General features: G+C 68.0%; 84 protein-coding genes and 2 pseudogenes (2 of these 86 running past the window's edge). 82 read left to right on the plus strand and 4 right to left on the minus strand.

Features of this window, described 5'->3' with window-relative positions:
• From flgH to HEP74_RS11250, 80 genes and pseudogenes are all read left to right on the plus strand, one after another.
• Window positions 1-26, plus strand: the 3' portion of a protein-coding gene (gene flgH, locus HEP74_RS10855; RefSeq protein ID WP_185812894.1) for a flagellar basal body L-ring protein FlgH. The gene continues 676 nt to the left of window position 1, outside the view; only the last 26 of its 702 coding nucleotides appear in the window; its start codon lies beyond the left edge, outside the window; the stop codon is at window positions 24-26.
• 8 nt (window positions 27-34) lie between these two features.
• Window positions 35-1,153 (plus strand): flagellar basal body P-ring protein FlgI, encoded by a 1,119-nt coding sequence (locus HEP74_RS10860; RefSeq protein ID WP_185812895.1) that lies wholly within the window; start codon window positions 35-37, stop codon window positions 1,151-1,153.
• Window position 1,154: 1 nt separating this feature from the next.
• A complete protein-coding gene (gene flgJ / locus HEP74_RS10865) occupies window positions 1,155-2,393 on the plus strand; it encodes a flagellar assembly peptidoglycan hydrolase FlgJ (RefSeq protein ID WP_185812896.1) in 1,239 nt (412 codons plus the stop codon).
• Window positions 2,394-2,404: 11 nt separating this feature from the next.
• A complete protein-coding gene (gene flgK / locus HEP74_RS10870; RefSeq protein WP_185812897.1) occupies window positions 2,405-4,279 on the plus strand; it encodes a flagellar hook-associated protein FlgK in 1,875 nt (624 codons plus the stop codon).
• Window positions 4,276-5,481: a flagellar hook-associated protein FlgL gene (flgL, locus tag HEP74_RS10875; RefSeq protein WP_185812898.1), complete on the plus strand. Its 1,206-nt coding sequence runs from the start codon at window positions 4,276-4,278 to the stop codon at window positions 5,479-5,481. Before flgK ends, flgL begins: the two co-directional genes overlap by 4 nt.
• Window positions 5,482-5,814: 333 nt before the next feature.
• A complete protein-coding gene (locus HEP74_RS10880) occupies window positions 5,815-6,999 on the plus strand; it encodes a flagellin (protein WP_185812899.1) in 1,185 nt (394 codons plus the stop codon).
• A 197-nt stretch (window positions 7,000-7,196) separates the two neighbouring features.
• A complete protein-coding gene (gene fliD / locus HEP74_RS10885) occupies window positions 7,197-8,531 on the plus strand; it encodes a flagellar filament capping protein FliD (protein ID WP_185812900.1) in 1,335 nt (444 codons plus the stop codon).
• A gap of 169 nt (window positions 8,532-8,700) precedes the next feature.
• On the plus strand, window positions 8,701-9,120 hold the full coding sequence (gene fliS / locus HEP74_RS10890; protein ID WP_185812901.1) for a flagellar export chaperone FliS: 420 nt from the start codon (window positions 8,701-8,703) through the stop codon (window positions 9,118-9,120).
• Window positions 9,117-9,419, plus strand: coding sequence for a hypothetical protein (locus HEP74_RS10895; RefSeq protein ID WP_185812902.1), 303 nt, complete (start codon window positions 9,117-9,119; stop codon window positions 9,417-9,419). The genes fliS and HEP74_RS10895 overlap by 4 nt, the downstream gene beginning before the upstream one ends.
• Window positions 9,416-9,994 carry a PilZ domain-containing protein gene (locus HEP74_RS10900; protein ID WP_185812903.1) on the plus strand — a complete coding sequence of 193 codons (579 nt, stop codon included), beginning with the start codon at window positions 9,416-9,418 and terminating at the stop codon, window positions 9,992-9,994. Before HEP74_RS10895 ends, HEP74_RS10900 begins: the two co-directional genes overlap by 4 nt.
• Before the next feature lie 94 nt (window positions 9,995-10,088).
• Entirely contained in the window at window positions 10,089-10,721 is a 633-nt protein-coding gene (locus HEP74_RS10905) for a response regulator (RefSeq protein WP_185812904.1), read from the plus strand.
• 272 nt (window positions 10,722-10,993) lie between these two features.
• Entirely contained in the window at window positions 10,994-12,391 is a 1,398-nt protein-coding gene (rpoN, locus tag HEP74_RS10910; protein ID WP_185812905.1) for an RNA polymerase factor sigma-54, read from the plus strand.
• Between the two features lie 13 nt (window positions 12,392-12,404).
• Complete coding sequence (locus HEP74_RS10915) at window positions 12,405-12,788, plus strand: response regulator (RefSeq protein ID WP_010341669.1); 384 nt, start codon at window positions 12,405-12,407, stop codon at window positions 12,786-12,788.
• Complete coding sequence (locus tag HEP74_RS10920; protein WP_185812906.1) at window positions 12,785-14,275, plus strand: sigma-54 dependent transcriptional regulator; 1,491 nt, start codon at window positions 12,785-12,787, stop codon at window positions 14,273-14,275. Before HEP74_RS10915 ends, HEP74_RS10920 begins: the two co-directional genes overlap by 4 nt.
• A gap of 280 nt (window positions 14,276-14,555) precedes the next feature.
• Window positions 14,556-15,731, plus strand: coding sequence for a DegT/DnrJ/EryC1/StrS family aminotransferase (locus HEP74_RS10925; protein ID WP_185812907.1), 1,176 nt, complete (start codon window positions 14,556-14,558; stop codon window positions 15,729-15,731).
• Complete coding sequence (locus HEP74_RS10930; RefSeq protein WP_003466862.1) at window positions 15,728-15,952, plus strand: acyl carrier protein; 225 nt, start codon at window positions 15,728-15,730, stop codon at window positions 15,950-15,952. The genes HEP74_RS10925 and HEP74_RS10930 overlap by 4 nt, the downstream gene beginning before the upstream one ends.
• Window position 15,953: 1 nt before the next feature.
• Complete coding sequence (locus HEP74_RS10935) at window positions 15,954-16,994, plus strand: ketoacyl-ACP synthase III (protein WP_185812908.1); 1,041 nt, start codon at window positions 15,954-15,956, stop codon at window positions 16,992-16,994.
• Window positions 16,991-17,755, plus strand: a complete 765-nt coding sequence (locus HEP74_RS10940) for an SDR family NAD(P)-dependent oxidoreductase (RefSeq protein ID WP_185812909.1) — start codon at window positions 16,991-16,993, stop codon at window positions 17,753-17,755. The genes HEP74_RS10935 and HEP74_RS10940 overlap by 4 nt, the downstream gene beginning before the upstream one ends.
• Entirely contained in the window at window positions 17,752-18,486 is a 735-nt protein-coding gene (locus HEP74_RS10945) for an SDR family NAD(P)-dependent oxidoreductase (protein ID WP_185812910.1), read from the plus strand. Before HEP74_RS10940 ends, HEP74_RS10945 begins: the two co-directional genes overlap by 4 nt.
• A complete protein-coding gene (locus tag HEP74_RS10950; protein WP_185812911.1) occupies window positions 18,483-19,136 on the plus strand; it encodes an acetyltransferase in 654 nt (217 codons plus the stop codon). Before HEP74_RS10945 ends, HEP74_RS10950 begins: the two co-directional genes overlap by 4 nt.
• Before the next feature lie 3 nt (window positions 19,137-19,139).
• Entirely contained in the window at window positions 19,140-20,285 is a 1,146-nt protein-coding gene (locus tag HEP74_RS10955) for an aromatic ring-hydroxylating oxygenase subunit alpha (RefSeq protein ID WP_185812912.1), read from the plus strand.
• A complete protein-coding gene (locus HEP74_RS10960; RefSeq protein WP_185812913.1) occupies window positions 20,275-20,898 on the plus strand; it encodes an LbetaH domain-containing protein in 624 nt (207 codons plus the stop codon). Before HEP74_RS10955 ends, HEP74_RS10960 begins: the two co-directional genes overlap by 11 nt.
• A 4-nt stretch (window positions 20,899-20,902) precedes the next feature.
• Window positions 20,903-21,163: pseudogene (locus HEP74_RS10965) on the plus strand (FkbM family methyltransferase); the annotation flags it as partial.
• A 64-nt stretch (window positions 21,164-21,227) separates the two neighbouring features.
• Complete coding sequence (locus tag HEP74_RS10970; protein ID WP_185812915.1) at window positions 21,228-22,538, plus strand: FkbM family methyltransferase; 1,311 nt, start codon at window positions 21,228-21,230, stop codon at window positions 22,536-22,538.
• A gap of 607 nt (window positions 22,539-23,145) precedes the next feature.
• Window positions 23,146-24,273 (plus strand): DUF1028 domain-containing protein, encoded by a 1,128-nt coding sequence (locus HEP74_RS10975; protein WP_255427717.1) that lies wholly within the window; start codon window positions 23,146-23,148, stop codon window positions 24,271-24,273.
• A gap of 123 nt (window positions 24,274-24,396) precedes the next feature.
• Window positions 24,397-27,918, plus strand: coding sequence for a glycosyltransferase (locus HEP74_RS10980; protein WP_185812916.1), 3,522 nt, complete (start codon window positions 24,397-24,399; stop codon window positions 27,916-27,918).
• Between the two features lie 337 nt (window positions 27,919-28,255).
• Entirely contained in the window at window positions 28,256-28,618 is a 363-nt protein-coding gene (gene fliE / locus HEP74_RS10985; protein ID WP_185812917.1) for a flagellar hook-basal body complex protein FliE, read from the plus strand.
• An 11-nt stretch (window positions 28,619-28,629) separates the two neighbouring features.
• On the plus strand, window positions 28,630-30,345 hold the full coding sequence (fliF, locus tag HEP74_RS10990) for a flagellar basal-body MS-ring/collar protein FliF (RefSeq protein ID WP_185812918.1): 1,716 nt from the start codon (window positions 28,630-28,632) through the stop codon (window positions 30,343-30,345).
• Window positions 30,346-30,355: 10 nt separating this feature from the next.
• A complete protein-coding gene (gene fliG / locus HEP74_RS10995; RefSeq protein WP_185812919.1) occupies window positions 30,356-31,345 on the plus strand; it encodes a flagellar motor switch protein FliG in 990 nt (329 codons plus the stop codon).
• Window positions 31,342-31,962 carry a FliH/SctL family protein gene (locus tag HEP74_RS11000; RefSeq protein WP_185812920.1) on the plus strand — a complete coding sequence of 207 codons (621 nt, stop codon included), beginning with the start codon at window positions 31,342-31,344 and terminating at the stop codon, window positions 31,960-31,962. The genes fliG and HEP74_RS11000 overlap by 4 nt, the downstream gene beginning before the upstream one ends.
• A complete protein-coding gene (locus HEP74_RS11005) occupies window positions 31,959-33,335 on the plus strand; it encodes a FliI/YscN family ATPase (protein WP_185812921.1) in 1,377 nt (458 codons plus the stop codon). The genes HEP74_RS11000 and HEP74_RS11005 overlap by 4 nt, the downstream gene beginning before the upstream one ends.
• Before the next feature lie 3 nt (window positions 33,336-33,338).
• Complete coding sequence (gene fliJ, locus HEP74_RS11010; protein ID WP_179564511.1) at window positions 33,339-33,806, plus strand: flagellar export protein FliJ; 468 nt, start codon at window positions 33,339-33,341, stop codon at window positions 33,804-33,806.
• Window positions 33,803-35,113 (plus strand): flagellar hook-length control protein FliK, encoded by a 1,311-nt coding sequence (locus HEP74_RS11015; protein ID WP_185812922.1) that lies wholly within the window; start codon window positions 33,803-33,805, stop codon window positions 35,111-35,113. The genes fliJ and HEP74_RS11015 overlap by 4 nt, the downstream gene beginning before the upstream one ends.
• Window positions 35,114-35,341: 228 nt before the next feature.
• Window positions 35,342-35,869 carry a flagellar basal body-associated FliL family protein gene (locus HEP74_RS11020; RefSeq protein ID WP_185812923.1) on the plus strand — a complete coding sequence of 176 codons (528 nt, stop codon included), beginning with the start codon at window positions 35,342-35,344 and terminating at the stop codon, window positions 35,867-35,869.
• 12 nt (window positions 35,870-35,881) lie between these two features.
• The gene (gene fliM / locus HEP74_RS11025; RefSeq protein WP_185812924.1) at window positions 35,882-36,889 is read left to right on the plus strand and encodes a flagellar motor switch protein FliM; all 1,008 of its coding nucleotides are present in this window, start codon (window positions 35,882-35,884) and stop codon (window positions 36,887-36,889) included.
• The gene (fliN, locus tag HEP74_RS11030; RefSeq protein ID WP_185812925.1) at window positions 36,886-37,224 is read left to right on the plus strand and encodes a flagellar motor switch protein FliN; all 339 of its coding nucleotides are present in this window, start codon (window positions 36,886-36,888) and stop codon (window positions 37,222-37,224) included. Before fliM ends, fliN begins: the two co-directional genes overlap by 4 nt.
• Window positions 37,221-37,640, plus strand: a complete 420-nt coding sequence (fliO, locus tag HEP74_RS11035) for a flagellar biosynthetic protein FliO (RefSeq protein ID WP_185812926.1) — start codon at window positions 37,221-37,223, stop codon at window positions 37,638-37,640. Before fliN ends, fliO begins: the two co-directional genes overlap by 4 nt.
• Before the next feature lie 2 nt (window positions 37,641-37,642).
• Complete coding sequence (gene fliP, locus HEP74_RS11040) at window positions 37,643-38,464, plus strand: flagellar type III secretion system pore protein FliP (RefSeq protein WP_185812927.1); 822 nt, start codon at window positions 37,643-37,645, stop codon at window positions 38,462-38,464.
• A gap of 4 nt (window positions 38,465-38,468) precedes the next feature.
• Window positions 38,469-38,738, plus strand: a complete 270-nt coding sequence (locus tag HEP74_RS11045) for a flagellar biosynthetic protein FliQ (protein WP_185812928.1) — start codon at window positions 38,469-38,471, stop codon at window positions 38,736-38,738.
• 21 nt (window positions 38,739-38,759) lie between these two features.
• Complete coding sequence (gene fliR, locus HEP74_RS11050) at window positions 38,760-39,551, plus strand: flagellar biosynthetic protein FliR (RefSeq protein ID WP_185812929.1); 792 nt, start codon at window positions 38,760-38,762, stop codon at window positions 39,549-39,551.
• Between the two features lie 130 nt (window positions 39,552-39,681).
• A complete protein-coding gene (locus tag HEP74_RS11055; protein WP_255427718.1) occupies window positions 39,682-42,633 on the plus strand; it encodes a ligand-binding sensor domain-containing diguanylate cyclase in 2,952 nt (983 codons plus the stop codon).
• Window positions 42,634-42,848: 215 nt separating this feature from the next.
• Complete coding sequence (locus HEP74_RS11060) at window positions 42,849-45,746, plus strand: ligand-binding sensor domain-containing diguanylate cyclase (RefSeq protein ID WP_255427719.1); 2,898 nt, start codon at window positions 42,849-42,851, stop codon at window positions 45,744-45,746.
• Between the two features lie 103 nt (window positions 45,747-45,849).
• A complete protein-coding gene (flhB, locus tag HEP74_RS11065; RefSeq protein WP_185812931.1) occupies window positions 45,850-46,980 on the plus strand; it encodes a flagellar biosynthesis protein FlhB in 1,131 nt (376 codons plus the stop codon).
• 17 nt (window positions 46,981-46,997) lie between these two features.
• Window positions 46,998-49,061 carry a flagellar biosynthesis protein FlhA gene (flhA, locus tag HEP74_RS11070; protein ID WP_185816590.1) on the plus strand — a complete coding sequence of 688 codons (2,064 nt, stop codon included), beginning with the start codon at window positions 46,998-47,000 and terminating at the stop codon, window positions 49,059-49,061.
• Window positions 49,062-49,237: 176 nt separating this feature from the next.
• A pseudogene (flhF, locus tag HEP74_RS11075) lies at window positions 49,238-50,906 on the plus strand (flagellar biosynthesis GTPase FlhF).
• Entirely contained in the window at window positions 50,893-51,777 is an 885-nt protein-coding gene (locus tag HEP74_RS11080) for a MinD/ParA family ATP-binding protein (RefSeq protein ID WP_179564490.1), read from the plus strand. Before flhF ends, HEP74_RS11080 begins: the two are co-directional and overlap by 14 nt.
• Window positions 51,774-52,523 carry an RNA polymerase sigma factor FliA gene (locus tag HEP74_RS11085; RefSeq protein ID WP_185812932.1) on the plus strand — a complete coding sequence of 250 codons (750 nt, stop codon included), beginning with the start codon at window positions 51,774-51,776 and terminating at the stop codon, window positions 52,521-52,523. Before HEP74_RS11080 ends, HEP74_RS11085 begins: the two co-directional genes overlap by 4 nt.
• Before the next feature lie 18 nt (window positions 52,524-52,541).
• Window positions 52,542-52,934, plus strand: a complete 393-nt coding sequence (cheY, locus tag HEP74_RS11090; protein WP_010341542.1) for a chemotaxis response regulator CheY — start codon at window positions 52,542-52,544, stop codon at window positions 52,932-52,934.
• The gene (locus HEP74_RS11095) at window positions 52,934-53,542 is read left to right on the plus strand and encodes a protein phosphatase CheZ (protein WP_185812933.1); all 609 of its coding nucleotides are present in this window, start codon (window positions 52,934-52,936) and stop codon (window positions 53,540-53,542) included. The genes cheY and HEP74_RS11095 overlap by 1 nt, the downstream gene beginning before the upstream one ends.
• 4 nt (window positions 53,543-53,546) lie before the next feature.
• Window positions 53,547-55,280, plus strand: a complete 1,734-nt coding sequence (locus HEP74_RS11100; RefSeq protein ID WP_185812934.1) for a chemotaxis protein CheA — start codon at window positions 53,547-53,549, stop codon at window positions 55,278-55,280.
• 309 nt (window positions 55,281-55,589) lie between these two features.
• Window positions 55,590-56,330 carry a flagellar motor protein gene (locus HEP74_RS11105; protein ID WP_185812935.1) on the plus strand — a complete coding sequence of 247 codons (741 nt, stop codon included), beginning with the start codon at window positions 55,590-55,592 and terminating at the stop codon, window positions 56,328-56,330.
• 9 nt (window positions 56,331-56,339) lie between these two features.
• Window positions 56,340-57,329, plus strand: coding sequence for a flagellar motor protein MotD (gene motD, locus HEP74_RS11110; protein WP_185812936.1), 990 nt, complete (start codon window positions 56,340-56,342; stop codon window positions 57,327-57,329).
• Complete coding sequence (locus tag HEP74_RS11115) at window positions 57,329-58,111, plus strand: ParA family protein (RefSeq protein WP_185812937.1); 783 nt, start codon at window positions 57,329-57,331, stop codon at window positions 58,109-58,111. Before motD ends, HEP74_RS11115 begins: the two co-directional genes overlap by 1 nt.
• Window positions 58,108-59,460: a chemotaxis protein CheW gene (locus HEP74_RS11120; RefSeq protein WP_185812938.1), complete on the plus strand. Its 1,353-nt coding sequence runs from the start codon at window positions 58,108-58,110 to the stop codon at window positions 59,458-59,460. Before HEP74_RS11115 ends, HEP74_RS11120 begins: the two co-directional genes overlap by 4 nt.
• 293 nt (window positions 59,461-59,753) lie before the next feature.
• Window positions 59,754-60,062: an STAS domain-containing protein gene (locus HEP74_RS11125; RefSeq protein ID WP_074375519.1), complete on the plus strand. Its 309-nt coding sequence runs from the start codon at window positions 59,754-59,756 to the stop codon at window positions 60,060-60,062.
• On the plus strand, window positions 60,059-60,424 hold the full coding sequence (locus tag HEP74_RS11130; protein WP_003470902.1) for a response regulator: 366 nt from the start codon (window positions 60,059-60,061) through the stop codon (window positions 60,422-60,424). The genes HEP74_RS11125 and HEP74_RS11130 overlap by 4 nt, the downstream gene beginning before the upstream one ends.
• Before the next feature lie 34 nt (window positions 60,425-60,458).
• On the plus strand, window positions 60,459-62,459 hold the full coding sequence (locus HEP74_RS11135) for a chemotaxis protein CheA (RefSeq protein WP_185812939.1): 2,001 nt from the start codon (window positions 60,459-60,461) through the stop codon (window positions 62,457-62,459).
• 406 nt (window positions 62,460-62,865) lie between these two features.
• Window positions 62,866-65,022, plus strand: a complete 2,157-nt coding sequence (locus HEP74_RS11140) for a methyl-accepting chemotaxis protein (protein WP_185812940.1) — start codon at window positions 62,866-62,868, stop codon at window positions 65,020-65,022.
• A 395-nt stretch (window positions 65,023-65,417) separates the two neighbouring features.
• Window positions 65,418-67,631, plus strand: a complete 2,214-nt coding sequence (locus HEP74_RS11145; RefSeq protein WP_185812941.1) for a methyl-accepting chemotaxis protein — start codon at window positions 65,418-65,420, stop codon at window positions 67,629-67,631.
• A 199-nt stretch (window positions 67,632-67,830) separates the two neighbouring features.
• Window positions 67,831-70,491: a methyl-accepting chemotaxis protein gene (locus HEP74_RS11150; protein WP_524540733.1), complete on the plus strand. Its 2,661-nt coding sequence runs from the start codon at window positions 67,831-67,833 to the stop codon at window positions 70,489-70,491.
• Window positions 70,492-70,846: 355 nt separating this feature from the next.
• A complete protein-coding gene (locus tag HEP74_RS11155; RefSeq protein ID WP_185812942.1) occupies window positions 70,847-71,614 on the plus strand; it encodes a transporter in 768 nt (255 codons plus the stop codon).
• A 19-nt stretch (window positions 71,615-71,633) separates the two neighbouring features.
• Window positions 71,634-74,012 (plus strand): methyl-accepting chemotaxis protein, encoded by a 2,379-nt coding sequence (locus HEP74_RS11160; RefSeq protein WP_185812943.1) that lies wholly within the window; start codon window positions 71,634-71,636, stop codon window positions 74,010-74,012.
• A 341-nt stretch (window positions 74,013-74,353) separates the two neighbouring features.
• Complete coding sequence (locus HEP74_RS11165; protein WP_185812944.1) at window positions 74,354-76,597, plus strand: methyl-accepting chemotaxis protein; 2,244 nt, start codon at window positions 74,354-74,356, stop codon at window positions 76,595-76,597.
• A gap of 597 nt (window positions 76,598-77,194) precedes the next feature.
• Window positions 77,195-79,441: a methyl-accepting chemotaxis protein gene (locus HEP74_RS11170; RefSeq protein WP_185812945.1), complete on the plus strand. Its 2,247-nt coding sequence runs from the start codon at window positions 77,195-77,197 to the stop codon at window positions 79,439-79,441.
• Window positions 79,442-79,929: 488 nt separating this feature from the next.
• The gene (locus HEP74_RS11175) at window positions 79,930-82,497 is read left to right on the plus strand and encodes a HAMP domain-containing methyl-accepting chemotaxis protein (RefSeq protein WP_185812946.1); all 2,568 of its coding nucleotides are present in this window, start codon (window positions 79,930-79,932) and stop codon (window positions 82,495-82,497) included.
• A 241-nt stretch (window positions 82,498-82,738) separates the two neighbouring features.
• Window positions 82,739-83,239: a hypothetical protein gene (locus HEP74_RS11180; protein WP_255427721.1), complete on the plus strand. Its 501-nt coding sequence runs from the start codon at window positions 82,739-82,741 to the stop codon at window positions 83,237-83,239.
• Complete coding sequence (locus tag HEP74_RS11185; protein ID WP_185812947.1) at window positions 83,236-85,500, plus strand: methyl-accepting chemotaxis protein; 2,265 nt, start codon at window positions 83,236-83,238, stop codon at window positions 85,498-85,500. Before HEP74_RS11180 ends, HEP74_RS11185 begins: the two co-directional genes overlap by 4 nt.
• 298 nt (window positions 85,501-85,798) lie before the next feature.
• Window positions 85,799-88,495, plus strand: coding sequence for a methyl-accepting chemotaxis protein (locus HEP74_RS11190; RefSeq protein ID WP_185812948.1), 2,697 nt, complete (start codon window positions 85,799-85,801; stop codon window positions 88,493-88,495).
• Between the two features lie 58 nt (window positions 88,496-88,553).
• Window positions 88,554-89,336, plus strand: a complete 783-nt coding sequence (locus HEP74_RS11195; RefSeq protein ID WP_185812949.1) for a flagellar brake protein — start codon at window positions 88,554-88,556, stop codon at window positions 89,334-89,336.
• A 178-nt stretch (window positions 89,337-89,514) separates the two neighbouring features.
• Window positions 89,515-90,006: a chemotaxis protein CheW gene (locus tag HEP74_RS11200; protein WP_145700030.1), complete on the plus strand. Its 492-nt coding sequence runs from the start codon at window positions 89,515-89,517 to the stop codon at window positions 90,004-90,006.
• A gap of 202 nt (window positions 90,007-90,208) precedes the next feature.
• Window positions 90,209-90,589 carry a hypothetical protein gene (locus HEP74_RS11205; RefSeq protein ID WP_185812950.1) on the plus strand — a complete coding sequence of 127 codons (381 nt, stop codon included), beginning with the start codon at window positions 90,209-90,211 and terminating at the stop codon, window positions 90,587-90,589.
• Window positions 90,590-90,693: 104 nt separating this feature from the next.
• Complete coding sequence (locus tag HEP74_RS11210) at window positions 90,694-93,081, plus strand: methyl-accepting chemotaxis protein (protein WP_185812951.1); 2,388 nt, start codon at window positions 90,694-90,696, stop codon at window positions 93,079-93,081.
• A 167-nt stretch (window positions 93,082-93,248) separates the two neighbouring features.
• On the plus strand, window positions 93,249-95,498 hold the full coding sequence (locus tag HEP74_RS11215; protein ID WP_185812952.1) for a methyl-accepting chemotaxis protein: 2,250 nt from the start codon (window positions 93,249-93,251) through the stop codon (window positions 95,496-95,498).
• A 166-nt stretch (window positions 95,499-95,664) separates the two neighbouring features.
• Complete coding sequence (locus HEP74_RS11220; protein ID WP_185812953.1) at window positions 95,665-96,234, plus strand: MCP four helix bundle domain-containing protein; 570 nt, start codon at window positions 95,665-95,667, stop codon at window positions 96,232-96,234.
• 52 nt (window positions 96,235-96,286) lie between these two features.
• Window positions 96,287-98,548, plus strand: a complete 2,262-nt coding sequence (locus HEP74_RS11225; protein ID WP_185812954.1) for a methyl-accepting chemotaxis protein — start codon at window positions 96,287-96,289, stop codon at window positions 98,546-98,548.
• A gap of 97 nt (window positions 98,549-98,645) precedes the next feature.
• The gene (locus HEP74_RS11230; RefSeq protein ID WP_185812955.1) at window positions 98,646-99,512 is read left to right on the plus strand and encodes a CheR family methyltransferase; all 867 of its coding nucleotides are present in this window, start codon (window positions 98,646-98,648) and stop codon (window positions 99,510-99,512) included.
• A complete protein-coding gene (cheD, locus tag HEP74_RS11235; protein WP_185812956.1) occupies window positions 99,509-100,111 on the plus strand; it encodes a chemoreceptor glutamine deamidase CheD in 603 nt (200 codons plus the stop codon). The genes HEP74_RS11230 and cheD overlap by 4 nt, the downstream gene beginning before the upstream one ends.
• Window positions 100,108-101,184: a protein-glutamate methylesterase/protein-glutamine glutaminase gene (cheB, locus tag HEP74_RS11240; RefSeq protein WP_185812957.1), complete on the plus strand. Its 1,077-nt coding sequence runs from the start codon at window positions 100,108-100,110 to the stop codon at window positions 101,182-101,184. Before cheD ends, cheB begins: the two co-directional genes overlap by 4 nt.
• 4 nt (window positions 101,185-101,188) lie before the next feature.
• Window positions 101,189-103,837 (plus strand): sensor domain-containing protein, encoded by a 2,649-nt coding sequence (locus HEP74_RS11245; RefSeq protein ID WP_185812958.1) that lies wholly within the window; start codon window positions 101,189-101,191, stop codon window positions 103,835-103,837.
• A gap of 22 nt (window positions 103,838-103,859) precedes the next feature.
• Complete coding sequence (locus tag HEP74_RS11250; protein ID WP_221893122.1) at window positions 103,860-106,817, plus strand: ligand-binding sensor domain-containing diguanylate cyclase; 2,958 nt, start codon at window positions 103,860-103,862, stop codon at window positions 106,815-106,817.
• A 493-nt stretch (window positions 106,818-107,310) separates the two neighbouring features.
• Here the strand turns inward: HEP74_RS11250 and acnB are convergent, their stop codons facing one another.
• The 3 genes from acnB to HEP74_RS11265 are packed head-to-tail and all read right to left on the minus strand — an operon-like array spanning window position 107,311 to window position 110,622.
• A complete protein-coding gene (acnB, locus tag HEP74_RS11255) occupies window positions 107,311-109,902 on the minus strand; it encodes a bifunctional aconitate hydratase 2/2-methylisocitrate dehydratase (protein ID WP_185812960.1) in 2,592 nt (863 codons plus the stop codon).
• A 58-nt stretch (window positions 109,903-109,960) separates the two neighbouring features.
• Window positions 109,961-110,368: a type II toxin-antitoxin system VapC family toxin gene (locus tag HEP74_RS11260; RefSeq protein WP_185812961.1), complete on the minus strand. Its 408-nt coding sequence runs from the start codon at window positions 110,366-110,368 to the stop codon at window positions 109,961-109,963.
• Window positions 110,365-110,622, minus strand: a complete 258-nt coding sequence (locus tag HEP74_RS11265) for an AbrB/MazE/SpoVT family DNA-binding domain-containing protein (protein WP_185812962.1) — start codon at window positions 110,620-110,622, stop codon at window positions 110,365-110,367. Before HEP74_RS11265 ends, HEP74_RS11260 begins: the two co-directional genes overlap by 4 nt.
• A gap of 148 nt (window positions 110,623-110,770) precedes the next feature.
• Between HEP74_RS11265 and acnA the strand changes: the two genes are divergently transcribed.
• Window positions 110,771-113,539, plus strand: coding sequence for an aconitate hydratase AcnA (acnA, locus tag HEP74_RS11270; RefSeq protein ID WP_185812963.1), 2,769 nt, complete (start codon window positions 110,771-110,773; stop codon window positions 113,537-113,539).
• A gap of 192 nt (window positions 113,540-113,731) precedes the next feature.
• On the opposite strand, the gene HEP74_RS21925 is transcribed toward acnA, so the two are convergent.
• The gene (locus tag HEP74_RS21925) at window positions 113,732-114,166 is read right to left on the minus strand and encodes a Cif family virulence factor (RefSeq protein ID WP_255427722.1); all 435 of its coding nucleotides are present in this window, start codon (window positions 114,164-114,166) and stop codon (window positions 113,732-113,734) included.
• Between the two features lie 108 nt (window positions 114,167-114,274).
• Here HEP74_RS21925 and rpfB point away from each other — a divergent pair, with 108 nt between their 5' ends.
• Window positions 114,275-115,343: the 5' portion of a fatty acyl-CoA ligase RpfB gene (gene rpfB / locus HEP74_RS11280; protein WP_185812964.1), read on the plus strand. Its footprint extends 617 nt past the window's final position; 1,069 of the gene's 1,686 nt are visible here — the first part of the coding sequence; the start codon lies at window positions 114,275-114,277; the stop codon falls past the right edge of the window.

Genomic DNA, 115,343 nt, shown 5'->3' on the forward strand with positions numbered 1-115,343 from the left:
TCAACTCGCGCATCTCGCCGTACTGAGGCCTGCCATGAACCTTCTGTCCCTGTCCTGCCGCCTGCTCGCCGCGTTCGCGCTGTGCGCCGGCCTGGCCGCCCCGGCCGCCGCCGAACGCATCAAGGACCTGGCCCAGGTCGGCGGCGTGCGCGGCAACGCGCTGGTCGGCTACGGCCTGGTGGTCGGCCTGGACGGCAGCGGCGACCGCACCAGCCAGGCGCCCTTCACCGTGCAGAGCCTGAAGAACATGCTCGGCGAGTTGGGCGTCAACGTGCCGTCGAACGTCAATCCGCAGTTGAAGAACGTGGCCGCGGTGGCGATCCACGCCGAACTGCCGCCGTTCGCCAAGCCCGGCCAGCCGATCGACATCACCGTGTCCTCGATCGGCAACGCGGTGTCGCTGCGCGGCGGCTCGCTGCTGATGGCGCCGCTGAAGGGCGCCGACGGCCAGGTCTACGCGATCGCCCAGGGCAGCCTGATCGTCGGCGGCTTCGGCGCGCAGGGCAAGGACGGCTCGCGGATCTCGGTCAACGTGCCCAGCGTCGGCCGCATTCCCAACGGCGCCACGGTGGAACGCGCGTTGCCGGACGTGTTCGGCAGCAGCGGCGAGATCACCCTGAACCTGCACCAGAACGATTTCACCACTGTGTCGCGGATGGTCGCGGCGCTGGAGAGCACCTTCGGCCCCGGCAGTGCGCACGCGGTCGACGGCGGCACCGTCGCGGTGCGCTCGCCCACCGACCCGAGCGCGCGCATCGGCCTGCTGGCGCGGATCGAGAACGTGGAGCTGTCGCCGGGCGCAGCGCCGGCCAAGGTGGTGGTCAACGCCCGCACCGGCACCGTGGTGATCGGCGCGCAGGTGCGGGTCAGCCCGGCGGCGATCTCGCACGGCTCGCTGACCGTCACCATCAGCGAAGGCACCCAGGTCAGCCAGCCCAACGCGCTGAGCAACGGCCAGACCGTGGCCTCGCCGAAATCCACCATCACCGCCACCAACGAAGGCAGCCGCATGTTCAAGTTCGAGGGCGGCACCTCGCTGGACCAGATCGTGCGCGCGGTCAACGAAGTCGGCGCCGCGCCGGGCGACCTGATCGCGATCCTGGAAGCACTGAAGCAGGCCGGCGCGCTGAGCGCGGAGCTAGAGGTCATCTGACATGCGCATCTCGGCCTCCCCCATCGAACTGAACGCGACCACCCAGAACGATCCTGCACGGATCGACAAGGTGTCGCGCCAGTTGGAAGGACAGTTCGCGAACCTGCTCGTGAAGAGCATGCGCGACGCCAGCTTCGGCGATTCCCTGTTCCCGGGCGAGAACCAGACCTTTCGCGACATGTACGACCAGCAGATGGCCAAGGCGCTGACCGAGGGCAAGGGGCTGGGCCTGGCGGCGATGATCGCCAAGCAACTGGGCGGCGGCAAGAGCGCCGACGCGCCGGCCACCAACACGTCCATCGGTGCCGCCTCGATCGGCGCCGCGCAGGCGGCCAAGGCGTATTCGCTGGTGTCCGGCCAGGGCGGCGGCAGCGCCGGCAACAGCGCCAGCGCCGGTGCCTCCGCGCTGGCCGATAGCGGCGCAGTCGCCGGCGCCGCTGCCTGGGGCGGCCTGGACGCCGCCGACGCGCCGCAGCACCAGGTCGCGCGCGTGCTCGACCTGATCGCCGGCCGCGAGACCAGCGCCATGCACGAAGCGATCGGCAGCAATCCTGCCGACGGCAGCGCCACCGTGGCCTGGACCGGGGCCGACGACCGCTGGTCGGATCTGGCGACGACGGCGGCCGACGACAGTATCGGCATCGATGCCAGCGCCAGCGCCGCCGCCAAGGCGGCCGCGGCCAGCCTCGGCGAGCGCACCCCGGAAGGCTTCGTCGCGCAGATCTGGACCCACGCGCAGAAAGCGGCCAAGGAACTGGGCGTGGATGCGCGGGCGCTGGTGGCGCAGGCCGCGCTGGAGACCGGCTGGGGCCGCCGCGGCATTTCCCGCGGCGACGGCGCCAGTTCCAACAACCTGTTCGGGATCAAGGCCACTGGCTGGAGCGGCGAGCGCGTCACCACCGGCACCCACGAGTACGTCGGCGGGGTCAAGCAATCGCAGACCGCCGATTTCCGCGCCTACGCCTCGCCGGCCGAGAGTTTCGCCGACTACGTGCGCCTGTTGAAGACTAATCCGCGCTACCAGCAAGCGCTCAATGCCGGCACCAACATCCATGGTTTCGCCCAGGGCCTGCAGCGCGCCGGCTATGCCACCGATCCGTCCTACGCGGCCAAGATCGCCGCGATCGCCGGCGGCCCGACCATCGGCCGCGCCGTCGCCGCGATCGGCAACGCCGCCGCCAGCGGCATCGAACGCGCGTTCGCCAGCACTTCCGATCCGTCCAACAGCGTCCTGCGCTGAGGTAGCCGCCCATGTCCGTCCTGTCCACCGGCACCAGCGCCCTCATCGCCTTCCAGCGCGCCCTGGCGACCGTCAGCCACAACGTCGCCAACATCAACACCGACGGCTACAGCCGGCAGCGGGTCGCATTCGCGACCACCACGCCGACCCAGTACGGCTCGGACTACATCGGCAACGGCACCAAGATCACCGACATCTCCCGCGTCGCCGACCAGCTGGCGACCTCGCGGCTGCTGGACAGCGGCGGAGAACTGTCGCGGCTGAAGCAGCTGTCGAGCCTGTCCGACCGCGTCGACGGGCTGTTCTCCGACAAGGCCACCAACATCTCCGGGCAGTGGTCGAATTTCTTCGATGCCACCACCGGCCTGTCGTCCAACGCCTCGGCCACCGCCACCCGGCAGAACGTGCTGGACAACGCCGCCTCGCTGGTGACCCGCTTCAAGCAGCTCAACGGGCAGATGGATTCGCTCGGCAACGAGGTCAACAACGGCCTGCTCTCGGCCACCACCGAAGCCAACCGCCTGGCCAGCGAGATCGCCAAGATCAACGGCCAGATCGGCGGCGACTCCAGCTCGGCCGCGCCGGACCTGCTCGACCGGCGCGATGCGCTGATCACCCAACTGGTCGGCTACACCGGCGGCAACGCGATCCAGCAGGACGGCGGCGCGATCAACGTCTACACCTCCGGCGGCCAGGCGATGGTGGTCGGTACCACCGCCTCCACCCTGACCACGGTCACCGATCCCTACCAGCCCGGGCGCCTGCAGGTCGCGCTCAAGGCGCAAGGCACCACCATCACCCTGGGCGACAGCGCGCTGGGCGGGCAGATCGGCGGCCTGCTCGAGTTCCGCAGCAGCGTGCTGGACCCGACCAAGGCCGAACTGGGGCGCATCGCCACCGGCCTGGCGGTCACCTACAACCAGCAGCACAAGGCCGGCGTGGACCTGTACGGCAATCTGGGCAGCGACTTCTTCTCGCTGTCCGCGCCCAGCGTCAATTCCAACGCCGCCAACACCGGCAACGCCAGCTTCAGCGCCAGCGTCGGCGACCTGAGCAAGCTCGACGGGCAGAACCTGCTGCTGAAGTTCGACGGCAGCACCTGGACCGCCAGCCGCGCCGACACCGGCGCCAGCGTGGCCATGACCGGCACCGGCAGCAGCACCGATCCGTTCGTGGTCAACGGGGTGACCCTGCAGGTGTCCGGCAGCGCCGCCGCCGGCGACAAGTTCCTGCTGCAGCCCACCGCCAACGCGGTCACTGGCCTGGCGGTGGCGATCACCGACCCGTCGCGCATCGCCGCGGCCACGCCGGTCACCGGCAGCGCCGACCTGGACAACCTGGGCACCGGCAAGGTCAGCAACGTGCGCGCCACCAACGCCAGCAACGCCAATCTGCTGACGCCCTCCAGCATCGCCTTCATCGACGCCAACCAATACACCATCGACGGTGCCGGCCCGTTCGCCTACACCGCCGGGCAGACCATCAGCGCCAACGGCTGGAGCATGACCCTGGACGGCGCGCCGGTCGCCGGCGACACCTTCGCGGTCAAACCCACCGGCGCCGGCTCCAGCAACAACGGCAACGCGCTGACCCTGTCCAACCTGGACGATGCCAAGGCGTTCAACGGCGGCACCATCACCCTCAATGGCGCGGTGTCCGGACTCACCACCACGATCGGCTCGGCGGCGCGGCAGGCGAGCTACGCGGCCGACGCGCAGGACGTGATCCACACCAGCGCGCAGGACGCGCGCGACTCGGTGTCCGGCGTCAACCTGGACGAGGAAGCCTCGGACATGTTGCGCCTGCAGCAGGCCTACCAGGCCGCCTCGCAGTTGATCTCCACCGCCGACACGATGTTCCAGTCCATCCTGGGTGCGATCCGATGAGCAACCGTATTTCCACCGGCATGATGTTCAGCCAGTCGGTCAACAACATGCTGGGCAAGCAGGCCAAGATCTCGCATCTGGAACAGCAGCTGGCGACCGGCCAGCGCCTGGTCACCGCCGCCGACGACCCGGTCGCCTCCGGCACCGCGGTCAACCTGGACCGCGCGGTGGCCGAGCTGGAGCGCTTCGGCCAGAACGCCAACAACGTGCAGAACCGCCTGGGCCTGCAGGAGAACGCGCTGTCGCAGGCCGGCGACCTGATGGCGCGGGTCAACGAATTGACCGTGCAAGCCAACAGCTCGGCGTTGACCACCGACAACCGCAAGGCGATCGCCGCCGAACTCAAGTCCTTGCACGCCAGCCTGCTCAGCCTGTCCAACAGCACCGACGGCAGCGGCCGCTACCTGTTCGCTGGCGCCGCCGACGACAAGGCGCCGTTCGCGGTGGTCAACGGCAGCGTGGTCTACAGCGGCGACCAGACCCAGCGCAGCGTGGAAGTGGCGGCCGACACCCAGGTCGCCGATGCCCTGCCCGGCAGCGAGATCTTCATGCGCATCCGTACCGGCGACGGCACCGTCGATGCGCATGCGGCCAGCACCAACACCGGCACCGGGCTGCTGCTGGACTACAGCCGCGACTCCGGCGCCGGCGGCTGGAACGGCGGCAGCTACAGCGTCGCCTTCACCGCCACCGACGCCTACGAAGTGCGCGACAGCACCGGCACCGTGGTCACCACCGGCACCTATGCCGCCGGCGAGACGCTCAGCTTCGGCGGCCTGAAGATGCGCCTGGACGGCGCGCCGGCGGTCGGCGACAGCTTCCAGATCGGCGCCTCCACCAACAAGGACGTGTTCTCCACCATCACCGATCTGGTCAACGTGCTGAACTCGGACCCGCTCACCGCCACCGACAAGGCGGCGATGCAGAACACCTTGCAGTCGTCGATGCGCGACATCAGCCAGGCCTCGGCGAAGATGATCGATGCGCGCGCCGCCGGCGGCGCGCAGCTGGCCGCGCTCGACAGCGCCGCCGAACTGCGCGAATCCAACGAAGTAACGCTGAAGACCACCCTGTCCTCGCTGCGCGACCTGGACTACGCCGATGCGATCGGCCAATACCAGCTGGAACAGGCCGCGCTCAAGTCGGCGCAGACCATCTTCACCCAGATGCAGTCGATGTCGCTGTTCAACATGATCCGCTGAATCCCGACTCCACTCTATAAGCGAAGGCCCGGAGCGCGGCGATGCCTCCGGGCTTTTGCCGTTATACCGAGTTCGTCATCGCTGCCGGGACTTGGAAACGTCATCAACGGACCGCTAAAGTTTGGCAAAGCGCGGCCGAAACAAGCTCTTCGCCGCGCGTGCGAAAGGCTCCCGGTTCGCCGCATCGCGATAATTTCCGCAGCGAATCGCTAAAGGTTGTTGACATCGCGCCGTTATTTATCTCAGCAGCGGCAACGGCCAATTGATGGCCCCCCTGCGGAGGCTCCAGGCACCGATGGGTTGCCGGATAAATCGCTTAGAGGAGATATCAAAATGGCACAGGTAATCAACACCAACGTAATGTCGCTGAACGCTCAGCGTAATCTCAACAGCACCAGCGCGAGCATGGCGACGACGATTCAGCGTCTGTCCTCCGGCCTGCGCATCAACAGCGCCAAGGACGACGCCGCCGGTCTGGCGATCTCCGAGCGCTTCACCACCCAGATCCGCGGCCTGGACGTCGCCTCGCGCAACGCCAACGACGGCATCTCGCTGGCGCAGACCGCTGAAGGCTCGATGGTTGAAATCGGCAACAACCTGCAGCGTATCCGCGAGCTGTCGGTGCAGTCGGCCAACGCCACCAACTCCGCCACCGACCGCGAGGCGCTGAACTCGGAAGTCAAGCAGCTGACCTCGGAAATCGACCGCGTCGCCAACCAGACCAGCTTCAACGGCACCAAGCTGCTGGACGGCTCGTTCTCCGGCGCGCTGTTCCAGGTCGGCGCCGATGCCGGCCAGACCATCGGCATCAACAGCATCGTCGACGCCAACGTCGATTCGCTGGGCAAGGCCGGCTTCGCCGCCACCCAGACCGGTTCGGCCGCCCTGGCGTCCGGCACTGCGACCGCCAGCGGCAGCTTCTCCGGCATGTCGGTCAACGGCGCCAGCATCGCCTCGGTCGCCGTCGCCGTCGGCGACACCGGCGCTGACATCTCCAAGAAGATCGCCGCCGCGATCAACGACAAGCTGGACCAGACCGGCGTGTATGCCTCGGTCGACAGCACCACCGGCGCACTGAAGCTGGAATCGCTGAAGGCCGGCAAGGACTTCTCCTTCACCGCAGGCTCGGCCACCGGCGCCACCGGCGTCACCTTCAGCAGCGCAGGCATCGCCACCTCGGCCACCGCCGTCGCCGGCACCACCAGCACCCTGGAGGACCTGGACATCTCCACCTTCTCCGGTGCGCAGAAGGCCCTGGAAATCGTCGACAAGGCGCTGACCGCGGTCAATTCCTCGCGCGCCGACATGGGTGCGGTGCAGAACCGCTTCACCTCCACCATCGCCAACCTGAGCTCCACCTCGGAGAACCTGTCGGCCTCGCGTAGCCGCATCCGCGACACCGACTACGCCAAGGAAACCGCCGAACTGACCCGCACGCAGATCCTGCAGCAGGCCGGTACCGCGATGCTGGCGCAGGCCAAGTCGGTCCCGCAGAACGTGCTGAGCCTGCTGCAGTAACAGCCCGCTCGACACCGGCAAGACCAAAAGCCCCTCCGCAAGGAGGGGCTTTTTTGCGTCTGGCCGCCCGCAGGCACAGGATTTGCATGACCTCCCGGGCATCGCCGACGCGTGCGCGGCCTCAAGAACTGTCGTCCGCCGCCGATACCCCTATCTACCGCTGGCCTCCGTGCCCGCTATCGTAAGGAAGCCCACCCATGGCTACTTCATCGCTGTCTTCCGTCGGTTCCGGCATGGACGTCGCCGCAGTCGTCAAAACCTTGGTCGCCGCCCAGCGCGCACCGCAGGAAAACCGGATCAACGCCGACGGCACCGCGTCCAGCGCCCAACTTTCGGCGCTGAGCACGATCAAGGGGGCGCTGTCCAACCTGCAGACCGCAATGAACGCGATCGCCAAGAGCGCCGACAAGAGCGCGGTCAAGGCCACCGTCGCCGACGGCGCCGGCTATACCGCCAGCGTCACCGAGAGCGCCACCGCCGGCAACTACAGCGTGGAAGTGGTGAAGCTGGCCGAACGGCAGAAGCTGACCTCGGCCGCCTATGCCGACGACGCGGTGGTCGGCGACGGCACCTTGACGATCGGCTATGGCGACAAGACGCTGAACGTCACCGTCGCCGAAAACAGCAAGCTCAGCGACATCGCCGCCGCGATCAACAAGGCAGCCGGCGGTAGCGGCGTGACCGCCAGCGTGGTCAGCGCCGACGATGGCGACCACCTGGTGCTCAACGCGGTCGATTCCGGCACCAAGGGCGCGCTGACCATCACTAGTGCCGGCGGCAACGGCGGACTCGCCGCGCTGACCTACAGCAGCGGCAGCAGCGGCGGCCTGACCCAGACCGTGGCCGCGGCCGACGCGGTCGTGCGCGTGGACGGCTTCGAGCGCACCTCCAGCAGCAATGCGATCGCCGACCTCGTGCCCGGCGTCACCTTGAACCTGACCAAGGCCGCGGAAGGCACCAAGTACAGCCTGAGCATCGCCAACGACAGCAGCAGCCTGAAGGCGAACCTCACCGCGTTCGTGACCGCCTACAACACCGCCAACACCTTGCTGAAGTCCTCCAGCGCCTACGACGCAACCAACAAGAAGGCCTCGGCGCTGACCGGCGACTCGATGGTGCGGGGGCTGCAGCAGTCGCTGCGCAAGCAGGTCAGCGACAACACCGTGGATCTAAAGGCGATGGGAGTGACCATCGACAAGAACGGGACGATGAGCTTCGACAGCGCCAAGTTCGACAGCGCCATCGCCAGCGACCCGGCCTCGGCCAAGGCGATGTTCGGCACCGACGGTAGCTTCACCGCCGGTGTGACCACGCTGCTGAACAGCAATCTCGACGTCACCAGCGGCACCATCACCCAGCGCACCGCCACGCTCAACAAGCACATCACCGACCTGACCGACCAGCTCAGCGACCTGGACAAGCGGATGGACACGCTGACCACCAACTACACCGCCAGGTTCACCGCGATGGACACCATCGTCGCGAAGATGCAGACGATCAGCCAAAGCCTCTCCCAGCAGTTCTCTTCGTAGCGGCAACGGCATCGGAATGAAAGACGCTGCCGGCGCTCAAGTCCGACCGGGCAGCGGCCGATATCTTTAGCATCGACAGTCATTCCGGACTGGCAGCACGTACCGCCGCCGCGGCGCCTTCGCCGTCCGGCGCGGCAGCGCGGCACCAGGCCACCCGAGGGAGTTTTCCATGCACGGTTCCAGTCGCCAATACGCCGAGCAATACCGCAAGATGAGCGTGTCCACCAGCATCACCGATGCCGATCCGCACAAGCTGGTGGCGCTGCTGTTCGCCGGCGCGTGCCAGCGCATCCGCCAGGCCCAGGCTTGCCTGGCGCAGGGCGACCAGGCGCGCAAGGGCAAGGCGATCGGCGAGGCCTGCGCCATCGTCGGCCACCTCAACGGCTCGCTGGACCACGAAGCTGGCGGCGAGATCGCCAACAATCTCTCGGCGCTGTACGACTACGTGATGCACCGGCTCACCGAAGCCAACCTGCACAACGACGACAGCGCGCTGGTCGAATCGCTGGAACTGCTCAGCGAGATCGATGCGGCGTGGAACGCCATTCCCGTCCAGCAACGCGAACTCGCCGCGGTCGCCGCCGTATGATCGCGGTCAGCATCGAAGCGCTGCACGCCGAACTGCAGCAGTTGCAGCTGGTGCTGCAGGGCGACGACCACGCGCTGGCCGAGCGCATGGTCACCGAGCACGACCAGCACCTGCGCGAATACCTGCAGCAGGCCGGCAATGACGTCTCGCGCGAAGGCATCGGCTCGCTGCTGAAACTGCAGCAAGCGGTGATCGCGCAGATGCTGCAGGCGCGCGACGAGGCCGGCAACTGGCTGCGCGCCAACCGCCTGTCCAACAATGCCGCGCGCGCCTATTCGCAGGCCGGATCGCTGAGATGAACAGCGCGTCCGACGGCGCCGTACACCACCCTGCCGAAGCCGAGCTGTTCCACGACACCCTCAGCTGCGAACTGGCGTTGCCGGCCGACTTCAAGCTGGGCAACGGCATCGGCCGCTTCGGCGCCGGCGAAGCCCTGCTGCGCGGCCTGGCCCAGGTCGAAGACCTGCGCAGCGAGGACGGCGGCGAAGAGCGCAGCGACCAGCCGCTGCAACTGCAGCGCATGGACGCCAAGCTCGATTTGATGCTGGTGCTGCTCGGCCGCCTGGCCCGGCAGCACGAGGAAGGCCTGCCGCTGCGCCCCGTGCGCTGGTCGCGCCGAGGCCTGAGATTGGAACTGGGATCGCGCTCGGGCGCGCTGCCGGGCGCGGCCGGCTTGCTGCGCCTGCAGCCTTCGGACTGGCTCCCTGATCACCTGGAACTACCGGTCCAGGTACTGGCCGAAGCCGCCGCTGGCGGCGGTTTCTATCTCTGGCTACGATTCGAGACACAGCCGCCAGGCCTGGAAGAGGCCCTGGAACGGCACCTGTTCCGCCTGCACCGGCGACAGATCGCCGACAGCCGGCGCGCGCGCTGAATCGCCCGCGGCCGCCCCGCCGCGGCGCTGCGAGGTTGGCGGCGACGGCGCGCTCGGCTAAGGTGCGGTACTAGAGTAGAGAGATCTTCCCACTGTGCGAGTCATCATCGTCGACGATCACACCCTGGTCCGTGCCGGCCTGAGCCGGCTGTTGCAGACGTTCGCGGACATCGACGTGATCGCCGAGGCCAGCAACGCACAGGAAGCCGTGGACCTGGCCAGCCTGCACCGCCCCGACCTGGTGCTGATGGACCTGTCGCTGCCCGGGCGCAGCGGCCTGGACGCGCTGACCGACGTGCTGCACACCTCGCCCAAGACCCGCGTGGTGATGATGTCGATGCACGACGACCCGGTGCACGTGCGCGACGCGCTGGACCGCGGCGCCACCGGCTTCGTGGTCAAGGATGCGGCGCCGCTGGAACTGGAACTGGCGCTGCGCGCAGCCAGCCTCAACCAGGTGTTCCTGAGCCCGCAGATCTCGTCGAAGATGATCGCGCCGATGCTGGGCCGCGAACGCCCGGTCGGCGTCGCCGCGCTGTCGCCGCGGCAGCGCGAGATCCTGCGCCAGATCGGCCGCGGCCAGAGCAACAAGGAAATCGCGTCGGACCTGGGGATCAGCGTCAAGACGGTGGAGACCCACCGCGCACGAATGATGGAATCGCTGGGCTGCCGTCGCGCCAACGATCTGGTCCTGCTGGCCGCGCGCCACCAGAACGAACTGATCTGAGCGCAGCCGGGAACGGGTTCCCGACGCACCGCACTGGCATGCGGCTTGCCTTAACCGCTCAGCTGCCGCCGTGAAACCGTCGAAGCCCGCCAGCGTTGACTCTGCAGCGCCGATCGACCGGCGCCCCCTACGCCGATGTAGGGATTTTCCCCACATGCTGTCGGGAATTTGACTACCCCGCTCAGGAACGCCCTGATTCTGTTACCGTCAGGTGGCAAGCACTATGCATTCCACGGGCGCCAGAGGGTTGGCGCCAAACCGAGGAAGTTCGCATGAAGCCGACCGTCTCCGCCCAGCTTGGCCAGCAACTCCACCTGACCCCGCAATTGCTGCAGTCGATCCGGCTGCTGCAACTGGACGGGATGCAATTGGAAATGGAAATCCGGCGCGCGCTGGAAACCAATCCGTTGCTGGAACTGGAAGAGCCGGAAGGCGTGCTCGAACCGGTGGTAAACCACGACGACACGCTGGAAACCGCAGCGTTCGACGAACTCCCAGAATCCTCGATGTGGGACATTCCCGCCGCCGGCTGGAGCGAGGGCGAAGACGACCGCATGCAGCGCATCGCCGCCGGCGAGTCCACCGATCCGCAGCTGCGCGTGCTGCAGCGCCTGGCAATGGAACTGGACGAGCGCGACCTGGAAGTGGCCGCGTTCTGGCTGGAGCACAGCGACGATGCCGGTTATCTCGACGGCGCGCTGGACACGCTGACCCTGCTCGCCTGCGCGCGCTTCGACCGCTCCGCCGCGCAGGTGGAAGCGATTCGCCAGCGGCTGCTGCACGGCGACCCCGCCGGCTTGGCCGCCTGCGACCTGCGCGAATGCCTGAGCGTGCAGCTGGCCGCCCTGCCCGGCCGCGTCGCCGGCCGCCATCTGGCCGCACGCATCCTTGCCGGCGATCTGAACCTGCTCGCCAGCCACGATTACCCGCTGCTGGCGCGCCAGCTCGACGCCGAAGCCGACGACGTGCGCGAAGCGGTGCGGCTGATCCTGTCGCTGCAGCCACGCCCCGGCGACAGCCTGCTGCCGGAGAACCTGGGCCACGTGATCCCGGACGTGGTCGCCTGGCACAGCGACGGCACCTGGCGGGTGGCGCTGAACCCGGCCACCACCCACCGCGTCACCGTCAATCCGATGCACGAGCGCGCCCTGGCCGAGGCCGGCGAGGCGGCAGCGCCGTTGCGCGAAATGCTGCAGGAAGCGCGTTGGCTGACCCGCGGCCTGTCGATGCGCTACGAGACCCTGCTGCGCACCACCCGCACCATCGTCGAACGCCAGGCCGCGTTCCTGGTCAGGGGCGAGGAAGCGATGGCGCCGCTGACCCTGAAGGAAGTGGCCGACGCGATCGGCATGCACGAATCCACCGTGTCGCGCATCACCACCGGCAAGTACCTGCAGACGCCGCGTGGTACCTTCGAACTGAAGCATTTCTTCGCCGTACGCCTGGAAGGCGCCGCGGTTTCGGGACAGGCGGTGCGCGCGATGGTGCGGCGCCTGATCGAATCCGAGCCGTCCGGGCGGCCGCTGGCCGACGAGGCGATCGCCGGCCTGCTGTCGCGCCAGGGCGTGAACGTGGCCAGGCGCACCGTGGCCAAGTACCGTGAACAACTGGATATCGCCCCCGCCCGCGAACGCCGTCGCGCCAAACCGCTGCTGGCCCGCGCGGGCTAAGGAAACAATGCACATGAACAAATTGTCCGTGCTTCTGGTCGACGACCACGAAGGTTTCATCAACGCCGCGATGCGCCACTTCCGCAAGCTGGACTGGATGGAAGTGATCGGCAGCGCCGCCAACGGCCTGGAGGCGATCGAACGCTCCGAGTCGCTGCGCCCGCAGGTGGTGCTGATGGATCTGGCCATGCCCGAAATGGGCGGCCTGCAGGCCACGCGCCTGATCAAGACCCAGGACCAAGCCCCTTACATCGTGATCGCCAGCCATTTCGACGATGCCGAGCACCGCGAGCACGCCATGCGCGCCGGTGCCGACAACTTCGTCAGCAAGCTGTCCTACATCCAGGAAGTGATGCCGATCCTGGAGGGCTTACGCACAGAGGGAGTACCGGCATGAGCGAATCGCGCATCCTGGTGATCGATGACGACGCGGTCCGCGCCGAACGCACGGTGAGCCTGCTCGAATTCATGGACCTCAACCCGCGTTGGGTGACCGACGTGGCCGACGTCAATCCCGGCCGCCACCGGCAGACCGAGTGGATGGCGATCCTGGTCGGCGGACTCGACGACCAGGCCCAGGCCGACGCGTTCTTCGGCTGGGTCGCGCGCAGCCCGCTGCCGCCGCCAGTGCTGCTGCTCAACGGCGAGGCGCAGGCGTTCGCGCAGCGCCACGGCCTGCACGAGGCCAATGTGTGGCAGCTGGAAGCGCCGCTGCGCCACGCGCAGCTGGAAACCCTGCTGCGCCGCGCCAGCCTCAAGCGCCTGGACGCCGAGCACCAGGCCGGCGCAGTGCAGGACAGCGGCCCGACCGGCAACAGCGCCGCGGTGGTGCGGCTGCGGCGGCTGATCGACCAGGTCGCCGCGTTCGACACCACCGTGCTGGTGCTGGGCGAATCCGGGACCGGCAAGGAAGTGGTCGCACGCGCGATCCACCAGCAGTCGCCACGCCGCGACGGCCCGTTCGTGGCGATCAACTGCGGCGCGATTCCGCCGGATCTGCTGGAAAGCGAACTGTTCGGCCATGAGAAAGGCTCCTTCACCGGCGCGCTGTCCGCGCGCAAGGGCCGTTTCGAGATGGCCGAGGGCGGCACCCTGCTGCTCGACGAGATCGGCGACATGAGCCTGCCGATGCAGGTCAAGCTGCTGCGCGTGCTGCAGGAGCGCAGCTTCGAGCGGGTCGGCGGCAACGTCACCATCCGCTGCAACGTGCGCGTGATCGCCGCCACCCACCGCAACCTGGAAGAGCGCATCGCCGGCAACCAGTTCCGCGAGGACCTGTTCTACCGGCTCAACGTGTTCCCGATCGAGATGCCGGCGCTGCGCGAACGCAGCGACGACCTGCCGGCGCTGGTCAACACCATCGCCGCGCAGCTGGCGCGCACCGGACGCGGCGAAGTGCGCTTCTCCGAAGAAGCCCTGCAGGCGCTGCGCGGCTACGACTGGCCGGGCAACGTGCGCGAGCTGACCAACCTGGTCGAACGCCTGGCGGTGCTGCATCCCAGCGGCCTGGTGCGGGTGCAGGACCTGCCGGCGCGCTACCGCGGCGACTTCGCCTCCTCGATCGACGTGTCGGCGCCGCTGGCGCCGATCGCCACGCCGGATCCGCGCCGCGTACCCAACGTGGTCGACCTGCACGTCGGTCCCAAGGCGTTCGCCGATCCGTCCGAAGCGGCCGCACAGACCGCGTCGACGCTGCCGGAAAGCGGCCTGGACCTGCGCGGGCACATGGCCAACATCGAGTTGGCGCTGATCAACGAAGCGCTGGAGCGCACCCAGGGCGTGGTCGCGCATGCGGCGCAGCTGCTGGGCCTGCGTCGCACCACGCTGGTGGAGAAACTGCGCAAGTACGGCATCGACCGCGACCAGACCGAACTGGCCGGCTGAGCGCGCTTTCGCGATCCGCGTCCTCGCGCGCTTGCTGCGCTACGGAACGACCGCGGTTCGAAACTGAAGTACCCTCCCCTCTACGCATCGCATGCTTTCCGGACGCACGTCCGGCCGGCACGATGCGGCTGTGTCGCGAACGATGGGGATCGTCGCGCGCTTCCCGCAGGCGAACGCGGAAGCAGTGGACACGTCTGTTGGCATATGACTTGCTTTCAGAACAGAACCCCGTCGCAACGATCCGCGCCGCGGATTCTCACACGCACCCACGCAGGCCACCATGCCCATTCCCGTCACCAGTCCGCTGCTGCCTCCCCTGGACGAGTTCGTGCCGTACCTGGAGAAGATCTGGAGCAGCCGCATCCTGACCAACGGCGGCGACATGCATCGGGCGCTGGAAAAGGCGCTGGCGGAGTACCTGGGCGTCGGACACCTGGCCTTGCTGACCAACGGCACGCTGGCCCTGCTCACCGCGCTGCAGGCGCTGCGCGTCACCGGCGAGGTGATCACCACGCCCTACTCGTTCGTGGCCACCGCGCATTCGCTGCTGTGGAAAGGGATCAAGCCGGTGTTCGTGGACATCGATCCGGTCACGCTGAACCTGGATCCGCAGAAGATCGAAGCCGCGATCACCCCGCAGACCACCGCGATCATGCCGGTGCACTGTTACGGCACGCCGTGCGACACCGCCGCGATCGAGCGCATCGCCGACACCTACAACCTCAAGGTCATCTACGACGCCGCGCACGCCTTCGGGGTCAAGGACGACGGCGGCTCGATCCTGCGCCACGGCGACCTCAGCGTGCTCAGCTTCCACGCCACCAAGGTGTTCAACACCTTCGAAGGCGGCGCCATCGTCTGCCCCGACGCAAAGACCTACCAGCGCATCAGCCGGCTGAAGAACTTCGGCTTCGTCGACGAGACCACGGTGGTGGCCACCGGCATCAACGGCAAGATGAGCGAGGTGAACGCCGCCTTCGGCCTGCTGCAGCTGCAACACATCGATCGTGCGCTGGCACAACGCCGCGAGATCGCCGCCGACTACCGGCGACGCCTGGCGCAGGTTCCCGGCGTGCGTTGCCTGGCGCCGCGCTCGCCGGAACTGGCCAACTACGCCTCGTTCCCGATCCTGATCGAGGACGACTTCCCGCTGAGCCGCGACGGCCTGCATCAGCTGATGCGCGAGCACGAGATCCTGGTGCGCCGCTACTTCTATCCGCTGATCAGCGATTTCCCGATGTACCGCGGCCTGCCCTCGGCCGCGCCGGCCGGCTTGCCGGTCGCGCGGCAGATGTCCGAGCGGGTGCTGTGCCTGCCGATCTATCCCGGCCTGAGCGCCGGCGATGTGGAAACCATCGCCAACCTGATCGCCGGCGCTACTGTGCCAGCCGCTGCAAAAAGCGGTCGCCCTCCGGCGACTGTCCCCTCCTCCGCCCACCCTGTGGAACAAGAATGAGCCAAGCAACGTTTATCGAGAATTTCCTGTCGGCGACCGATTTCCAGACGCCGGTCGAGGTGACGACGGACACCGTGCTGCGCGAGCTTCCCGAATGGGATTCGCTCGCCGCGCTCGGCGTGATCGTGATGTTCGACATGGAATACGGCAAGACCATCACCGGCGAGCACCTGGCTGCGGCCGTCACCGTGGGCGACCTCTACCAGTTGACCGAGGCGTAGCATGCCGACCTCCACGCTGCACAATGTGCGCTTTGCCGGCATGGCGACCTGCGTGCCGAAGCGCATCGTCTCCAACCTGACCGACTGCCGGCCGCAGATCCGTTCCGAGCGCGAGCGGCTGGTGCGCAACATCGGCATCGAGACCCGGCGCATGGCGCAGCCCTGGCAGTGCTTCTCCGACCTTGCTTTCGATGCGGCCAATTCCTTGATGGACAGCCTGCAATGGAAACGCGAGGAGATCGATGCGCTGATCGTGGTGACCCAATCGCCCGATTACCCGATTCCAGCAACCGCCATCATCCTGCAAGACCGGCTGGGGCTTTCGCACGCCACCATTGCCTTCGACGTCAACCTGGGGTGCTCGGCCTACCCGTTTGGCATCAACCTGTTGGGCTCGATGATCGCCGCCGGCGGCGTCAAGAAGGGATTGCTGTTGGTGGGTGACCGCAGCGCGAACCTTGAAGACCCGATCTTCTCCGACTCCGGCACAGCCACGGCGCTGGAGTTCGACGAAAACGCAACGCCGATGTACTTCGACCTCAACAGCGACGGCAGCGGCTACCGGGCCATCATCCTGCCGGTGGGCGGCCAGCGCGAGCCGGTCGGCATTCAACACCTGCTGCCCTATCGCGAAAACGAAAAGGATCGCTGGCACCACGGCACCGATCTGCAGCTCGATGGACCAGCAGTACTCAGCTTCTCCACACAGCGCGTGCCGCCGGCCGTGGAAAAGCTAATCGCTTACGCCGGCGTAAGCAAAGACGACATCGACTACTTCGTCTTCCATCAGGCCAACCGGATGATCAACGAGACCATTCGCAAGAAACTGGGCCTGCCGGTCGAAAAGGTGCCATCCACCCTGCGCGACTTCGGCAACACCAGCGGCGCCTCGCTGCCGGTGACCATGACCGCACGCATCAACAAGGAACTGGAGTCCGGCACCAAGCGGGTGCTGCTCTGCGGCTTCGGGATCGGCCTGTCCTGGGGTACAGCCATCGTGGACGTCGAGAACGCCGTCTTCCCAGCGCTGATCGAAGCATGAACACCGAGCGCGATCCATTTTCACTGGAAGGCAAGCGCGTCCTCGTGACCGGCGCTTCATCAGGTATTGGTCGACAAATTGCCATCACTTGCTCGCAGATGGGAGCGCGGATCGTCATCACCGGGCGCAACGCGGAGAGGTTGCAAGCCACATTCGATGAGCTGGAAGGCGAAGGCCACACGCAAATCGTAGCGGACTTGGCTGTACAGGAAGGCATTGACTGCGTGGTGGGTGCCAGCGGCGTCATCGACGGTTTGGCGCATGCAGCCGGCATGTCCAAGCTGGCCCCTTTTCGCATGATTGGCCAAGCGCACCTGGATGCCACATTTGCAGCCAACACCTACGCCCCCATGCTGCTGACTCGAGGCCTGCTGGCGAAAAAACAGATCGCGCCGGGCGGCTCCCTGCTGTTCATTGCCTCGATTGCCTCGCACATAGGTCCGCTGGCCAGCAGCGCCTATGCTGCCAGCAAGAGCGCCCTGCTGGGCATGATGCGCTCGCTGGCTATGGAAGTAGCCAAGCAAGGCATGCGTGCCAACTGCATCGCACCGGGTTATGTGCGCACTCCCTTGCTGGATGGCTTGCAGGGAAGCGGCGGCAATATGGACAGCTTGTTTGAATTGACGCCACTTGGCATGGGCGAGCCGGAAGACGTGGCTTACGCAGCAGTGTTCTATCTTTCCGATGCCAGCCGCTGGATCACGCGCAACTACTTCATTCTTGATGGCGGGTTTTCTGCGCCTATGGACATCTACGCATGAGCAATGCGGCGCAACAAGCCTTTTCACTGACAGGCAAAACCATTCTGGTGACGGGTGCATCGTCGGGCATCGGCAGGCAAATCGCGGTTTCCTGCTCTCGGCGCGGGGCACGCCTGGTGGTCACCGGGCGGGATGCAGAACGCCTGCAGGAAACCTACAGCTTTTTAGAAGGCCAAGGACATGTCCAAGTGCTGGCCGACCTGACCGAAGCCGAAGACCGTGAACGCCTGGTGCAGGAAGCATCCAGTGTGGATGGCCTGGTGCACTGCGCTGGCAGGCAGCGGCTGAGCCCCATCCGGCAGCTGACCGAGAAGCTTATGACCGATGTCTATGCGGTCAATTTCCTAGCACCTGTCATGCTCACCCAGCGGATGTTGCAGGCCAACGCCCTTGCGCCCCAAAGTTCCATCGTGTTCATACTTTCCACTGCTGCACATATCGGCACGCCAGGGGTAGGTCCTTATTCGGCCATGAAGTCAGCCCTGCTCGGCATCATCCGCTGTCTGTCCATGGAGCAGGCCAAACGCAAAGTCCGCGTCAACGGCATTTCGCCTTCGGCAGTAGCGACACCCATCTGGGACGCAGCCCATCTGGAAGCACAGAGAAAACGCCATCCGCTCGGCTTGGGTACGCCGGATGACGTGGCGAACGCCGCGATCTATCTGTTGTCCGATGCCAGCCGCTGGGTAACGGGGACCAGCCTGGTGATGGACGGAGGGGCGGTACTGTGAGCTATCCCGTGCTCATCGTCGGCGCGGGCGGCTGGGGTCGCGAGGTTCTGGAACAAATGCAGGGCGATATCGCGCACGGGAAGCAATGGGAGGTCACCGGGTTCCTGGACAGCCGGAAGCATATTCTGGATGGCTTCGATACCGGCGTGCCCATCGTCGGTGACCCGTTGACGTACGTGCCGCGCGACGAAGAGGCCTTTGTCTGCGCACAAGGCGACCCGCTGGAACGTCGTAAATACATTCAACCGCTGCTTGCAAAGGGGGCAGCGTTCATCCCGGTCTGTACCGAGGCGCACCTCAGTCGCCGTGTGCATCTGGGCACAGGTTGCTTCCTCGGCAACCAGGTTCACGTCGCCCCCGATGTATGGATCGGGGACTTTGCCAACCTGCTCACTTGGTCGGTGATCGGACACGACGTTCGCATCGGCAATTTTGCTCATATCGGGGCACAGGTATTCATGGGCGGCGGTGTGCAGATAGGCGACTTCGCAGTCGTGCATCCGCGCGCCACCCTGGTGCCCGGCGTCAAGGTGGGTGAGCACGCCGTCATCGGCGCCGGTGCGGTCGTGCTGAAGGATGTGCCACCCGGCGCCACGGTGTTCGGCAATCCGGCCAAGATCGTTTTCCACAAGCACATACCAGCAGACTGAACCATGCGCTCCCGGATGCACCCCAGGTATTACTTGTCGCAAGAGATCTTTGATCGCGAACAGCGCAAGCTTTTCCGCAAACTATGGTTGTTCGCAGGGCTCAAGACACTGCTGCGGGAAAACAACTGCTTCATCACCCGCAAGATTGCGGGCATTCCCTTGGTCATCCAGAACTTCCACGGCCAAATACGTGCGTTCGAGAACATTTGCCTCCACCGCAGTGCGCTGATCCAGACCGGTGCCATCGGTTGCCGGCCTTTGGTGTGCCCCTACCATGCCTGGAGTTACGACGAACAAGGCCGGGTAAAGAACATCCCGGACTGCGATTCTATCTATCGCATAGAGCGTGGTGAAAAGGACAAGTTGAAGCTGCGCGAGTTCTCACTGCACGCCATCGGCAACCTGCTTTTTGTCAACCTCGATCCCAACCCGATGCCGATCGAGGAGCAGTTTTCGCCAGACTTCATCGCCTTGCTGGAAAGCAGTTCCAACGCCTATGACACTGAGGTCATGGTGACCACATGGCATGGCCGGTACAACTGGAAGCTCGCTTACGAAAACCTTCGGGATGCCAATCACCCGCGTTTCGTCCACCCTAAGACCCTGGCCAAGAGTGTCAGCTTCGTTCCCCACGTAAACGAGGAACAAGCCAAGGAGTCCATGGAAACCTTGCAAGACACATCGCCCGCGGCCTTGAGGCGCGAGATGCGTCGCTTCAGCTTCGGCGGCGCTGAAGCACCCATCCCCGACCTTAGACACTTCGGCTGGCACGATAAAGTGGAACGCTGGGGCAAGCAGGACGCCTACTTCAACTGGTTGGCTTTCCCGAACTTGCATATCGCCAGCGCAAACGGCGGCTATTCCTTCACGCTGGAGCACCACATTCCCATCGCGCCGGACAGGACCGACTTGGAAATCTATTGGTTCAGCGCACGCAAGAAGCGGTCTTATGGGTTTTCCGGCCAGGTGTTACTGGCACAAATGCACGGCAGCAAGGCGGTGGTGGGCGAAGACGTGGAAATCATGGAGCGGGTGCAGTCCGCATTGCACACAGATGCTCCACTGCCCACCCAGGGTGACTACGAATCCATGAATCGCCTGGTCGAACGCTGGTACGAAATGCTGATGGAAACCGAACATGAAATCTAGGTGGATCATCGGCGGCAGCGAATACCTCGATCTGGCCTTTCACGCCTGGAAGCAGGCGCGTCAGGACGAGACGGTCATCAGGATTGACGTGCCACAGGATGCTTATCACGCGTTCGATCTGAGCGTGCTGGATGGGCTGAATCCATCCGACGGCGCCATGTTCGCCGCCTTCGACGAACGCTTCGGCAACTTCAAGCGCATGGAACTGATGCAGGCAGCAATGGAGCGTGGCTTCAAACTGGAGCCGTTCATACACTCCAGCGCCGCCATCGGCGCGGACACGGTCATCGGCCTCAATGCGTTCGTGGGTGCCAATGCTGTCGTCGGGCACGGCTGCAGGATCGACTACAACACCGTCATCCATGCCGGAGCGCACCTTGGGCCGGCATGCCGCATCAAATCCTCATGCTGGATAGAGCATGGCGTTCAAATTGGCACTGGCGTCGAAATCGGCGGCAACAGCATCCTGCGTACCGGCGCCATCGTGCGCGCAGGCGTCAAGGTGGGCCGAAGCTGCGAACTTGGCTGGCCGCGTGTCTATGCCGAGGACATCACCGCCAAGACCTATTTCGACCCCCGATACAAACAGCCCATTCATACATACGAGAGATGAATTAATGCGTTCAGGGAATCAGCGGCTTCGCCAGCAGATTTTACGCATCGCCGAGCAGGACCATCCCTCACTCGATGATGCGTTTGCATGCCTACCCGCTGTTGCCAACCGCCCCGCCTTCCTTGTCGCTCGCCAGTCCTATGCAGGCATGGCGCATGGCACCAGGATCGCAGCTTTCCTGAATCAGGTCGTTGCCGCAGTCGATGATCAAAACACCCATCTGGACAGCATTCACGGCGCGCCGCGCTGGACACGCCACGGATTCAGTCCTGGAGTCGAACAGCCCACGCCAAAACAACACCATTCGCCTTGAAAGGAGTCACTTTTCCATGTACCCACTTTTGTCTCAACAGCAACTTATTAAAGATGTTTTTGAATTGCGCGAGTCCCTTACGCAGCCTGGTGGACTTTTCCCCGCATGGCTAGACCGGGCGCCAGAAGATTTTCTGGCCACTCAGAAATTTATTGTTTGCGGATCGGTTTGTCGCTCTGAAATCCGCGTATTGGCCAAATCTGCCAATGTTATTGCTATTGTCGACGACTTCCTGCATGAGCGACAAAGCGATATATTTGGAATACCTGTCGTTAGCTCGGATACCTGGGTCAGCTTAGCCTCCAACCAAGCGAATGTCGTGTCTTGCATACTGGCTCCAGGCGGAGCGGGCTTTCATTACTTCACCAGAATCGCCAGTCAGTGGAACTTACGGACATTGCTGCCCTTACAGTTTCTACATTTACTAAATTCGTGCAATGTTGACCATGTTGGCGAGACCGGCCGTTTTTTCTGGTATGGCCATGAATTTTTCAGCGCAACCATCAGCAATATTGACCGCTTGGTCGGAGTGAGCGATCAATTAGTTGACGATTACTCTCGCATTACATGGCTGTGCATTTTACTTTATCGATTAACTTTGAACCCATTCTATCTTGAAGCGTGCGCCGTCGGTTATGGCGCGGAAGATTTCAAACTTAATTCGTACTCTACAAACCGTCAATTCCTTAAATTCAGCGATCATGAGACATATGTCGATGGTGGCGCCTTCAATGGCGACACCATCGAAGGCTTCCTGCGAGCATGCAAGGGCCAGTTCAAACGAATTCACTCTTTCGAACCTTCCATCAATAATAATAACTTAATTCGCGCGCGCCTTAATGCGCTCCAAGATCAATATCTGAAGCCATTAGCGCCGTCTATTACGCTGCATGAGAAGGGACTGTGGAGCAGCAACACGACCTTGCGATTCAATCCAGGGCAAATTGTGCCTGACTTCGAAACTCCGGGGTTTGCGCAAACACAATCTGCTCACTTACTTGATTCCAATATTATTTGTCATATATACGATAAAGCACGCGAAGACAATGTTGCTATAACAGTGCCCGTCACAACCATCGACGATGCTACGGAAAGAACAGCGACATTCATCAAACTAGAAATTGAAGGATCCGAACTCGATGCGCTGCATGGCGCACGCCAAACAATCGAAAAAAACCGACCTAAAATGGCGATTTCGCTCTATCACAAGCCTGAGGATTTACTGACACTAACGGATTTTGTAGCGGAGACAGACAAATATTACAAGCTCGGTTTTCGCCAACACAATCGGCTATGTCCTGATGCCATGGTTTTATATTGCTTCTAAGTACCTCTTCACCAAGTACAAGGATATCTTTGCAACATAATTCAAGGTCGGCATGCAAAAGCCGCACCTGCCGAGCGTATCGTGGTGGCCACCGACTGCGACCTGATCCGCACCACCTGCGAACAGGCCGGGATCCGTACGCTGATGAACTCAAGCGACTGCCTGATCCCACCGCGCCTGGCGCCAGGTCTGCGCCTACGCGTTTCCCAGGCAGGCGCTGCAGGCGTTCGCCGCGGTCACCCGCAAGACCGCGCTGGAAGAGATCGAGGACATCGAGATCCTGCGCTTCCTGGAACTGGGCTTCGAAGTCAGGATGGCGCAGATGAGCGACCAATCGATCGCAGTGATACGCCGGCCGACGTACTGCGCATGGAGCAGACGCTGCGCGCCCGGCAGCTCACCGACGCGTTGGACGCGCAGCCATGAGCGCAGGCAGCGACCTGTCCGATCCCCGCTCGTCGGACTGAGTGGCACTGGTTGAGCCGCGACCGGCACTTCCTCGACGCAGCCTTCCTCTGCATAGTGGCGCCGTGTCGAGCCGTCGGGGACGGCAATGACCGCTGGCCACCTTGTAGGCACTCCACCGCACCAGTAGCGAGAACCCGGCATGCTGCGTTCGAACATCACTGTGCGTCGCACCGCGCTTCGGCTGCTGGCCGCGGCGATGGCCCTGGCCATCACCGGCCCGGCGTTCGCGACATTCTCCATCGTGGCCTGCACGCCGTCCGGCACCTGCGGGGCAGCGGTGGCCACCAACAATCTCGCAGTGGGCGCGACGGTCATCTACGCCAAGGCGCAGGTCGGCGCGGTGGCGTCCCAATACGAGACCAACCCCTCCTATGGACCGAAGGGAATCGCCCTGCTGCAACAGCGCGCCTCGGCCCGCGCGGTGGTCGACGCACTGGTCCGAACCGACGATGGGTTCGAGGGGCAGGATGCCTCATTCCGGCAAGTGGGCGTGGTCGGGATGCGCGGCGAAGGCGCTGCCTACACCGGCGCGCAGGCCATGGCCTCGGCCTGGGCCGGGTCGATCACCGGGCCGGGCTATGCGATTCAGGGCAATGGCCTGGCCAGCGAAGCGGTCGTCGCCGCGATGCGCGACAGCTTCCTCGGCGGCAAGGGCACGCTCGCTGATCGCCTCGTCGCCGCCCTCGCCGCCGGCCAGCAAGCCGGCGGCCAGAGCACCGGCAAGATGTCCGCTGCGCTACTGGTGCGCACGCCGCAGGGAGGATTCCAGGATATCGATCTGCGCGTCGATGCCGCCAGCCAGCCAGTGCCCGAGCTGCGCCACCTGCTCGATCTGAACCAAGCCAACAGCGCGATGGTCCGCGCCGAGCGCGCGCAGCGGCAGGGCAACGCCGAGCAGGCGCGGGTCGCACTGGACGAGGCGCTCAGGCTCGGTGCCGACTGGGACCGGATCTGGCGCCGCGCGGCGCGCCTGCAGATGGCGCTTGGCGACAGCAATGGCGCGCGGCAAGCGCTTGCCGCCTTTGCACACCTGAACCCGGCATGGGCGCAACTGGAACGGCAAGACCCGCTGTATTCCGCCCTGCCCTCGGATGCCGCCGCCAAGCCCACCCTTCCGTTCCCGCTAGACTGCGTCGGGCTTGGCGCTCGAGTCGCGCCACGCGCCAGCGGCGACAATCCACCTGGTGCGATCCAGGTAACCCGGCCCGCCGATCCAGGTCCCGCATCCTCTCCTGGGTGCCGAGCAACGGAGCCGCGCAGGTCCTGATCGAGCGACTGCGGCACGCATGTTGCATCCGTAGCGGATTGGCGGCGACAACGCCGGCATCTGCACGCGCAGGGGCCGACACCGCGGCCGCCGCCTCTTCCCTCTCAGAGACCATCCGTCCCAATGAGTGTCAACGCGCTGGTCAGCATCGTCATGCCGGCCTACAAGTTCCGGTACTTCGAGCGGACGCTCGACAGCGTGCTGGGCCAGACCTATCCGGCGCTGGAACTGGTGATTTGCGATGACAACCCCGATGGCGCGATCGCCGCGGCGGTGGAGCGCAGGCGTGCCGCGGCGCGCTTCCCGATCCGCTACGAGCGCAACCCGAGCCGCCTGGGCGAACTCGGCAGCACCATCAAGGGCATCGGCTTGGCGCAGGGCGAATACGTCAAATTCCTGCACGACGACGACGTGCTGGAACCGGATTGCATCGCCGCGCTGGTGCGGGCCATGCAGGCCGGCCCCGACGTGGTGCTGGCCTCCTCGCGCCGGCAGCGCATCGACGGCGACGATGCGCCGCTGGTGGACATCCACGCCACCAGCTTTCCGTTCGCCGGCGACGTACTGCTCGACGGCCCCGAACTGCTGTCCTTCCTCGCCGACCACACCATCAACTTCATCGGCGAGCCCAGCTGCGTGCTGTGCCGGCGCCAGGATCTGCTGGAGATCGGCGACCAGCTGATGATGCTCGACGGCAAGGTGATTCATTGGGTCGGCGACCTGGCCCTGTACGCCAAGCTGCTGCACCGCGGCAACCTGGCCCTGCTGGCCAGGCCGCTGACCCGCTTCCGGGTGACGCAGGACCAATTCAGCCAAGCCGGCCGCGACCAGCCGGGGATCGGCGACCAGGGCCACGACGATTTCCGCCGTGGCGTGCGCGCCATGGGCTGGTACCGCGGCGACGGCGATGTGCGCCTGGTCCATGTGACCCCGCTAGACGGAGGCCGCGCCGAACCGGTCGATCTGCTGCAGGCGATCCAGGCCGCGTATGCGCGCGGCCGCGCCCAGCTGGCGCTACGCGACTGGCAGGCGCAGCGGCAGCTGCCGCCGGCCAAGCGCGCCTTGTTCGACGCGGGCCTGGCGGAGCTGGGCGGCGGCGCGCGGCTCGCGGTGCTGCTGGACGCGCGCAACGCCGACGCGGCAGCGCTGCAAGCCAGCCTGCACAGCCTGCTGCTGGACGGCGCCGCCTTCGCCACGCTGAGCGTGGCCGTGCTCGGCGACCAGGCCGCAACGCCGTGGCCGGATCCGCGGGTCCGGCATCTGCCACTGGCGTCCGCCGACGAAGCCGCCGACCGCAACGCGGCACTGGCCGAACTCGGCCACGCGGACTGGTTCCTGTGCGCCAGCGCCGGCACCCGTTTCTACCCAGGCGGCCTGCTGCGGTTGCTGCTGGAACTGGCCGAGCAGCAGCACTGCAGCGCGCTGTATGCCGACGAATGGCTGGCGCTGGACGGCCAGACGCTGGCCCCGGTGCTGCGCCCGGATCCGGACCTGGACCTGGTGCTGGGCAATCCGCTGGCGACCGCCGGGCATTGGGTGTTCCGCAGCGCCCTGGTGCAGGAGCTGGGCGGGTTCGATCCAGATCACGACGGCGCGCTGGAGCTGGAGCTGATCCTGCGCCTGTTCCAGCGCGATGCCGGCGCCAGCCTGGCGCATCTGCCCGAGCCGCTGCTGATCGCGGCGCCGGCCGACGCCATTGCGGGCGCCGAGGCGCGCCAGCGCGCCGTCGCCAGCCACCTGCGCGCACGCGGCTATGCCGACGCCAGGATCGACACGCTGCCTGGCGGGCTGCATCGCATCGACTATGGCCATGCGCAGCAGGCGCCGGTCTCGATCGTGACCATCGCCCAGGACAATCTGCCGGCCCTGCAGCGCCTGGTGGTCGGCCTGCTCGAAACCACCGCCTACCCGGCCTACGAACTGCTGCTGGTCGACAACGCCAGCGACTCGCCGGCGGTCGGCGCATGGCTGCAGGCGGTGGCCGAACTGGGCAACGGCCGCATCCGCGTGTTCGCATTGGAGCAGCGCGTGGCCCAGGCCGAGGCGCGCAACCTGGCCGCGACCCAGGCGCATGGCGACTACCTGCTGTTCCTGGACGCCGACAGCGCCGTGGTCCAGGGCCGCTGGCTGCACGAACTGATGAACCATGCGCAGCGCCCGGAGGTCGGCATCGTCGGCGCCAAGGGCGTGTCCGCGGACGCCACCATCACCCACGCGGGTCTGCTGCCCGGGCTGTTGCCCGGCGCCGGTCACGCCTTCGCCGGCGAGCCGATGGCGCAGGCCGGCTATATGGGCCGGCTGCAGGTGGCGCACCGCTACAGCGCCGTGTCCGAGCGCTGCATGCTGGTGCGGCGCGAACTGTTCGAGCGGCTGTCCGGGTTCGATGCGGCTGGCTTCGCCGACGGCGGCGCCGACGTGGACCTGTGCCTGCGCGCGGCGGCGCTGGGCGAATGGACGATCTGGACGCCGGAGGCGCTGCTGCTGCAACCGCCTGCGCCGCCGCGGCCGGAAAGTGCGGACGACGCGCTGCTGCAGCGCTGGCTGCCGGTCATGGCGCACGATCCGGCCTACTCGCCGAGCCTGGGCCTGGAGCAGCCGGGCGGCTTCAAGCTGGGCGAATCGGAGTTCTCCTGGCAGCCGCTGGCGTGGAGGCCGCTGCCGCGGATCCTGGCGCATCCGGGCGACGCGTTCGGCAGCGGCCACTACCGGGTGATCCAGCCGTGCGAGGCGCTGGCCGAGGCCGGGCAGATCGACGGCGTCTACTACGCGCGCCTGCTCGACCCGGTGGAGATGCAGCGCATCGCCCCCGATGCAGTGGTGGTGCAGCGCCGGGTCGGCGACGTCGAACTGGCGAAGATGGAGCGCATGCGCCGCTTCTCCACCGCGTTCAAGGTCTACGAGCTGGACGACTACCTGCCCAACCTGCCGCTGAAGAGCGTGCATCGCGAGCAGATACCCAAGGACGTGCTGCGCTCGCTGCGCCGCGCCGCGACGCTGGTGGACCGGGTGGTGGTGTCCACCCCCGCCCTGGCCGAGGCCCTGGCCGGCCTGCATGCGGACATCCGCGTGGTCCACAACCGGCTGGATCCGCGCATGTGGGGCGATCTGCCCGCGCCGATCAGGACCAGCGCCGGCGCCAAGCCGCGGGTCGGCTGGGCCGGCGGCGCCAGCCACACCGGCGACCTGGAACTGATCGCCGACGTGGTGCAGGCGCTGGCCGGCGAGGTGCACTGGGTGTTCATGGGCATGTGCCCGGAGCGGCTGCGCCCGCATGTGGCCGAGGTGCACCCCGGCGTGGACTTCGAACGCTACCCGCAGGCCCTGGCCGCGCTGCGCCTGGACCTGGCGCTGGCGCCACTGGAAGACAACCTGTTCAACCGCTGCAAGAGCAACCTGCGCCTGCTCGAATACGGCGCCTGCGGCTACCCGGTGGTGGCCAGCGACCTGCCGCCCTACCAAGGCGGGTTGCCCGTCACCCTGGTCAAGAACCGCTTCCGCGACTGGGTCAACGCCATCCGCATGCACCTGGCCGACACCCAGGCGTGCGTCGCGGCCGGCGCGGCGCTGCACGCGGCGGTGCGCCGCGACTGGATGCTGGAAGGCGCCAACCTGCAGGCCTGGCGCGCGGCCTGGCTACCGGACTGAGCGCAGCGGCCGCCGGCACCGGCACCGGGATTGCATCCTGATCCAGGCCGGGACCCGCACGGCGCGGCGCGTCAATCGGCCGTCACCAGGGGAGCTAAGACCGCGGCCGGGCTGCGTCGGGAAGCCGACGCCGCCGCCGGCCCTCGCACGGCGCGCCCCCCTTCTCCCCCCGGGAGAAGGTGCCCCGAAGGGGCGGATGAGGGTACGGGCGAAGCCTCGTGCCGTTCGATGCGCCATGCATTCACCCGTCCTTCCGCGTAGCCGATCGGCACCCGCCGGATTTCGGCACACCGCTTGCATCCATCCCGGGTAGCCGCCCCGGCATGGACATCCCCGTATGAGCGACTCCATCAGTTCCATCCTCTCGCAGATCCGCAGCTACCAGAGCCAGGTCGGCCAGGCCGCGCCTGCGCAGGTGGCCGATGCCGGGCGCAGCAATGCGATCGAGGGCCTGACCGGGACCCAGGGCACGCAGGCCCCGAGCTTCAGCGAAACCCTGCGCAGCGCGATCAGCGGCGTCAACGAAACCCAGCAGAAGGCCGGCGATCTGGCCAAGGCCTTCGAAATGGGCGACCCCAACGCCGGCCTGGCCAAGGTGATGATGGCCGCGCAACAGTCCCAGGTGGCGTTCCGCGCCACCGTGGAAGTCCGCAACCGACTCGTCCAGGCGTACCAGGACGTGATGAACATGCCGCTGTAAGGTAGACAACGATGGCTCTTGCGCTCAGCAAAGACACTCTCAGCGGCGAAAAGGCAGGCGCCTGGTTCGATCGCCTGCAGAGTCTGCAGATCACCCGCCGCATCGGTCTGATGGCGATGATCGCCGTGGCCGTGGCCGCGGGCCTGTTCGTGTTCTTCTGGTCGCAGAAGCCCGCGTACACCCCGCTGTACACCGGCCTGGACGAAAAGGGCACGGCCGAGGCCACCGACCTGCTGCGCACCGCGCAGATCCCGTTCAAGCTCGACCAGACCACCGGCGCGATCACCGTGGCGGAGGACAAGCTCTACGACGCGCGGCTGAAGCTGGCCGGCTCCGGCCTGACCGAGAACGGCGGCAACATGGGCTTCGAGGTCATGGAGAAGGACCCGGGCTTCGGCGTCAGTCAGTTCGTCGAGAACGCGCGCTACCAGCACGCGCTGGAAACCGAACTGGCGCGCACCATCGCCAGCCTGCGCCCGGTGCGCGAGGCGCGGGTGCACCTGGCCATTCCCAAGCCCAGCGCGTTCACCCGCCAGCGCGACGTGGCCAGCGCCTCGGTGGTGCTGGAACTGCGCGGCGGCACCACCCTGGAACGCAACCAGGTCGATGCGATCGTCAACATGGTCGCCTCCAGCATCCCCGACCTGACCCCGGAGCGGGTCACCGTGGTCGACCAGAGCGGGCGCATGCTGACCATCGCCGACCCGAACAGCGATGCGGCCCTGAACGCGGCCCAGTTCGAGCAGGTGCGGCGCCAGGAAAGCTCCTACAACCAGCGCATCCGCGAACTGCTGGAGCCGATGACCGGCCCCGGCCGGGTCAATCCGGAAGTCAGCGTGGACATGGATTTCTCGGTCACCGAGGAAGCGCGCGAGCTGTACAACGGCGAGCCGCCGAAGCTGCGCAGCGAGCAGGTCAGCGACAGCAGCACCGCCGCGGCCGGCCCGCAGGGCATCCCCGGCGCGACCAGCAATTCGCCGCCCGGCGCCGCCGCGCCCGGCCAGCCTGGCGCCGCCGGCACCCCGGGCGCTACCCCGGCCAACACCCAGCAGGCCGCCGCCGCGACCCCGACCGAAAGCTCCAAGAGCGCGACCCGCAACTACGAGCTGGACCGCACCCTGCAGCACACCCGGCAGCCGCCGGGCCGGATCAAGCGCGTGTCGGTGGCGGTGCTGGTCGACCACGTGCCGCGGCCGGGCGCCAAGGGCAAGATGGTCGAGCAGGCGCTCAGCGCCGCCGAGCTGACCCGCATCGAAGGCCTGGTCAAGCAGGCGGTCGGCTTCAACGCCGAGCGCGGCGACACCGTGTCGGTGATGAACGCCCCGTTCGTGCGCGAAGCGCCGGAAGCGGCGGACAAGCCCGGTTGGTGGGAAGATCCGCGGGTGATGAACGGTTTGCGCCTGCTGCTCGGCGCGGCGGTGGTGCTGGCCCTGCTGTTCGGCGTGCTGCGCCCCGCGCTGCGCCAGATCGCCGGCCCGGCGCCGGCCAAGAACGCCGGCAAGGACAAGTCCGAGCCGCACAATGCCAATGTGTCGATGCTGGACGACGAGGACCCGCTGCTGCCGTCGATGGCCGACGACACCGCCAGCATCGCCGGCGGCAGCCGCCCCGCGATCGCCCTGCCCGACGCCTACGAAGAGCGTCTGCGCCTGGCGCGCGAGGCGGTCAAGCAGGATTCCAAGCGTGTCGCGCAAGTCGTGAAGGGATGGGTCGCCAGTGAAGCCTGATACGTCCGCAATGAACGGAACCCAGCGCGCCGCGGTGCTGTTGCTGTCGCTCGGCGAGAGCGACGCGGCCGAGGTGCTCAAGCACATGGACCCCAAGGAGGTGCAGAAGATCGGCATCGCCATGGCGACCATGAGCGGCATCTCCCGCGACCAGGTCGAGAAGGTCATGGACGAGTTCAACAGCGAACTCGGCAGCAAGACCTCGCTGGGCGTGGGCGCCGACGACTACATCCGCAACGTGCTGGTGCAGGCGCTGGGCGCGGACAAGGCCGGCGGCCTGATCGACCGCATCCTGCTCGGCCGCAACACCACCGGCCTGGACACGCTGAAGTGGATGGACCCGCGCGCGGTCGCCGACCTGGTGCGCAACGAGCACCCGCAGATCATCGCCATCGTCATGGCGCACCTGGACAGCGACCAGGCCGCCGAGGCGCTGAAACTGCTGCCCGAGCGCGTGCGCGCCGACGTGCTGATGCGCATCGCCACCCTCGACGGCATCCCGCCGAACGCGCTGAACGAACTCAACGAGATCATGGAGCGGCAGTTCTCCGGCAACCAGGGCCTGAAGTCCTCCAACGTCGGCGGGGTCAAGGTCGCCGCCAACATCCTCAACTTCATGGACAGCGGCCAGGACCAGGGCGTGCTGGCGGCGATCGGCAAGATCGACGCCGAGCTCAGCACCCGCATCCAGGACCTGATGTTCGTGTTCGACAACCTGGTCGAACTGGAAGACCGCGCGCTGCAGACCCTGCTGCGCGAAGTCAGCGGCGACCGCCTCGGCCTGGCCCTGCGCGGCGCCGACATCAAGGTGCGCGAGAAGATCACCAAGAACATGTCGCAGCGCGCCGCCGAGATCCTGCTCGAGGACATGGAAGCGCGCGGCCCGGTGCGCCTGGCCGATGTGGAAGGCGCGCAGAAGGAAATCCTCGGCATCGTGCGCCGGCTGGCCGATGAAGGCGTGATCAGCCTCGGCGGCGCCGGTGCGGAGGCGATGGTATGAGCGGCAACGTAGTGCGCTGGTTCGCGCCGGAGCTCAATGCCGCGCCGCTACCCGAGCCGCAGTTCGAGGAGGCCTTGCCCGAAGAGCCGGTGTTGCGCCCGCCGAGCCTGGAAGACATCCAGGCGATCGAGGCGGCCGCGCAGCTCGAGGGCTTCGAGCGCGGCCACAGCGAGGGCCTGGCCCAGGGCCAGGCCGAGATCCGCCGCCTGACCGCGCAGATCGAAGGCATCCTGGACAATTTCTCGCGGCCGCTGGCGCGGCTGGAAAACGAAGTGGTCGGCGCGCTCGGCGAACTGGCCGTGCGCATCGCCGGCAGTCTGGTCGGCCGCGCCTACGAGGCCGATCCGGCGCTGCTGGCGGACCTGGTCGGCGAAGCGCTGGACGCGGTCGGCGGCGCGCGCCGCGAAGTCGAGGTGCGCCTGCACCCGGACGACATCGCCGCGCTGACCCCGCTGCTGGCCTCGATGGCCGACGGCACCCGGCTGGTGCCGGACCTGACCCTGAGCCGCGGCGACCTGCGCGTGCATGCCGAGGCGGTGCGCATCGACGGCACCCTGGAAGCGCGCCTGCGCGCGGCGCTGGAGACGGTGATGCGCAAGTCCGGAGCGGGCCTGTGAGCGCGCTGTCCGGCACCCATCCGGCCGATTGGCTGGACGCGCGCAACCTGCGCCTGGCCTCGCGCCTGGGCAAGCTCGATCTCGACGCCGCCGCCGGCCGCGGCCTGATCCGCGAAGGCATCCTGCGCCGCGCGGTCGGGCTGACCCTGGAAGCGGTCGGCTGCGAGGCGCCGATGGGCGCCACCTGCAGGGTCGAGGTCGACGGCGGCTGGGTCGATGCCGAAGTGGTCGGCTTCTCCGGCGAACGCACCTCGCTGATGCCCAGCGCCGAAACCCATGGCCTGCTGCCCAACGCGCGGGTGGTGCCGGTGCGCCGCCGCGGCGGCGTGGAAGTGGGCGAAGGCCTGCTCGGCCGGGTCATCGATTCGGACGGCGTGCCGCTGGACGGCAAGGGCCCGATCCGCGCGGAAGGCTCGGTCGGCATGGCCGGTATCTCGATCAACCCGCTGGCGCGCGAGCCGATCACCATGCCGCTGGACGTGGGCGTGCGCGCGATCAACGCGCTGCTGCCGATCGGCCGCGGCCAGCGCGTGGGCCTGTTCGCCGGCTCCGGCGTCGGCAAGTCCACCCTGCTCGGGATGATGACCCGCTACACCGCCGCGGACGTGATCGTGGTCGGGCTGATCGGCGAACGCGGCCGCGAAGTGCGCGATTTCGTCGAGACCACGCTGGGCGAGGAAGGCCTGCGCCGCGCCGTGGTCGTGGCCGCGCCGGCCGACCGCCCGCCGCTGGCGCGCCTGCACGGCGCCTACCGCGCCACCGCGATCGCCGAGTGGTTCCGCGACCAGGGCCTGAACGTGCTGCTGCTGATGGACTCGCTGACCCGCTTCGCTCAGGCGCAGCGCGAGATCGGCCTGTCGGTCGGCGAACCGCCGACCACCCGCGGCTACCCGCCGTCGGTGTTCGCCAAGCTGCCGGCGCTGGTCGAGCGCGCCGGCAACGGCGCCAAGGGCCGCGGCTCGATCACCGCCTTCTACACGGTGCTGACCGAAGGCGACGATCCGCAGGATCCGATCGCCGACGCCGCCCGCGCCATCCTCGACGGCCACATCCTGCTGTCGCGGCGCGTCGCCGACAGCGGCCTGTATCCGGCCATCGACGTCGAATCCTCGGTCAGCCGCGTGGTCCAGGACATCGCCGACGAGCCGTGGCGTCTGCGCATCCGCGCGCTGAAGCGGCTGGTCTCGGCGTACTCGTCCAACCGCGACCTGATCACCATCGGCGCCTACCAGCGCGGCAACGATGCGGCCGTGGACGAGGCGCTGGAGCGCTGGCCGGAAATCATGGAATTCCTCGGACAGGATGTCGCCAAGGCCGCAGATCTGCCCCACAGCCAGGCCGCGTTGAAGCGCCTGGTCGAACGTGAGAACTAAGCCATGATGCAATCACAGCGTATCGATCCCCTGCTCCGCCGCGCCCAGCAGCACGAGGACGAGGTCGCCCGCGATCTGGCCGAGCGGCAGCGCGCGCTGGAGACCCACGAGTCGCGGCTGGAAGAATTGCGCCGCTACGCCGAGGAATACGCCAACAGCCAGATGGCCGCCACCAGCCTGGCGCAACTGGCCAACCGCCGCGCATTCCTGGATCGCCTGGAAAGCGCGGTGCAGCAGCAGTGCCAGACCGTGGACCGCAATCGCGAGAAAGTGGAGATGGAGCGCAGCCGGCTGTTGCTGGCCAGCCGCGACAAGCAGGTGCTGGAACAGCTGGCGGCCAGCTACCGCGCCCAGGAACGCAAGGTCGACGACCGCCGCAGCCAGCGCGAGATGGACGACCTCGGCGCGCGCCGGGTGCGCCTGGCGGTGGCCGCAGCCGACAGCGACAACGACAACGGAGACAGCCGATGAGCAACCTACTTTCCGCGCTGGGCGGCAACGCCCGCGCCAGTGCCTCCGGCGGCAGCGCCGACATGCAGGGCCAGGACCGCAGCGGCGGCCAGGACTTCGACAAGCTGCTCGGCAACGACAGCGCGCGCGCCGCGCCCAAGCCGGCGCCGCGGCCCAGCGCCAAGTCGCAGCAGGCATCCGCCGACAAGGACCCGGCGGCGAAGCGTCCGGAAGGTTCGGAAGACACCGCCAGCGAACCGGCGCGCAGCGCGCAGGCCGGCAGCCAGGCCGCGCGCGACACCGAAAAGAGCAGCGAAGACAGCAAGGCCCCGAGCAAAGGCAGCAAGGCCGACGCCAAGAAAGGCGAGGACAGCGAGGAAGACGCCGGCTGGCCGCCGGCCGGCCTGGCCGGCATCGGCATGAGCCTGTTGCCGACCCTCGCTGCAGCAGCGCTGCCGGCGGCGAGCGCCGGCCCGCTGGGCGCGGCCGGGCTGGCGATCGGCGTCGCCGGTGCCGCCGCCCAGGGCGTGGCCGCGTTGCTCGGTGGCGACACCCTGGCGGCAGCCGCGGGCGCCGACACCGCAGCCGCCGGTGCGGCCGCGACCGCCGCCGCGCCGGCGACCGCCGCGGCCAGCGCTGGCGCCAGCGCCGCCGGCGGCTTCGGCGGCATGCTGGCGCAGGTCGCCGGGGCCGCGGCGCAGGCCGCCAGCGGCGGCGATGCCAGCGCACCGGTCGCCGCACTGGCGGCGCTGGCCACCGCCAGCGACAAGAGCGCCGACAGCGGCAGCGATGTCGCCAGCACCGGCACCGATCCGATCAACCTTTTGGCCACGGCCGGGATCCACGCGCCGGCACGCAGCGCCGACAGCGCCGCGCCGTTCACCGGCTCGCCGACCCCGACCCCGAACCTGCACGGCGACAACTTCGACGACGAACTGGGCACGCGCATGAGCTGGCTGGCGGACCAGAAGATCGGCCACGCGCACATCAAGCTCAGCCCGGCCGAGCTGGGCCCGGTCGAGGTGCGCCTGCATCTGAACGGCGACCAGGTCAACGCCAGCTTCAGCAGCGCCCAGCCGGAAGTGCGCCAGGCGCTGGAGAACAGCCTGCCGCGGCTGCGCGACATGCTCGGCCAGCACGGCTTCCAGCTCGGCCAGGCCGACGTCGGCCAGCAGCAACAGCAGGCCTCGCAGAACGCCCGCCAAGGCGGCGGGTCGAACGGCGGCAATGGCAGCAATGCCGGCGGCGCCGGCGACGACTTGCTGGGCAGCGTCGGGATTCCGTCGGTGGTGCTGCGCCAGCGCGGCCTGCTCGACGCCTACGCGTAACCCAACGGCACCGCCGCGTCTGCGGCGGCGCCAACCGCTCCCTGTGAGAGGAGCTTCAGCCCCGACGGGCGGTACCGAAAACGCCCGCCGGGCCTGAAAAATCCGGTCCGCACAAGGCCGCATGGCGAGCCGCCGCGGTCACCGTCAAATATCCGGCGAGCGCCAACCGCCGTTTCGGCACACCGATTGCATCCTTAGGGGCAGAGACCCCCTTCAAGGAGCCAATCCGTGGCAGCAGCAGCCGACAAATCGAAGAAATCCGCCGACGCCAAAGAGGCCCCCGAGGGCGGCAAGTCGAAGAAGAAGCTGCTGATCATCGTCATCGCCGCGGTGCTGGTGCTGGGCGGCGGCGGCGCCGGCGCCTGGTTCTTCCTGAAGAAGCCCGATGCCGCGCACGGCAAGGCCGCGGCCAAGACCGCCGAGCTGCCCAAGCCGGCCCAGTATTTCGCGATGGACCCGGCGTTCGTGGTCAATCTCAACGGCAGCCCCGACGAGGGCCCGCACTACCTGCAGATGGAAGTGCAGCTGATGACCCGCGACCCGGAAGAGCTGAAGCTGATCACCGAGAACGCGCCGGCGATCCGCGCGCACCTGCTGATGCTGTTCTCGCAGGTGCAGGCGCAGGACATCGCCGACATCGCCGGGCGCAAGAAGCTGCAGGCCGCGGCACTGGCCGACGCGCAGAAGCTGATGACCGCCGAGACCGGCAAGAAGTGCGTGGAAGACCTGCTGTTCACCAGTTTCGTGACCCAGTAAGGCGCCGCCGCGATGACCGACCTGCTTTCCCAAGACGAGATCGATGCGCTATTGCATGGCGTCGATGCCGGTGCGGTGGACACCGGCCCGGCGCCGCCGGCCCCCGGCGAAGCGCGCCAGTACGATTTCTCCAGCCAGGACCGGATCATCCGCGGGCGCATGCCGACCCTGGAGATGGTCAACGAGCGCTTCGCGCGGCTGTGGCGGATCGGCCTGTTCAACCTGATCCGGCGCTCGGCCGACCTGTCGGTGCGCGGCATCGACCTGATCAAGTTCAACGACTACATGCACTCGCTGTACGTGCCGAGCAACCTGAACCTGATCAAGTTCAAGCCGCTGCGCGGCACCGGACTGATCGTGTTCGAACCGACCCTGGTGTTCACCGTGGTCGACAATTTCTTCGGCGGCGACGGCCGCTACCCGACCCGCATCGAAGGCCGCGAATTCACCCCGACCGAGATGCGGGTGATCCAGCTGATGCTCAAGCAGACCTTCGCCGACCTGCATGAGGCCTGGGCGCCGGTGATGGAAGTGGACTTCGAGTACATCAATTCCGAGGTCAACCCGCACTTCGCCAACATCGTCACCCCGCGCGAGTACGTGGTGGTCAGCCGCTTCCACGTGGAGCTGGAAGGCGGCGGCGGCGAGATCCACATCACCCTGCCGTACTCGATGCTGGAGCCGATCCGCGAGCTGCTCGACGCCGGCATCCAGAGCGACCGCGTGGACCGCGACGAGAGCTGGAACATCATGCTGCGCGAGCAGCTCAACACCGCCGAGGTCACCATCTCCAGCGTGCTGGCGCAGAAGCAGATGACCCTGCGCGAGCTGACCCGGCTGAAGATCGGCGACGTGCTGCCGATCGAACTGCCCAAGCAAGTGCCGCTGTGCGTGGAGAACATCCCGGTGTTCACCGGCGAGTTCGGCATTTCCCGCGGCCAAAACGCCGTGAAGATCACTTCGACCCAACCCCCGGGCGCGCTGCGCCGCCGCCCCGCCCTTCAGGAAGACGCGTCATGAGCCAGAACGAAATCCCCGAGGCCGTCCCGGCCCAGTTCGACAGCCTGCAGCCGGAATCGGGCAGCGACAGCAACGAGCTGAATCTGGACATGATCCTGGACGTGCCGGTGACGCTGTCGCTGGAAGTCGGACGCAACCGCATTCCGATCCGCAACCTGCTGCAGCTCAACCAGGGCTCGGTGGTGGAACTGGAGCGCGGCGCCGGCGAACCGCTGGACGTCTACGTCAACGGCACCCTGATCGCGCATGGCGAAGTGGTGACGATCAACGACCGCTTCGGCGTGCGCCTGACCGACGTGGTCAGCCCCAGCGAACGCATCCGGAGACTGCGGTGAGTCTATTGCTCGCGGCCGCGACCCAGGCGGCCAAGTCCGCCTCGGGCGTCGGCAGCGCCGCGCCCTCGCCGCCCAGCCTGATCGGCGCGGTGTTCGCGCTGCTGCTGGTGCTGGGACTGATCCTGGGCATGGCCTGGGTGCTCAAGCGCCTGCCCGGCAGCGGCTTCCGCCCGGCCGAAGGCCTGCGCGTGGTGGCCAGCCTGGCGGTCGGCGCCAAGGAGCGCGTGGTGGTGCTCGAGGTCAACGGCGAGCAGTTGCTGCTCGGAGTGTCGCCGGGCGGTGGGGTACGCACCTTGCATCGCCTGCCCGAGCCGCTGCCGCAAGCGCCGGCGCCGTCGCTGCCGAACCTCAAGCAGCTGAAGAACCTCCCCGATTTCGCCCAGTTGCTGGCGCAGAAGCTGCGCAAGGACAAATGATCATGCTGCCTCGTTGGAACCGTTATGCGCGCGGCCTGCGCCTGCTGCTGATCCTGCTGACGCTGAGCCTGCTGCCGGCGCTGGGCTGGGCCCAGGCCGCACCGAGCGCGCCCGCCGCGCCGGCCGCGCAGAACGCCGCCCCGACCCTGCCCTCGCTGCCGGAAGTGAACGTCGGCAAGGTCGGCGCGCAGCCGGTGAGCCTGCCGCTGCAGACCCTGCTGCTGATGACCGCGATCACCCTGCTGCCGTCGATGCTGCTGGTGCTGACCGCGTTCACCCGCATCACCATCGTGCTCGGCCTGCTGCGCCAGGCGATGGGCACCGGGCAGACCCCGTCCAACCAGGTACTGATGGGCCTGGCGCTGTTCCTGACCGCGCTGGTGATGATGCCGGTGTGGGAAAAGGCCTGGGGCCAGGGCATGAGTCCCTATCTCAACGGCCAGATCGACTTCCAGACCGCCTGGACCCTGACCACCCAGCCGCTGCGCGCGTTCATGCTGGCGCAGGTGCGCGAGGCCGATCTGATGACCTTCGCCGGCATGGCCGGCAACGGCACCTACAGCGGCCCCGACGCGATCCCGTTCCCCGTGCTGGTGGCCTCGTTCGTGACCTCGGAGCTGAAGACCGCGTTCGAAATCGGCTTCCTGATCTTCATCCCGTTCGTGATCATCGACCTGGTGGTGGCCAGCGTGCTGATGTCGATGGGCATGATGATGATGTCGCCGATGCTGATCTCGGCGCCGTTCAAGATCCTGCTGTTCGTGCTGGTCGACGGCTGGGTGCTGACGGTCGGCACCCTCGCCGCCAGCTTCAACGGAGTCTGAGCCGATGAGTCCCGAACTGGCCCTGACCGAACTGCGCGGCGGCCTGATCACCGTGCTGTGGGTGGCCGGCCCGTTGCTGCTGTCGATGCTGGTGGTGGGCGTGGTGATCGGCGTGTTCCAGGCCGCCACCCAGCTCAACGAACCGACCATCGGCTTCATCGCCAAGGTCATCACCCTGACCGCGATGCTGTTCGCCACCGGCAGCATGCTGCTGGCGCACCTGGTCGAGTACACCACCATGCTGTTCCAGCGCATTCCGCATCTGATCGGCTAGCGGGACAGGAGCCCGACGGCAATGGATTCGGCAACGCAAATGGTCATCGATGGCCAGCAGGCCTTCGCGATGGTCGGGGCGATCCTGTGGACCATGCTGCGCATCGGCGCGATGCTGATGGCGATGCCGCTGGTCGGCACCCGCGCGGTGCCGGCGCGGGTGCGGGTGATGCTGGCGGCGACGCTGGCGATGGCGCTGGCGCCGCTGCTGCCGCCGGTGCCGGACTGGAACGGCTTCGATGCCGCGGTGGTGCTGAGCGTGGCGCGCGAACTGGCGGTCGGCGCGAGCATGGGCTTCATGCTGCGGCTGATCTTCGAAGCCGGCGCGCTGGCCGGCGAACTGGTCTCGCAGAGCACCGGCCTGGGTTTCGCGCAGATGGCCGATCCGCTGCGCGGGGTCACCTCCGGGGTGATCGGGCAATGGTTCTACCTGGCCTTCGGCCTGCTGTTCTTCACCGCCAACGGCCACCTGGCCGTGGTGCAGCTGCTGGTGGACAGCTACAAGGCGCTGCCGATCGGCAACGCGCTGCCGGACGCGCAGGCGATGGCCTCGGTGGCGCCGAACTTCTTCATGAGCATGATGCGCGGCGCGGTGACCCTGGCGCTGCCGGTGATGGTGGCGATGCTGGCGGTGAACCTGGCGTTCGGCGCGTTGGCCAAGGCCGCGCCGGCGCTGAATCCGATCCAGCTCGGCCTGCCGGTGGCGGTGGTGATAGGCCTGGCGCTGCTGGCGGTGCTGGTCGGCGAGATGGGGCCGCCGGTACAGCGCCTGTTCGATGCCGCCTTCGACGCCGCGCGCCAGGTCACCGCCTAGAATTTGCTGGCGCAAGCCCCGGCCTTGAACCATTCAAGCCTCGGGCGACGGCGCCGATAGTCTCTTCAATGGTGTTGCACGTGCAGCACCCACCATCGCGCAGCGCCTTCCGGGGACGCCAGTCATCGCCGTGCCGAACAGCCACCTGCCGCTGTCGCCCTCCCCGTCGCGCGGCTTCGCATGGCGGCTCGCCGCGCTGTTCGCGTTGTGCGCCTGGGTCGGCGCCGCCGTGGCGCAGGAATACAGTTTCCGCGACTACGCGCAGGCCGACGGCCTGCAGGGCCTGAGCATCAATTGCCTGTACGCCGATAGGCACGGCGTGATCTGGGCCTGCACCGAGCTGGGCCTTCACCGCTACGAGCGCGAACGCTTCGAACAGGTCGGCAGCGATGCCGGCGTCGGCAGTCCGCTGGTCTATGCGATCGCCGAGGATCGCCGGCAGCGCATGTGGGTCGGCGCGTCCAATGCGCTGTACGTCGGCGACGGACGCCGCTTCGCCGCCGTGCCCGGCGCCGACGGGCGACGCCTGCGGATCGACCAGGGGCAATCGCTGGCGGCGTTCGGCGACGCCATCGTCGCGCTCAACGACAAGCAGCCGCTGCGGATCTCCGCAGGCGCCGCTGGCGGCTGGCAGGTCGCACCGCTGCGCGCGGCCGACGGCGCGCCGCTGGCCGATGTCTCCAGCGTCACCGCGATCGGCGAGGCACTGTGGCTGGGCTGCGGCCACCAGCTGTGCCGGCTGGACGCGCAAGGCGGCCTGCAGCGGCTCGGCCGTGCCGACGGCGTTCCCGACGACAACTGGCTGGCGCTGCTGCGCGACCGCGACGGCACGCTGTGGGCGCGCGGCATCCATCACGTGCTGGCCTGGCCGGCCGGCGCGGCGGGTTTCGCCGAACGCCCGCCGCCGCCGGGCAGCAGCCTGTCGACCATGGCGGTGGGCATCAACCTGGTCGAGGACGCCGCCGGCCGGGTACTGACCCGCAGCGATACCGGCGTGCTGCGCTGGGAAGCCGGGCACTGGCGCGCGTTCGAGCGCGCGCAGGGGCTGGGCGCGCTGGCGGCCAACATTTCCCCGATGCTCAGCGATCGCCAAGGCCGCCTGTGGATGGGCACCCGCGGCCGCGGCGTGCAGCGCTGGCTGGGCTATGGGCTGATCCAGCATTGGGAAGAACCGCAGGGACTGGCGACCGGGCCGACCTGGTCGATCCTGCGCAGCCGCGGCGACGGCCGCCTGTACGTCGGCAGCGAAATGGGCGCCAATGTGCTCGACCCCGACAGCGGCCGCATGCTGCCGCTGACCGACGGCGACGGGCAGGCGCTGCGGCAGACGGTGCAACTGGTCGATGCCGCCGACGGCACGCTGTGGCTGGGCCAGTCGTCCGGGCGGGTGTTGCGGCTGGACCGCGGCAGCGGCCGCATGCTCGAGCAGACCAAGGTGCTGTCGGCGATGAAATGCATGTTCTTCGACGATACCGGCACCCTGTGGATCCTGACCACCCGCGGCCTGTTCCTGCTGCCGGCGGGCGAACGCAGCGCGCAGCCGGCGCGCGACCTGCCGCGCGACCAGTTCGTCGGCGGCGGCTACGATGCGCGCGGCCGCTTGTGGCTGGTCGGCAAGAACGGCCTGTACCTGCGCCAGGCGCAGGGCTGGCAGTCGATCCGCCTGCGCGGCCCCGCCCTGCCGGATGCGGAGCTGGACAAGTTCAGCATCGGCGCCAGCGACGACCTGTGGCTGTCGTTCGGCGATGTCGGGGTCTGGCGCGGGCGTTTCGAGCCGCGCAGCGCCAGCGTGTCGCTGCGCAAGGTCGACGACCCGCTGCTGGCGCGGATCGTGCCCTACGTGCTGCGCCAGGACCGGCAGCAACGGCTGTGGGTCGGCAGCAGCCAGGGCCTGGACCTGTGGTCGGGCGGGCGCTGGATCCGGGTCACCCAGGCCGATGGCCTGCTGTGGGACGACACCTCCGAATCGGCGTTCTTCGAGGACAGCGACGGCTCGGTGTGGATCGGCAACAGCAAGGGCGTCAGCCAGATCCTGGAACCGGCGCGGCTGTTCGCCGCGCGGCCGCTGCGCCTGCAGTTGCTGCGCGCCACCCGCGCCGGCAAAACGGTCGTCGCCGGCGCGCAGCTGCCTTGGTCGCAGCAACCCATCGAATTCGCCTTCTCCGCCCCCGGCGCGGTCGGCGGCAGCGACACCATCGGCTTCCGCTACCGCCTCGAGGGCCTGCAGGAGCAATGGGCCAGCACCCAGCAGGCGCATCTGACCTACACCCTGCTCTCGCCCGGCCGCTACGCGCTGGAGGTACAGGCGCTGGACGAACGCCAGCGCGCGCGCAGCAATGTGGTGCGCCTGGAGTTCACCATCCTGCCGCCGTGGTGGCGCAGCCCGCTGGCGTGGATGGTGTACCTGCTGGCGGCGGCATTGCTGCTGACCGTGGTCTGGCGCTGGCGGGTGAAACAGTTACTGGTGCGCGAGCGCACCCTGGCGCGGCTGGTCGCCGAGCGGACCCAGGAACTGGAGCACGACAAGCGCGAACTGGAGCAGGCGCGCGCCGCGCTGGCGCTGAAGTCGGTGCGCGACGACCTCACCGGCCTGCTCAACCGGGTCGGCATCCTCGACGCGCTGGCGGTGCAGATCCAGCGTTGCCGCAACGACGGCAGCCCGTTGGCGGTGGCGATGATCGACCTGGACCACTTCAAGCAGATCAACGACCAGCACGGCCATCTGATCGGCGATGCGGTGCTGGCACGGGTCGGGCGACGCATGAACGCGAACCTGCGCGGTGCCGACCTGATCGGCCGCTACGGCGGCGAGGAACTGCTGGCGGTGCTGCCGGGCCTGCTGCCGCCGGCGCAGAACCGGCTGCGCGCCCTGCACCAGGTGATCGGTGCCACCCCGTTCCTCACCGACGCCGGCCTGCTCGAGGTCACCGCCTCGATCGGCGTGGCCTGGTACCGCGAGGACGAGTCGGTGCAACAGTTGCTCAGCCGCGCCGACGACGCCCTGTACCGGGCCAAGCATGGCGGCCGCAACCGGATCGAACTGCACCTGGACCCGGCCCTGGGCGCCAGCGTGCCGCGCTGAGCGGCGCCGGCTCAAGCCCGGCAGCGGCGCGGCCGATAACAGACAACGCGCTACGCGCCGCGCGCGCGGCGTCATGGCCATCGGCCGCTGCGAACACCGCATGCAACCGTCGCTCTCCTTCTCCACTTCTTGCCCGGTGCCGCACGCGATGTCGGATTTCCTGCCAGTCCCCGCCGATGACTGCCGCGGCGCACGCGGCGGCTGAGGAGCCGGGCATGCGCGCGCGCCGGCGCGGCCTGCGGTCGCTGCAGGCCCTGCTGCTGTGGCTGGCCGTGGAGCTGCTGGCGGCCGGGGTCGCCCGCGCGCAGTCGATTCCCTTGCGCCGTTACGCCCACGACCAGGGCCTGCTCGGCCTGGCCGACACCTGCCTGCTGCAGAGCGGCGACGGCAGCCTGTGGGTGTGTACCGAGAGCGGGCTGTACCGCTTCAATGGCCATCGCTTCGAACAGGTGCCGCTGCAGGGCCAGCGCGGCCATTCCATCAGCGCCGCGAGCGAGGACGCCGAGCACCGGTTGTGGGTGGCCACCTTCGACGCGCTCTACGTCGACGACGGCACCCAGCTGCGCCGGCTGAGCGCGCAGGAGACCGGGCCGCTGCACAAGAACAAGCTGCGCCTGGCCAGCACGCCCTGGGGCATGGTGCTGCTCAGCGGCCAGCAGGCGCTGCGCGCGGTGGCTGGCCACGACGGACGCTGGCAGCTGCGACCGCTGTTCGACGCAGCGACCCTGGCGCGGCTGCCGCAGCTCGGCAAGCTCGCCGCGGCGCAGAGCGAAGGCGACGATCTTTGGCTGGGCTGCGACCAAGCGCTGTGCCGGGTCGCCGCCGATGGCTCGGTGACGGTCTACGGCCAGGCGCAGGGCCTGCCGCCCGATCGCTGGCGGCATGTCGTGCGCGACCGCGACGGCGCGCTGTGGCTGCGCGGCGACCAGCACGTGATGCAGTTGCCGGCCGCGGCCGAGCGTTTCGTCGCGCGGCCCCCGCCCGGGGTCGGCCTGCGCCAGGTGGGCGGCCAGACCCAGATCCTGCTCGATCCGCAGGGGCGCGTGCTGATCCGCACCGGCCAGGGCCTGGCGCGCTGGGAATACGACCGCTGGCGCCAGTTCGACCGCGGCAACGGCCTGCCCGACGCCGGCATCCTGGTGCTGCTGTTCGACCGCGCCGGCGACCTGTGGATGACGGTGGACGGCGAAGGCGTAGTGCGTTGGAACGGCTACGGCTGGATCGAGAACTGGGATGTCTCGCAAGGCATGAGCACCGCGCCGACCTGGAGCATCCTGCGCAACGGCGACGGCGCGCTGCTGCTCGGCAACGAAGCCGGCATCAACCGCCAACGCCATCCCGACCAGCGCTTCCAGCCCTGGCTGGCGGACGCCGGGCTGCAGGTCATCAGCCTGCAGAGCGCGGCGGACGGATCGCTGTGGAGCCTGGGCTCGCTGGGCGAGCTGCGCCACCACGACAGCCAAGGCCGCCTGCTGCGCAGCTATCCGCGCCTGGGCGCCACGATCAGACGGCTGTTTCTGGACGCCGGCGGCCGGATCTGGATCCTCTCCGCGGATGGCCTGTACCTGCTGCAGCGGCCGCAGTCGCACGACCTGCCGCAGCGGGTGCAGGCGCTGCCTGGCGGCGAGTACTCGGACATCCAGCAGCGCCGCGACGGCAGCCTGTGGCTGAGCGGCGCGGCCGGCGTGTTCCGGCTGCGCGGCAACACCTGGACCCCGATCCGGCTGCAGCTGGATGGCAAGCCGGCGCAGCCATGGGTCAGCAAGCTGCTGATCCAGGAAGACGGCCAGGTCTGGGCCGCGCTGTACAACCCGGGCGTGTGGCAGGGCCGGCTCGACGGCGACACCCTGCAGTTGCGGCCGAGCGCGCAGTCCGAACAGCGCGAGCTGCAGATCTACCTGATCCGGCGCACCCGCAACGGCTGGATCTGGATCGGCCACAACCAGGGCGTGGACGTCTACGACGGCCGCCGCTGGTCGCGCCTGACCCAGTCGCAGGGACTGCTGTGGGACGACATCTCCGAATCGGCGTTCTTCGAGGACCACGACGGCTCGGTGTGGATCGGCACCAGCAAGGGCGTCAGCCACATCCTGGCCCCGCAACGCCTGTTCCAGGCCAACGCGCCAGGGGTGACGCTGAGCGAATTCAGCCGCGGCGGCCATCCGATCGCGGCCGGCGCGCGCCTGCCCTGGAACCAGGAGCCGCTGCACATCGAGGCCGGATCGCCAGACCTGTACGACGACCGCAACCGGGTCTCGCTGCGCTACCGCTTCGAAGGCGCGCATACGCAGTGGATCTACACGCCCAACTTCGAGATCGAACATCCGCCGCTGGCGCCGGGCGACTACACGTTCGAACTGCAGCTGCTCGACGCCTACCGGCACAGCGCCTCGGCGCCGGTGCGGGTGGCGTTCTCGGTGGCGCCGGTGTGGTGGCGCAGCCAGACCATGCTGGCGCTGTACGCGCTGCTCGGCGGCGGGCTGGCGATCGCCGCGCTGCACTGGCGCGAGCGCCGCCTGCGCCAGCGCGAGCGCCACCTGGCCGAGCTGGTCGCGCTGCGCACCCAGGAACTGGAGCACGACAAGCGCGAACTGGAGATCGCCCGCGCCGCGCTGGCGGTGAAGGCCTCGCACGACTCCCTGACCGGCTTGCTCAACCGCGCCGGCATCCTCGATGCGCTGGCCGCGCAGATGCGCCACAGCCTGGCCGAGCAGCAGCCGCTGGCGGTGGCGATGATCGACCTGGACCACTTCAAGCGCATCAACGACACGCACGGCCACCTGATCGGCGACGCGGTCCTGACCAAGGTCGCGCAGCGCCTGAACGCCAATCTGCGCGAATCGGACCAGATCGGCCGCTACGGCGGCGAGGAACTGCTGGGCGTACTGCCCGGACTGCCGCCCCCGTCCCACGAGCGCTTGCAGAACCTGCGCGTGGCGGTCTCCGGGCATCCGCTGCAAGTCGGCACGCAGCACCTGGCGGTCACCGCCTCGATCGGCGTGGCCTGGTACCGGCAAGGCGAGAGCCTGCAGCAATTGCTGGCCCGCGCCGACGATGCCCTGTACCGGGCCAAGCACCTGGGCCGCAACCGCGTGGAACTGCAGCAGGACTAGGCTGCGTCGGCGCGGCGGAGCGCGCCGCGGGCCGCCGTCCGGCGAACGGTACGGTCCTTGCAGGAGGCTGGGTTGAATCCCCTGCCCGGCGCGCCTCACCGTCATGTCCGAAAACGAAGAAGGCACCGAAAAAACCGAACAACCGACCGAAAAACGCCTGCGCGAGGCACGCGAGCAGGGCAACATCCCGCAGTCGCGCGAACTGGCGACGGCGGCGGTGTTCAGCGCCGGCATCTTCGCCCTGATGGGCATGTCCGGCTCGCTGGCGGCCGGCGCGGCGAACTGGATGAAGGCCGCGCTGCGCCCGGATCCGCGCCTGCACGACAACCCGGACGCGCTGTTCGGCCACTTCGGCGAATTGCTGCTGGGGCTGCTTTGGGTGACCCTGCCGCTGGTCGGCATCTGCGTGGCGGCCGGCTTCGTGGCGCCGATCCTGATGGGCAGCCTGCGCTTCTCCGGCGCGGCGCTGATCCCCAAGTTCGAACGGCTCAACCCGATGGCCGGGCTGTCCCGGCTGTACGGCCCGGAAAGCCTGGCCGAACTGTTCAAGTCGATGCTGCGCATGGGCTTCGTCGGCGGCGCCGCCGCCCTGTGCATCTCCAACAACGTGGACGGCCTGCGCAGCCTGATGCGGCAACCCCTGGAGACCGCCATCGGCGACGGCCTGGGCTTCACCCTGCACCTGCTGCTGTACACCGCCGGCGCGCTGGCGCTGCTGGCCGCGATCGACGCGCCGTACCAGAAGTGGAACTACACCCGCAAACTGATGATGACCCGCGACGAAGTGCGCCGGGAAATGAAGGAAAGCGAGGGCAGCCCGGAGGTCAAGGGCCGCATCCGGCAGATGCAGATGCAGCTGTCGCAGCGGCGGATGATGGAGGCGGTGCCCAGCGCCGACGTGGTGGTGGTCAACCCCACCCACTACGCGGTGGCGCTGAAATACGAAAGCGGCCGCATGCGCGCGCCGACCGTGGTCGCCAAGGGCGTGGACGAGCTGGCCTTCCGCATCCGCGAAATCGGCGAGCAGCACCGCGTCGCAGTGGTGTCTGCGCCACCTTTGGCACGCGCCTTGTATCGGGAAGGGCAACTCGGCAAGGAAATTCCCGTGAGACTGTATTCGGCGGTGGCGCAGATCCTCTCCTACGTGTACCAGCTGCGCGCCTGGCGCAGCGGGCCGATGCCGCCGTTGCCGCCGCTGGAGGTCGATGAATTCGCCCCGGGGAGCAAGCCGTGAGCCAGCCCGCCGCGCAAATGAACACGCGCAAGATGATGGACATGATCAAGCACGGCCTCGGCGCGCCGGTGATCGTGATGGCGATGCTGGCGATGGTGGTGGTGCCGCTGGCCGCGCCGGTGCTGGACGCCCTGTTCACCTTCAACATCGCGATCTCGCTGATGGTGCTGCTGGCGGTGGTCTATGTGAAGCGGCCGCTGGAGTTCAGCATCTTCCCGATCGTGCTGCTGATGACCACGATGCTGCGCCTGGCGCTGAACGTGGCCTCCACCCGCGTGATCCTGATCAACGGCCAAGACGGCCACGGCGCCGCCGGCAAGGTGATCGAGGCGTTCGGCCAGTTCGTGATCGGCGGCAACTACGCGGTCGGCATCGTGGTGTTCGCGATCCTGACCATCATCAACTTCGTGGTCATCACCAAGGGCGCCGGGCGCGTGTCGGAAGTGACCGCGCGCTTCATCCTAGACGCCATGCCCGGCAAGCAGATGGCGATCGACGCCGACCTCAACGCCGGCCTGCTGACCCGCGAAGAGGCCAAGGCCCGGCGCGAGGAAGTCCGCGAGGAAGCCGACTTCTACGGCTCGATGGACGGCGCCAGCAAGTTCATCCGCGGCGACGCCATCGCCGGCATCCTGATCCTGTTCATCAACCTCATTGGCGGCATGGCGGTCGGCGTCCTGCAGCACGGCATGCCGGTGGGCCAGGCCGCGTCCACCTATACCCTGCTGTCGATCGGCGACGGCCTGGTGGCGCAGTTGCCGGCGCTGCTGGTGTCCTCGGCGGTGGCGATGCTGGTCACCCGCGCCTCGCGCTCGCAGGACATGGGCGCCTCGATGATGGGCCAGGTGTTCGGCCAGCACAAAGCGCTGGCGGTGGCCGCGGCGATCCTGGGCCTGGTCGGCCTGGTCCCGGGCATGCCCAACGTCGCTTTCTTGACGCTGGCGCTGATCCTGGGCCTGCTGGCCTGGAAAATGTGGAAGCGCAGCCTGCTGCCGGAAGAAGCCAAGCCGGATCCGGCGCAGCAGGCGGCCAGCGCCGGCGCCCAGGCCAACGCCGAACTGGGCTGGGACGAACTGCGCCCGATCGATCCGCTGGGCCTGGAGGTCGGCTACCGGCTGATCCCGCTGGTGGACAAGACCCAGGGCGGCGAACTGATGGCGCGGATCAAGGGCGTGCGCCGCAAGCTGACCCAGGACATCGGCTTCCTGATCCCGCCGGTACACATCCGCGACAACCTGGAGTTGCCGGCCAACGCCTACCGCCTGCTGGTGCACGGCGTGCCGGTGGCCACCGCCGACATCCACCCCGATCGCGAACTGGCGCTGGACCCGGGCGGCGCGCTGGGCAAGATCGACGGCATCGCCGGCAAGGACCCCGCGTTCGGCCTGGATGCGATCTGGATCCAGCCGCACCAACGCGCCCAGGCCGAGACCATGGGCTACACCGTGGTCGACCCGGCCACGGTGATCGCCACCCACCTGTCGCACCTGATCCGCGAGCACGCCCCGGAACTGCTCGGCCACGAAGAGGTGCAGCAGCTGCTGGCCACGCTGGCCAAGAGCGCGCCGAAGCTGGTCGAGGACCTCACCCCGAAGGCGCTGCCGCTGTCGGTGGTGGTGCGTGTGCTGCAGAACCTGCTGATCGAGAAGATCCCGGTGCGGCAGCTGCGCAAGATCGTCGAGGCGCTGGTCGAACAGGCCCCGCAGAGTCAAGAACCCGGCGTGCTCACCGCTGCGGTGCGCAACGCCCTGGGCCGGTTCATCGTCCAGGAAATCTCGGGAATGTCCGCCGAACTGCCGGTGTACACCCTGGCCCCGCAATTGGAACGTGTCTTGCAAGACTCTACCCAAGGCAACGGTGCCGCGCTGGAACCCGGCCTGGCCGAGCGGCTGCACCAGAGCCTGGCCGAATGCGTCAGCAAGCAGGAAGCGCGCAACGAACCGGCCGTGGTGCTGGTCCCGGCGCAAGTCCGCGCCGCGCTGGCCAGGCTGGTCCGCCACAGCGTCCCCTCGCTGTCGGTGCTGTCCTACAGCGAGGTACCGGAAGACAAGCGGCTGAAGCTGGTGGGAACGATCAGCTGACAGGCAGGGATTGGTGATTTGGGATACGGGATTCGCAACAGCGGACCCCGCGAGCGGAGAGAGACAGCAGTGAAACGATCGAAGACAACCAGAGCAAGGCGACCGGATACCAGCCACGTAACGGCGGCATCCGCGACCAATCCCCAATCCCCACTCCCGAATCCCGGCGTCCACCCATGAAGATCAAACGCTTCGTAGCCCCCGACATGCGCACCGCGTTCCGCATGGTCCGCGACGAGCACGGTCCGGATGCGGTGATCCTGTCCAACCGGCGCACCGACGAAGGCATCGAGATCGTCGCCGCCAGCAACTACGACGAAGCCCTGGTGCAGCAGGCGCTGGACGCGGCGCGTCCGGAAGAGGCGGCGCCGCGGCTGCAGGTGTCGGCCGCCAATCCGGCGCCGCGTGCGGCCAAGGCCGCCGCCAACCCGGCGATGGCGATGATGGCCGCGATCAGCGAGCGCCGTGCCCCGGCCGCCGCCATGGCCAACGCCGGCAGCACCGCGACAGTGGCGCAGGCCGCACCGGCGCGGCCGCTGACCCAGCCCGCCGCGATCGCCGCCTCGGCGATGCCGGCCGGCACTGCGCCGGCGCCGAGCCGTCCCGCCGCCGCGCCGCGGGCCCCTGCCCGGTCCCCGCCGACGCCCCCTTCGCCGAATTCCGCATTCCGAGGACGTGTTCCGCAACGCACCGATCAGCGTGCCGATGCCCAGCCCGTTCGCCGCCCCGGCCGCCCCGGCCGCCGCCGCCAGCGCCGCCGCGATCGCCGCCGAGGTGCCGGCCTGGCTGGAAGACATCGCCGCCGTGTCGCTGACCCCGGCCGCCGCGACTAGCGCCGCGAACGTCGTGCCGCTGCCGGCCGCCGCGCCTGCGGCCAGCGCCGGGATCCCGGCGCCGCCGACGCTGGCGCCGGTGGCCAGCTTCCCCGTCGCGCAGAACGACGAACAATTGACTCAGCTGCGCGACGAACTGGCGCTGATGCGGCAGATGATCGAGCGCGAGATGAACCGGCTCACCGACGAACGCCTGCGCGGCTCGCCGGTGCGCGCCCAGGCGCTGGAGCTGATGGACGACTACGGCTTCGACAGCGGCCTGACCCGCGACGTGGTGATGCAGATCCCCGCCGACCTGGAACTGCACCGCGGCCGCGGGCTGATGCTGGGGCTGCTGTCCAAGCGCCTGCCGATCGCCCCGCTGGATCCGATCGAGGAAGGCGGCGTGATCGCCCTGATCGGCCCCACCGGCGCCGGCAAGACCACCACCATCGCCAAGCTGGCCTCGCGCTTCCTGGAGCGCCACGCCGCCCGCGACGTGGCCCTGGTCACCACCGACACCATCCGCGTCGGCGGCCGCGAACAGCTGCACAGCTACGGCCGCCAGCTCGGCATCGCCGTGCACGAGGCCGACAGCGACGCCGCCCTGCAGCAGCTGCTGGAGCGCCTGCGCGACTACAAGCTGGTGCTGATCGACACCGCCGGCATGGGCCAGCGCGACCGCGCCCTGGCCGCACAGCTGCACTGGCTGCGCGCCTCGCGAGTGGTCCGGTCCTTGCTAGTACTCCCTGCCAACGCTCATTTCTCCGACCTGGACGAGGTGGTGCGCCGGTTTGCCGGCGCCGATCCGCAGGGGGTGATCTTGACCAAGCTTGACGAAACCGGGCGGTTTGGCAGTGCCCTGTCGGTGGTCGCGGACCACCGGCTTCCCATCACCTGGGTGACCGATGGTCAGCGCGTGCCGGACGACCTGCACCGCGCCAACGCCGCCAGCCTGGTATTGCGCCTTGAAGATTTGCGGCGCGCTGCCGATAAGCCCTGTACTCCGGAGCAGAACCATGCCGTCGCGTGATTACGCCAATCTGACCAATGCCTTCCCCCTGTCGGCAACGCGCAGCGAACCGCTGGGCCCGGTGCGCACGATCGCCGTGACCGGCGGCAAGGGCGGCGTCGGCAAGACCAACATCTCGGTCAACCTGTCGATGGCGCTGGCCGACATGGGCAAGCGCACCCTGCTGCTGGACGCCGACCTTGGCCTGGCCAACGTCGACGTGCTGCTCGGGCTGACCCCCAAATTCACCCTGGCCGACCTGGTCGCCGGGCGCTGCACCCTGGAAGAGGTGCTGATCGACATGCCCAACGGGCTGATGGTGGTGCCCGCCGCCTCCGGTCGCCGGCACATGGCCGAGCTGCCGCCGGCCCAGCACGTCGGCCTGGTCAACGTGTTCTCCGAGCTCAAGCGCGAGCTGGACGTGATGATCATCGACACCGCCGCCGGCATCACCGACAGCGTGCTGACCTTCTGCCAGGCCGCGCAGGACGCGGTGGTGGTGGTCTGCGACGAACCGGCCTCGATCACCGACGCCTACGCGCTGATCAAGGTGCTGTCGCGCGAACGCGGCGTGGACCGGGTGCAGATCGTGGCCAACATGGTCCGCGACCTCAACGAAGGCCGCCTGCTGTACGACAAGCTGAGCCGGGTGTGCGAGAAGTTCCTCGGCGACGTGTCGCTGAATTACCTGGGCTGCGTGCCGCAGGACGACTGGCTGCGCCTGGCGGTGCAGCGCCAGCAGCCGGTGGTCAAGGCCTACCCGTCCAGCCCGTCGGCGCAGGCGATCGCCGAGATCGCCCGCCGCACCTCGCGCTGGCAGGCGCCGACCGTGCCGCGCGGCAACGTCGAGTTCTTCGTCGAACGGATCATCCAGCGGGGGGTCGCCGCATGAACGCCGCCGCCCAATACCGCGCCGTGCAGCGCAACAGCTCCAACGACTACATCGCCCAGCATTCGGACCTGGTGCGGCGCATCGCCCACCACCTGGCGGCGCGACTGCCGGCCAGCGTCGAGATCGACGACCTGATCCAGGCCGGCATGATCGGCCTGATCGAGGCCTCGCGCAGCTACGACGCCGACCAGGGCGCCTCGTTCGAGACCTACGCCTCGATCCGCATCCGCGGCTCGATGATCGATGAGATCCGCCGCGGCGACTGGGTGCCGCGTTCGGTGCACCGCCGCGCCCGCGACGCCGCCTCGGCGATCCGCAAGATCGAGCAGAGCACCGGCCGCGCCGCCGCCGCCAACGAAGTGGCCGCCGCGATGGACATGCCGCTTCCCGAATACCTGCGATTGATGGAAGATGCCGCGCGCGGCCAGGTGCTGAGCCTGGAATCGCGGGTCGAAGACCACGGCGAGCTGGACACCATCGCCAAGGGCGGGCCCAATCCGCAGCAGATGCTCGAGCGCAGCGAGTTCGGGCGCGAACTGGGCAAGGCGATCGCGCTGCTGCCCGAGCGCGAGCAGCTGGTACTGTCTCTGTACTACGAACAAGAATTGAACTTGAAGGAAATCGGCGCGGTGCTCGGTGTCAGCGAGTCGCGCGTCTGCCAGATCCACGGCCAGGCCACGGTACGCTTGCGCGGACGCTTGAAAGCGTTCGAAGCGGCAGACGCCGGCCTGGAAGACGAAGAATAAGACCCAAGGGAGTTAGCGGTGAACAAGAACATGCGGATTTTGATCGTGGACGATTTCTCGACGATGCGGCGCATCGTCAAGAATCTGCTCGGCGATCTGGGCTTCACCAACACTGCAGAGGCCGAAGACGGCAACAGTGCGCTGGCTGCGCTGCGCTCGGCACCGTTCGAGTTCGTGGTCACCGACTGGAACATGCCCGGCATGACCGGCATCGACCTGCTGCGCAACATCCGTGCCGACGACAAGCTCAAGCACCTGCCGGTGCTGATGGTGACCGCCGAGGCCAAGCGCGAGCAGATCATCGAGGCGGCGCAGTGCGGCGTGAACGGCTACATCATCAAGCCGTTCACCGCGCAGACGTTGCAGGAGAAGCTGGGCAAGATCTTCGAACGCCTGGGAGCGACCGCCTGATGCAAGCCACCGCCGAACGCAGCGCCCTGATCGAACGCCTGCAAGGTGCGCTGGACGCACTGGAGCGCGGCGACGAAACCGCCTGGCGCAAGGAAATCGACACGCTCGCCGCCTGGCGCACGCGGCCGATGATGCAGGGCCTGAGCCGGCTGGCGCGCGACCTGGGCCAGGCGCTCGGCGAGCTGCCGGTCATTCCCAGCGAAGCCGGCGAACTGGACGACGCCTGCTCGCGCCTGGACCACGTGGTGGAGATGACCGAGAAGGCCAGCCACCGCACCCTGGACCTGGCCGAGGAATGCCGCGCGCTGGCCGAACAGCTGCGCGCCGGCGGGCTGACCGGCGACCAGGGCGAGATCCTCGACAAGATCCGCCACAACCTCACCGAGATGGCCCTGGCGCAGAGCTTCCAGGACCTGACCGGGCAGATCATCCGCCGCGTGGCGACCATCGTGCGCCGCGTGCACGAGGGCTTCGGCGCGCTCGGCCTGCCGCCGAAGGAAGACAAGAAGCCCGATGGCAGCCTGGCCGGCCCGGCGCTGGCCGGACTGGACCGCCACGGCGTGTCGCAGAACGACGCCGACGACCTGCTGTCCGGACTGGGACTGTAATGCCATGAGCGCCGTCCCCGACGACATCGCTGCCGACTTCATCATCGAGGCCCAGGAAATCCTGGACCGGCTCGGCGAGCAGTTGGTGTCGCTGGAGCAGGCGCCCGAGGACAGCGACCAGCTCAACGCGGTATTCCGCGGTTTCCACACGCTCAAGGGCGGCGCCGGCTTTCTGGCGATCAACGCCATGGTCGAGCTGTGCCACGCCGCCGAGGACACCCTGGGCCAGGCCCGCGCCGGCCAGGCCACCTTGCAGGCGCGGCACTTCGACGCCGCGCAGCAGTCGCTGGACTACCTGCAGTCGATGCTCGACGCATTCGGCAGCGGCAGCGAACCGCCGCGCGCGCCGCAGCAGCTGATCGCGCAGTTCGCCACCAGCGGCGAAGAAACCGCCGCGCCCAGCGCCAAGGCCGCCGTCGCCGCGCCGCTGCCCGCCGCAGGCGGCAACAGCGACATGATCGACGACGACGAATTCGAAGCGTTGCTCGACCAGCTGCACGGCGGCGCCGCGCCAGCCGCGCTGCCAGTACCGGCCGCCGCGCCGCGGCCGGCGCCGAGCGCCAAGCCCGCAGGTGCGCCGGCCAAAGCCGCCGAACCCGAACACACCGTGCGCGTGGACACCAAGCGCCTGGACGCGATCGTCAACCTGATCGGCGAACTGGTGCTGTCGCGCAACCGGCTCAAGACCCTGCGCGTGCGCCTGCGCGACGAAGAACTGGACCGCGCGGTCAGCAGCCTGGACATCGCCACCTCGCGCCTGCAATCGGCGGTGATGCGCACCCGCATGCAGCCGGTCGGCAAGGTGTTCTCGCGCTTCCCCAAGGTCGCGCGCGACGTCGCCCGCTCCCTGAACAAGGAAGTGGACCTGGAACTGATCGGCGCCGACACCGAACTGGACCGCAACCTGGTCGAGGCGCTGGCCGATCCGCTGGTGCACCTGGTGCGCAACGCGATCGACCACGGCATCGAGACGCCGGCGCTGCGCGAAGCCACCGGCAAGCCGCGCGGCGGCCACGTGCGCCTGTCGGCGCAGCAGGAAGGCGACTACGTCAGCATCGAAGTGCAGGACGACGGCGCCGGCATCGACCCCGAACGCCTGCGGCAGAAGGCGCGCGAGAAGGGCCTGATCGATCCGGAAGCCGCCGCGCGCCTGACCACCGAGGAATGCCTGCACCTGGTGTTCCTGCCCGGTTTCTCGACCAAGTCCGAAGTCACCGACATCTCCGGCCGCGGCGTCGGCATGGACGTGGTGCAGTCGCGCATCCGCGAACTCAGCGGGCAGATCCAGATCCAGTCCGAACTGGGCCGCGGCAGCCGCTTCCTGATCCGCGTGCCGCTGACCCTGGCGATCCTGCCGACCCTGCTGGTGCAGGCCGGCGACACCGTCTATGCGCTGCCGCTGGCGCGCGTGGTGGAAGTGCTGCACGCGCCGCGCCGCGCGCTGGGCTGGTTCGACGGCCGCGCCGTACTCGACCGGCAATCGCATACCTTGCCGCTGGTGGACCTGCGCCACTGGTTGAACATCGAAGCGCCGGAACTGCCGCTGCTGACCGTGGTGGTGCTGCAGGCCGGCGAATCGCGCATGGGCCTGGTCGTAGACCAGGTCCGCGGCCGCGAGGAAGTGGTGATCAAGCCGCTGCCGCGCGCACTGCGCGGCCTGCCTGGCTACGCCGGCGCGACCCTGATCGGCGATGGCCGGCTGGCGTTGATCCTAGATGTGGATGGGTTGAAGAGCTGATCGAAGGCCGGGATTGGGGATTCGAAGGCTGTCCCGGTGCGGATCGCTGGCTGGCGATGCGACACCCAAAGTGTCATCGGCCTGCCGGTAAGTTCAACGGCGGTTGCCAGCCGCGCTTTCCTGTAGGAGCGGCTTCAGCCGCGACGCCTTACCTGTAACGCGTCGCGGCTGAAGCCGCTCCTACAGGGTGCCGCGCGCTCGCCGATCCGCGGCTCGACCGCCACCGGCCGGGCGTCTCGAATCCCCAATCCCGACTCCCAATCCCGGCCGCCCCATCAAGTCCCTCCCCTCGCTGCCGATATTTCCTGCATGGACAAACTCAGTCTCATTGGCTTGCTGTTGGCGATCGCCTCGCTGGTCGGCGGCAGCATCCTCAAGGGCGCCGGCGTTTCCGCGCTGTGGTCGCCGGCCGCGTTCGTGATCGTGATCGTCGGCACCGTCGCCGCAATCCTGGTGCATACCCCGCCGGCGGTGTTCAGGCGCGCGTTCCAGATCGCCAAGTGGATCCTGCATCCGCCGGCCAGCGATCGCCAGGCGCTGCTGCAGCAGATCGTGGAGTGGAGCAACATCGCCCGCCGCCAGGGCCTGCTCGGCCTGGAGAACCAGGTGCAGCAGCAGCCCGACCCGTTCGTGCGCAAGGGTTTGCAGATGCTGGTCGACGGGGTGGAGCCGGAATCGATCCGGCACATGCTGGAAATCGACCTGGACGGCCAGGAACACTGCGACCTGGCCGCGGCCAAGGTGTTCGAAGGCATGGGCATCTATGCGCCGACGCTGGGCATCATCGGCGCGGTGCTGGGCCTGATCGCGGTGATGAAGAACCTCGCCGACCCGAGCAAGCTCGGCCACGGCATCGCCGCCGCGTTCACCGCCACCATCTACGGCATCGCCTCGGCCAATTTGCTGTTCCTGCCGATGGCCAGCAAGCTCAAGAGCGTGATCAAGCACAGCAGCGGCGAGCGCGAAATGATCATCGAAGGGCTCATCGCCATCGCCCAGGGCGAGAACCCGCGCAACATCGAATCGAAGCTGGCCGGCTTCTTGCATTGACCCACCACTATGGCCCGCAAGCGTCAGCACGAAGATCACGTCAACCATGAGGCATGGGCCATCCCCTATGCCGATCTGATGACGTTGCTGCTCGCCTTCTTCGTGGTGATGTACGCGCTGTCCACGGTCAACGAGGCCAAGTACCGGGTCATGGCCGACGCGATGAGCACCGCCTTCGGCGGCGCGCCGCGGACGATGAGCCCGGTGCAGGTCGGCGATCACCTGATGCAGGGCCAGGGCGGCGCGCGCCCGACCCCGATCAAGTCCAGCCCGGCGCTGTCCCTGCCCGACCCGAACCGGCTGCCCTCGGCCTCGCCGCTGCGCTCGGCCAGCGCGCTGCGCGACGAGGACCAGCTGCGGCGCGCGCAACGCCAGCTCGACGGCATCGCCGACCGGCTCGGCGCCGCGTTGGCGCCGCTGATCCAGAAGAAGCTGATCACCGTGCGCCACGCCGGGCTGTGGATCGAAGTGGAGATCAACAGCGACATCCTGTTCGGCTCCGGCTCCGCGTCGCTGGACCAGAGCGCCCGCGCCACCCTGGCGCAGCTGGCGCAGGTGCTGGTGCCGGTGCCCAACGGCGTGCGCGTGGAGGGTTATACCGACAACAGCCCGATCGCCACCCTGCAGTTCCCGTCGAACTGGGAATTGTCGGCGGCGCGCGCGGCCAGCGTGGTGCACCTGTTCGCCGACCAGGGCCTGCAACCGTCGCGGCTGTCGATGATCGGCTACGGCGAGTTCCGCCCGCGTGCCGACAACGACAGCCAGGCCGGCCGCAACGCCAACCGCCGCGTGGTGCTGGTGATCCTGGCCGACGCCGGCGGTCCCGACAGCGGCAGCGCCGCGGCACCCATCGCCGCCACCGGCACGCCGTCGCCGCAAGACCGATTGACCAATACCGCCGGCGCCGCGCCGGCGACCCCGCTACATGCCGCCGCGGTGGCTGCCGGCCATGCCGGCCAGCCCCGCGCGGTACCTGCCGCCATTGAAGGAGTGAACTGATGCGCATCTGGGCGATTGCCAACCAGAAGGGTGGCGTGGGCAAGACCACCAGCACGCTGGCGCTGGGCCGTGGCCTGGCCATGCTCGGCCACCGCGTGCTGATGCTGGATCTCGATCCGCACGCCTCGCTGACCCGCGCCTTCGACGTGCCGCAGGATCCGCCGCCGAGCGGCGTGCTGGACCTGTTCGCCACGCCGCCGAGCGACCTGGCCGCACTGGCCCGCGACAGCGCCATCGAGCGCCTGAGCTACGTCTGCGGGCAGACCGCGCTGGCCACGCTGGAGCGGCGCAGCGCCAACCAGCCCGGGCTGGGCCTGGCGCTGCAGCAGGCGATGGCACGGCATGCCGGCCAGCACGACTACATCCTGCTCGATTGCCCGCCGACCCTGGGCCTGCTGATGATCAACGCGCTGGCCGCGGCCGACCGGGTGATCATCCCGACCCAGGCCGAGCCGCTGGCACTGCACGGCCTGGCCAGCATGGTTCGCACCGTGGACATGGTCGAGCGCTCGCGCCGCCGTCCCCTGCCCGCCTCGATCCTGCCGACCCTGTTCGACAAGCGTACCCGCGCCGGCAACGACACCCTCAAGCAGATGCAGGACAGCTACGGCGAGCGGGTCTGGGAAGACGCGATCCCGGTCGACACCAAGATCTGCAACGTCAAGGCGTTGACGGTGGCCGGCGTTCCGGGCGACTACCCCGGCCGCGGCCTGGCCGCCTACCGCCGCGCGCTGGAATGGTTGATCTCCAGCGACGCCGTGCCGATGGAGCAGGCCGCATGAACACGCCCGGGGTCATCGACGACTATCTGGAAGGCCTGCTGCACGACGTGATCGCCGAAGAGCGCGACGCCGAACGCCAGGCCACGCTCGCCGCGGCCAGCGCCGCACCGGCGCCGGAACCGGTGCGCGCCGTCGAAGCGCCCGCGCCGGTGGTCCCCTCCGCGGAGGAAATCGCTATCGCTGTACTGGCCGAAGCCGATTCCGATCCGGCCCTGGCCGGCATCATGTCGCAGCAAGCCCTGGCGCCCAAGCCGGCTGGTCCCACCCCGGAAGAACTCGCCGCCGCGGTCCTGGCCGAAGCCGACGCCGATCCAGCCCTGGCCGGCATCATGTCGCAGCAGGCCCTGGCGCCCAAGCCGGCTGGTCCCACCCCGGAAGAACTTGCCGCCGCAGTCCTGGCCGAAGCCGACGCCGATCCGGCCCTGGCCGGCATCATGTCGCAGCAGGCCCTGGCACCCAAGCCGGCCGGCCCCACCCCGGAAGAACTCGCCGCCGCGGTCCTGGCCGAAGCCGACGCCGATCCGGCCCTGGCCGGCATCATGTCGCAGCAGGCCCTGGCGCCCAGGCCGGCCGGTCCCACCCCGGAAGAACTCGCCGCCGCGGTATTGGCCGAAGCCGACGCCGACCCGGCCCTGGCCGGGATCATGTCGCAGCAGGCGCCGTCCGCCGCCGAGCGCGACGCCGATCTGGAGGTGGTCGCGGCGATGGAGATGCAACGCGCCGCCGCACCGCCGCGCGACCTGGCCGCCGAAGACGATGCCGCCTCCGCGCGCGCGACCAAGCGCCCGCCGATGGCAGTGCCGCCGGAACGCCGCGTCGAGGCCGAGCGCGCGCAGGCCGCGGGCGCGCGGCTGCCGCCCAACCTGCAGGCATTCATGGCCCCGAGCACGCCGCACGAAGCCTCCCCGCACCAGCGCCGCGCGCCGGACCGCAGCACCCGCTGGCTGCGCCTGCGCTGCGGCGAACAGGCCTATGCGCTGGAACTGCTGAAGGTGCAGGAAGTGGTGCTGCCGGTGCCGCTGCTGGCGCTGCGCGGCACCCCGACGGCGATGCTGGGGATCATGAACCTGCGTGGCCAGGTGGTGCCGGTGATCGACCTGGGCATCCACCTGGGCGCCGCGCCGATCGAGATGGACATGCTGACCCGGGTGGTGGTGCTGGAAGAGAACGGCGAGACCCTGGGCCTGCGCGTATCCGCGGTCGAGGACGTGGCCAGCCTCACCGACCAGCAGATCGAGCCGCCGGACAATGCCCGCATCTGCCGCATCTCCAACCACCTGTTCCGCGGCGTGGCGCGGCTGGGGCAGCAGCCGATGATCCTGCTCGACGCCGAGCAACTGCTGCACTGAACGCGTAAGGACAGGCGCGCCGTGCTTGCGCACGTGCGGGTCAAGACAGGCAAGAAAGGGAGCTTGTGTCGACAAGCACCCCGCAACGACGCAGTGCCGTGCGCCGCGCCCAGGCGCCGCGCTGCCCAACGGCCGCATGCGGCACGGCCCAACCTGGGCCCAAGCCGGCGGCAACGCACCACCACGGCGGCGGCCCGGCAACTGCCAACCCTGCCGCACTTTCCCGATGCGCCGCTAAAGCTTCCCGCGCATTGGCCGTTATCTGCCCTAGAACCATTCCGTGCGGAGCAATGATGAGCACAGTGACCCTTGGCGAAGATCTCGGCATCGAGACCAGCGCCGACCTGAAACAACGGCTGACCCCGTTCCTGGCGTCGGACGACGAGCTGCAGCTGGACGCCGGCGAGGTCCGCCGCATCCATACCGCATCCGTGCAGGTGCTGTGCGCATTCGTCGATGCACGTCGCAAGGACGGCAAGAGCACCGTGTTCGCAACCTGCAACGACACGTTCCGCGACGCGGCACGTCTGCTAGGGGTCAGCGCATCGCTGGGCCTTCCTGCAACCCCTGACAACCTGAAATCTGTGGAGAACGCCGCATGAGCGCACGTATCTTGGTGGTGGACGATTCGGCGTCGATGCGCCAGATGGTCTCCTTTGCCCTCACCTCGGCCGGTTTCGCGGTCGAGGAAGCCGAAGACGGCCAGGTCGCGCTCGGCCGCGCCCAGGGCCAGCGCTTCAACGCGGTGGTCACCGACGTCAACATGCCGAACATGGACGGCATCTCGCTGATCCGCGCGCTGCGCCAGCTGCCGGACTACAAGTTCACGCCGATGCTGATGCTGACCACCGAGTCGGCGGCGGACAAGAAGTCCGAAGGCAAGGCCGCCGGCGCCACCGGCTGGCTGGTCAAGCCGTTCAACCCGGAACAGCTGATCGCCACCGTCCAGAAAGTCCTGGGCTGATTTCCTCTCCACCCTTTTTCCGGATTCCCCGCCCATGAGCATGGACCTGCAACGTTTCCACGCCACCTTCTTCGAGGAAAGCCGCGAAGGGCTGGACGCGATGGAAGCCGGATTGCTGTCGCTGGAAGAAGGCAACCGCGATCCCGAAGTGATCAACTCGGTGTTCCGCGCCGCGCACTCGATCAAGGGCGGCGCCGCCACCTTCGGCTTCGAGGCGATGGCCGGCCTGACCCACGTGCTGGAGACGCTGCTCGACGAGCTGCGCTCGGGCAAGCGCGAAGTGGAAGCGCACGCGATCGATGCGATCCTGGGGTCGGTGGACGTGCTGCGCGCCTTGCTGCGCGAAGCCGAGCACGGCACCCCGGCCGATCCGGTCGCGGTCAAGGCGGTGCACGACCGCCTGCAGCACGCCCTCAACGGCAACGCCGCCGCCGCGCCCGTCGCGACCCCGGCCGCCAACCAGCCGGCCGAACCGGAAGCCTGGCAGATCGGCTTCACCCCGGCGCCGTCGCTGTTCATGAGCGGCAACGACCCGCTGCGCATCATCCGCGAACTCGAACACCTCGGCCCGCTGCAGGTCGCCTGCCGCACCGCGCGCCTGCCCGGCTTCAGCGACCTCGACCCGCTCGAGGCCTATCTGGCGTGGGACCTGGGCCTGGTCGCCAAGGTGCCGCGCAGCGCGATCGAAGACACCTTCGCCTGGGTGATCGACGACTGCGAACTGGACATCCGCGCCGTGCCGCCGCCGAGCCTGGCCAACGCGCCCGCCCCGACCCTGGCGCAGCCGCCGGCCAGCGCCACCGCCGCGCCGGCCGCCGCCGTCGCCGCCAATGCGCCGGCCGGCAATGCCGCCGCCGCGCACGAAGCGGAAAGCTCGATCCGGGTCAGCGTCGACAAGGTCGATGCGCTGATCAATCTGGTCGGCGAACTGGTCATCACCCAGGCCATGCTCAAGCAGGTCTCCGGCGATCTCGACCCGGCCCACGCCGAACGCCTGTTCGCCGGCCTGGACCTGCTCGAACGCAACACCCGCGACCTGCAGGAAGCGGTGATCGGCGTGCGCATGCTGCCGGTGGATGCGGTGTTCCGCCGCTTCCCGCGCCTGGTCCGCGACCTGTCCACCCGCCTCGGCAAGCAGGTGCGGCTGCGCACCATCGGCGAAGGCACCGAGCTGGACAAGGGCCTGATCGAGAAGATCGCCGATCCGCTGGTGCACCTGGTGCGCAATTCGATCGACCACGGTCTGGAAATGCCGGAAGCGCGCCGCGCCGCCGGCAAGGACGAAACCGGCACCATCACTTTGGCCGCCTCGCACCAGGGCGGGCATATCGTCATCGAAGTCAGCGACGACGGCGCCGGCCTCAACCGCGAACGCATCCTGGCCAAGGCCGCCGAACGCGGCCTGGCGGTTCCGGACAACCCGACCGACGCGCAGGTGTGGGACCTGATCTTCGCCCCCGGCTTCTCCACCGCCGACGCGGTCACCGACCTGTCCGGCCGCGGCGTGGGCATGGACGTGGTCCGCCGCAACATCCAGGGCCTGGGCGGCGAAGTGCAGCTGGAAAGCAATTCCGGCCGCGGCACCCGCGTGCTGATCCGGCTGCCGCTGACCCTGGCGATCCTGGACGGCATGACCGTGTCGGTCGCTGGCGAGACCCTGATCCTGCCGCTGGCCTACGTGCTCGAAGCGCTGCAGCCGCAGCCCGACGACATCCGCAGCATGGCCGGCGAAGGCCGCGTATTGCGGGTCCGCGGCGAATACCTGCCGATCCTCTCGCTCAGCGATTCGTACGGCTACGGCCGCACCGAGCAGGCCGACCCGCTGGTGGTGGTGGTCGAGGCCGACGGCCAGAAGATCGCGCTGGAAGTGGACGAACTGGTCGGCCAGCAGCAGGTGGTGGTCAAAAACATCGAGAACAACTACCGGCGCATCGGCGGCATTTCCGGCGCCACCATCCTCGGCGACGGCCGCGTCGCCCTGATCGTGGACATCGGCGGGCTGGTGCGTTCGCTGAAGGTGCCGCAAGCGGCCTGATCGTTCCTGGCGGATCGCCGCGCGCTGCGCGGCCAGCAAGACCCAAGCCCCGGCAGCGATGCCGGGGCTTTTGCGTTTTGCGGTGCAGATACATCCCCTCGCCGCATCCGACACACGCGAAAGGACCAGTTTGCACAGACAAGGACAATGGCGGCCGCGCGCGGCGCGACCGGCGCAGAAAACCACCGTGCCTGTCGGAGAAACGTCGCTGTTGCAGCGCCCGCAAAGCTGCCAGACAGCTTCTTAACCGCGACGCAAACGCGACCGAACGCAGGCAGCAAAGTTTCCTCATGCGTCGTCGATATCCGGATTGTGGCATCGCGACGCAGCGATCCACGCAGGCACTGGCACTCGGTCGCGCATCGCCGGGAGCCATCCATCCATCGCAGATGAAGCAAGGTCTGACATGAACGCAATCCTCGAACGCTACAACGTCGGGCGCCGCCTGGGCGCCGCATTCGGCATCCTGATCCTGTTGTCCGGGCTACTGGTGGCCATCGGACTGGCGAGCATGACCAACGCGCATCGGCAACTGGACTCCATCGTCAACGGCAACATGGAAAAGATCCGGCTGTCGAACGAAATGCTCGACGCCAACACCAATGTCGCAATCGGGCTGCGCGACATCACCATCGTCCAAGGCGACGCAGCCAACCAACGCGTGTTGGATTTCGTCAACGCCAACCGTGCCCGCTACAAGGTGGCCCACGATGCGCTCGCGGCCATGCCGAGCAATGCCATCGAACGGCAGGCCATCGACTTGATCAATAAGCGGCGCGACGTCTCGGTCGCGCTCAACAACCAGGTATTGCAGCTCGGCGAAAAGGACCAGAATGCACAGTCGCAGGCCTTGCTGCTGGGTGCAGCGTCGGTGGCCATGGACCAGCAACAGGCCGCGATCCGCGCCAATGCCGAGCTGCAGCAGCGTGTGAGCAGGCAGGCATATGCAGCAGCGCTGTCCTCGATGACCCAGAACCGGCTCAAGCTGCTCATCGGCGGCGCAGCGGTGCTGTTGATCAGCGGCCTGCTGGCCTGGACGATCACCCGCAGCCTGACCCAGCCGCTGAACCGCGCCACCCGTGCCGCCGAGGCGATCGCCGACGGCCGCCTGGACAACGACGTCGGCACCCAGGCCCGCGACGAGCCCGGGCGCCTGCTCAATGCGATGGACAGGATGCAGTCGCAGTTACAGCGCTTTTCCCGGGAAACGTCGCTGATGATCGAGCTGCATGCCGACAAGGACATTTCCCACCGCATGCCACTGGATTTCCCCGGTGTGTACGGCGACCTGAGCCAGGGCATCAACACCATGATGTTCGAGCACCTGGACGCCATCGTCGATGCGATCGCGGTGCTCAACGAATACGCCAACGGCGACCTGCGCCGCGACGCCCGGCGCCTGCCCGGCAGCCGCGCGGTGCTGCACCAATCGATGGACGCGGCCAAGGCGAGCCTGTTGGCGATCAACACCGAGATCAAGCGCCTGGCCGCTGCCGCCGCGTCCGGCGACTTCAGTGCGCGTGGCGACGCCGAGCACTTCCAGCACGACTTCCAGGCGATGGTGCAAGGCCTCAACGCGATGATGGAGGTCAGCGACCGCAACCTCGGCAAGCTGTCCGCGCTGCTGCAGTCGATCGCCGCCGGCGACCTGACCGCGCGCATGGATGGCGAGTTCCATGGCGTGTTCGCCAGGATGCGCGACGACGCCAACGCCACCGCCGACCAGTTGACCGGCATCGTCGGCCGCATCCAGACCGCGGCGGTCAACATCAATGCCGCGGCCAGCGAGATCGCCGCCGGCAACGACGACCTGTCGCGGCGCACCGAGCAGCAGGCGGCCAGCCTGGAAGAGACTGCAGCCTCGATGGAAGAACTGACCTCCACGGTCAAGCAAAACGCAGAGCATGCGCGGCAAGCCAATCAGCTTGCGGTCGGTGCTGCCGCGGTCGCCTCGCAAGGTGGCGATGTGGTCGGCCAGGTGGTGAGCACGATGAGCGGCATCGAGACCTCGTCGAAGAAGATCGCCGACATCATCAGTGTCATCGACGGCATCGCCTTCCAGACTAATATCCTGGCGCTCAACGCGGCAGTGGAAGCGGCGCGTGCCGGCGAGCAAGGCCGTGGTTTCGCCGTCGTCGCCAGCGAAGTGCGTACCCTCGCCCAGCGCTCGGCCGGTGCGGCCAAAGAGATCAAGAACCTGATCGACGCGTCGGTGACCCGCGTCGCCGAGGGCTCGACGCTGGTGCGCCAGGCCGGCCAGACCATGAGCGAGATCGTGTCCTCGGTGCAGCGTGTCACCGACATCATGGGCGAGATCTCCGCCGCCTCGCAGGAGCAGTACGCCGGCATCGAACAGGTCAACCAGACCGTGACCCAGATGGACGAAGCGACGCAGCAGAATGCGGCGCTGGTGGAAGAAGCCACGGCCGCCGCGCGCTCGATGGAAGACCAGGCCGGCCAGCTCACCGCAGCCGTGGCCGTGTTCAAGATCGAGGCGGCCAACGCGGCGTCTGCAAACCGCCCTGCCCTGCGCAGCCAGCCGGCGCAGTTGCGTCAGGCATAACCGCAAAGGTGCAGACCACACCGCAACGGCGGCGACCAGAACCCGGCTGCCGCCTGACCGGAGCGCAACGCAATAGAAGTCGGCCGCGGAATCTCCGCGGCCGAGTCGCGTTCTGGGACCCAGTGCCGATCTTGGCCGGCCTTGATACGTCACACGCTTTTTCCGTGGCACAGACCACAAACGCACCGCATGGCGGGCCTTAACCGGCCAAATCCAAGCCACCGCATAGCAGAACATCCAATAACGATTGACTGAGACTATCTATTGCGGCCGAGAAATCGATTGAACTTGGCCATGGACCGGCCGTTACAGAGGACATGGATGCAGCGATCGGCATCCGCCGCGCTCAGTCCTCCTTTCATAGCCCGTTTCATCCTCAATTTCGGGATCCATCGATGAAGACCAAGAATTTGCCCCTGTCGGCCCAACTCGCCATCGGCTTCGGCGCCGTCGTGCTGGTGCTGCTCATCGTTGGCGCGATCGGGCTGCGCAGCCAGTTCAAGCTCAACGACGCTGTCGCGATCAACGAGCACACCTTCAAGGTGCTGGCCACGGGCGAACTGATGCAGGCCAATGTACTGAACGTGCAGACAAGCACCCGCGGCTATCTGCTGTCGAACAACAAGGATTATCTGCAGCCCTTCGCTCTCGGCCAGGCCGGCTTCGACAAGAGCTTCGCCGAGGCCAAGCGCCTGACCGCGGACAATCCGCGGCAGCAGGCGCGCCTGGCGCAGCTGCAGACCGAGTATCAGGAACTGCTGCAGAGCGAACAGCAGATCATCGCCCTGCGTGCGGCGCCCAACAGCCAGGATCAGGTGCTTTCCGCATTCGGCGAAGGCCGCGATCGCGCCGCGATGGGCAAGATCCGCTCGCTGCTCGGCGCATTCGCCGACGAGGAAAACGGCTTGCTGGTCAAGCGCAGCGAACAGTTGGCCGCGGTGCGCACGCAGGGCACCTGGTCGGTGCTGCTCGGCAGCCTGGTCGCGATCCTGGTCGCCGTGGGCATGGGCCTGGTGATCCGCCGGCAGATGGTCAAGCGCCTGGGCCAGGCCATCTCGGTCGCCGATGCCATCGCCTCGGGCAAGCTGGACAACCACATCGATACCCAATCGCGCGACGAAACCGGGCGCTTGCTGGCCAGCATGGGCACCATGCAGACCCAGTTGCGCGCGGTGATCGCCGCGCAGACCGAAATGGCGCAGCGCCACGACGCCGGCCAGATCAGCTATCGCATGGACGAGAGCGCGTTCCCCGGCGACTACGGGCGCATGGTCCGCGACAGCAACGGCCTGGTCGCTACGCATATCGCGGTGAAGATGCGCCTGATCCAGATCATGGGCCGCTATGCGATCGGCGACTTCAGCGAGGACATGGACCGCCTGCCCGGCGAGAAGGCGGTGCTGAGCACGACGATGGACACGGTCAAGCAGAACCTGAGTGCGATGAACCGCGAGATCGGCCAGCTCGCCGATGCCGCGGCGGCCGGCGACTTCAGCGTGCGCGGCGATGCGCAGCGTTTCCAGCACGACTTCCGCGCCATGGTCGACAGCCTCAACCAGCTGATGGCCACCGCCGACGGCAACCTCGACGCACTGTCCACGATGCTGCAATCCATCGCCGCCGGCGACCTCACCGCACGCATGCACGGCGACTTCAGCGGCGTATTCGCCAAGATGCGCGACGACGCCAACGCCACCTCCGAACAGCTGGCCAGCATCGTCGGTGGCATCCAGACCGCCGCGCTCAGCATCAATGCCGCGGCCAGCGAGATCGCCGCCGGCAACGACGACCTGTCGCGCCGCACCGAGCAGCAGGCTGCCAGCCTGGAAGAGACCGCCGCCTCGATGGAAGAACTGACCTCCACCGTGAAGCAGAATGCCGAGCACGCGCGCCAGGCCAACCAGCTCGCCGTCGGTGCGGCATCTGTCGCGGCGCAAGGCGGCGACGTGGTCGGTCAGGTCGTGACCACGATGAGCGGCATCGAGGCGTCGTCGAAGAAGATCGCCGACATCATCAGCGTCATCGATGGCATCGCCTTCCAGACCAACATCCTGGCCTTGAATGCGGCGGTGGAAGCGGCGCGCGCCGGCGAACAGGGTCGTGGCTTCGCCGTCGTCGCCAGCGAAGTGCGCACCCTCGCCCAACGCTCGGCCGGTGCCGCCAAGGAGATCAAGAGCCTGATCGACGACTCGGTCAACCAGGTGTCCAACGGCTCGGTCCTGGTGCGCCAGGCCGGCCAGACCATGACCGAGATCGTGTCCTCGGTGCAGCGCGTCACCGACATCATGGGCGAGATCTCCGCCGCCTCGCAGGAACAGTACGCCGGCATCGAGCAGGTCAACCAGACCGTCAATCAGATGGACGAAACCACCCAGCAGAACGCCGCCCTGGTCGAGGAAGCCAGCGCCGCCGCCCGCGCGATGGAAGAACAGGCCGGCCAGCTCAGCGGCGCCGTGGCGGTGTTCAAGATCGAGGCCGCCAACGACGCCGTCGCTCCGGCCCGGCCGGTCCTGCGCAGCGCAGCGGCCGCGCGTCCACCGCTGCGCCAGGCGCCGCGCCCGCGTGCGCTGGCCGCGGTGGGCACGGCGACCGAATGGCAGGAGTTCTGAGTCCGGCGGCAGCGAGCGCCGCCGCCGCGTGAGGGTCCGATCGGCCGCAGTGTCCCTGCGGCCGATTCAATTTCCGGGACGCAGTGCCGATAAGCATTCGACACAGGATAGTTCCGGGCCGCTCGCGCCGCGTACTCGACGTCGCACCGCAGCGTGTGAATGGATCGGCATCCGTGTCTTTCTCCATTTCTGCCAGTCGATGAACCCCATGAGCCAGACTCCAGCCCCCCGCTTCACCAGCGTCGCCACCCGCCTGATGCTCGGCGTGGCCGCGATCGCCCTGCTGTGTTTCGGCGTGACCGCCGCGATCATCTACGTGCGCAGCAGCGATGCGCTGCTCGCCTCGGCGAAAGCGGGCATGACCGATGCCGCCCACCTGGAAGCGCAACGCATTTCCAGCGACATCGGCGCGGCCTTCGTGTCCAACCAGGTCTTCGCCAACAGTCTGCTGGCACAGCGCAACCAGGACGGCAAGGTGCGCGAGACGTTCAGCGATATCGTGCTGCGCGAATTGCGCCAGCACCCGGACTGGACCGGTCTGGGCACGCTGTGGGAGCCGCAGGCGTTCGACGGCAAGGACAGCACCTATGCCAACGCCGAGGGCCACGACGCCAGCGGCCGCTACATGGTGTATTGGGCCTGGCAGGGCGACAAGCAGGTGCGCGAGCCGCTGCGCGACTACGAGGTGCCCGGCTCCGGCGACTGGTATCTGAAGGCGCGCCAGCAGCGCCGCCCGACCGTGGTGGAACCCTACGTGTACGAGATCGGCGGCAACAAGGTGCTGATGACCACGCTGACCACGCCGGTGCTCGAGGACGGCAAGTTCCTGGGCGTGGTGACCACCGACTTCGGCTTGGCCAAGCTGCAGGAACGCCTGTCCAAGCTGCGCCCGCTCGGCGCAGGCCGCGTGCGCCTGCTGTCGCCCGGCGGCGCGATCATTGCCGATCGCGACGCGACCAAGGTCGGCAACAAGCTGAACGACCCGGCCACGCGCGCCTTGCTGGCCGCCATCGCCAAGGGCGAGAGCGTGACCCGCGAAGTCGCCGATGCGCAGACCGGAGCCACCGACATCGAAGTGTACGTACCGCTGCAGATCGGCCAGGCACAGGAGCGTTTCGCGCTGGGCGTGGCGGTGCCGCGCGCGCTGCTGATGGCCCAGGCGCGCTCGCTGCTGTGGACCATCGCCGCGGTCGGCCTGTGCGCGGCGCTGCTGCTCAGCGCCGGTCTCTACATTCTGCTGCGGCGCCTGGTGGTCGTGCCGCTGGCCAAGGCCGTGGAGGTGTCCGGCGCCGTCGCCGCCGGGCGCCTGGACAGCCGCATCCACTACCAGCGCAACGACGAGCTGGGCCGCTTGTTCGGTTCGTTGCAGCGCATGCAGGAACAACTGCGCGCCGTGCTCGATGCGCAGAAGGAAATGGCGCAGCGCCACGACGCCGGCCAGATCAGCTTCCGCATGGACGAGAGCGCCTTCCCCGGCGACTACGGACGCATGGTCCGCGACAGCAACGCGCTGGCCGCCTCGCATATCGCGGTGAAGCTGCGCCTGGCGCAGATCATGGGCCGCTACGCGATCGGCGACCTCAGCGAGGACATGGATCGCCTGCCCGGCGAAAAAGCCGTGCTGACCGAGACCATGGACACGGTCAAGCAGAACCTGACCGCGATGAACCGCGAGATCAACCAGCTCGCCTCCGCCGCCGCGGCCGGCGACTTCAGCGTGCGCGGCGACGCCGACAGCTTCCAGTACGACTTCCGCGCCATGGTCGCCAGCCTCAACCAGCTGATGGCCACCGCCGACGGCAACCTGGAAGCGCTGTCCACACTGCTGCAGGCCATCGCCGCCGGCGACCTGAGCGCGCGCATGCACGGCGAGTTCAATGGCGTGTTCGCCAGGATGCGCGACGACGCCAACGCCACCGCCGAACAGCTGGCCGGCATCGTCGGCCGCATCCAGAGCGCCGCATTGAGCATCAACAGCGCCTCCAGCGAGATCGCCGCCGGCAACGACGACCTGTCGCGGCGCACCGAGCAGCAGGCCGCCAGCCTGGAAGAGACGGCCGCCTCGATGGAAGAGCTGACCTCCACGGTCAAGCAGAATGCCGAGCACGCACGCCAGGCCAATCAACTCGCGGTCGGCGCGGCCGCGGTCGCCTCGCAGGGCGGCGACGTGGTCAGCCAGGTCGTCACCACGATGAACGGCATCGAGACCTCGTCGAAGAAGATCTCCGACATCATCTCGGTCATCGACGGCATCGCCTTCCAGACCAACATCCTCGCGCTCAACGCCGCGGTGGAAGCGGCGCGCGCCGGCGAACAGGGCCGCGGCTTCGCCGTCGTCGCCAGCGAAGTGCGCACCCTCGCCCAGCGCTCGGCGAGCGCGGCCAAGGAGATCAAGGGCCTGATCGACGACTCGGTGACCCGCGTCGCCGAAGGCTCGGCACTGGTCGATCGCGCAGGGCAGACCATGCAGGAGATCGTGTCTTCGGTGCAGCGCGTTACCGACATCATGGGCGAGATCTCCGCCGCCTCGCAGGAGCAGTACGCCGGCATCGAGCAGGTCAACCAGACCGTCACCCAGATGGACGAGGCCACGCAACAGAATGCTGCGCTCGTGGAAGAGGCCACCGCCGCGGCGCGCGCGATGGAAGAACAGGCCGGCCAGCTCACCCAGGCCGTGGCCGTGTTCAAGCTCGACAACGCGGCCGTCTCCACGCAGGCAGCCGTGGCCAGGCCCAGCCTCGCGGTCGCTACGCCAAAAACGAAAGCCAAGAACGCGCCGGCAAAGCGCAGCACCGTGCCGATCCGCGCGGTGCCAGGCAAGCCGGCGAGCGCCAACGACACGCAGTGGCACGAGTTCTGAGCCGCTGCGGTTCGGCGCATTTCTGCACTGGCCGGGGATGCGCCTTCCATCGCGTCGTCATCGGATGAGCCCCTCCCCCTCCGGCGAGCGAAGCAAGTCCCCGTGGAGAGAGGGTTGAAGTTAAGGCGCGACAAGCACGCCAGGCCGACCGCCGTTCCGCTGGCTTTTCGATGGCTTGCGCAAGCCATCAGTCGGACATGTTTAAAGATACTTGGCGCCCGGCCGTTAGCCTGTATGACATTTGGCTGACCGCGTCTTGGGGGACGCGACAGCCGGTCCAAACGGACCATGCGGCCAGCCCGGGACACCACGGCAGGCGCATGCGTTTCACGGTCGACCGTTCACGGGGAACACAATGAAGCCTATCGTTCTTGCCAGCTGCCTGACCTTGTTCGGCATCGCCAGCCTTGCGCACGCCGAAGAGGAGCCGATCGCCACCGATCGCCCCGACTTCGTCGAATCCAGCCTGACCGTCGGCGACCGCCGCCTGCAGGTGGAAACCAGCGTCGCCTGGGAACGCGACGACGGCGTCGACGGTTATGCCACGCCCACCCTGTTCCGCTACGGCCTCGGCCCGACCTGGGAGCTGCGCCTGGAAACCGACGGCTGGCAGCACAACGACGTGCCCGGCGGCGATGGCGATGTCTCCGGCTTCTCCGATGTCTCGCTTGGGGTCAAGCATCACCTGGCCGCTTCCGACGACGGCGGCGCCTCGCTGGCGTGGTTGCTGCACGTGGACCTGCCCAGCGGCGCGCGCCGCCTGCGCGGCAACGGCGCGCGGCCTTCGTTCCGCCTGGTCGCCGAATGGGAACTCAGCGACAGCCTCTCCGCCGGGGTGATGCCGGGCGTGATCTGGGACGAGAACGAGGACGGCCACCGCTACGCGGCCGGCATCTTCGGCGTGGTGCTCGGCAAGTCGTGGACCGAACGCAGCCGTTCGTTCGTCGAACTGGCGCTGCCGCAGATCGCCAAAAGCGACGACGGCGGCACCGTCGCCCTGCTCGACGTCGGCTCGGCCTGGCTGCTGAGCAACGACGTGCAACTGGATGTGGCCTACAGCTACGGCCTCAACGACCGTTCGCCGGATCACGCGCTCGGCGCCGGTTTGTCCTTCCGCTTCTGAACCGAACTAGGCGATACCGATGAAGATCATGCACATGCTCGCGATCCTGGTGCTGGTGGCGGTGCTCGCGCTGCTGGCGCTGGGCGGCGTCGGTTACAGCGCGCAGCACGGATTGCTCCAGGCGGTCGCCGCGCAGGTCATCTCGTCCGACGCGCTGCGCAACCACATGCAGGCGGACATGATGCACGACGCCTTGCGCGGCGACGTCACCACCGCGCTGCTGGCCGCCTCGCGCCAGGACGCTGCCGGCATCAAGGCCGCGCGCGCCTCGTTGGCCGAGCACGCCACAGAGTTCCGCCAGGCGCTGGCCGACAACCGCAAGCTGCCGCTGGATCCGTCCCTGCGTCGCGAGCTGGATGCGGTCGCGCCGGCGCTGCAGGGCTACATCGACGCTGCGAGCCAGGTCGTGGGCCTGGTCGAAACGCATGCGGACAGCGCCGCCGCCTATGCCGCGTTCACCGAGAAGTTCGAGCAGCTCGAAACCCGCATGGGCTCGATCAGCGACCGCATCGCGGCACTGAACGAGGCCAATCGCAGCGCGGCCGAGCAGTACAGCCGCCGCGTGACCTGGCAGCAGTCCGCTGCGGTGGTGCTGGCGATCCTGTGCCTGGGACTGGCCGCCGGCTGGATCCTGCGCTCGGTCTCGCGCCTGCTCGGCGGCGAGCCGAGCGTGGCGATGGCCGCCGCCCAGCACATCGCGGCGGGCCGCCTGGACCAGCCGATCCCGGTCGCCGCCAAGCACGCGAACAGCCTGATGGCGGCACTGGCGCGGATGCAGCGCGAACTGCGCGAGCGGATCGAACGCGAGCGCAGCGTCGCCGCCGAGAACCTGCGCATCCGCACCGCGCTGGACAACGCCTCGACCGGCATGTACATCGCCGATCCCGACCTGACCATCGTCTATGCCAACGGCGCGCTGCAGAAACTGCTGCACACCTACGCCGACGACATCCACGCCTGCGCGCCGGCCTTCACGCGTTCCAGCCCGCTGCTCGGCCAGCCGGTGTCGTTGCTGGAAGTGGGCAACTCGCAGGACGCCGAGATCTACCAGCAGCTCGACCGCCAGGGCGTCGCGCAGCGCGAGGTACGCTACCGCGAGGCCTGCATCGCCCAGGAGGTCTCCGCGATCCGCAACGAGGCCGGCGCCCACGTCGGTTTCGTCTGCGAATGGCGCGACCGCACCGCCGAGGCCAAGGTCGAAGTGGACGTGGCCGAGGTGGTGCGCAGCGCCGCCGCCGGCGATCTGTCCAAGCGTATCGACAGCGACGGCAAGCAGGGCTTCTTCCTGTTGCTGGCGCAGCAGCTCAACGGCCTGCTCGATGCCAATGCGGTCAGCATCGCCGAAGTGTCGCGCCTGCTCAGCGCATTGGCCGACGGCGACCTGAGCGCGCGCATGCGCGGCGAGTTCCACGGCGTGTTCGCGACCATGCGCGACGATGCCAACGCCACCGCCGAGCGGCTGGCCGGCATCGTCGGCCGCATCCAGCAGGCCGCCGGCAACATCAATACCGCCGCCAGCGAGATCGCCGCCGGCAACGACGATCTGTCGCGCCGCACCGAGCAGCAGGCCGCCAGCCTGGAAGAAACCGCCGCCTCGATGGAAGAACTGACCTCCACGGTCAAGCAGAACGCCGAGCACGCGCGCCAGGCCAACCAGCTCGCGGTCGGCGCCGCGTCCGTCGCCTCGCAGGGCGGCGCCGTGGTCAGCCAGGTCGTCACCACGATGAGCGGCATCGAGACCTCGTCGAAGAAGATCGCCGACATCATCTCGGTCATCGACGGCATCGCCTTCCAGACCAACATCCTGGCGCTCAACGCCGCGGTGGAAGCCGCACGTGCTGGCGAACAGGGCCGCGGCTTCGCCGTGGTCGCCACCGAGGTGCGTACCCTCGCCCAGCGTTCGGCCGGCGCGGCCAAGGAGATCAAGGGCCTGATCGACGAGTCGGTGACCCGCGTCGCCGAAGGCTCGGCGCTGGTCGACCAGGCCGGCCGCACCATGCAGGAGATCGTGTCCTCGGTGCAGCGCGTCACCGATATCATGGGCGAGATCTCCGCCGCTTCGCAGGAACAGTCGTCCGGGATCGAGCAGGTCAACCAGACCGTGACCCAGATGGACGAGGCCACCCAGCAGAACGCCGCGCTGGTCGAGGAAGCCACCGCCGCGGCGCGCGCGATGGAAGAACAGGCCGGCCAGCTCAGCGAGGTCGTCGCGATCTTCAGGCTCGACGGCAGCGCGACGGGCACGGCGCTACCGAGCCGACCCGTGGCTGCGGCGCAAACGCTGGCGAAGCGGCCTCAGCCGGCGAGCGGCGGCGTGCGCAAGCCAGCCATTCGCGCGATTCCCGGCAATCGCGCCGCCGCCAATACCGCGGCCGAGACGGATTGGCAGGAGTTCTGACGCAGGCCCAGCCGGACGGTTCGCCCGGCTGCGCCTTCGATACCGATGTGGCGTGAACAACGATGCGCGATGGCGAACCTTCCGCGCGTAGGGAGTAACCCGGCCAAGGTCGGGAATCGCCCTACGCCCATCGTTTCATGGATAAACCGGCTTCCGTGCCGATAGAGCTTTGAGGCGACGGCACGGCAGCCGCACAGCAGTACAACGAAACAGTTCAATTCTCGCTCCACTTGCTTACCGCCACGTCTCGCCGCTCCAGGTTTGTCTTCGGCATGGTCCACGCGTGGGCGTCGCCTAGCGAACCGCGACAGCCAACATTCGGTAATTCAAAGAGGTCAGCCATGAATTCGTTCCTGCAACGCTACAACGTCGGGCACCGCCTGGGTGGCGCCTTCGGCCTGCTCATCCTGCTCTCCTGCCTGCTGGTGGCCGCCGGACTGATGTCCATGTCGCGCGCCAATCACGAACTCGACAACATCGTCAAGGTCAACGTCGAGAAAGCCAGGATCGGCAACGGCATGCTGGATGCCAACACCAATATCCTGGTCGCGCTGGGCACCCTGTCCATGATCACCAGCGAGGAACTCAATCAGCAGGCGCTGGCCGAGATCAAGAAGCAGCGCCAGCGCTATACGGACCTACGCAAGCAGCTGGACGCGTTTCCGCCAAGCGAGAAGGGCAAGGCGCTTCGTGCCGAGATCGACGCCGCACGCGCCACCGCACGCACCATGAACGATGAAGTCATCGCGCTCGCCACTGCCGGTCGCAACGCCGACGCGCAAACCGCGCTGAGCGAGCGCTCGCGCCCGGCCACCCTCGCCTGGATCGCGAAGATCCGCGAGAACGTAGACCTGCAGGACCAGCAGCTGCAGGCGGCCTATGTCCAGGCGACGCAGGCGATGGCCAACGGCCGCAATATGCTGATCGCCGGCGGCGTGATGGTACTGATCGTCAGCAGCTTGCTGGCCTGGGCCATCACCCGCAGCCTGACTCAGCCGCTGAGCCGCGCCACCCGCGCCGCCGAAGCGATCGCCAACGGCCGCCTGGACAACGACGTGCGCACCGATGCGCGCGACGAACCCGGTCGCCTGCTCAACGCGATGGACAGGATGCAGACGCAGTTGCAGCGCTTTTCCAGCGAAACTTCGCAAATGATCGAGCTGCATGCCGACAAGGACATGTCCCACCGCATGCCGCTGGACTTCCCCGGCGTGTACGGCGACCTGAGCAAGGGCATCAACACCATGATGTTCGAGCACCTGGACGCGATCGTCGATGCTATCGCGGTGCTCAACGAATACGCCAACGGCGACCTGCGCCGCGACGCCCGGCGCCTGCCCGGCAGCCGCGCGGTGCTGCACCAATCGATGGACGCGGCCAAGGCCAGCCTGTTGGCGATCAACACCGAGATCAAGCGCCTGGCCGCCGCGGCCGCGGCCGGCGACTTCAGTGCGCGTGGCGATGCCGAGCACTTCCAGCACGACTTCCAGGCGATGGTGCAAGGCCTCAACGCGATGATGGAGGTCAGCGACCGCAACCTCGGCAAGCTCTCCGCGCTGCTGCAGTCGATCGCCGCCGGCGACCTGACCGCGCGCATGGATGGCGAGTTCCATGGCGTGTTCGCCAGGATGCGCGACGACGCCAACGCCACCGCCGACCAGTTGACCGGCATCGTCGGCCGCATTCAGACCGCGGCGGTCAGCATCAATGCCGCAGCCACCGAGATCGCCGCCGGCAACGACGACCTGTCGCGCCGCACCGAGCAGCAGGCCGCCAGCCTGGAAGAAACCGCCGCCTCGATGGAAGAGCTGACCTCTACCGTCAAGCAAAACGCAGAGCATGCGCGGCAAGCCAATCAGCTTGCGGTCGGCGCAGCCGCGGTCGCCTCGCAAGGCGGCGATGTGGTCGGCCAGGTGGTGAGCACGATGAGCGGCATCGAAACCTCGTCGAAGAAGATCGCCGACATCATCAGCGTCATCGATGGCATCGCGTTTCAGACCAACATCCTCGCGCTCAACGCGGCGGTGGAAGCGGCACGTGCTGGCGAGCAAGGCCGCGGTTTCGCGGTGGTCGCCAGCGAAGTGCGCACCCTCGCCCAGCGTTCGGCCGGCGCGGCCAAGGAGATCAAGAGCCTGATCGACGAATCGGTGACCCGCGTCAGCGAAGGCTCGACGCTGGTGCGTCAGGCGGGCCAGACCATGACCGAGATCGTGTCCTCGGTGCAGCGCGTCACCGACATCATGGGCGAGATCTCCGCCGCCTCGCAGGAGCAGTACGCCGGCATCGAGCAGGTCAACCAGACCGTGACCCAGATGGACGAGGCCACCCAGCAGAATGCGGCGCTGGTGGAAGAAGCCACGGCCGCCGCGCGCTCGATGGAGGAACAGGCAGGGCAGCTCACCGAAGCGGTGGCCGTGTTCAAGATCGACGAGGTTCCGGCAACGACGCGCCGCCACCCCAGTCTCGGGACATCCAACGTGGCCGCCGCGGTCAAGGCGCAGGTCGCGGCCGCGACGCGTGCGGTGCGCAATGCGCCCAAGCGCGCGGCAGGCGGTGGCGGCGACGCCAGTTGGCAGGAATTCTGAGTCCTCAGTCGCCAGGCCGCCGAAGCATGGCGGCTGCAGTCCAGGCCGATCGACAGGGATTCTGTTGCACCGGCATTGCATGACCGGCAAGCCCGAATCGCAGGTTCGGGCTTTTCATGTCCGCGGCACAAACGTTCGCCATGCGCGGCGGCGGTCCAGAACAGATCGCGATCGACGCGCCAGATAGAGATGCGCCCAGATCACCAAAGGCATCGCGCAGCGGCGCGACGCATGGGAATCATTCTCATGCAGGAAGCAAAAAGGACGCTACTAAAGCCCTCAAGTTTCTGGGATGAGCATCCTGAGCCGAACATTTTTCCGATGGCGCCCTAAAGTCCGTCCGGCAAATGCCGTTAAAAGTCTCAATATGAGAATTTGTCTAAAAAATACTACTAAAGTTTTCGCCCTTTCCTGCTAGGGACTGCCGCCGTCCGACAGGCGGACCTCCACGTCTCTGGGCCAGACGAACAGCGCTAACAGCCTCTCCTGCACCTGCGTCACGTCTGCTGAGCTCCGGCACCATGCAGACCGCTCACTCTCCCCTGCCGGGCACATACCTTCGTTCGATCACTCGTTCACCTGACCCGGTAGAGCCACATGACTTCCAAGAATCCCTCCATCTCCACTCAGCTCGCCATCGGCTTCGGCGCCGTGGTGCTGGTCATGCTCGTCGTCGGCGGCATCAGCCTGAGCAGCCAGTCCAAATTGAACAGCGCCATGGCGATCAACGAACACACGTTCAAGGTGTTGGCGACAGGGCAAGAAATGCAGGAGAACGCACTCAATATCGAGACCGGCACCCGCGGCTACCTGCTGTCGGGCGACAAGCAGCATCTGCAGCCCTTCGAGAAGGGCCGGGCCGCGTTCGAAAAGGGCTATGCCGACGCCAAGCAGCTGACCGTGGACAATCCAAAGCAACAGGCGCGCCTGGCCGAGGTGGACAAGGCATACCAGCAATTCCTGGCCGTGGAAAAAGACACCATCGGCATACGCGAAGGGGACAACGGTGCCGAACAGTCCCTGGCCGTGTTCCGCGAGGGACGCGACCGCGTGTCGATGGGCAAGATCCGTCAGCTGCTGAGCGATTTCGCCAACGAAGAGAGCAGCCTGCTGGTCACGCGCAGCGCCGAGCTGGAAGCGGTGCGCACCCGCGGCAAATGGTCGGTGCTGATCGGCAGCCTGATCGCGGTGCTGGTCGCCGTGGGCATGGGCCTGCTGATCCGCCGCCAGTTGGTCAAGCGGATGGAGCAAGCGATCACGGTCGCCGACGCCATCGCCTCGGGCAATCTCGACAATGCCATCGACACCCGCTCGCGCGACGAAACCGGCCGCCTGCTGATCAGCATGAACAAGATGCAGACGCAGCTGCAGTCGGTCCTGGCCGCGCAGACCGAGATGGCGCAGCGCCATGATGCCGGCCAGATCAGCTACCGCATGGACGCCAAGGCGTTCCCGGGGCAATACGGCCGCATGGTGCACGACAGCAACGAACTGGCGGGTTCGCATATCGCGGTGAAGCTGCGCCTGGCGCAGATCATGGGCCGCTATGCGATCGGCGATTTCAGCGACGACATGGATCGCCTGCCCGGCGAAAAGGCCGTGCTGACCGAGACCATGGACAAGGTCAAGCAGAACCTGACCGCGATGAATCGCGAGATCAGCCAGCTGGCCACGGCCGCGGCGGCGGGCGACTTCAGCGTGCGCGGCGACGCCGACAGCTTCCAGTACGACTTCCGCGCCATGGTCGACAACCTCAACCAGCTGATGGCCACCGCCGACGGCAACCTGCAATCCTTGTCCGCACTGCTGCAGTCCATCGCCGCAGGCGACCTGACCGCACGCATGCACGGCGAATTCCAGGGTGTGTTCGCGCAGATGCGCGACGACGCCAACGCCACCTCCGAGCAGTTGGCCGCCATCGTCGGCCGCATCCAGACCGCCGCGTTGAGCATCAACAGCGCCTCCAGCGAGATCGCCACCGGCAACGACGACCTGTCGCGCCGTACCGAGCAGCAGGCCGCCAGCCTGGAAGAAACCGCCGCGTCGATGGAAGAGCTGACCTCCACCGTCAAGCAGAATGCAGAGCATGCGCGGCAAGCCAACCAGCTCGCGGTCGGGGCCGCTGCGGTCGCCTCGCAGGGCGGCGACGTGGTCGGCCAGGTGGTCACCACGATGAGCGGCATCGAGACCTCGTCGAAGAAGATCGCCGACATCATCAGCGTCATCGACGGCATCGCCTTCCAGACCAACATCCTGGCGCTCAACGCCGCGGTGGAAGCGGCACGTGCCGGCGAACAGGGCCGTGGCTTCGCCGTGGTCGCCAGCGAGGTGCGCACCCTCGCCCAGCGTTCGGCCAACGCCGCCAAGGAGATCAAGAGCCTGATCGACGACTCGGTCAGCCAGGTGTCCAACGGCTCGGCGCTGGTGCGCCAGGCCGGCCAGACCATGACCGAGATCGTGTCCTCGGTGCAGCGCGTCACCGACATCATGGGCGAGATCTCCGCCGCCTCGCAGGAGCAGTACGCCGGCATCGAGCAGGTCAACCAGACCGTGACCCAGATGGACGAGGCCACGCAGCAGAATGCGGCGCTGGTGGAAGAAGCCACGGCCGCGGCGCGCTCGATGGAAGAGCAGGCGCGCGAGCTCACCGAAACCGTCGCGGTGTTCAAGATCGACGATGCTCCCGCGACGACGGCACCGGCGAGCCGGCACCAGGCGATCGGCGCGCCGGCCGTGACCGCGGTGGTCAAGGCAAAGGTGGCGGCGGCGACGCGCGCCGTGCGCAGCGCGCCCAAGCGCGTGGCGAGCGGTGGCGGCAGCGATACCAGCTGGCACGAGTTCTAAGCCCCCGCCATCGGAATGCCAACGATCGCCATGCCATCCGGCATGGCGATCGTCGTTGTGCCGGCCACTCGCAGCGCGTGCGCTGCCAAGACGCGCGCTCGGTAATTACTTGGATTCCCACGCAGATCACGCCGATCGCTAGCAGTGGCGGCCCCGGCCTGGAATCGGCCCACCGCTTCCGGAGCGAGCGCCGCGCCGGGTGGCATGCTGCAACAGCGCTGTAACCCGGAGCTCACAGCCACGCGACAAACTCGATCGCCGGCTGACTCGCACGCTGGCCGCGCTTCAACAATCCAGCCCGCACGCCGTTACTGCATCGACCCCAGGACGTTTCCGCAAGCAGTGCTCGCCATGAAGCATTTCCTATCGCGCTGCCCACCGCCTGCATCCGTGCGCGCGGCGGCTCCGTATCTGCAGGCGGACGATGCCTGGCCGCTGCAATCGCGCGCTGCTTGACCTGTCGCCCCAACGATGCTCAGAGACTTTTCATGCCACAACAGTTTCCCCAGGCCGCTGCCGGCCATCCCCGCCCCGCCCTCGGGTCGCAGCGCGTACTGCACGCCTGGCACGACCTCGCCATCGCCAGGAAGCTCAGCATCATCGGCATTCTCGTCCTGCTCGGGCTGGTGATCCCGGTCCTGCTCTACAGCGACAAACTCGACGAAAGCGTCGGCGTCAGCCGCAACGAACTGCGCAGCTATGCGCCGCTGCGCGAGATGCTGTCGCTGCTGGGGGCGCTGCAGGCCGAACGCGTGGAAACCGGCGCCGCCGCCGCCGATGCGGCACGCGCAGCGGACCGGTACCTGGCCGAGCTGCAGCGCAGCGTTCCGGCGCTGCCCGGCTTCGAACGCAGCGACAAGGCCTTGGCCGGCTTGCGCCAGGCGCTGGCGAACGGACGCGGCGACAGCCGCGCGGTCGCCGAACAGGCCGCCGCCGCGCTGGATGCGCTGCGCGACGACAGCCAGCTGGTCTATACCCCGTATGTGGAGAGCTACCACCTGGTGGTGGCCAGCCTGATCTACGGCCCCGATACCAGCGAAGCGCTGACCCGCCTGGATGCTGCAGCGGATCCGTCGCAGGCCGGCGCGGATGCGCCAGTGCTGCGCGAGCAGATCGCGCAGATCGCGCGCGACCATGCACGGCTGCGCAACGAACTGGAAAAGGCGGTCGGCCTGCTCGAGCAACCGGATCCGTCGCTGGCCGCGGCCGTCGCGACCGAAGCGGGCCACGCCGACGACGCCTTGCAGCAACTGTCCGCCGCGCTGGACAGCGGCGCGCCCGACGCCGACCGCCGCTGGAACCGCGCGCTCGACACATGGAGCCATGCGCTGCAAGCGCTGAGCGCGACGTCGTTGCAGGCCCTGCAGCGACAGTCGGCACGGCATCTGGCCGACGCGCGTGGCGCGATGTGGTGGACGATCGCCGGGTTGAGCGTGCTGACGCTGCTCATCGTCGCCTTGTGCGTCCACACCCTGTCGGTGCTGACCCGCAACGTCCGCAACGCCGCCAGCGTCGCCGAGCAGATCGCGCAGGGCCAGCTGGACACCGCGATTGCGGTCTCCAGTCGCGACGAAAGCGGACAGTTGCTCGCCAACATGCAGCAGATGCAGCAGCAGCTGCAACGCGTACTGGCGGCGCAGGTCGAGATGGCGCAGCGCCACGACGCCGGCCAGATCAGCTATCGCATGGACGAGAGCGCCTTCCCCGGCGACTACGGGCGCATGGTCCGCGACAGCAATGGCCTGGTCGCTGCGCATATCGCGGTGAAGATGCGCCTGATACAGATCATGGGCCGCTATGCGATCGGCGACTTCAGCGAGGACATGGACACACTGCCCGGCGAAAAAGCCGTACTGACCGAGACCATGGACACGGTCAAGCAGAACCTGACCGCGATGAACCGCGAGATCAACCAGCTCGCCTCCGCCGCCGCGGCCGGCGACTTCAGCGTGCGTGGCGATGCGCAGCGCTTCCAGTACGACTTCCGCGCCATGGTCGACAGCCTCAACCGGCTGATGGCCACCGCCGACGGCAACCTCGAGGCGCTGTCCGCGATGCTGCAGGCCATCGCCGCCGGCGACCTGACCGCGCGCATGCACGGCGAGTTCAACGGCGTGTTCGCCACGATGCGCGACGATGCCAACGCCACCTCCGAGCAGCTGGCCGGCATCGTCGGCCGCATCCAGAGCGCCGCGTCGAGCATCGACAGCGCCTCCAGCGAGATCGCCACCGGCAACGACGACCTGTCGCGGCGCACCGAGCAGCAGGCCGCCAGCCTGGAGGAAACCGCCGCGTCGATGGAAGAGCTGACCTCCACGGTCAAGCAGAATGCCGAGTACGCGCGCCAGGCCAATCAACTGGCAGTGGGCGCCGCCTCGGTCGCCGCGCAGGGCGGCGAGGTGGTCGGCCAGGTGGTCAGCACGATGAGCGGCATCGAGGCGTCGTCGAAGAAGATCGCCGACATCATCTCGGTCATCGACGGCATCGCCTTCCAGACCAACATCCTGGCGCTCAACGCCGCAGTGGAAGCGGCGCGCGCCGGCGAACAGGGCCGCGGTTTCGCCGTCGTCGCCAGCGAGGTGCGCACCCTCGCCCAGCGTTCGGCCACCGCCGCCAAGGAAATCAAGGGCCTGATCGACGACTCGGTCGGCCAGGTCGCCAACGGCTCGATCCTGGTACGCCAGGCCGGTGAAACCATGACCGAGATCGTGTCCTCGGTGCAGCGCGTCACCGACATCATGGGCGAGATCTCCGCCGCCTCGCAGGAACAGTACGCCGGCATCGAGCAGGTCAACCAGACCGTCACCCAGATGGACGAGGCGACGCAGCAGAACGCCGCCCTGGTCGAGGAAGCCGCGGCCGCGGCGCGCGCGATGGAAGAACAGGCCGGGCAACTCACCGAGACCGTCGCCCTGTTCAAGATCGACACGTCCCATGCCGCGCCATCGCACCGGTCCCGCTCCGCTACGACAACCAGGACGACGGCAGCAGCGATCGAACGCAAGCCGCAGCCAGCGTATGCCAGCCACGGCAGCGCCGCGATGGCAGGGCCGTAGCGCACTCGGTCCAACGGCGCCTGGCCCACGCATGAGCCGACCCGCATCGGCCGCGGAGCGTCTCCGCGGCCGATGCCGTTTGCGTCGCCACCCGGCGACGGCGGGCCGGCGGCGAAGGGCCTGCGCAAGCGCCCCTGCCCTTCTTCACGCCTCCGCATCGGCAAAGGCCTAAAGCCAGCCCCGTTCCAGTCGATAACGTGAAGAGCCGGTGCTTGTCGGCGCAGCGCCCATCGGGAGGCCCATGCACGATGCCACCATCGCCGAGGCGAATCGTCCGCGCCGGCTTGCGCCTTTGCCGGTCGGCCTGCTGTTGCTCGCCGTCTGGGCCGCGTGGTCGGCGGCCGGCCTGGTGTACCTCGCCAAGCCGCCGTCCGGCGCCGACGCCGACGCCATCCATCGGCAATTGCTGGCCTTCGCGTCCTCCGCGCCACCGCGTGGCCAGGCCGTGGCATTCCAGTTGCGCGTGGCCGGATGCGGCTGCACGTCTCGCGGCCCCGCGCCTGCGCTGCCTGGCCTGCTCAACATCGATCTGAGCGACCGGCCGGCGCCCGCGGCGCTGCCCTACCCGCTGATCGTGCTCGCTGCCGACGGTCGCCTGGTCTACGCAGGCCCTTCGCGCATCGAGGGCTGCGGCACCGCCATTGCCGCCGCGTCGCTGCTGCCGCGCCTGCTCGCGGCCGGCAATGCGCCGCCGCTGATCCTTTTCAACCACTGTGCATGCCCAAAGGAACCATCCGCATGAGCGCCTCCACCACCCAGGGAAGCTTTCTCGTAGGCAACGAGCGCTACGTCTATCTGCAAAAACTGGCTGCGGAGGCCGACCGCCTGTTCCTGGTGGTCGCCGCGTTCACCGGCATCGTCAGCCTCGCCGCCGCCTGGCACCAGGGCGTATGGACGCCGTGGCTGGCGGTGGCGCTGCCGACCCTGGCGATCATCGCCCTGCAGGTGAAGCTCTACCCCGGCACGCTGCTGAGCCGCTGCACCGTGGCGCTGGGCCTGATGGTGCTGGCCGCGGTGCTGATCCAGCAGGCCGGCGGCATGGCCGAGGTCCACTTCGGCGTGATCGTGCTGATCGCATTGTTGCTGTACTACCGCGACTGGCGGCCGATCGTGGTCGCCTCCGCCGCCATCGCCGTCCACCACGTGCTGTTCTTCTGGCTGCAGCATCGCGGCCTGCCGCTGCAAGCGTTCGCGGCCGACGCCGGGATCGGCATCCTGGCTACCCATGCCGGCTATGTGGTGGCCGAAGCCGGGATCCTGGTGGCGATGGCGGTGCAGATGCGCAAGCAATTGCTGGACGTCGGCCACGACCCGCGCGACCTGGCGCTGCTGGCGCGCGCCATGGCCCGCCAGCAACCGCTGCCGGCCTCGATCCGCGATCTGACCCTGCCGGAAGGCTCGATCGCGCATACCCTGGTGGTGGCCAGCGAGCAGTTGCTGAGCAGCCGCGAACAGGACGGGGAGATCCAGCGCGAGAGCCTGCGCATCCGCACCGCCCTGGACAACGTCACCGCCAACGTGATGATCGCCGACGCCGAGCGCAACATCGTCTACGTCAACAAGCCGCTGGCGCGGATGCTGTCGGCGGCGCAGGACAACATGCGCCGCGAGCTTCCCGGCTTCGATGCGAATGCCCTGCTGGGACGCAACATCGACATCTTCCACAAGCGCCCCGAGCATCAGGCCAAGCTGCTGGCGGCGCTGCAGCAGACCCACACCGCGCAGATCCGGGTGGGCGGGCACACCATGCGCCTGATCATCAATCCGATCGTCAGCAGCGCGTCCGAGCGCCAGGGCTTCGTCGTGGAGTGGGCCGACCGCACCGACGAAATCCAGGTGGAAGAGGAAGTGACCCAGATCGTGCGGGCCGCCGCCGCCGGCGACCTCGACAGCCGCATCGGCCTGCACGGCAAGCAGGGTTTCTACCTGCTGCTGGCGCAGCAGCTCAACACGCTGCTGGACAACAACGCCGACGGCCTGGCGCGCATTTCGCAGCTGCTGTCGGCGCTGTCGCAGGGCGACCTCACCGCGCGCATGGACGGCGACCTGCATGGCGTGTTCGCCCGCATCCGCGACGACGCCAACGCCACCGCGACCCAATTGGCGACGATCGTGCGCCAGATCCAGGGCGCCTCGGATGCGATCAATACCGCCGCCGGCGAGATCGCCGCCGGCAACGTCGACCTGTCGCGGCGCACCGAGCAGCAGGCCGCCAGCCTGGAGGAAACCGCCGCCTCGATGGAGGAGCTGACCTCCACGGTGAAGCAGAATGCCGAGTATGCGCGGCAGGCCAACCAGCTCGCGGTCGGTGCCGCGTCCGTCGCCTCGCAAGGCGGCGACGTGGTCGGCCAGGTGGTGAGCACGATGAGCGGCATCGAAACTTCATCGAAGAAGATCGCCGACATCATCTCGGTGATCGACGGCATCGCCTTCCAGACCAACATCCTGGCGCTCAACGCTGCGGTGGAAGCGGCGCGTGCCGGCGAACAGGGCCGCGGTTTCGCCGTGGTCGCCAGCGAGGTGCGCACCCTCGCCCAGCGTTCGGCCACCGCCGCCAAGGAGATCAAGGGCCTGATCGACGCCTCGGTCGGCCAGGTCGCCAACGGTTCGGCACTGGTGCGCCAGGCCGGCCAGACCATGAGCGAGATCGTGTCATCGGTGCAGCGCGTCACCGACATCATGGGCGAGATCTCCGCCGCTTCGCAGGAACAGTCGTCCGGCATCGAGCAGGTCAACCAGACCGTGACCCAGATGGACGAGGCCACCCAGCAGAACGCCGCCCTGGTGGAGGAAGCCAGCGCCGCGGCGCGCACGATGGAGGAACAGGCCGGGCAGCTGGCCGATGCGGTCGCGGCATTCAAGCTGTCCGACGCGGCAACCACGCCCACGCTCCGCGCGCATCCTGCCGCAGCGTCTCGCCCTGCCATCAAGCCGGCGGCGTTGTCCGCAGTGCGCACTACACCGATCGCCCTCGCCAGGGGCACCGAGTTGCGCGAGTTCTGATCCGGCGCAGTGCCGTCGCCCGGCCTGCCGCACACCGACATCCCGCGCTCACCGCAGCGCGGGGACGCATAGCGCTTCGATGCGTATGCGTCCCCATGCGATACGCATTTGCCGCAGGCCGGGTGGCCTGACCGCCTCGCGAATGTCTCGACAATGTCCTTAAACCGTCCCGAGACAGGCCAAAACGCCCGGGAAATAAAGCCATCAATGGCCATCGAACGGTCAATTTTTCGTCACCGCCGCCGATAGGAATTCACGCGCCGCTCACATAGGCGTTCTGTTCCCGCATAGGCGCCCCATGAAAAAGTTCAGCCATCTCTCGGTCGGCACCAAGCTGTCGGCCCTGCTCACCCTTGCGGTCAGCGCCGCGCTGGTATTGCTGGCCACCCTGATCTACCGCCAGTCCGCCACCAGCCATGAGACCCAGGTGCTCAAGGAACTCGAGTCGTCCACCACGCTGATGCAGCAGTCGGTGGCGATGTACGACCGGGTGCTGAGCGAGGAAACCGACCGGATGGGGCAGCTGTTCGCGACCATGCTGCCCGCCGGCGCGCCGCAGCTGGAGCCGGCCAGGACGGTGCAGATCGGCGACGTGCAGACGCCGACGCTGCGCATCGGGCCGCATGTGCTGAATCTGGATTTCGCCTCGGTGGACCATTTCGCCGACGCCAGCGGCGGCGTGGCGACCGTGTTCGTGCGCAGCGGCGACGATCTGGTCCGGATCGCGACCTCGCTGCACGACCAGTCCGGCGCGCGCGTGATCGGCACCGTGCTGGACCATGCGCATCCGGCCTATGCGCTGCTGCTGCAGAACAAGCCCTACACCGGGCCGGCGAACTTGTTCGGCAACGACTACATGACCCATTACCGGCCGCTGCACGACGCGCAGGGCAATCTGGTCGGCGCGCTGTTCGTCGGCCGCAACTACACCCAGGGCCTGGCCGCACTGCAGGAACGCCTGCGCAGCACGCGCATCGGCGAAGACGGCCACTTCATCGCCGTGGACATGCACCCGGCGCGGCGCGGGCAACTGCTCGCGCACCCGGTCTCCAAGGCCGCCAACGTGGAAGCGCTGGTGGTGGAAGCGGACAAGCCGTTGCTGCAGGCCTTGCTCGAGGGCAAGCAGGCCAGCGCCACGCTGCGGCTCAAGCGCGACGCAATGGCAGACGCGGCGGCCGAGCCGTTCCTGGTCACCGCGCAGGCCTATCGGCCGTGGCAATGGGTGCTGCTCGGCGCACAGCCGCGCAGCGCCATCGAGGCGCCGCTGCAGGCATTGATGCGCAACATCCTGGCATTCTCCGCCTTGATGCTGGTCGGCTGCGCCGTGCTGGTGTTCGTGCTGGCGCGGCGCATGGTGTCGCGGCCGCTGGCGGTGGTCGAGCAGGTGGTCGGCGACATCGCCGCCGGGCGCCTGGAAAGCCATATCGAGGTCGGCCACGGCCAGGACGACGTCAGCCGGCTGCTGCACGGCATGCGCCGCATGCGCGACGATTTGCGCGAGCGGCTGCGCACCGAGCGCGTGGTGGCCGCGGAGAATCTGCGCGTGCGCGTCGCGCTGGACGATGTCAGCACCAACGTGATGATCGCCGACGCCGATCGGCGCATCGTCTACGTCAACCGTCCGCTGGTGAAGATGCTCGGCGACGTGCAGGACGACCTGCGCCGCGACCTGCCGCACTTCGACGTGCAGACGCTGATCGGCAACACCATCGACGTGTTCCATCGCCACCCCGAGCACCAGGCGCGCCTGCTGGCCGAGCTGAAGGGCACCTACCGCGCGCAGATCCGCGTCGGCGGCCACACCATGCGGCTGATCGTGAATCCGGTGATCGACGGCGACGGCAACCGCCTCGGCTTCGTCGTCGAATGGGCCGACCGCACCGACGAAGTGGCGGTGGAAGAGGAAATCGCCGGCATCGTGCGCAGCGCGGTCGCCGGCGAACTGGACGGCCGCGTGCGCCTGGACAACAAGCAGGGCTTCCTGCTGTTGCTGGCCGAACAGATCAATGCCTTGCTGGAAGCCAGCGCCTCCGGCCTGGGGCATATCCAGCACATGCTGCAGGCGCTGTCCGCGGGCGACCTGTCCACCCGCATCGACGCCGACCTGCAGGGCGTCTACGCCAACATGAAGGACCACGCCAACACCACCGCCGAGCAGTTGGCGACCATCGTGCGCCAGATCCAGGGCGCCTCGGATGCGATCAACACCGCCGCCGGCGAGATCGCCGCCGGCAACGACGACCTGTCGCGCCGCACCGAGCAGCAGGCCGCCAGCCTGGAGGAAACCGCCGCGTCGCTGGAGGAGCTGACCTCCACCGTCAGGCAGAACGCCGAGAATGCGCGCCAGGCCAACCAATTGGCGGTCGGCGCCGCAGCCGTCGCCACCCAGGGCGGCGACGTGGTCGGCCAGGTTGTGAGCACGATGAGCGGCATCGAGACCTCGTCGAAGAAGATCGCCGACATCATCTCGGTCATCGACGGCATCGCGTTCCAGACCAATATCCTTGCCTTGAACGCGGCGGTGGAAGCGGCGCGCGCCGGCGAACAGGGCCGCGGCTTCGCGGTGGTCGCCAGCGAGGTGCGCACCCTCGCCCAGCGTTCGGCCAACGCCGCCAAGGAGATCAAGAGCCTGATCGACGACTCGGTCGGCCAGGTGTCCAACGGCTCGGCGCTGGTGCGCCAGGCCGGCCAGACCATGACCGAGATCGTGTCCTCGGTGCAGCGCGTCACCGACATCATGGGCGAGATCTCCACCGCCTCGCAGGAGCAGTCGGCCGGCATCGAACAGGTCAACCACACCGTGACCCAGATGGACGAGGCCACCCAGCAGAACGCGGCCCTGGTCGAGGAAGCCACCGCCAGCGCACGCTCCATGGAAGGCCAGGCCGGCGAACTGGCGCGGGCGGTCGCCTCGTTCACCCTGGACCAGCGCCCGCCGGCCGGCAACGTCGCCACATTGCATTCAGGCTACAAAAAAGCCGGGCACGGCCGATAGCATCGTGGGACGGGCGGAATGCGCCGCCCCGCCCCATCCACGATCCCGTTGCCCACCCATGGCCGAAGGCATTCCCAGCGACTCCCCCGAACCGTCTGCGCACGAGGCGACGGAACAGGACGACCGCTTCCTGCTGACCAACCCGCGCCAGATCCGGCAGCTGCTGCAATCGCTGATCAACCAGCGCTCGCAGATCAGCGCGCATGTGGGCGGCCGCGACCAGTCGTTCTCGACCGCGCTGCTGGAGCTGGACGAGGACAGCCTGCTGCTGGACCTGAGCATCAACGAGGCCAACAACCGCATCGCCGAGCAGGCCGAGTACCTGTTGTGCTTCGCACAGCTGGACAAGGTCCGGCTGCGCTTCCGCATCGCCGACCTGGAACGGGTCGACAGCGACGGCACGCCCGGCTTTCGCGCGCCGCTGCCCGATTCGCTGTACTACCTGCAGCGCCGCGAGCACTTCCGCCTGGAGACGCCGATCACCGAATCGCCGATGTGCGTGCTGCGGCTGGACGACGCCAGCCCGCCCACCGAACTGGTGCTGCGGGTCATCGACATCAGCGGCGGCGGCCTGGCGGTGGCGCTGGTTCCCGGCCAGCCGGTACCGGAGCAGCGCCACAGCTACCCGCGCTGCGTGCTGCAGTTGCCCGACGCCGACGCCATCAAGCTGACCCTGCAGGTCTGCAACATGTATCCGCACAAGCTGGCCAACGGCCAGGACACGCTGCGGGTGGGGCTGCGCTTCGCCGACCTGCCGCGCGGCGCCGACGCGGCGATCCAGCGCTACATCTTCCGCATCGAGCGCCAGCGCAGCGCACGCAAGAGCGGCGTGCTGTCCTGAACAGCGCCTCGACCACGCACCGCGCGCCTTGTTACACCATCTTTGTCGAACGCCCCACGCCGGCCAGGACGGTTACAGCACCGCTAAAGTTCTGCCCCACCACGCCGATCTAGTGCAAGAGCCGCATGTCCCGCTTCCCGCCATCCCTCCGCAATTCCGTGCGCACCAGGAGCACACGATGAACGACAAGAACACCTCTGCCTCCGGTGCCACCGGCGGCGAATTCCTCAGCTTCACCCTCGGCGAAGAGCATTACGGCGTCGACATCCTGAAAGTGCAGGAAATCCGCGGCTACGACTCGGTCACCCGGGTGCCGGACGCCCCGGAGTACATCAAGGGCGTGATCAACCTGCGCGGCACCATCGTGCCGGTGATCGATCTGCGCCTGAAGCTGCGCCTGAAGGAAGCGCGCTACGACGCCTTCACCGTGATGATCGTGCTCAACGTCGAGGACCGCGTGGTCGGCATCGTCGTGGACAGCGTCTCCGACGTGATCCCGTTGAACGAGGACCAGATCCGGCCGACGCCCGAATTCGGCGCCGCGGTGGACACCCGTTTCATCTCCGGCATCGGCACCCAGGACGACAAGATGCTGATCCTGCTGGACATCGAGACCCTGCTCGACAGCGCCGACCTGAGCCAGCACGCGCACGTCGACGAAGCCGCCTGAGCCGGCTCGAGCCGCGGCCACGCCGCGGTTTCGCACGCAATTCCCGACCCGCCGTCCATCGGCGGGTTTTTTCTTTCGGAAATGCGAACTGCTTATCACTTGCGCCGATCAAGTTCGTCGTTACCACGCCGATAGCTGATAGGTGGCCCGATCCAGTACCTGGGCCGACCTCTTTCGCCCACCCCTAAAGGAGTTTTCCCCCATGAAGCCGAGCTTTCCCCTGTTGCTGGTCCTGCTGCTTGCCGCCAGCCCGAGCGCCTTCGCCCAGTCGCAGCAGATGATCCCGCCGGAGATGGCGGCCCGCTTCGTCGGCAAGGACGGCATGGTCTGCGGCAAGGTCGAGAAGGCCAAGTACGCGCAGAACTCCGAAGGCGAGCCGACCTTCCTGTACATGGGCGGCATGTTCCCGCGCCACACCTTCTCCGCGCGCATCGCCGGCGCCGACCGCGGCAAGTTCGGCTTCGCGCCGGAAAGCCTGGAAGGCAAGGACGTGTGCGTGATCGGCAAGATCGAGCGCGACAGCTCGCGCGCCGAGATCCAGGTCAGCGCGCCGTCCAGCCTGAAGCTGGCCACGATCAAGTAAGACCACGAAGCGTCGCCGCGCCGGAGCCCATGCGCTCCGGCATGGCGGCGCTTTTGTTTTTCTGGTGCTACGCCGCCGTTGTCGAACCAAGGGGAAATGCGTTCATGCAGTGGATAAAGAATCTGAAGCTGATGCCGAAGCTGATGCTGGCATTCGGTCTCGTGCTCGCCATCATGTTGATCCAGGGGCTTGCGGCCTATAACGGGCTGCATTCGATCAACGCGGTGGCCGACAATGCCTCCAATCAGGTGGTGCCCAGCGTGCGCACCGGCGGCGAGATGCGCGGCATCCTGGGCGAGTACCGCAGCGCGGCCTACCAGAGCCTGATCCGCAGCAGCGACGCGGTCAAGAAGGAAGCGGAAACGCGCAAGGTCGCGCTGAAGAAGCGGATGGACGAGATCATCGCCACCTATCCGCCGATGATCGGCAGCCCGCAGGAACGTGCGATCTACGAGCGCACCGCGGCCGATTGGAAAAAGGTGGTCGCGTCCTACCAGTCGGTTGACGAGATGCTGCAGCTGGAGCTGCACGACGATGCGATCGACACCTTTACCGGCGAGACCCGCACCCTGCACAACAAGGTCGTGGCCGACGTGATCGACCTGATCGCCGAAAACAATCGCCAGGCGCAGGCCGCAGCGGATGCCGCCAACAGCACCTACGGCAAGGCCTCGGCCACTCTGCTGGTCTGCCTGCTGATCGGCGTCGCCGGCGCGGTGAGCCTGGCCTGGCTGTTCGGGCGCATGCTGGCCAGCAACGTGCGCAGCGCGGTCAAGATCGCCAACGATGTCGCCGGCGGCAAGCTCGATGGCCATATCGATGCCAGCGGCCAGGACGAGATCGGCGAAATGATGCAGGCGCTCAAGCGCATGCAGCAGGATCTGCGCGAGCGCACCGAGCGCGACGCGGCGGTGGCGTCGGAGAACCTGCGCATCCGCACCGCGCTGGACAACTCCTCCACCGGCATGTACATCGCCGACCTGGACTACACCATCGTCTACGCGAACCCGTCGATGCAGGGCATCGTCGACAAGTATGCCGACCATATCCGCAAGGTCGCCCCCGCATTCGACTCGAGCATGCCGCTGGTCGGTTCCTCGCTGTCGGTGCTGGAATACGGCAATCAGATCGACACCCGCACCGTCGCCGCGATCGAGAAGCAAGGCGTGGCCGAGCGCGAGATGGCCTACGGCCATGCCCGCATCGCCCAGATCGTCTCCAGCATCCGCGATGCGCACGGCAGCCATGTCGGTTTCGTCTGCGAATCGCGCGACCGCACCGTCGAGGCCCAGGTCGAAGAAGAAGTGGCCAAGATCGTGCAGGCCGCCGCCGCCGGCGACCTGTCCGGGCGCGTGGCCACCGACGGCAAGCAGGGCTTCTTCCTGCAGCTGGCGCAGCAGCTCAACGGGCTGCTGCAGGCCAACGGCGACAGCATCGGCGAAGTCTCCAAGCTGCTGACCGCGCTGTCGCAGGGCGACCTGACCGCACGCATGCACGGCGAGTTCGACGGCGTGTTCGCGACCATGCGCGACGACGCCAACGCCACCGCCGAGCAGCTCGCCTCCATCGTCGGCCGCATCCAGACCGCCGCGGTCAGCATCAACGCCGCCGCCGGCGAGATCGCCGCCGGCAACGACGACCTGTCGCGCCGCACCGAGCAGCAAGCGGCGAACCTGGAAGAAACCGCCGCGTCGATGGAAGAATTGACCTCTACGGTCAAGCAGAACGCCGAGCACGCGCGCCAGGCCAACCAGCTGGCGGTCGGCGCCGCGTCCGTCGCCTCGCAGGGCGGCGCCGTGGTCGGCCAGGTGGTGACCACGATGAGCGGCATCGAGACCTCCTCCAAGAAGATCGCCGACATCATCAGCGTCATCGACGGCATCGCGTTCCAGACCAACATCCTGGCGCTCAACGCCGCGGTGGAAGCGGCGCGTGCCGGCGAACAGGGCCGCGGCTTCGCGGTGGTCGCCAGCGAGGTGCGTACCCTCGCCCAGCGCTCGGCCAACGCGGCCAAGGAGATCAAGGGCCTGATCGACGCCTCGGTCAGCCAGGTCGCCAACGGCTCGGCGCTGGTGCGCCAGGCCGGCCAGACCATGAGCGAGATCGTGTCCTCGGTGCAGCGCGTCACCGACATCATGAGCGAGATCGCGGCGGCGTCGCAGGAGCAGTCGTCCGGCATCGAGCAGGTCAACCAGACCGTCACCCAGATGGACGAGACCACCCAGCAGAACGCCGCGCTGGTCGAAGAAGCCACCGCTGCCGCTCGTTCGATGGAAGAGCAGGCCGGGCAGCTGACCGAGGCGGTCTCGATCTTCCGCGTGGAACAGTCGCCGGTCAGCGCGCCGACGCCGGCGCCGCGCCATGCGCAGGTGCACTCGATCCGCACGGTCGCGAAGAAGCCGGTCGTGGTGCCGTCGGGCAAGCCGGCGCTGGCCACCGGCAGCAAGAAGTCCGTACCGGCCCTGGCCGATTCGGACTGGCAGGAGTTCTGAGGCGCCGGCGGTCGCGGCATTCAGGCACTTCCCGATCCCCGGCCACGCGCCGGGGATTTTTTTGTCTGCCATTCCACGGCCGCTCGCTCGGGCCAGGCGAGTTTGTCTCAATTTTGTTACAGCCGCGCCGCTAAGACCTTCGAGAACCACTCGAAGGTGCCCATCCAATGTCGTCTCCGTCGCTTATCGCGCGCCTGTCGGATCTGCCGCTGCGTCGCAAATTCGTCTGGCAAACCCTGCTGCTCGGCGGCGGCATCGTGCTGCTGGCGATCATCGCCGCGCGCATGCAGTACGTGGATATCCGCAACACCCGCGAGCAGGCGCTGAAGAGCCAGATCGAACTGGCGGTCGGCGTGGTCCAGGCCTATGCGGCCAAGGCCGAGGCCGGGCAGATGCCGCTGGCCGAGGCGCAGCGCACCGCGCTGGCCACGCTCGAATCGATGCGCGCACGCGACGGCGTGGACTATTTCTACGTGCATGACATGCACCCGACCATGCTGATGCACCCGACCCGCCACGACCTGGTCGGCAAGGACATCGGCAACGTGCTCAGCGCCGACGGCAAGCCGATCTTCCGCCAGTTCGCTGCCGCTGCTGCGGCCGGCGGCGGCTATGTGGACTATCTGTGGCCCAAGCCCGGCAACGAGGAGCCGGTCGAGAAGGTGTCCTACAACGCACCGTTCAAGCCCTGGAACTGGGTCATCGGCACCGGCGTGTACATGGACGACGTGCAGGCGCAGGCGCTGCTGTTCACCGGCGTGATGACCGTGGCCGGCGGCGTGCTGGTGCTGATCACCTTCGGCATCAACTGGCTGATCGGCAGCTCGGTGCTGGTGCCGGTGTCGCGCACGCTGCAGGCGATCCGTGCGGTGTCCCGCGGCGACCTGAGCGTGCGCATCGACAACCCCGGACGCGATGAGACCGGACAGATGCTGCGCGCCACCGGCGAAATGATCCAGATGCTGGAACGCTTTTCCAGCGAGGCTGCGAAGATGGCGGTGCTGCACGCCGACAAGGATATGTCGCACCGCATGCCGCAGGACTTCCCCGGCGTGTACGGCGAGCTCAGCAAAAGCATCAACACCATGATGTTCGAGCACCTGGACGCGATCGTCGATGCGATCGCGGTGCTCAACGAATACGCCAACGGCGACCTGCGCCGCGACGCTCGGCGCCTGCCCGGCAGCCGCGCGGTACTGCACGAGTCGATGGATGCGGCCAAGGCCAGCCTGCTGGCGATCAACACCGAGATCAAGCGCCTGGCCGCTGCGGCTGCGGCCGGCGACTTCAGCGCACGCGGCGATGCGGCGCACTTCCAGCACGACTTCCGATTGATGGTGCAGGACCTCAACGCGATGATGGAGGTCAGCGACCGCAACCTGGGCCAGCTGTCCACGCTGCTGCAGGCCATCGCCGCCGGCGACCTGAGCGTGCGCATGAGCGGCGAGTTCCACGGCGTGTTCGCGACCATGCGCGACGACGCCAATGCCACCGCCGACCAGTTGGCCGACATCGTCGGCCGCATCCAGATCGCGGCGCTGAGCATCAACACCGCGACCACCGAGATCGCCGCCGGCAACGACGACCTGTCGCGCCGCACCGAGCAGCAGGCCGCCAGCCTGGAGGAAACCGCCGCCTCGATGGAAGAACTGACCTCCACGGTCAAGCAGAACGCCGAGCATGCGCGCCAGGCCAACCAGCTCGCAGTTGGCGCCGCCGCGGTCGCCTCGCAAGGCGGCGACGTGGTCGGCCAGGTCGTCACCACGATGAGCGGCATCGAGATCTCGTCGAAGAAGATCGCCGACATCATCAGCGTCATCGACGGCATTGCCTTCCAGACCAACATCCTCGCGCTCAACGCCGCGGTGGAAGCGGCGCGCGCCGGCGAACAGGGCCGCGGTTTCGCCGTCGTCGCCAGCGAGGTACGTACCCTCGCCCAGCGTTCGGCCGGTGCGGCCAAGGAGATCAAGGGCCTGATCGACGAGTCGGTGACCCGTGTCGCCGAAGGCTCGGCGCTGGTCGACCAGGCCGGCCGCACCATGCAGGAGATCGTGTCCTCGGTGCAGCGCGTCACCGACATCATGGGCGAGATCTCCGCCGCCTCGCAGGAGCAATCGTCCGGGATCGAGCAGGTCAACCAGACCGTCACCCAGATGGACGAGGCCACCCAGCAGAACGCCGCGCTGGTCGAGGAAGCCAGCGCATCGGCGCGGGCGCTGGAGGAAGAGGCGCGCCGGCTGAGCGAGGCAGCAGCGGTGTTCCGGCTCGGCACCGGCGGCGGCAGCCCCGCTGCGGCCGCGCCCGTTCGCGCCGCGCCCGCACGCGCGCCATCACGTCCGGCGGCAGTCAAACCGGCCCCACGCAAGGTGGCGGGCAAGCGCGCGGCAGTGGCCGAAACGGATTGGGCGGAGTTCTGAGCGTATCGCTGCGGCCCGGCCACTCAACCGGACTTGCATCACAGTTGAGCCGGTCCCGGGCACCGGCGGTCTCAAGCGGCAGGCGCGGCAGTCGATATCGGATTAACGAAGCGTGAATGCGATCGCCGCAGCCACCTCGCCATTGCCGCCGCTTCGGGAGCCTGAGATGCCGCGCTATACCGATCTGAAATCGTCTCTGCTCGTGTCGCTGCTGTGCGTGCTCGGCTGCGCCACGGTGATCGGGGTGGCGCATCTGAGCACCCGCAGCCTCGACGACTCGCGCCAGCACCTGCTGCAGCTGCAGACCCGGCAAGCGCCGTCGGCCATGGCCTTGCGCGAGCTGCGCGCGCAGCTGGCGGAATTGCGTCTGTATCAGTTGTCGCTGATCGCCGCGACCGGCAGTACCGCGGAAGTGGCCGACTACGACCGGCGCATCGAACGCTCGATGCGCGGCGCGCGCACGCAAGTGGCGCGGTACATCGCCACCGCGCCGAGCGAAGACGAACGCCGCCGCTTCGCCACTGTCCAGGCGGAGCTGGATGCCTACCTGCAGCTGCACCGGCAGATCAGCAGCGCGGTGCATGCCGGCGATCGCGAACGCGCCCGCCAGTTGTCCACGCAACAGGCGCTGCCGCAGCGCCGCGCCTTGTTCGCCGACCTGGAACAACTGAGCCGTATCAACGCCGCGCACGCGCTGCACCCGGACGCCGACGCGCCCACCTACGTCGCCCGCTAGCCCAACTGCCTTACCGCCTCGCCATCGCCCAATCCGTTGCACGGAAACGCCAATGAACGTCTTCAAACAACTGAAAATCCGCGACAAGCTGATCTTCGCCTTCGCCCTGACCACGCTGCTGACCGTGATCCTGGGCGTGTTCACTTATTCGCGCACCACCTTGGCGATGTCCGAGCTCAAGCGCATCGAGCTGGATTGGGTGCCGGCCACGCAGGCGCTGGCCGAAGTACGCGCGCAGCTCGGCGAGTTCCGCACCTACGAACTGGCGCAGATCGCCCGCGCCAACGACCCGGAAGCGATGGCCGACTATTTCAAGCGCATGCAGAAGGTGCGCGCGGAAGTGGCCAAGAACCAGGCCATCATCGAGCGGGTGATGCTGGAAAAGACGCAGCGGCAGATGTATGCCGGGGTCAAGGAAAAACTGGACGCCTACCTGCAGACCAACACGCTGATGGGCGATGCGCTGCGCGGCGGCGACGTCGCCGCCGCGCAGACCATCTCCGACAAGCAGTCGCGGCCGCTGCGGCGCGAACTGTTTGAACGGATCGTGGCGCTGACCGACTACAACGTCGCCCAGCTGAACCAGGAAATGGACACCATCAACGCGCAGCTGGCGCGTACCAAACTGCTGATCCTGAGCCTGCTCGCCCTGGCGATCGCGGCCGCGGCCAGCGTCGGCTGGATGATTTCGCGCGGCATCGCGCGCCAGCTCGACACGGCACGGCAGTTGTCGCAGGCCATCGCCCGCGGCGAACTGGACAGCAACGTGCGCGCGCGCTCCAGCGACGAGATCGGCCAGCTGATGGGCGACATGCTGGACATGCGCAGCCGCATCCGCGAGGTGATCGACGCGCAGAACCTGATGGCGCAGCGCCACGAACAGGGCACGATCAGCTACCGCATGGATGCGGCCGCCTTCCCAGGCGAGTACGGGCACATGGTCAAGGCCACCAACGACCTGGTCGCCTCGCACGTGGCGGTGAAGCTGCGCCTGGTGCAGATCATCCAGCGCTATGCGATCGGCGACCTGTCCGACGACATGGATCGCCTGCCCGGCGAGAAAGCCGCGCTGACCGACGCGATGGACACCGCCAAGGCCAACCTGACCGCGATGAACGTGCAGGTCAAGCAGCTGGCCGAGGCCGCGGCGGTCGGCGACTTCAGCGCGCGCGGCGACGCCGAGCGCTTCCAGTACGATTTCCGCGCGATGGTGCAGAACCTCAACGCGATGATGGAGGTCAGCGACCACACCCTGGGCAAGCTGTCGCAGCTGCTGCAGGCCATCGCCGCCGGCGACCTGAGCGTGCGCATGCAGGGCGAGTTCCATGGCGTGTTCGCCAAAATGCGCGACGACGCCAACGCCACTGCCGAGCAGTTGGCCGATATCGTCGGCCGCATCCAGAGCGCGGCCGCCAGCATCAACGTCGCCTCGTCGGAAATCGCCGCCGGCAACGACGACCTGTCGCGCCGTACCGAGCAGCAGGCCGCCAGCCTGGAAGAAACCGCCGCCTCGATGGAAGAACTGACCTCCACGGTCAAGCAGAACGCCGAGCATGCGCGCCAGGCCAACCAGCTCGCAGTTGGCGCCGCCGCGGTCGCCTCGCAAGGCGGCGACGTGGTCGGCCAGGTCGTGAGCACGATGAGCGGCATCGAGATCTCGTCGAAGAAGATCGCCGACATCATCTCGGTCATCGACGGCATCGCCTCCCAGACCAACATCCTCGCGCTCAACGCCGCGGTGGAAGCGGCGCGTGCCGGCGAACAGGGCCGTGGTTTCGCGGTGGTCGCCAGCGAAGTGCGTACCCTCGCCCAGCGCTCGGCCGGTGCGGCCAAGGAGATCAAGGGCCTGATCGACGAATCGGTGACCCGCGTCGCCGAAGGTTCGGCCCTGGTCGACCAGGCCGGCCGCACCATGCAGGAGATCGTGTCCTCGGTGCAGCGCGTCACCGACATCATGGGCGAGATCTCCGCCGCTTCGCAGGAGCAGTCGGCCGGCATCGAGCAGGTCAACCAGACCGTGACCCAGATGGACGAAGCCACGCAGCAGAACGCCGCGCTGGTCGAGGAAGCCACCGCCGCGGCGCGCACGCTGCAGGCCCAGGCCGGCCAGCTCAGCGCCACCGTCGCCGAGTTCAAGCTGGACCCGCAGGCCAGCGCACCGGCGCCACAGGCCGCGCCGGTCGCAAAGGCCAGGCCGTCCTTACGCGCCAAGGCCTCGCCGGTGGCGACCGCAGCGCGTGCGCCTGCGCGCATCCGCAGCGCGGCGGGCACGGCGCGCGCCAGCGCCGCCGAAGACCAGTGGCAGGAGTTCTGACGGCGGCAGCGGCAGCGGCGCAGGCCGCATCTTGTTCCGGCGTCAATTTCGCGCGGCGCCGGCCGATAACCCGATAGACCGATCACCGCTGCGAGCCATGGCCACTCCAACGTCTTCCCTGCCCCATCCCGGTTCCGACAATCGCGACTTCGAATTCAGCGATCGCGATTTCAAGCGGGTCTGCGACCTGATCTACCAGAAGGCGGGCATCGCGCTGGCCCCGGCCAAGCGCGATATGGTCTACGGCCGCCTGTCGCGGCGCCTGCGCACGCTGGGCCTGCGCTCGTTCCGCGAGTACCTGGACTGGCTGGAACGCGACGGCGGCGACGAGTGGGAGGCGTTCACCAACGCGCTGACCACCAACCTGACCTCGTTCTTCCGCGAGCCGCACCACTTCGAGCGCCTGCGCGAGGAGCTGCAGAAGCACGCCGCCGCGGCGCCGGTGAAGATCTGGTCGTGCGCCGCCTCCACCGGCGAGGAGCCGTATTCGCTGGCGATCACCGCCTGCGAGGCGTTCGGCACGCTGACCCCGCCGGTGCGGATCCTGGCCACCGACGTGGACACCCAGGTGCTGGCGACCGCCTCGCGCGGCGTGTATGCGGTCGATCGCATCTCCAGCCTGGACCCGGCGCTCAAGCGCAAGTACTTCCAGCGCGGCAGCGGCGCCAACGAAGGCCAGTGCCGGGTGGTGCCGGCGCTGCGCGAGCTGCTCGAGTTCCGCCAGTTGAACCTGCTGGAGCCGCGCTACGACGTCAGCGGCCCGTACCTGGCGCTGTTCTGCCGCAACGTGATGATTTATTTCGACAAGCCTACGCAACGTGGCATCCTGTCGCGGCTGATCCCGCATCTGGACGACGAAGGCATGCTCTACACCGGCCATTCGGAAAACTACCTGCATGCGGCCGACCTGATCCAGCCCTGCGGCCGCACGCTGTACCGGCGCGCCACCAAGGCACGCGCATGAGAGCCGCCACGGTGGTCGCCGATCAGGTGATGCGCTACCACGACACCCGCTTCCAGACCATTGCGGCCAAGCTGTTGCCGACCCAGTACCTGGTGGTGGACGACGACACCGCGCTGACCACCATCCTCGGTTCCTGCGTGGCCGCCTGCATCCGCGACCCGCTGCTGAAGATCGGCGGCATGAACCATTTCATGCTGCCCGACGGCCAGGCCGGCGACGGCGCACCGGCACGCTACGGCAGCTATGCGATGGAAGTGCTGATCAACGACCTGCTCAAGCGCGGCGCCAGCCGCAGCCGCCTGGAAGCCAAGGTGTTCGGCGGCGGCAACGTGCTCAAGGGCTTCACCAACAACCCGGTCGGCACCCGCAACGCCGAGTTCGTGTTGCAGTATCTGAAAGCCGAGCAGATTCCGGTGGTGGCCGAAGACCTGCGCGGCATCCATCCGCGCAAGATCTGGTTCTTCCCCACCACCGGCCGCGTGGTCGTGCAGCGCCTGCCGCATGCGCACGAAGAAGCCGAAGTCGCCGCCGCCGAATCGGCGGTGCGTGCCCGCCTCGCCAAAGCGCCGGTCACCGGCGCCGTGGAGTTGTTCGAATGACCTCAGAAATTCCCTGTCGCGTGCTGATCGTCGACGACTCCGCGGTCGTACGGCAGATGCTCACCGAGATCCTGTCGCGCGCGCCCGGCATCGAGGTGGTCGGCTCGGCCGCCGATCCGATCCTGGCCCGCGAGAAGATCAAGCGGCTCAATCCGGACGTGATCACCCTGGACGTGGAAATGCCGCGCATGGATGGCCTGGCGTTCCTGGAAAACCTGATGCGGCTGCGGCCCACGCCGGTGGTGATGATTTCCTCGCTGACCGAGCGCGGCGCCGACACCACGCTGCAGGCGCTGGCGCTGGGCGCGGTCGATTTCATCTCCAAGCCCAAGCTCGACGTGGCCCGCGGCCTGGAGGAATACGCCGAGGAAATCGTCGGCAAGGTCAAGGCCGCGGCCAAGGCCAAGGTCCGCGCGCTCGACCGCCCGGCTGCGCCGCGGCCTGGCGGTAACACCGTGATCACGCCCAGCGCCGCGTCCACGCTGAAATTCCGCACCACCGACCGGCTGATCGCGATCGGCGCCTCCGCCGGCGGCACCGAGGCGCTGCGCGTGGTCCTGGAAGGCATGCCGGCCGATGCGCCGGCGGTGGTGATGACCCAGCACCTGCCGGCCGGCTTCAGCACCGCCTTCGCCGACCGCCTCAACCGGCACTCGGCGATGGCGGTGCGCGAGGCCAGCGAAGGCGAAGCGATCCTGCCCGGCCACGCCTACCTGCCACCCGGCGGCAAGCACCTGCAGGTGGTCCGCGACGGCGCGCGCTGGCGTTGCAAGATCGACGACGGCCCGCCGGTCAACCGGCACAAGCCGGCGGTGGACGTGCTGTTCCAGTCGGTGGCGCGCAACGCCGGCGCCAACGCGATCGGCGCGGTGCTGACCGGCATGGGCGACGACGGCGCGCGCGGCCTGCTGGAAATGCTGCAGGCCGGCGCCAGCACCCTGGTCCAGGACGAGGCCACCAGCGTGGTCTGGGGCATGCCCGGCACCGCGTTCCGGCTCGGTGCCGCGCAGGAAGTGTTGCCGCTGGACCGGATCGCCGAACGCCTGATCGCCTTGTCCAACCAGGCCCGCTAGCCCCATGCCGCGCCAGCGCGTCCGCACCCCGAACGCGCCTGGCGATGCCGTTGCCGCCACGGTTCCGGGCCTGGCCACGCTGACCGATTCCGAGCAGGCCCTGCTGAGCTGCCTGCAACAGGCGCCCGACGGCGTGGTGGTGATCGACGCGGACGCGCGCATCCTCGCCTTCAATCAGACCGCCGAGGCGCTGTGGGGCCTGTCGCAGGCGCAGGTGCTGGGGCGTTCGCTGGGCGAACTGGTGCCGGACGAGGCGCGCGCGCCGTTCCTGGCCAGGTGCATGCGGCAGCGCACCGACACCCCCGGCGACGGCTACGAACTGCAGTTGCCCGGCAACGACGGCGTGCAGCGCTGGGTGTCGGTCAGCGCGGCCACGGTGCCGCAGCAAACGGCGCCGCTGTACGTGGTGTTCGTGCGCGACATCAGCGCCGAACGCGAGCGCGACGCCAAGATGCGGCTGCTGTCGCTGGCCCTGGACCGCAGCGACAACGCCATCGTGGTCTGCGACCCGCAGCTGGCGATCCTCTACGTCAACGCCGGCTTCGTGCACATGTTCGGCTATACCGCCGAGGAAGTGCGCGGGCTGCTGCCCAGCAGCGTGCTGCCCGGCGTCGGCACCGACATGCAGGCGGTACGGCTGACCCGCGAACGCGTGATCGGCGGCCTGGGCCACCAGACCGATCTGCTGGTCTACCGCAAGGACGGCTCGCCGCTGTGGACCACGCTGATGGCCAATCCGATCGCCGACGCGGACGGCGGCATCCAGCACTACGTGGTGTCGTTCACCGACATCACCCAGAGCAAGATGCACGAGATCCTGCACAAGAACGTGCTCGACGCGCTGGTCCGCGAACAGCCGCTGGTCGACGTGGCTGCGCTGATCTGCAGCGAGGTCGAGCGCGTCGCCCCGCAGGTGGTGGCCTCGATCATCAGCGTCGATGGCGACGGGCGGCTGCACCCGCTGGCTTCGCCGAGCCTGCCGACCGCCTTCAACGCCGCGGTCGAATGCATGCGCGTGGGTCCCACCGCCGGTGCCTGCGGCGCGGCGATCTGGCGCGGCAAGCAGGTGCTGGTGCGCGACGCCGCCACCGATCCGCTGTTCGCCGAGTACCGGCCGCTGGTGCAGCAGCTAGGCCTGGGCAGCTGCGTGGCCAGCCCGATCAAGTCCAACGGCGGGCGCGTGCTCGGCAGTTTCGCGCTGTATTACCGCGACGTGTGCGAACCGCAGCCCTGGCACCTGCGGCTGATCGAGCTGTGCCTGCACCTGTGCGCGCTGGCGCTGGAGCGCGAGCAGACCAAGGCGCGCGTGCACCAGCTGGCGTTCTACGACTCGCTGACCGGCCTGCCCAACCGGGTCATGTTCAGCGCCCGCGCCGAGCAGGCGCTGGCCGCCGCCGAGTACCACGCGTTCCCGGTGGCGATCCTGTTCGTCGACATCGACCGCTTCAAACGCGTCAACGAAACCCAGGGCCACGCCGCCGGCGACGGCATGCTGCGCGACATCGCGCGGCGCCTGGGCGAGACCTTGAGCGCGACCGACCTGATCGGGCGCCAGGCCGGCGACGAGTTCGTGCTGATGCTGCCGCAGTGCGGCGCCGAACAGGCCGCCGGCGTGGCCGAACGGCTATTGCTTGCGCTGGCCGATCCGCTGGTGGTCGGGCACGTGACCCTGCACCCGGGCGCCAGCATCGGCGTGGCGATGTTCCCCGACGACGGCCGCGACATCGAGACCCTGCTGCGCCACGCCGACCTGGCCATGTACCGGGCCAAGAACGAAGGCGGTGGCAGTTTCCGCTTCTTCAGCGCCGACATGAACCGCATGGCGCAGGAACGCGTGGCGCTGGAGACCGCGCTGCGCGAGGCGTTGCGCCGCGACCAGCTGCAGTTGCACTACCAGCCGCAGCTGCACAGCCAGCCGCCCTACGCGCTGTACGGGGTGGAAGCGCTGCTGCGCTGGCAGCACCCGCATCTGGGCGACATCTCGCCGGCGCGCTTCGTGCCGATGGCCGAGGAATGCGGGCTGATCGACGAACTCGGGCATTGGGTGCTGCGCCAGGCCTGCCGGCAGATGGCCGACTGGCGCCTGCGCGGCGTGCCGGTGCCGCGGGTGGCGGTCAACCTGTCGGCCAGCAACTTCGCCGACGCGCAGTTGCCGGCGCGCGTGGCGAAGAAACTGAGCGCACATGGACTGGTGCCCAGCGACCTGGCGCTGGAGATGACCGAGAGCGTCATGCTGTCCAACGCACCGGCGGTGCTGGCCAATCTGCGTCAGTTGCAGGCCAGCGGCGTACGCCTGTCGCTGGACGACTTCGGCACCGGCTATTCCAGCCTCAGCCATCTGCACCAGTTGCCGGTCAACGAACTCAAGCTGGACATGAGCTTCGTCCGCGACCTGGAACACAGCGAAACCGCGCGCGCGCTGACCACCTCGGTGCTGCGCATCGGCGAGAGCCTGCGCCTGCATACCGTCGCCGAGGGCGTGGAAACCGAGGCGCAGCGGGCGTTCCTGTCGTGGCTCGGCTGCGACGTGCTGCAGGGCTTCCTGTTCTCGCCGGCGCTGCCAGCGACGCAGCTGGAACGCTGGATCGGCGCGCATCAGGCCGACCCGGAGGCGGCCGCGCCGCCCGCAACGTCCGGTGCCGCGCCCCACTAGCCGGTCGCGGCACAATTATTGCTTGATCCGCAGCACGTTTTTCACCCCCCGCCTGGCAATGCCGATCCGCTTCCTGTTGTCGCTGCTGCTGTGGTCCGTCAGTGCTGCGCTCGCCGCGCAGACGCTGCGTCCTGCCTATCCCGACGTCGTGCGCCGGTTCTCCACCCACGACGGCCTGCCGCAGAATTCGGTGAACGCGATCGTGCAGGACCGCGACGGTTTCCTGTGGCTGGGCACCTTCGGCGGGCTGGCGCGCTTCGACGGCAGCGAGTTCAGCGTCTACCGCAGCCTGGCCGGCAGCGGCCCGTCCAGCGACCGGATCCTGCAGTTGCTGGAGGACGAGCGCGGCCAGCTGTGGATCGGCAGCGAGGACGCCGGCGTCAGCGTCTACCGCGACGGCCGCTTCCTGCGCCTGGACGTGTGCGGCGGCCGCTGCCTGATCCGCCGCTTCGTCGCCGCAGCCGACGGCAGCGTGTGGGTGCTCAGCAGCGCCGGCGCCTACCGGATCGACACGCGCACCCTGCGCACCCTCGAACAGCAGCCGCAGGCGCTGGACATGGCCGCCGCGCTCGGCGGCGACGGGCAGCTCTATCTGGGTGGGCAAGGCCTGTGGCGGCTGCGCCACGGACGCCGCGAAGCGGTGCCGTTACCGGCCGCGGAAACCCGGGTCAGTTCGCTGCACAGCGAAGGCAGCGTGTTGTGGGTCGGCGCCGGCGCGGCCCTGTACCGCTACGACACGCTGCGTCGGCAGTGGCTGCCGACAGCGGCACCGATACGCGGCGCGCAGGCGCTGGCGCGCGATGCGCAGCACCGGCTGTGGGCGGTCGATGTCGATGGGCAGCTGTTCCGCGACGACGACGATGGCGGCGGGCTGCGCCCGTTGGCGACCCCGGCGCTGCCGGCGTCGCGCAGCCTGCTCAGCGACCGCGACTGCAACCTGTGGCTGGGCAGCAACGCGCGCGGCCTGCTGCGCATCGCGCGCTCGCGCATCGGCCTGCTCAACGACGCGCAGCAGGGCATGGACCTGCCCGGGCTGCCGGTGATCGGCGACGGCAGCGGCGGGCTGTGGCTGGGCACCGTGTGCGGCGGACTGCGGCACTGGGATGCGCCCAGCGGACGCCTGCGCCGCTGGTCGCTGCAGTCCGCGCTCGGCAACGAGTGCGTGTGGTCGCTGCACCGCGACGAGGCCGGCGGCGTGTGGATCGGCACCGTCGATGGCCGCGTCGGCTATCTGCCGCCCGACGCGCAGGACGACCACGCCGACCACGACAGCGACACCTACCGCAGCCAGGCGCCGCGGCTGGTCGCGCAGTGGCCGGACCAGTTGCCGATCCGCGCCCTGTACCGCACCGCCAAGCACAAGCTGCTGGTCGCCAGCGGCCACGGCGTGTACGCGATCCCGGTCGGTGCCGGCGGCGAGACCGGCACGCCGCAGCGCCTCCCCGGCCTGCCCGGCAGCGTCACCCTGATCCAGCCGGCGCAGCAAGGCGGCCTGTGGCTGGCCGGCGGCGAAGGCGTGGTGCGCTGGCGGCGGCAACGGGTGGTGGAACGCTGGAACACCGGCAACGGCCTGTCCAGCCGCTTCGTGCGCTCGCTGTACGAACAGCCCGACGGCACGCTGTGGATCGGCACCTATGGCGGCGGCCTCAACCGCATCGGCAACGGCCGCGTGCAGCGTTTCGATCGCGGCAGCGGCCTGTTCGACGACGTGGTCTCGTGCATGGTCGCCGACGCGCGCGGCGGGCTGTGGCTCAGCGGCAACCGCGGCATTTCCCTGCTGCTGCCGGAAGAGTTGGCCAAGGCCGCCGCCGGCAGCGAGGAGTTGAGCGCGATCGGCTTTTCCGAAAGCGACGGTCTGGAACCGGCCGAAACCAACGGCGGCGGCCAGCCGGCGTGCCTGCGCGACGCCGCCGGCAAGCTGTGGTTCCCGCTGATTTCCGGCTTCGCCGAGATCGATCCGCTGGCGCTCGGCCAGCGCCGCGTGCAGGCGCCGCCGGTGCGGATCCAGTCGCTCGACGTGGGCGGCCGCAGCGTGCCGCTGGCCACGGAGCTGCGCCTGCCGCCGCACAGCCACGACATCGAAGTGGGCTTCACCGCGATCAACCTCAGCGCGCCGGAGAAGACCCGCTTCCGCTACCGGCTGACCCGCCCGGGACAGGACCCGGCGTGGACCGACATAGGCGCGCAGCGCAGCCTGCACTTCGCGCTGCTGCCGTGGGACGACAGCACCCTGGAAATCATCGCGCGCAGCGATACCGGCGCCTGGTCGACCACGCCGGCGCGGCTGCGCTTCCGGCAGCCTTCGCCGTGGTATCTGTCGCCGCTGAGCTGGGGTGCCGCAGCGGTGGCGCTGATTGCCGCGCTGCTGCTCGGCTGGCGCGTGCACGGCTATCGGCTGCGCCGCCAGCGCGACCTGCTGGCGCAACTGGTGAGCACCCGCACCCAGGAACTGGAGCAGGCCAACCGCCGCCTCGCCGACCAGGCGCAGCGCGACCCGGTCACCGGCATCGCCAACCATCGCCACTTCGTCGAAAGCCAGCAACGGCTGTGGCAACAGATGCAGGCGCAGCAGCGGCCGTTGGCGCTGCTGATGATCGACATCGACGAATTCAAGCGCTTCAACGACCACTACGGGCATCTGGCCGGCGACGACTGCCTGCGCGTGGTGGCCCTGGCGATGGCCGCACAACTGCGCGAGGACGGCGTGCTGGCGCGCTATGGCGGCGAGGAATTCGTGGCGCTGCTGCCCGGCTGCGACAGCGAGGCGGCGCATGCGGTCGGCGAACGGCTACGCCAGGCGGTGCTGGGCTGCGCGGTGGCGCACGCGCCGGATGCGCGCCATCGGCTGGTGACGGTCAGCATCGGCTGCGCCAGCAAATGGCCGCGGTCCGACCTGTCGAGCACGCGCCTGACCAACCTCGCCGACCAGGCGCTGTACCGGGCCAAGGAACACGGCCGCAACCGGGTGGAAAGCGCCTGAGCGTTTGTCGTTACGCAACCGGTTGCAGTTGAACCTCTCATACAGAGAGCATGCTGGGTGCACTGTAGGAGCGGTTTCAACCGCGACCAACGAAGTCGGAATGCCGGCCAGCGCTGCGATAGATCCAGATGCGAACCGCTCCGGCAACATGACGCGACCGAACCGAAAGGGCTGATAAGGGTACGGGCGAAGCCTCATGTACCCAAATGCTGCGAGGCGCTTCGCGTCCGTACCCTCACCCCAACCCCTCTCCCGGGGGGAGAGGGGCTAAGCGGCTGTTCCCTTCTCCCTTCGGGAGAAGGTGCCCCGCAGGGGCGGATGAGGGTACGGGCGCAGCCTTGTGCACCCAACTCGGCGAGGCGCTTTCGCGCCGTACCCTCACCCCAACCCCTCTCCCGGGGGGAGAGGGGCTTTGGACCTGCTGCAAGACCAAGCGCCAACGAAAAAGCCCGGCATCGCCGGGCTTTTTCGTTACAGCTTTAGACCGTCTGGATCAGGCGGCGACCGTATCGGCCACGTCCTGGTATTCCTGGATCTGATCGAAGTTCATGTAGCGGTAGATCTGCTCGCCGCTGGTCTTGATCACGCCCACGTCGGCCATGTACTCGTCCTTGGTCGGGATGCGGCCCAGACGCGAGCAGATTGCCGCCAGTTCCGCCGAACCCAGGTACACGTTGGTGTTGCGGCCCAGGCGGTTGGGGAAGTTGCGGGTGGAGGTGGAGAACACCGTGGCGCCCTCGCGCGCCTGCGCCTGATTGCCCATGCACAGCGAGCAGCCCGGCATTTCCATGCGCGCGCCGGCCGCGCCGAAGGTGCCGTAATGGCCTTCCTTGGTCAGCTCGGAAGCGTCCATCTTGGTCGGCGGCGCGACCCACAGGCGGGTCGGGATGTCGCGCTTGCCTTCCAGCAGCTTGGCCGCGGCGCGGAAGTGGCCGATGTTGGTCATGCACGACCCGATGAACACCTCGTCGATCGCCGCGCCGGCGACTTCGGACAGCGTCTTGACGTCGTCCGGATCGTTCGGGCACGCCACGATCGGCTCGTGGATGTCGGCCAGGTCGATCTCGATCACCGCGGCGTACTCGGCATCGGCATCGGGCTCGAGCAACTGCGGATCGGCCAGCCACTCTTCCATCTTCTTGATACGGCGGCCCAGGGTGCGCGCATCGGCGTAGCCCTCGGCGATCATCCAGCGCAGCAGGGTGATGTTGCTGGTCAGGTATTCGATGATCGGCGCCTTGTCCAGATGCACAGTGCAGCCGGCCGCCGAACGCTCGGCCGAGGCGTCGGACAATTCGAACGCCTGCTCCACCTTCAGGTTCGGCAGCCCTTCGATCTCCAGGATGCGGCCGGAGAAGATGTTCTTCTTGCCCTGCTTGGCCACGGTCAGCAGGCCGTCCTTGATCGCGTACAGCGGGATCGCGTTGACCAGGTCGCGCAGAGTCACGCCCGGCTGCATCTCGCCCTTGAAGCGCACCAGCACGCTCTCCGGCATGTCCAGCGGCATGACCCCGGTGGCGGCGGCGAACGCGACCAGGCCGGAGCCGGCCGGGAACGAAATGCCGATCGGGAAGCGGGTGTGCGAGTCGCCGCCGGTGCCGACGGTGTCGGGCAGCAGCATGCGGTTGAGCCAGCTGTGGATCACGCCATCGCCCGGACGCAGCGACACGCCGCCGCGGGTGGAGATGAACTCCGGCAGGGTGTGGTGGGTCTTGACGTCCACCGGCTTCGGATACGCGGCGGTGTGGCAGAACGACTGCATCACCAGGTCGGCGGAGAAGCCCAGGCAGGCCAGGTCCTTCAGCTCGTCGCGGGTCATCGGCCCGGTGGTGTCCTGCGAACCCACCGAGGTCATCTTCGGCTCGCAATAGGTACCCGGGCGCATGCCCTCGCCTTCCGGCAGACCACAGGCGCGACCGACCATCTTCTGCGCCAGCGAGAAGCCCTTGCCGGTATCCGGCGGCACCATCGGCAGGCGGAACAGATCCGAGGCCGGCAGGCCCAGGAACTCGCGCGCCTTGGCGGTCAGGCCGCGGCCGACGATCAGCGGGATGCGGCCGCCGGCGCGCACTTCGTCGAACAGCACGTCCGACTTCATCGCGAACTCGGCGATCACCTGCCCGTTCTTCAGCGCCTTGCCGTCGTACGGACGCAGCTCGACCACGTCGCCGTGCTCCATCTGCGACACGTCCAGCTCGATCGGCAGCGCGCCGGCGTCTTCCATGGTGTTGTAGAAGATCGGCGCGATCTTCGAACCCAGGCACACGCCGCCGAAACGCTTGTTCGGAATGAACGGAATGTCCTCGCCGGTCCACCACAGCACCGAATTGGTCGCCGACTTGCGCGAGGAACCGGTACCGACCACGTCGCCGACGTAGGCGACCAGGTGGCCCTTGGCCTTGAGCTCGGCGATCGCCTGGATCGGGCCGCGCTTGCCGTCTTCTTCCGGCACGAACGCGGCGCCGTCGCGTTTGTTCTTCAGCATCGCCAGCGCATGCATCGGGATGTCCGGGCGCGTGGTCGCGTCCGGCGCCGGCGACAGGTCGTCGGTGTTGGTCTCGCCCGGCACCTTGAACACGCTGACGGTCAAGCTCTGCGGCACTTCCGGCTTGCTGGTGAACCACTCCGCGTCGGCCCAGCTCTGCAGCACCGCCTTGGCGTGCGCGTTGCCGGCCTCGGCCTTTTCCTGCACGTCGTGGAACGCGTCGAAGATCAGCAGCGTGTGCTTCAGGCCTTCGGCGGCGACCGCGCCGAGTTCGGCGTTGTCCAGCAGCTCGATCAGCGGGTGGATGTTGTAGCCGCCGAGCATGGTGCCGAGCAGTTCGGTGGCGCGCTTGGGCGAGATCAGCGCGCACTGCTCGCTGCCGAAGGCGAGCGCGGCCAGGTACGAGGCCTTGACCTTGGCCGCGTCGTCGACGCCGGCCGGCACGCGCTGGCTCAGCAGTTCGACCAGGAACTGCTCTTCGCCGGCGGGCGGCTGCTTCAGCAGCTCGACGACCTCGGCAGTCTGCTGCGCGCTCAGCGGCAGCGGCGGGATACCGAGCGCGGCGCGCTCTGCGACGTGGTGGCGGTAGGCTTCCAACATGCGGGTTCTCCGGAAATTTCGGTAGGGGTGAGCGGTAAGCGGGAAACGAATGGCGGCGTCAGGCGGACGGCTTGGGCACGATGATCTTCAGGCCCTTGAAGTAGTCGCGGAAAAAGCCGTCGTCGCGGGTGATCAGGCCGTCGCACTGCAGCAGCGCGTGGGCGCCGATCAGGAAATCGGCCACCACCCGCTCGCGCTGGCCGCCGCGGGCGCGGAAACGGCGCTGCATCTCGCCGGCGCGCAACGCCGACTTGGCCTCCAGCGCATTGAAGCGGATGCTCATGTCCTCCAGCACCGACAGCGCCTCGGCGCCGTCGCGCAACGCGCCGCACACTTCGGCCAGGACGATGTCGCACACCACCACCGGGCCGGTGCTCAGGCACTGGCGCAGGCAGGCTTCGGCGGCATCGGCCTGCGGGCCGTCGGCCAGCAGGTCCACCAGCACGGACGAATCGATCGCGATCATGCCTTGGGGTCGGATCCGAACGGATCGCCCGGCGCGCGGCCGCGGATCGCGCGCATCGCCTCGTCGGTGCTGGCGAAGCCGTCCAGCTTGAAGCGGCCGCGGGCGCGCGAGATCGCATCGTCCACGCTCTTGCGCAGGATGATGCGGCCGCCGTCCAGCTCCACCTTCAGGATGGTGCCCTTGCTCAGTCCCAGCGCATCGCGTACGGCCTTGGGCAAGGTGATCTGACCGCGCTCGGCGACGGTGGCTTCCATGGGCGAACTCCGCAAGGTATGCACGAATTTTACATACTTGAAGCGTCATACTCAAGCCCGCATACAGTCCCGGTCACACCCTCCGTACACACTGAATCGGTCAGAATGACCGCAGTCCCTACAGCCGCGACGCCATAGGAGTTCCGTGATGAGCGATTCCTTTTCCACCCGTGCCTCGCTCGAGGTCAACGGCAAACGCTACGCCTACTACAGCCTGCCCAGGCTCGCCGAGCGCTTCGACATCGGCCGCCTGCCCTACTCGCTGAAGATCCTGCTGGAAAACCTGCTGCGCCACGAAGACGGCGGCGTGACCGTGGGCAAGGACCATATCGAAGCGGTGGCGAAGTGGGATCCCAAGGCCGAGCCCGACACCGAGATCGCGTTCATGCCGGCGCGGGTGGTGCTGCAGGACTTCACCGGCGTGCCGTGCGTGGTCGACCTGGCCGCGATGCGCGATGCGGTGGTCAAGCTCGGCGGGCGCCCGGAGCAGATCAATCCGCTGATCCCCTCGGAACTGGTGATCGACCATTCGGTGCAGGTGGACGTGTTCGGCAAGGCCGATGCGCTCGATCTCAACGGCAAGATCGAATTCCAGCGCAACAAGGAACGCTACGGCTTCCTGCGCTGGGGACAGAAGGCGTTCGACAATTTCAAGGTGGTGCCGCCGAACACCGGCATCGTGCACCAGGTCAACCTGGAACACCTGGCGCGGGTGGTGATGACCGGCGAGCACGACGGCGAGACGATCGCCTATCCGGACACGGTGTTCGGCACCGACAGCCATACCACCATGATCAACGGCATCGGCGTGCTCGGCTGGGGCGTGGGCGGCATCGAGGCGGAAGCGGCGATGCTCGGCCAGCCCTCGTCGATGCTGATCCCGCAGGTGGTCGGCTTCAAGCTGACCGGCAGGCTGCCCGAAGGCGCCACCGCCACCGACCTGGTGCTGACGGTGACGCAGATGCTGCGCAAGCACGGTGTGGTCGGCAAGTTCGTCGAGTTCTTCGGCGAGGGCCTGCAGCACCTGCCGCTGGCCGACCGCGCCACCATTGGCAACATGGCCCCGGAATACGGCGCCACCTGCGGCATCTTCCCGGTCGATGCCGAATCGCTGACCTACCTGCGGCTGTCCGGACGCAGCGAGGAGCAGATCGCGCTGGTCGAGGCCTACGCCAAGGCGCAGGGCCTGTGGCACGACGCCGACACCGCGCACGCCGCCTACAGCGCCACGCTGGAACTGGACATGGCCGAGGTCAAGCCGTCGCTGGCCGGGCCCAAGCGGCCGCAGGACCGGGTGCTGCTGGAAGACATGCAGCGCAATTTCCGCGACAACCTGGTGCCCTTCGCCGAAGCGCGCCACAAGCGCCATAGCGACCTCAAGCAGGAAGACCGGCTCAAGAACGAAGGCGGCGGCGGCACCGCGGTCGGCGCCAAGGCCGCGCAGGCCGAGACCGCCGAAGACAGCGGCGCCGGCTGGCAGCTGCGCGACGGCTCGGTGGTGATCGCCGCGATCACCTCCTGCACCAATACCTCCAATCCGGCGGTGATGCTCGGTGCCGGCCTGCTGGCGCGCAACGCCGTGGCCAAGGGCCTGAAGGCGCAGCCGTGGGTCAAGACCTCGCTCGGGCCGGGCTCGCTGGTGGTCACCGATTATTTGAAGAAGGCCGGGGTCATGGACGACCTGGAACGACTTGGTTTCTACGTGGTTGGCTACGGCTGCACCACCTGCATCGGCAATTCCGGCCCGCTGCCGGACGACGTGTCGGCGGCGATCGCCAAGGACGACCTGGTGGTGGCCTCGGTGCTGTCGGGCAACCGCAATTTCGAAGGCCGCGTACACCCGGAAGTGAAGATGAACTACCTGGCCTCGCCGCCGCTGGTGGTCGCCTACGCCATCGCCGGCACCACCGACATCGACCTGAGCCGCGATCCGCTCGGCACCGGCAGCGACGGTGAGCCGGTGTACCTGCGCGACATCTGGCCGAGCAACAAGGAAATCGGCGACACCATCGCCGCCACCGTCGGCCCGGAGATGTTCAAGCAGAACTATGCCGACGTGTTCAAGGGCGACAGCCGCTGGGCCGCGATCGCCTCGCCAGACGGCGAGCTGTACGCCTGGGACGCGGCGTCCACCTACATCAAGAACCCGCCCTACTTCGACGGCATGACCATGCAGGTCGGCAGCGTCGACGACGTGCACGGCGCGCGCGTGCTCGGCCTGTTCGGGGACTCGATCACCACCGACCACATCTCCCCGGCCGGCAACATCAAGAAGGACTCGCCGGCGGGCCGCTTCCTGCAGGAACGCGGCGTGCAGCCGGCCGACTTCAACAGCTACGGCAGCCGCCGCGGCAACGACGACGTGATGGTGCGCGGCACCTTCGCCAACATCCGCATCAAGAACCTGATGTTCGGCGGCGAAGAAGGCGGCAACACGCTGTACCGCGGGCCCGATGGCGCGCAGCCGCAGAAGCTGGCGATCTACGACGCGGCGATGAAGTACAAGGCCGACGGCGTGCCGCTGGTGGTGATCGCCGGCAAGGAATACGGCACCGGCTCCTCGCGCGACTGGGCGGCCAAGGGCACCAACTTGCTCGGGGTCAAGGCGGTGATCGCCGAGAGCTTCGAGCGCATCCACCGCTCCAACCTGGTCGGCATGGGCGTGCTGCCGCTGCAGTTCCTGGACAACGAGAACGCGCAGTCGCTGGGCCTGGACGGTTCGGAGGTGTTCGACATCACCGGCTTGCAGGACGGCGCCAGCAAACGCGCCACGGTCGATGCGAAGAAGGCCGACGGCAGCGTCAAGCAGTTTCAGGTCAAGGTGCTGCTGCTGACGCCGAAGGAAGTGGAGTACTTCAAGCACGGCGGCCTGCTGCAGTACGTGCTGCGCCAGCTGGCGGCGCGCAAGGCGGCCTGAGCGGCCATGACAGCGCGGCGTCCTGCACGGGCGCCGCGCATGCTCGCGCGGGGTATGCACTGCCGCTCGCGCGCACGCCTGCTCATCGGCACGGCGTTTCGAAATAACGGGTCTTTGCCCGCCACAACGACAGCATTGAAGGCGCCCGTTTCCCGAACGTGGCGATTGCGGCTTCGCCCTACCCGCGACTCGCTACGGCGCCGCACTCCATTGCGCATGCCGCAGCCGCCAGTGCCCGTCCTGCTCGCGCCAGCCGGTGACCACTGCGTAGCGCTGCATCCGCTCCGGCAACACGCGTGCATCGCCGCCGCTGACCACCGCGTCGAAGCGCACCGTGGCGTCGTCGCCCTGCAGCGCGATCGACAGCGGTCCGGTGTTCACTCCGATCCGCGCGTTGGCCAGGAATTGCGCGCGCAACAGGTTGTGCAGCGCAGCACGATCCATCCCCGCTTCGCCCGCGAAATCGTCGGCCACCGCGGCCATCGCATCGCGCAGGCGGTGTTCCTCCACCGCCTCCTGCATGGCGGCGATGTCCTTGCGCAGCCGCTGTTCCGCCGAATCGCGCTGGCAGCCGGGCAAGGCCAGCAGCAACGAGCATCCCCATCCCCACGCCCATGCCTGTCGCATTGGATTTCCTCCAGGTTTCGCCTTTTCCATGCGGGACGGTATCCTGCCACTCGCCACGCCGCAGCGTTGCGTCGGCGTGCGGCAGCATTCCACACGAGGGGGGAGTACATGAGTCAGGAACGTCCGTGGTTGCAGAGTTATCCGGCCAGCATTCCCGCCGAGATCGACGTCAACGAGTATCGATCCGTCGCCGCCGTCTTCGAAACCTCCGTCGCCAAGTTCGGCGACCGTCCGGCCTACTGCAACTTCGGCAAGACCCTGACCTACCGCGAGGCCGGCGAACTGGCCCGGCACTTCGCCGCCTACCTGCTGGGCGAGTTGCAGCTCAAGAAGGGCGACCGCGTCGCGCTGATGATGCCCAACTGCCTGCAGTACCCGATCGCCACCTTCGGCGTGCTGCTGGCCGGCATGACCGTGGTCAACGTCAACCCGCTGTACACGCCGCGCGAACTGCGTCACCAGCTGATCGACTCCGGCGCCAGCGCGATCGTGGTGATCGACAACTTCGCCAAGACCGTGCAGGACGTGCTGGCCGACACGCAGCTCAAGCAGGTCATCACCACCGGCCTGGGCGACATGCTCGGCTTCCCGAAGGGCGCGCTGGTCAACTTCGTGCTCAAGTACATCAAGAAGCTGGTGCCCGACTACGACATCCCCAACGCGGTGCGCTTCCGCGACACGCTGACCCTGGGCCGCCTGCACACGCTGCCGCAACTGGACATCGAGCCGGACGACATCGCCTTCCTGCAGTACACCGGCGGCACCACCGGGGTGGCCAAGGGCGCGATGCTGACCCACCGCAACCTGGTCGCCAACATGCTGCAGGCCGGCGCCTGGATCGCCGCGACCGGCAAGCTGGAGGAAGGCAAGGAAGTCATCATCACCGCGCTGCCGCTGTACCACATCTTCGCGCTGACCGCGAACGGCCTGGTGTTCATGAAGCTCGGCGGCCTCAACCACCTGATCAGCAATCCGCGCGACATGCCCGGCTTCGTCAAGGAGTTGCAGAAGACCCGCTTCACCGCCTTCACCGGGGTCAACACGCTGTTCAACGGCCTGCTCAACACGCCCGGCTTCGACAAAGTGGATTTCTCCTCGCTGAAGTTCACCCTGGGCGGCGGCATGGCGGTGCAGCGCGCCGTGGCCGAGCGCTGGAAGCAGGTGACCGGGCTGACCC

This window comes from Xanthomonas sp. SS (assembly GCF_014236835.1).
Classification (GTDB): domain Bacteria; phylum Pseudomonadota; class Gammaproteobacteria; order Xanthomonadales; family Xanthomonadaceae; genus Xanthomonas_A.

Bases quoted from the DNA above. Each gene is read 5' to 3' on its own strand.
- HEP74_RS11200 (WP_145700030.1), top strand. From the start codon at position 89,515: ATGAACGACAAGAACACCTCTGCCTCCGGTGCCACCGGCGGCGAATTC.
- HEP74_RS11215 (WP_185812952.1), top strand. From the start codon at position 93,249: ATGTCGTCTCCGTCGCTTATCGCGCGCCTGTCGGATCTGCCGCTGCGT.
- HEP74_RS11120 (WP_185812938.1), top strand. From the start codon at position 58,108: ATGAACACGCCCGGGGTCATCGACGACTATCTGGAAGGCCTGCTGCAC.
- HEP74_RS11105 (WP_185812935.1), top strand. From the start codon at position 55,590: ATGGACAAACTCAGTCTCATTGGCTTGCTGTTGGCGATCGCCTCGCTG.
- HEP74_RS11045 (WP_185812928.1), top strand. From the start codon at position 38,469: ATGAGTCCCGAACTGGCCCTGACCGAACTGCGCGGCGGCCTGATCACC.
- HEP74_RS11125 (WP_074375519.1), top strand. From the start codon at position 59,754: ATGAGCACAGTGACCCTTGGCGAAGATCTCGGCATCGAGACCAGCGCC.
- fliN (WP_185812925.1), top strand. From the start codon at position 36,886: ATGAGCCAGAACGAAATCCCCGAGGCCGTCCCGGCCCAGTTCGACAGC.
- HEP74_RS11145 (WP_185812941.1), top strand. From the start codon at position 65,418: ATGAAGACCAAGAATTTGCCCCTGTCGGCCCAACTCGCCATCGGCTTC.
- fliR (WP_185812929.1), top strand. From the start codon at position 38,760: ATGGATTCGGCAACGCAAATGGTCATCGATGGCCAGCAGGCCTTCGCG.
- HEP74_RS10975 (WP_255427717.1), top strand. From the start codon at position 23,146: ATGCTGCGTTCGAACATCACTGTGCGTCGCACCGCGCTTCGGCTGCTG.
- fliJ (WP_179564511.1), top strand. From the start codon at position 33,339: ATGATGCAATCACAGCGTATCGATCCCCTGCTCCGCCGCGCCCAGCAG.
- HEP74_RS11155 (WP_185812942.1), top strand. From the start codon at position 70,847: ATGAAGCCTATCGTTCTTGCCAGCTGCCTGACCTTGTTCGGCATCGCC.
- fliP (WP_185812927.1), top strand. From the start codon at position 37,643: ATGCTGCCTCGTTGGAACCGTTATGCGCGCGGCCTGCGCCTGCTGCTG.
- HEP74_RS11135 (WP_185812939.1), top strand. From the start codon at position 60,459: ATGAGCATGGACCTGCAACGTTTCCACGCCACCTTCTTCGAGGAAAGC.
- flgL (WP_185812898.1), top strand. From the start codon at position 4,276: ATGAGCAACCGTATTTCCACCGGCATGATGTTCAGCCAGTCGGTCAAC.
- HEP74_RS10970 (WP_185812915.1), top strand. From the start codon at position 21,228: ATGTACCCACTTTTGTCTCAACAGCAACTTATTAAAGATGTTTTTGAA.
- HEP74_RS11015 (WP_185812922.1), top strand. From the start codon at position 33,803: ATGAGCAACCTACTTTCCGCGCTGGGCGGCAACGCCCGCGCCAGTGCC.
- fliF (WP_185812918.1), top strand. From the start codon at position 28,630: ATGGCTCTTGCGCTCAGCAAAGACACTCTCAGCGGCGAAAAGGCAGGC.
- HEP74_RS11170 (WP_185812945.1), top strand. From the start codon at position 77,195: ATGACTTCCAAGAATCCCTCCATCTCCACTCAGCTCGCCATCGGCTTC.
- HEP74_RS11225 (WP_185812954.1), top strand. From the start codon at position 96,287: ATGAACGTCTTCAAACAACTGAAAATCCGCGACAAGCTGATCTTCGCC.
- HEP74_RS10860 (WP_185812895.1), top strand. From the start codon at position 35: ATGAACCTTCTGTCCCTGTCCTGCCGCCTGCTCGCCGCGTTCGCGCTG.
- HEP74_RS11245 (WP_185812958.1), top strand. From the start codon at position 101,189: ATGCCGCGCCAGCGCGTCCGCACCCCGAACGCGCCTGGCGATGCCGTT.
- flhA (WP_185816590.1), top strand. From the start codon at position 46,998: ATGAACACGCGCAAGATGATGGACATGATCAAGCACGGCCTCGGCGCG.
- HEP74_RS10945 (WP_185812910.1), top strand. From the start codon at position 17,752: ATGAGCAATGCGGCGCAACAAGCCTTTTCACTGACAGGCAAAACCATT.
- HEP74_RS11060 (WP_255427719.1), top strand. From the start codon at position 42,849: ATGCGCGCGCGCCGGCGCGGCCTGCGGTCGCTGCAGGCCCTGCTGCTG.
- rpoN (WP_185812905.1), top strand. From the start codon at position 10,994: ATGAAGCCGACCGTCTCCGCCCAGCTTGGCCAGCAACTCCACCTGACC.
- HEP74_RS10915 (WP_010341669.1), top strand. From the start codon at position 12,405: ATGAACAAATTGTCCGTGCTTCTGGTCGACGACCACGAAGGTTTCATC.
- cheD (WP_185812956.1), top strand. From the start codon at position 99,509: ATGAGAGCCGCCACGGTGGTCGCCGATCAGGTGATGCGCTACCACGAC.
- HEP74_RS10935 (WP_185812908.1), top strand. From the start codon at position 15,954: ATGCCGACCTCCACGCTGCACAATGTGCGCTTTGCCGGCATGGCGACC.
- flgK (WP_185812897.1), top strand. From the start codon at position 2,405: ATGTCCGTCCTGTCCACCGGCACCAGCGCCCTCATCGCCTTCCAGCGC.
- HEP74_RS11230 (WP_185812955.1), top strand. From the start codon at position 98,646: ATGGCCACTCCAACGTCTTCCCTGCCCCATCCCGGTTCCGACAATCGC.
- HEP74_RS11190 (WP_185812948.1), top strand. From the start codon at position 85,799: ATGAAAAAGTTCAGCCATCTCTCGGTCGGCACCAAGCTGTCGGCCCTG.
- HEP74_RS11220 (WP_185812953.1), top strand. From the start codon at position 95,665: ATGCCGCGCTATACCGATCTGAAATCGTCTCTGCTCGTGTCGCTGCTG.
- HEP74_RS11260 (WP_185812961.1), bottom strand. From the start codon at position 110,368: ATGATCGCGATCGATTCGTCCGTGCTGGTGGACCTGCTGGCCGACGGC.
- HEP74_RS10880 (WP_185812899.1), top strand. From the start codon at position 5,815: ATGGCACAGGTAATCAACACCAACGTAATGTCGCTGAACGCTCAGCGT.
- HEP74_RS10940 (WP_185812909.1), top strand. From the start codon at position 16,991: ATGAACACCGAGCGCGATCCATTTTCACTGGAAGGCAAGCGCGTCCTC.
- HEP74_RS10955 (WP_185812912.1), top strand. From the start codon at position 19,140: ATGCGCTCCCGGATGCACCCCAGGTATTACTTGTCGCAAGAGATCTTT.
- acnB (WP_185812960.1), bottom strand. From the start codon at position 109,902: ATGTTGGAAGCCTACCGCCACCACGTCGCAGAGCGCGCCGCGCTCGGT.
- flhB (WP_185812931.1), top strand. From the start codon at position 45,850: ATGTCCGAAAACGAAGAAGGCACCGAAAAAACCGAACAACCGACCGAA.
- fliG (WP_185812919.1), top strand. From the start codon at position 30,356: ATGAACGGAACCCAGCGCGCCGCGGTGCTGTTGCTGTCGCTCGGCGAG.
- fliS (WP_185812901.1), top strand. From the start codon at position 8,701: ATGCACGGTTCCAGTCGCCAATACGCCGAGCAATACCGCAAGATGAGC.
- fliE (WP_185812917.1), top strand. From the start codon at position 28,256: ATGAGCGACTCCATCAGTTCCATCCTCTCGCAGATCCGCAGCTACCAG.
- HEP74_RS10925 (WP_185812907.1), top strand. From the start codon at position 14,556: ATGCCCATTCCCGTCACCAGTCCGCTGCTGCCTCCCCTGGACGAGTTC.
- HEP74_RS11080 (WP_179564490.1), top strand. From the start codon at position 50,893: ATGCCGTCGCGTGATTACGCCAATCTGACCAATGCCTTCCCCCTGTCG.
- fliD (WP_185812900.1), top strand. From the start codon at position 7,197: ATGGCTACTTCATCGCTGTCTTCCGTCGGTTCCGGCATGGACGTCGCC.
- HEP74_RS11140 (WP_185812940.1), top strand. From the start codon at position 62,866: ATGAACGCAATCCTCGAACGCTACAACGTCGGGCGCCGCCTGGGCGCC.
- HEP74_RS11000 (WP_185812920.1), top strand. From the start codon at position 31,342: ATGAGCGGCAACGTAGTGCGCTGGTTCGCGCCGGAGCTCAATGCCGCG.
- acnA (WP_185812963.1), top strand. From the start codon at position 110,771: ATGAGCGATTCCTTTTCCACCCGTGCCTCGCTCGAGGTCAACGGCAAA.
- HEP74_RS11265 (WP_185812962.1), bottom strand. From the start codon at position 110,622: ATGGAAGCCACCGTCGCCGAGCGCGGTCAGATCACCTTGCCCAAGGCC.
- HEP74_RS11210 (WP_185812951.1), top strand. From the start codon at position 90,694: ATGCAGTGGATAAAGAATCTGAAGCTGATGCCGAAGCTGATGCTGGCA.
- HEP74_RS11150 (WP_524540733.1), top strand. From the start codon at position 67,831: ATGAACCCCATGAGCCAGACTCCAGCCCCCCGCTTCACCAGCGTCGCC.
- HEP74_RS11115 (WP_185812937.1), top strand. From the start codon at position 57,329: ATGCGCATCTGGGCGATTGCCAACCAGAAGGGTGGCGTGGGCAAGACC.
- HEP74_RS11130 (WP_003470902.1), top strand. From the start codon at position 60,059: ATGAGCGCACGTATCTTGGTGGTGGACGATTCGGCGTCGATGCGCCAG.
- HEP74_RS11160 (WP_185812943.1), top strand. From the start codon at position 71,634: ATGAAGATCATGCACATGCTCGCGATCCTGGTGCTGGTGGCGGTGCTC.
- HEP74_RS10960 (WP_185812913.1), top strand. From the start codon at position 20,275: ATGAAATCTAGGTGGATCATCGGCGGCAGCGAATACCTCGATCTGGCC.
- HEP74_RS11195 (WP_185812949.1), top strand. From the start codon at position 88,554: ATGGCCGAAGGCATTCCCAGCGACTCCCCCGAACCGTCTGCGCACGAG.
- cheB (WP_185812957.1), top strand. From the start codon at position 100,108: ATGACCTCAGAAATTCCCTGTCGCGTGCTGATCGTCGACGACTCCGCG.
- HEP74_RS10930 (WP_003466862.1), top strand. From the start codon at position 15,728: ATGAGCCAAGCAACGTTTATCGAGAATTTCCTGTCGGCGACCGATTTC.
- HEP74_RS11205 (WP_185812950.1), top strand. From the start codon at position 90,209: ATGAAGCCGAGCTTTCCCCTGTTGCTGGTCCTGCTGCTTGCCGCCAGC.
- HEP74_RS11100 (WP_185812934.1), top strand. From the start codon at position 53,547: ATGAGCGCCGTCCCCGACGACATCGCTGCCGACTTCATCATCGAGGCC.
- HEP74_RS11175 (WP_185812946.1), top strand. From the start codon at position 79,930: ATGCCACAACAGTTTCCCCAGGCCGCTGCCGGCCATCCCCGCCCCGCC.
- HEP74_RS10920 (WP_185812906.1), top strand. From the start codon at position 12,785: ATGAGCGAATCGCGCATCCTGGTGATCGATGACGACGCGGTCCGCGCC.
- motD (WP_185812936.1), top strand. From the start codon at position 56,340: ATGGCCCGCAAGCGTCAGCACGAAGATCACGTCAACCATGAGGCATGG.
- HEP74_RS11180 (WP_255427721.1), top strand. From the start codon at position 82,739: ATGCACGATGCCACCATCGCCGAGGCGAATCGTCCGCGCCGGCTTGCG.
- HEP74_RS10980 (WP_185812916.1), top strand. From the start codon at position 24,397: ATGAGTGTCAACGCGCTGGTCAGCATCGTCATGCCGGCCTACAAGTTC.
- HEP74_RS11165 (WP_185812944.1), top strand. From the start codon at position 74,354: ATGAATTCGTTCCTGCAACGCTACAACGTCGGGCACCGCCTGGGTGGC.
- HEP74_RS11085 (WP_185812932.1), top strand. From the start codon at position 51,774: ATGAACGCCGCCGCCCAATACCGCGCCGTGCAGCGCAACAGCTCCAAC.
- HEP74_RS11185 (WP_185812947.1), top strand. From the start codon at position 83,236: ATGAGCGCCTCCACCACCCAGGGAAGCTTTCTCGTAGGCAACGAGCGC.
- HEP74_RS11095 (WP_185812933.1), top strand. From the start codon at position 52,934: ATGCAAGCCACCGCCGAACGCAGCGCCCTGATCGAACGCCTGCAAGGT.
- HEP74_RS10895 (WP_185812902.1), top strand. From the start codon at position 9,117: ATGATCGCGGTCAGCATCGAAGCGCTGCACGCCGAACTGCAGCAGTTG.
- flgJ (WP_185812896.1), top strand. From the start codon at position 1,155: ATGCGCATCTCGGCCTCCCCCATCGAACTGAACGCGACCACCCAGAAC.
- fliM (WP_185812924.1), top strand. From the start codon at position 35,882: ATGACCGACCTGCTTTCCCAAGACGAGATCGATGCGCTATTGCATGGC.
- HEP74_RS21925 (WP_255427722.1), bottom strand. From the start codon at position 114,166: ATGCGACAGGCATGGGCGTGGGGATGGGGATGCTCGTTGCTGCTGGCC.
- HEP74_RS10900 (WP_185812903.1), top strand. From the start codon at position 9,416: ATGAACAGCGCGTCCGACGGCGCCGTACACCACCCTGCCGAAGCCGAG.